Annotated in this window: 105 protein-coding genes (2 of these 105 only partly in view); 51 read left to right on the top strand and 54 right to left on the bottom strand. The window is 65.5% G+C overall.

Going from position 1 to position 111,399, the window contains the following annotated elements; all coding sequences use genetic code 11:
* Window positions 1-446: the start of an MFS transporter gene (locus ShzoTeo12_RS10490; RefSeq protein ID WP_318909631.1), read on the bottom strand. 763 nt of this gene lie to the left of the window's left edge; only the first 446 of its 1,209 coding nucleotides appear in the window; it begins with the start codon at window positions 444-446; its stop codon lies off the left edge, out of view.
* Window positions 443-1,015, bottom strand: a complete 573-nt coding sequence (locus ShzoTeo12_RS10495; protein ID WP_318909632.1) for an NAD(P)H-dependent oxidoreductase — start codon at window positions 1,013-1,015, stop codon at window positions 443-445. The genes ShzoTeo12_RS10490 and ShzoTeo12_RS10495 overlap by 4 nt, the downstream gene beginning before the upstream one ends.
* 73 nt (window positions 1,016-1,088) lie before the next feature.
* On the opposite strand from ShzoTeo12_RS10495, the gene soxR reads away from it, so the two are divergent.
* Window positions 1,089-1,559, top strand: a complete 471-nt coding sequence (gene soxR / locus ShzoTeo12_RS10500) for a redox-sensitive transcriptional activator SoxR (RefSeq protein ID WP_119256998.1) — start codon at window positions 1,089-1,091, stop codon at window positions 1,557-1,559.
* On the opposite strand, the gene ShzoTeo12_RS10505 is transcribed toward soxR, so the two are convergent.
* Both ShzoTeo12_RS10505 and ShzoTeo12_RS10510 read right to left on the bottom strand, forming a co-directional pair.
* Window positions 1,556-2,836 (bottom strand): hemolysin family protein, encoded by a 1,281-nt coding sequence (locus ShzoTeo12_RS10505; protein WP_119256997.1) that lies wholly within the window; start codon window positions 2,834-2,836, stop codon window positions 1,556-1,558. The two genes, soxR and ShzoTeo12_RS10505, sit on opposite strands and share 4 nt — an antisense overlap.
* A 123-nt stretch (window positions 2,837-2,959) precedes the next feature.
* Window positions 2,960-3,217, bottom strand: a complete 258-nt coding sequence (locus ShzoTeo12_RS10510; protein ID WP_119256996.1) for a hypothetical protein — start codon at window positions 3,215-3,217, stop codon at window positions 2,960-2,962.
* A gap of 226 nt (window positions 3,218-3,443) precedes the next feature.
* On the opposite strand from ShzoTeo12_RS10510, the gene hemF reads away from it, so the two are divergent.
* From hemF to ShzoTeo12_RS10525, 3 genes are all read left to right on the top strand, one after another.
* The gene (gene hemF, locus ShzoTeo12_RS10515) at window positions 3,444-4,355 is read left to right on the top strand and encodes an oxygen-dependent coproporphyrinogen oxidase (protein ID WP_318909635.1); all 912 of its coding nucleotides are present in this window, start codon (window positions 3,444-3,446) and stop codon (window positions 4,353-4,355) included.
* An 81-nt stretch (window positions 4,356-4,436) separates the two neighbouring features.
* Window positions 4,437-4,688: a hypothetical protein gene (locus ShzoTeo12_RS10520; protein ID WP_119256994.1), complete on the top strand. Its 252-nt coding sequence runs from the start codon at window positions 4,437-4,439 to the stop codon at window positions 4,686-4,688.
* 126 nt (window positions 4,689-4,814) lie between these two features.
* A complete protein-coding gene (locus tag ShzoTeo12_RS10525; protein WP_119256993.1) occupies window positions 4,815-5,006 on the top strand; it encodes a DUF1059 domain-containing protein in 192 nt (63 codons plus the stop codon).
* A 184-nt stretch (window positions 5,007-5,190) separates the two neighbouring features.
* On the opposite strand, the gene ShzoTeo12_RS10530 is transcribed toward ShzoTeo12_RS10525, so the two are convergent.
* From ShzoTeo12_RS10530 to ShzoTeo12_RS10540, 3 genes are read right to left on the bottom strand one after another with little or no spacing between them, the layout of a single operon-like run.
* A complete protein-coding gene (locus ShzoTeo12_RS10530; protein ID WP_318909637.1) occupies window positions 5,191-6,450 on the bottom strand; it encodes a CCA tRNA nucleotidyltransferase in 1,260 nt (419 codons plus the stop codon).
* Window positions 6,447-7,079, bottom strand: coding sequence for a CoA pyrophosphatase (locus tag ShzoTeo12_RS10535; RefSeq protein ID WP_318909639.1), 633 nt, complete (start codon window positions 7,077-7,079; stop codon window positions 6,447-6,449). The genes ShzoTeo12_RS10530 and ShzoTeo12_RS10535 overlap by 4 nt, the downstream gene beginning before the upstream one ends.
* The gene (locus ShzoTeo12_RS10540; protein ID WP_318909641.1) at window positions 7,076-7,693 is read right to left on the bottom strand and encodes a DUF1285 domain-containing protein; all 618 of its coding nucleotides are present in this window, start codon (window positions 7,691-7,693) and stop codon (window positions 7,076-7,078) included. Before ShzoTeo12_RS10540 ends, ShzoTeo12_RS10535 begins: the two co-directional genes overlap by 4 nt.
* Before the next feature lie 173 nt (window positions 7,694-7,866).
* On the opposite strand from ShzoTeo12_RS10540, the gene ShzoTeo12_RS10545 reads away from it, so the two are divergent.
* The 5 genes from ShzoTeo12_RS10545 to ShzoTeo12_RS10565 all read left to right on the top strand — a co-directional run bounded on the left by ShzoTeo12_RS10545 (window position 7,867) and on the right by ShzoTeo12_RS10565 (window position 15,405).
* Entirely contained in the window at window positions 7,867-8,880 is a 1,014-nt protein-coding gene (locus tag ShzoTeo12_RS10545) for a MoxR family ATPase (protein WP_318909642.1), read from the top strand.
* A gap of 13 nt (window positions 8,881-8,893) precedes the next feature.
* Entirely contained in the window at window positions 8,894-9,814 is a 921-nt protein-coding gene (locus ShzoTeo12_RS10550; protein ID WP_318909644.1) for a DUF58 domain-containing protein, read from the top strand.
* On the top strand, window positions 9,811-12,618 hold the full coding sequence (locus tag ShzoTeo12_RS10555; RefSeq protein ID WP_318909645.1) for a DUF4159 domain-containing protein: 2,808 nt from the start codon (window positions 9,811-9,813) through the stop codon (window positions 12,616-12,618). Before ShzoTeo12_RS10550 ends, ShzoTeo12_RS10555 begins: the two co-directional genes overlap by 4 nt.
* A gap of 1 nt (window position 12,619) precedes the next feature.
* Complete coding sequence (locus ShzoTeo12_RS10560) at window positions 12,620-14,692, top strand: hypothetical protein (protein WP_318909647.1); 2,073 nt, start codon at window positions 12,620-12,622, stop codon at window positions 14,690-14,692.
* Window positions 14,693-14,868: 176 nt separating this feature from the next.
* A complete protein-coding gene (locus ShzoTeo12_RS10565) occupies window positions 14,869-15,405 on the top strand; it encodes a glyoxalase superfamily protein (RefSeq protein WP_318909648.1) in 537 nt (178 codons plus the stop codon).
* Window positions 15,406-15,609: 204 nt separating this feature from the next.
* Here the strand turns inward: ShzoTeo12_RS10565 and ShzoTeo12_RS10570 are convergent, their stop codons facing one another.
* Window positions 15,610-16,110 (bottom strand): GNAT family N-acetyltransferase, encoded by a 501-nt coding sequence (locus ShzoTeo12_RS10570; RefSeq protein WP_119257172.1) that lies wholly within the window; start codon window positions 16,108-16,110, stop codon window positions 15,610-15,612.
* Window positions 16,111-16,399: 289 nt separating this feature from the next.
* Between ShzoTeo12_RS10570 and ShzoTeo12_RS10575 the strand changes: the two genes are divergently transcribed.
* On the top strand, window positions 16,400-17,386 hold the full coding sequence (locus ShzoTeo12_RS10575; protein WP_318909651.1) for a glutathione S-transferase family protein: 987 nt from the start codon (window positions 16,400-16,402) through the stop codon (window positions 17,384-17,386).
* A 1-nt stretch (window position 17,387) separates the two neighbouring features.
* Here ShzoTeo12_RS10575 and ShzoTeo12_RS10580 read toward each other — a convergent pair whose 3' ends face one another.
* Window positions 17,388-17,876, bottom strand: coding sequence for an NUDIX domain-containing protein (locus ShzoTeo12_RS10580; RefSeq protein WP_318909653.1), 489 nt, complete (start codon window positions 17,874-17,876; stop codon window positions 17,388-17,390).
* Window positions 17,877-17,986: 110 nt separating this feature from the next.
* Here ShzoTeo12_RS10580 and ShzoTeo12_RS10585 point away from each other — a divergent pair, with 110 nt between their 5' ends.
* From ShzoTeo12_RS10585 to ShzoTeo12_RS10600, 4 genes are all read left to right on the top strand, one after another.
* Window positions 17,987-18,889: a metallophosphoesterase gene (locus ShzoTeo12_RS10585; RefSeq protein WP_318909654.1), complete on the top strand. Its 903-nt coding sequence runs from the start codon at window positions 17,987-17,989 to the stop codon at window positions 18,887-18,889.
* Window positions 18,890-19,019: 130 nt separating this feature from the next.
* Window positions 19,020-19,622: a hypothetical protein gene (locus ShzoTeo12_RS10590; RefSeq protein ID WP_318909656.1), complete on the top strand. Its 603-nt coding sequence runs from the start codon at window positions 19,020-19,022 to the stop codon at window positions 19,620-19,622.
* 164 nt (window positions 19,623-19,786) lie between these two features.
* Window positions 19,787-20,305, top strand: a complete 519-nt coding sequence (locus ShzoTeo12_RS10595; RefSeq protein WP_119256981.1) for an RNA polymerase sigma factor — start codon at window positions 19,787-19,789, stop codon at window positions 20,303-20,305.
* 2 nt (window positions 20,306-20,307) lie between these two features.
* Window positions 20,308-21,162 (top strand): anti-sigma factor family protein, encoded by an 855-nt coding sequence (locus ShzoTeo12_RS10600; protein WP_119256980.1) that lies wholly within the window; start codon window positions 20,308-20,310, stop codon window positions 21,160-21,162.
* A gap of 205 nt (window positions 21,163-21,367) precedes the next feature.
* On the opposite strand, the gene leuA is transcribed toward ShzoTeo12_RS10600, so the two are convergent.
* From leuA to ShzoTeo12_RS10630, 6 genes are all read right to left on the bottom strand, one after another.
* Window positions 21,368-23,074: a 2-isopropylmalate synthase gene (gene leuA / locus ShzoTeo12_RS10605; protein ID WP_318909659.1), complete on the bottom strand. Its 1,707-nt coding sequence runs from the start codon at window positions 23,072-23,074 to the stop codon at window positions 21,368-21,370.
* Window positions 23,075-23,558: 484 nt separating this feature from the next.
* Window positions 23,559-24,137 carry an ATP-dependent Clp protease proteolytic subunit gene (locus ShzoTeo12_RS10610; RefSeq protein WP_313193512.1) on the bottom strand — a complete coding sequence of 193 codons (579 nt, stop codon included), beginning with the start codon at window positions 24,135-24,137 and terminating at the stop codon, window positions 23,559-23,561.
* A 184-nt stretch (window positions 24,138-24,321) separates the two neighbouring features.
* Entirely contained in the window at window positions 24,322-24,786 is a 465-nt protein-coding gene (gene queF, locus ShzoTeo12_RS10615; protein ID WP_318909661.1) for a preQ(1) synthase, read from the bottom strand.
* The gene (locus ShzoTeo12_RS10620) at window positions 24,783-25,700 is read right to left on the bottom strand and encodes a cation diffusion facilitator family transporter (RefSeq protein ID WP_318909663.1); all 918 of its coding nucleotides are present in this window, start codon (window positions 25,698-25,700) and stop codon (window positions 24,783-24,785) included. The genes queF and ShzoTeo12_RS10620 overlap by 4 nt, the downstream gene beginning before the upstream one ends.
* 296 nt (window positions 25,701-25,996) lie before the next feature.
* Window positions 25,997-28,186 (bottom strand): anthranilate synthase, encoded by a 2,190-nt coding sequence (locus tag ShzoTeo12_RS10625; protein WP_318909664.1) that lies wholly within the window; start codon window positions 28,184-28,186, stop codon window positions 25,997-25,999.
* 264 nt (window positions 28,187-28,450) lie between these two features.
* Window positions 28,451-30,712, bottom strand: coding sequence for a TonB-dependent hemoglobin/transferrin/lactoferrin family receptor (locus ShzoTeo12_RS10630; RefSeq protein ID WP_318909665.1), 2,262 nt, complete (start codon window positions 30,710-30,712; stop codon window positions 28,451-28,453).
* 404 nt (window positions 30,713-31,116) lie between these two features.
* Here ShzoTeo12_RS10630 and ShzoTeo12_RS10635 point away from each other — a divergent pair, with 404 nt between their 5' ends.
* Together ShzoTeo12_RS10635 and ShzoTeo12_RS10640 are read left to right on the top strand one after the other, a co-directional pair.
* Window positions 31,117-31,773 carry an extensin family protein gene (locus tag ShzoTeo12_RS10635; protein WP_318909666.1) on the top strand — a complete coding sequence of 219 codons (657 nt, stop codon included), beginning with the start codon at window positions 31,117-31,119 and terminating at the stop codon, window positions 31,771-31,773.
* A 103-nt stretch (window positions 31,774-31,876) separates the two neighbouring features.
* Complete coding sequence (locus ShzoTeo12_RS10640) at window positions 31,877-32,383, top strand: DUF1993 domain-containing protein (RefSeq protein WP_318909667.1); 507 nt, start codon at window positions 31,877-31,879, stop codon at window positions 32,381-32,383.
* Window positions 32,384-32,419: 36 nt separating this feature from the next.
* Here the strand turns inward: ShzoTeo12_RS10640 and ShzoTeo12_RS10645 are convergent, their stop codons facing one another.
* The 7 genes from ShzoTeo12_RS10645 to ShzoTeo12_RS10675 form a co-directional block, all read right to left on the bottom strand.
* Window positions 32,420-34,099, bottom strand: a complete 1,680-nt coding sequence (locus ShzoTeo12_RS10645; protein ID WP_318909668.1) for a formate--tetrahydrofolate ligase — start codon at window positions 34,097-34,099, stop codon at window positions 32,420-32,422.
* Window positions 34,100-34,218: 119 nt separating this feature from the next.
* Window positions 34,219-35,370: a DUF2333 family protein gene (locus ShzoTeo12_RS10650; protein WP_119256970.1), complete on the bottom strand. Its 1,152-nt coding sequence runs from the start codon at window positions 35,368-35,370 to the stop codon at window positions 34,219-34,221.
* A complete protein-coding gene (locus tag ShzoTeo12_RS10655) occupies window positions 35,363-36,664 on the bottom strand; it encodes a DUF6638 family protein (protein ID WP_318909669.1) in 1,302 nt (433 codons plus the stop codon). The genes ShzoTeo12_RS10650 and ShzoTeo12_RS10655 overlap by 8 nt, the downstream gene beginning before the upstream one ends.
* 10 nt (window positions 36,665-36,674) lie before the next feature.
* Window positions 36,675-38,585, bottom strand: coding sequence for an AAA family ATPase (locus tag ShzoTeo12_RS10660; RefSeq protein WP_318909670.1), 1,911 nt, complete (start codon window positions 38,583-38,585; stop codon window positions 36,675-36,677).
* Window position 38,586: 1 nt separating this feature from the next.
* The gene (locus tag ShzoTeo12_RS10665) at window positions 38,587-39,735 is read right to left on the bottom strand and encodes a hypothetical protein (RefSeq protein ID WP_318909671.1); all 1,149 of its coding nucleotides are present in this window, start codon (window positions 39,733-39,735) and stop codon (window positions 38,587-38,589) included.
* Window positions 39,736-39,922: 187 nt separating this feature from the next.
* Window positions 39,923-41,011, bottom strand: a complete 1,089-nt coding sequence (locus ShzoTeo12_RS10670; RefSeq protein ID WP_119256965.1) for a hypothetical protein — start codon at window positions 41,009-41,011, stop codon at window positions 39,923-39,925.
* Between the two features lie 192 nt (window positions 41,012-41,203).
* Complete coding sequence (locus ShzoTeo12_RS10675) at window positions 41,204-41,791, bottom strand: thymidine kinase (RefSeq protein ID WP_318909672.1); 588 nt, start codon at window positions 41,789-41,791, stop codon at window positions 41,204-41,206.
* Between the two features lie 228 nt (window positions 41,792-42,019).
* Between ShzoTeo12_RS10675 and ShzoTeo12_RS10680 the strand changes: the two genes are divergently transcribed.
* From ShzoTeo12_RS10680 to ShzoTeo12_RS10725, 10 genes are all read left to right on the top strand, one after another.
* Window positions 42,020-42,979 (top strand): choline ABC transporter substrate-binding protein, encoded by a 960-nt coding sequence (locus ShzoTeo12_RS10680; protein ID WP_119256963.1) that lies wholly within the window; start codon window positions 42,020-42,022, stop codon window positions 42,977-42,979.
* A gap of 145 nt (window positions 42,980-43,124) precedes the next feature.
* Entirely contained in the window at window positions 43,125-44,000 is an 876-nt protein-coding gene (gene choW / locus ShzoTeo12_RS10685) for a choline ABC transporter permease subunit (RefSeq protein WP_119256962.1), read from the top strand.
* Window positions 43,997-45,040: a choline ABC transporter ATP-binding protein gene (gene choV, locus ShzoTeo12_RS10690; protein WP_119256961.1), complete on the top strand. Its 1,044-nt coding sequence runs from the start codon at window positions 43,997-43,999 to the stop codon at window positions 45,038-45,040. Before choW ends, choV begins: the two co-directional genes overlap by 4 nt.
* An 84-nt stretch (window positions 45,041-45,124) precedes the next feature.
* Window positions 45,125-45,889 (top strand): HugZ family protein, encoded by a 765-nt coding sequence (locus ShzoTeo12_RS10695; protein ID WP_318909673.1) that lies wholly within the window; start codon window positions 45,125-45,127, stop codon window positions 45,887-45,889.
* A 182-nt stretch (window positions 45,890-46,071) separates the two neighbouring features.
* The gene (locus ShzoTeo12_RS10700; protein WP_318909674.1) at window positions 46,072-46,407 is read left to right on the top strand and encodes a metalloregulator ArsR/SmtB family transcription factor; all 336 of its coding nucleotides are present in this window, start codon (window positions 46,072-46,074) and stop codon (window positions 46,405-46,407) included.
* A gap of 160 nt (window positions 46,408-46,567) precedes the next feature.
* A complete protein-coding gene (locus ShzoTeo12_RS10705; protein ID WP_318909675.1) occupies window positions 46,568-47,893 on the top strand; it encodes an aspartate aminotransferase family protein in 1,326 nt (441 codons plus the stop codon).
* A 222-nt stretch (window positions 47,894-48,115) separates the two neighbouring features.
* Window positions 48,116-48,985 (top strand): aldose 1-epimerase family protein, encoded by an 870-nt coding sequence (locus ShzoTeo12_RS10710; protein WP_318912443.1) that lies wholly within the window; start codon window positions 48,116-48,118, stop codon window positions 48,983-48,985.
* Window positions 48,986-49,159: 174 nt separating this feature from the next.
* A complete protein-coding gene (gene ade, locus ShzoTeo12_RS10715) occupies window positions 49,160-50,854 on the top strand; it encodes an adenine deaminase (protein WP_318909676.1) in 1,695 nt (564 codons plus the stop codon).
* 8 nt (window positions 50,855-50,862) lie between these two features.
* A complete protein-coding gene (locus tag ShzoTeo12_RS10720) occupies window positions 50,863-51,108 on the top strand; it encodes a DUF4160 domain-containing protein (protein WP_119256955.1) in 246 nt (81 codons plus the stop codon).
* Window positions 51,089-51,334 carry a DUF2442 domain-containing protein gene (locus ShzoTeo12_RS10725; RefSeq protein WP_119256954.1) on the top strand — a complete coding sequence of 82 codons (246 nt, stop codon included), beginning with the start codon at window positions 51,089-51,091 and terminating at the stop codon, window positions 51,332-51,334. The genes ShzoTeo12_RS10720 and ShzoTeo12_RS10725 overlap by 20 nt, the downstream gene beginning before the upstream one ends.
* A 4-nt stretch (window positions 51,335-51,338) precedes the next feature.
* On the opposite strand, the gene ShzoTeo12_RS10730 is transcribed toward ShzoTeo12_RS10725, so the two are convergent.
* Window positions 51,339-52,982, bottom strand: coding sequence for an alpha-glucosidase (locus ShzoTeo12_RS10730; RefSeq protein ID WP_318909677.1), 1,644 nt, complete (start codon window positions 52,980-52,982; stop codon window positions 51,339-51,341).
* 148 nt (window positions 52,983-53,130) lie between these two features.
* Between ShzoTeo12_RS10730 and ShzoTeo12_RS10735 the strand changes: the two genes are divergently transcribed.
* On the top strand, window positions 53,131-54,135 hold the full coding sequence (locus ShzoTeo12_RS10735) for an Ldh family oxidoreductase (protein WP_318909678.1): 1,005 nt from the start codon (window positions 53,131-53,133) through the stop codon (window positions 54,133-54,135).
* 15 nt (window positions 54,136-54,150) lie between these two features.
* Window positions 54,151-55,065 carry a sugar kinase gene (locus tag ShzoTeo12_RS10740; RefSeq protein ID WP_318909679.1) on the top strand — a complete coding sequence of 305 codons (915 nt, stop codon included), beginning with the start codon at window positions 54,151-54,153 and terminating at the stop codon, window positions 55,063-55,065.
* Between the two features lie 15 nt (window positions 55,066-55,080).
* Here the strand turns inward: ShzoTeo12_RS10740 and der are convergent, their stop codons facing one another.
* The 3 genes from der to ShzoTeo12_RS10755 form a co-directional block, all read right to left on the bottom strand.
* Window positions 55,081-56,511: a ribosome biogenesis GTPase Der gene (gene der, locus ShzoTeo12_RS10745; protein ID WP_318909680.1), complete on the bottom strand. Its 1,431-nt coding sequence runs from the start codon at window positions 56,509-56,511 to the stop codon at window positions 55,081-55,083.
* A gap of 36 nt (window positions 56,512-56,547) precedes the next feature.
* Window positions 56,548-57,219 (bottom strand): tetratricopeptide repeat protein, encoded by a 672-nt coding sequence (locus tag ShzoTeo12_RS10750; RefSeq protein ID WP_119257171.1) that lies wholly within the window; start codon window positions 57,217-57,219, stop codon window positions 56,548-56,550.
* Window positions 57,220-57,333: 114 nt separating this feature from the next.
* On the bottom strand, window positions 57,334-57,918 hold the full coding sequence (locus ShzoTeo12_RS10755; protein ID WP_318909681.1) for an NnrU family protein: 585 nt from the start codon (window positions 57,916-57,918) through the stop codon (window positions 57,334-57,336).
* Window positions 57,919-58,057: 139 nt separating this feature from the next.
* Between ShzoTeo12_RS10755 and ShzoTeo12_RS10760 the strand changes: the two genes are divergently transcribed.
* A complete protein-coding gene (locus tag ShzoTeo12_RS10760; protein WP_318909682.1) occupies window positions 58,058-59,071 on the top strand; it encodes a polysaccharide deacetylase in 1,014 nt (337 codons plus the stop codon).
* A gap of 9 nt (window positions 59,072-59,080) precedes the next feature.
* On the opposite strand, the gene sbmA is transcribed toward ShzoTeo12_RS10760, so the two are convergent.
* From sbmA to glpK, 8 genes are all read right to left on the bottom strand, one after another.
* On the bottom strand, window positions 59,081-60,358 hold the full coding sequence (gene sbmA, locus ShzoTeo12_RS10765) for a peptide antibiotic transporter SbmA (RefSeq protein WP_119256946.1): 1,278 nt from the start codon (window positions 60,356-60,358) through the stop codon (window positions 59,081-59,083).
* Window positions 60,359-60,461: 103 nt separating this feature from the next.
* On the bottom strand, window positions 60,462-61,652 hold the full coding sequence (locus tag ShzoTeo12_RS10770) for a YbfB/YjiJ family MFS transporter (protein WP_318909683.1): 1,191 nt from the start codon (window positions 61,650-61,652) through the stop codon (window positions 60,462-60,464).
* 76 nt (window positions 61,653-61,728) lie between these two features.
* Window positions 61,729-62,481, bottom strand: a complete 753-nt coding sequence (map, locus tag ShzoTeo12_RS10775) for a type I methionyl aminopeptidase (protein ID WP_318909684.1) — start codon at window positions 62,479-62,481, stop codon at window positions 61,729-61,731.
* Window positions 62,482-62,527: 46 nt separating this feature from the next.
* A complete protein-coding gene (locus ShzoTeo12_RS10780) occupies window positions 62,528-63,589 on the bottom strand; it encodes an LLM class flavin-dependent oxidoreductase (protein WP_318909685.1) in 1,062 nt (353 codons plus the stop codon).
* Between the two features lie 81 nt (window positions 63,590-63,670).
* Window positions 63,671-64,939, bottom strand: coding sequence for an RNA polymerase sigma factor (locus tag ShzoTeo12_RS10785; RefSeq protein WP_318909686.1), 1,269 nt, complete (start codon window positions 64,937-64,939; stop codon window positions 63,671-63,673).
* Window positions 64,936-65,310, bottom strand: coding sequence for a YciI family protein (locus ShzoTeo12_RS10790; RefSeq protein WP_318909687.1), 375 nt, complete (start codon window positions 65,308-65,310; stop codon window positions 64,936-64,938). The genes ShzoTeo12_RS10785 and ShzoTeo12_RS10790 overlap by 4 nt, the downstream gene beginning before the upstream one ends.
* 94 nt (window positions 65,311-65,404) lie before the next feature.
* Entirely contained in the window at window positions 65,405-65,809 is a 405-nt protein-coding gene (locus ShzoTeo12_RS10795; RefSeq protein ID WP_318909688.1) for a hypothetical protein, read from the bottom strand.
* Between the two features lie 51 nt (window positions 65,810-65,860).
* On the bottom strand, window positions 65,861-67,351 hold the full coding sequence (glpK, locus tag ShzoTeo12_RS10800; RefSeq protein WP_318909689.1) for a glycerol kinase GlpK: 1,491 nt from the start codon (window positions 67,349-67,351) through the stop codon (window positions 65,861-65,863).
* Window positions 67,352-67,544: 193 nt separating this feature from the next.
* Between glpK and ShzoTeo12_RS10805 the strand changes: the two genes are divergently transcribed.
* Both ShzoTeo12_RS10805 and xdhC read left to right on the top strand, forming a co-directional pair.
* Entirely contained in the window at window positions 67,545-68,318 is a 774-nt protein-coding gene (locus ShzoTeo12_RS10805; RefSeq protein WP_119256939.1) for a 3-hydroxybutyrate dehydrogenase, read from the top strand.
* Window positions 68,319-68,356: 38 nt separating this feature from the next.
* Window positions 68,357-69,178, top strand: a complete 822-nt coding sequence (gene xdhC, locus ShzoTeo12_RS10810) for a xanthine dehydrogenase accessory protein XdhC (RefSeq protein ID WP_318909690.1) — start codon at window positions 68,357-68,359, stop codon at window positions 69,176-69,178.
* On the opposite strand, the gene ShzoTeo12_RS10815 is transcribed toward xdhC, so the two are convergent.
* On the bottom strand, window positions 69,175-69,360 hold the full coding sequence (locus ShzoTeo12_RS10815) for a hypothetical protein (protein ID WP_318909691.1): 186 nt from the start codon (window positions 69,358-69,360) through the stop codon (window positions 69,175-69,177). The genes xdhC and ShzoTeo12_RS10815 overlap by 4 nt on opposite strands.
* 79 nt (window positions 69,361-69,439) lie before the next feature.
* Between ShzoTeo12_RS10815 and ShzoTeo12_RS10820 the strand changes: the two genes are divergently transcribed.
* The 3 genes from ShzoTeo12_RS10820 to guaD all read left to right on the top strand — a co-directional run bounded on the left by ShzoTeo12_RS10820 (window position 69,440) and on the right by guaD (window position 73,188).
* A complete protein-coding gene (locus ShzoTeo12_RS10820) occupies window positions 69,440-70,354 on the top strand; it encodes a LysR substrate-binding domain-containing protein (RefSeq protein WP_318909692.1) in 915 nt (304 codons plus the stop codon).
* A gap of 176 nt (window positions 70,355-70,530) precedes the next feature.
* A complete protein-coding gene (locus ShzoTeo12_RS10825; RefSeq protein WP_318909693.1) occupies window positions 70,531-71,718 on the top strand; it encodes an arabinose transporter in 1,188 nt (395 codons plus the stop codon).
* 162 nt (window positions 71,719-71,880) lie between these two features.
* The gene (gene guaD / locus ShzoTeo12_RS10830) at window positions 71,881-73,188 is read left to right on the top strand and encodes a guanine deaminase (protein ID WP_318909694.1); all 1,308 of its coding nucleotides are present in this window, start codon (window positions 71,881-71,883) and stop codon (window positions 73,186-73,188) included.
* 252 nt (window positions 73,189-73,440) lie between these two features.
* Here guaD and ShzoTeo12_RS10835 read toward each other — a convergent pair whose 3' ends face one another.
* From ShzoTeo12_RS10835 to puuE, 3 genes are read right to left on the bottom strand one after another with little or no spacing between them, the layout of a single operon-like run.
* Window positions 73,441-73,935: an ureidoglycolate lyase gene (locus tag ShzoTeo12_RS10835; protein ID WP_318909695.1), complete on the bottom strand. Its 495-nt coding sequence runs from the start codon at window positions 73,933-73,935 to the stop codon at window positions 73,441-73,443.
* Between the two features lie 51 nt (window positions 73,936-73,986).
* Window positions 73,987-74,484, bottom strand: a complete 498-nt coding sequence (gene uraD, locus ShzoTeo12_RS10840; protein WP_318909696.1) for a 2-oxo-4-hydroxy-4-carboxy-5-ureidoimidazoline decarboxylase — start codon at window positions 74,482-74,484, stop codon at window positions 73,987-73,989.
* Window positions 74,481-75,413 carry an allantoinase PuuE gene (puuE, locus tag ShzoTeo12_RS10845; RefSeq protein ID WP_318909697.1) on the bottom strand — a complete coding sequence of 311 codons (933 nt, stop codon included), beginning with the start codon at window positions 75,411-75,413 and terminating at the stop codon, window positions 74,481-74,483. The genes uraD and puuE overlap by 4 nt, the downstream gene beginning before the upstream one ends.
* A gap of 136 nt (window positions 75,414-75,549) precedes the next feature.
* Between puuE and ShzoTeo12_RS10850 the strand changes: the two genes are divergently transcribed.
* On the top strand, window positions 75,550-75,924 hold the full coding sequence (locus ShzoTeo12_RS10850) for a PRC-barrel domain-containing protein (protein WP_119256930.1): 375 nt from the start codon (window positions 75,550-75,552) through the stop codon (window positions 75,922-75,924).
* Window positions 75,925-75,930: 6 nt separating this feature from the next.
* On the opposite strand, the gene ShzoTeo12_RS10855 is transcribed toward ShzoTeo12_RS10850, so the two are convergent.
* Window positions 75,931-77,109 (bottom strand): FAD-binding oxidoreductase, encoded by a 1,179-nt coding sequence (locus ShzoTeo12_RS10855; RefSeq protein ID WP_318909698.1) that lies wholly within the window; start codon window positions 77,107-77,109, stop codon window positions 75,931-75,933.
* Here ShzoTeo12_RS10855 and mnmD point away from each other — a divergent pair.
* On the top strand, window positions 77,108-77,830 hold the full coding sequence (gene mnmD / locus ShzoTeo12_RS10860; protein ID WP_318909699.1) for a tRNA (5-methylaminomethyl-2-thiouridine)(34)-methyltransferase MnmD: 723 nt from the start codon (window positions 77,108-77,110) through the stop codon (window positions 77,828-77,830). The genes ShzoTeo12_RS10855 and mnmD overlap by 2 nt on opposite strands.
* Window positions 77,831-77,833: 3 nt before the next feature.
* Here mnmD and ShzoTeo12_RS10865 read toward each other — a convergent pair whose 3' ends face one another.
* Both ShzoTeo12_RS10865 and ShzoTeo12_RS10870 read right to left on the bottom strand, forming a co-directional pair.
* Window positions 77,834-81,454 (bottom strand): PAS-domain containing protein, encoded by a 3,621-nt coding sequence (locus ShzoTeo12_RS10865; protein ID WP_318909700.1) that lies wholly within the window; start codon window positions 81,452-81,454, stop codon window positions 77,834-77,836.
* 120 nt (window positions 81,455-81,574) lie between these two features.
* On the bottom strand, window positions 81,575-82,027 hold the full coding sequence (locus ShzoTeo12_RS10870) for a host attachment protein (RefSeq protein ID WP_119256926.1): 453 nt from the start codon (window positions 82,025-82,027) through the stop codon (window positions 81,575-81,577).
* A gap of 519 nt (window positions 82,028-82,546) precedes the next feature.
* Here ShzoTeo12_RS10870 and ShzoTeo12_RS10875 point away from each other — a divergent pair.
* Window positions 82,547-83,983 carry a DEAD/DEAH box helicase gene (locus tag ShzoTeo12_RS10875; RefSeq protein WP_119256925.1) on the top strand — a complete coding sequence of 479 codons (1,437 nt, stop codon included), beginning with the start codon at window positions 82,547-82,549 and terminating at the stop codon, window positions 83,981-83,983.
* A gap of 81 nt (window positions 83,984-84,064) precedes the next feature.
* Here ShzoTeo12_RS10875 and ShzoTeo12_RS10880 read toward each other — a convergent pair whose 3' ends face one another.
* Window positions 84,065-84,949, bottom strand: coding sequence for a DMT family transporter (locus ShzoTeo12_RS10880; RefSeq protein WP_318909701.1), 885 nt, complete (start codon window positions 84,947-84,949; stop codon window positions 84,065-84,067).
* 323 nt (window positions 84,950-85,272) lie between these two features.
* On the opposite strand from ShzoTeo12_RS10880, the gene ShzoTeo12_RS10885 reads away from it, so the two are divergent.
* From ShzoTeo12_RS10885 to ShzoTeo12_RS10895, 3 genes are read left to right on the top strand one after another with little or no spacing between them, the layout of a single operon-like run.
* Complete coding sequence (locus ShzoTeo12_RS10885) at window positions 85,273-86,667, top strand: circularly permuted type 2 ATP-grasp protein (protein ID WP_205536208.1); 1,395 nt, start codon at window positions 85,273-85,275, stop codon at window positions 86,665-86,667.
* A 4-nt stretch (window positions 86,668-86,671) separates the two neighbouring features.
* Entirely contained in the window at window positions 86,672-87,613 is a 942-nt protein-coding gene (locus tag ShzoTeo12_RS10890; protein ID WP_119256922.1) for an alpha-E domain-containing protein, read from the top strand.
* A 14-nt stretch (window positions 87,614-87,627) separates the two neighbouring features.
* On the top strand, window positions 87,628-88,452 hold the full coding sequence (locus tag ShzoTeo12_RS10895; protein WP_318909702.1) for a transglutaminase family protein: 825 nt from the start codon (window positions 87,628-87,630) through the stop codon (window positions 88,450-88,452).
* Between the two features lie 85 nt (window positions 88,453-88,537).
* Here the strand turns inward: ShzoTeo12_RS10895 and ShzoTeo12_RS10900 are convergent, their stop codons facing one another.
* The 6 genes from ShzoTeo12_RS10900 to chvE form a co-directional block, all read right to left on the bottom strand.
* On the bottom strand, window positions 88,538-89,164 hold the full coding sequence (locus tag ShzoTeo12_RS10900) for a hypothetical protein (protein ID WP_318909703.1): 627 nt from the start codon (window positions 89,162-89,164) through the stop codon (window positions 88,538-88,540).
* A 199-nt stretch (window positions 89,165-89,363) separates the two neighbouring features.
* Window positions 89,364-90,797, bottom strand: coding sequence for an aldehyde dehydrogenase family protein (locus ShzoTeo12_RS10905; RefSeq protein WP_318909704.1), 1,434 nt, complete (start codon window positions 90,795-90,797; stop codon window positions 89,364-89,366).
* Window positions 90,798-90,858: 61 nt separating this feature from the next.
* Window positions 90,859-91,854 carry an AraD1 family protein gene (gene araD1, locus ShzoTeo12_RS10910; protein WP_318909705.1) on the bottom strand — a complete coding sequence of 332 codons (996 nt, stop codon included), beginning with the start codon at window positions 91,852-91,854 and terminating at the stop codon, window positions 90,859-90,861.
* Between the two features lie 127 nt (window positions 91,855-91,981).
* Complete coding sequence (gene mmsB, locus ShzoTeo12_RS10915; RefSeq protein ID WP_119256917.1) at window positions 91,982-93,190, bottom strand: multiple monosaccharide ABC transporter permease; 1,209 nt, start codon at window positions 93,188-93,190, stop codon at window positions 91,982-91,984.
* Window positions 93,190-94,725, bottom strand: coding sequence for a multiple monosaccharide ABC transporter ATP-binding protein (gene mmsA, locus ShzoTeo12_RS10920; RefSeq protein WP_318909706.1), 1,536 nt, complete (start codon window positions 94,723-94,725; stop codon window positions 93,190-93,192). The genes mmsB and mmsA overlap by 1 nt, the downstream gene beginning before the upstream one ends.
* 121 nt (window positions 94,726-94,846) lie before the next feature.
* Window positions 94,847-95,920 carry a multiple monosaccharide ABC transporter substrate-binding protein gene (gene chvE / locus ShzoTeo12_RS10925; protein ID WP_119256915.1) on the bottom strand — a complete coding sequence of 358 codons (1,074 nt, stop codon included), beginning with the start codon at window positions 95,918-95,920 and terminating at the stop codon, window positions 94,847-94,849.
* Window positions 95,921-96,176: 256 nt separating this feature from the next.
* Between chvE and ShzoTeo12_RS10930 the strand changes: the two genes are divergently transcribed.
* Together ShzoTeo12_RS10930 and ShzoTeo12_RS10935 are read left to right on the top strand one after the other, a co-directional pair.
* A complete protein-coding gene (locus ShzoTeo12_RS10930) occupies window positions 96,177-97,184 on the top strand; it encodes a LysR family transcriptional regulator (RefSeq protein ID WP_318909707.1) in 1,008 nt (335 codons plus the stop codon).
* 24 nt (window positions 97,185-97,208) lie between these two features.
* Entirely contained in the window at window positions 97,209-97,685 is a 477-nt protein-coding gene (locus ShzoTeo12_RS10935) for a hypothetical protein (protein WP_318909708.1), read from the top strand.
* Here ShzoTeo12_RS10935 and ShzoTeo12_RS10940 read toward each other — a convergent pair.
* From ShzoTeo12_RS10940 to ShzoTeo12_RS10960, 5 genes are all read right to left on the bottom strand, one after another.
* Entirely contained in the window at window positions 97,682-97,918 is a 237-nt protein-coding gene (locus tag ShzoTeo12_RS10940; protein ID WP_318909709.1) for a hypothetical protein, read from the bottom strand. The genes ShzoTeo12_RS10935 and ShzoTeo12_RS10940 overlap by 4 nt on opposite strands.
* 63 nt (window positions 97,919-97,981) lie before the next feature.
* Window positions 97,982-98,776, bottom strand: coding sequence for a 3-methyl-2-oxobutanoate hydroxymethyltransferase (locus ShzoTeo12_RS10945; protein WP_318909710.1), 795 nt, complete (start codon window positions 98,774-98,776; stop codon window positions 97,982-97,984).
* Between the two features lie 12 nt (window positions 98,777-98,788).
* On the bottom strand, window positions 98,789-100,012 hold the full coding sequence (locus tag ShzoTeo12_RS10950; protein WP_318909711.1) for an NAD(P)/FAD-dependent oxidoreductase: 1,224 nt from the start codon (window positions 100,010-100,012) through the stop codon (window positions 98,789-98,791).
* Window positions 100,013-100,065: 53 nt separating this feature from the next.
* Entirely contained in the window at window positions 100,066-100,380 is a 315-nt protein-coding gene (locus tag ShzoTeo12_RS10955) for a MocE family 2Fe-2S type ferredoxin (protein ID WP_119256909.1), read from the bottom strand.
* A 24-nt stretch (window positions 100,381-100,404) separates the two neighbouring features.
* Entirely contained in the window at window positions 100,405-101,490 is a 1,086-nt protein-coding gene (locus ShzoTeo12_RS10960; RefSeq protein ID WP_318909712.1) for a fatty acid desaturase family protein, read from the bottom strand.
* 162 nt (window positions 101,491-101,652) lie between these two features.
* Here ShzoTeo12_RS10960 and ShzoTeo12_RS10965 point away from each other — a divergent pair, with 162 nt between their 5' ends.
* From ShzoTeo12_RS10965 to ShzoTeo12_RS11000, 8 genes are all read left to right on the top strand, one after another.
* Window positions 101,653-102,684 (top strand): LacI family DNA-binding transcriptional regulator, encoded by a 1,032-nt coding sequence (locus ShzoTeo12_RS10965; RefSeq protein ID WP_234186604.1) that lies wholly within the window; start codon window positions 101,653-101,655, stop codon window positions 102,682-102,684.
* A 162-nt stretch (window positions 102,685-102,846) separates the two neighbouring features.
* A complete protein-coding gene (locus ShzoTeo12_RS10970; protein WP_318909713.1) occupies window positions 102,847-103,659 on the top strand; it encodes a TIM barrel protein in 813 nt (270 codons plus the stop codon).
* Window positions 103,660-103,913: 254 nt separating this feature from the next.
* On the top strand, window positions 103,914-104,843 hold the full coding sequence (locus tag ShzoTeo12_RS10975) for a sugar ABC transporter substrate-binding protein (protein WP_119256905.1): 930 nt from the start codon (window positions 103,914-103,916) through the stop codon (window positions 104,841-104,843).
* A 106-nt stretch (window positions 104,844-104,949) separates the two neighbouring features.
* Window positions 104,950-106,488, top strand: a complete 1,539-nt coding sequence (locus ShzoTeo12_RS10980; protein WP_318909714.1) for a sugar ABC transporter ATP-binding protein — start codon at window positions 104,950-104,952, stop codon at window positions 106,486-106,488.
* A gap of 49 nt (window positions 106,489-106,537) precedes the next feature.
* The gene (locus ShzoTeo12_RS10985) at window positions 106,538-107,557 is read left to right on the top strand and encodes an ABC transporter permease (protein ID WP_119256903.1); all 1,020 of its coding nucleotides are present in this window, start codon (window positions 106,538-106,540) and stop codon (window positions 107,555-107,557) included.
* Between the two features lie 101 nt (window positions 107,558-107,658).
* Window positions 107,659-108,651 (top strand): inositol 2-dehydrogenase, encoded by a 993-nt coding sequence (gene iolG, locus ShzoTeo12_RS10990; protein ID WP_318909715.1) that lies wholly within the window; start codon window positions 107,659-107,661, stop codon window positions 108,649-108,651.
* Window positions 108,652-108,931: 280 nt separating this feature from the next.
* Window positions 108,932-109,111, top strand: a complete 180-nt coding sequence (locus ShzoTeo12_RS10995; protein ID WP_318909716.1) for a hypothetical protein — start codon at window positions 108,932-108,934, stop codon at window positions 109,109-109,111.
* Window positions 109,112-109,126: 15 nt separating this feature from the next.
* Window positions 109,127-109,771, top strand: a complete 645-nt coding sequence (locus ShzoTeo12_RS11000) for a DUF6551 family protein (RefSeq protein ID WP_318909717.1) — start codon at window positions 109,127-109,129, stop codon at window positions 109,769-109,771.
* A gap of 74 nt (window positions 109,772-109,845) precedes the next feature.
* Here ShzoTeo12_RS11000 and ShzoTeo12_RS11005 read toward each other — a convergent pair whose 3' ends face one another.
* Window positions 109,846-111,066 (bottom strand): ROK family transcriptional regulator, encoded by a 1,221-nt coding sequence (locus ShzoTeo12_RS11005; RefSeq protein ID WP_318909718.1) that lies wholly within the window; start codon window positions 111,064-111,066, stop codon window positions 109,846-109,848.
* Window positions 111,067-111,310: 244 nt separating this feature from the next.
* On the opposite strand from ShzoTeo12_RS11005, the gene xylF reads away from it, so the two are divergent.
* Window positions 111,311-111,399 carry the beginning of a D-xylose ABC transporter substrate-binding protein gene (gene xylF, locus ShzoTeo12_RS11010; RefSeq protein WP_318909719.1) on the top strand. It continues 952 nt past the right edge of the window, so only the first 89 of its 1,041 coding nucleotides appear in the window; the start codon lies at window positions 111,311-111,313; its stop codon lies beyond the right edge, outside the window.

Genomic DNA, 111,399 nt, shown 5'->3' on the forward strand with positions numbered 1-111,399 from the left:
CCCATGTAGCGGTCGCGCGCCGGCCCCTGGAAGAAGTCGCCGACCAGCGCCGTCGTCGCCGTCATGATGCCGCCGACGGCGATGCCGAGCACCGCCCGGCCGGCAAGAAGGCCGGGCAGTGTATCGAGCACCAGCCCGGAGGCGCCCGCGACGGAAAAGAGCGCGAGCGAGGCGAGCAGCAGGGGCTTGCGACCGAAGCGGTCGACGAGAAAGCCCGCGGCCGGCGAGAACAGCGCGATGAACACCGCCGGCAGCGTCAGCACGAGCCGGCTGAGTAGCGCGACGCTCTCCACCTCGGCGAACCGCGCCGCGATGCCCGGAAGCGAGGCGGAGATCGTCGCGCCGGACATGATGGTAAGCGTGCTGACGAAAAGCAGCGTCGCGTTGCGCCGGTATTCCTCCGGCGAGCGGGCGACCTCGGCCGTCGCGTAATGATCGGGCCTCATGCCGCCACCTCGTCATAGCGCGTCGCGATGCGCGCCGCCTTCAGCGCGTTCGCCCACCAGGTCAGCCGCTTCATCAACATGGCGAGCTGGCCGCTGAGTTGGCCGGGGCGGAATGGATTGCCGGCGGGATCGAACTGCGTCCAGGCATGGGGGAGGCTCACCGTGTCGCGGATCGCCACGGCATGAAGCTCGGCGAAGACCAGCCGCAACTGCTCCACCGCCCTGAGCCCGCCCGAGACGCCGCCATAGGAAACGAAGGCGATGGGCTTGGCGTGCCAGGGCCGGAAGCAGCAATCGATGATCGCCTTCAACGCGGCCGGATAGGCGTGATTGTATTCCGGCGTGACGATCAGGAAGGCATCCGCCTGCAGGATCAGGCTTTCGACCCGCTCCGCCGAGGGCTCGTCGAGGCCGCCGGGCGTGAAGGTCAGTTCTGCCGGGTCGATGCGGATGATGTCGTACTGGCCGAACCCGGCAAGCTCCGGTTCCAGCCACCCCGCGATCGTATCGGCAAAGCGCCCTTGCCGGCCGCTGCCATAGATGAGGGCGATGGTCAGTCTGTCTGTCATGCGGTTTCGCTCCGTGTTGGAAAAGCAGGGAGCGGCTGGTATAAAACCTCAAGTAAAGTTGAGGTCAACAGCCATGACGGAAAAATGTCCGAACGATGCCATGCCGCGCGAGCTCAGCGTCGGCGAAGTCGCCGAACGCAGCGGCGTCGCGGTTTCCACATTGCATTTCTACGAAACGAAAGGGCTGATCCGCAGCCAGCGCAACCGCGGCAACCAGCGGCGCTATCCGCGCAGCATCCTGCGCCGCGTCGCGGTGATCAAGGTCGCCCAGCGCACCGGCATTCCGCTGGCCGAGATCGCCGATGCGCTCTCCGTGCTGCCGCACGACCGGCCGCTCACCGCGCAGGACTGGCGAAAACTCTCGCAGACCTGGCGCACATTTCTGGACGACCGCATCGCGCGACTCACGAAGCTGCGCAACCAGCTCGACGGCTGCATCGGCTGCGGCTGCCTTTCGATGCGGGAATGCCCGCTGCGCAATCCGCTGGATACGCTGGCGGCGGAAGGTCCGGGCCCGAGACTGCTCGAGCCCGATCCGGCTTAATCGAGCCGCGAGGCGAGAAGCTTGTCGACGCGCCGGCCGTCCATGTCGACCACCTCGAAGCGCCAGCCCTGGGTTTCGGTGATCTCGCCGGTCTTCGGCAGCTTCTGGAGCGACTCGATGACGAGGCCGGCGGCCGTCTGGTAGCTGCGGCGGGCCGGCAGGGTCAGGCCGAGGCGGTCGGCCATCTCGTCGATGGGCATGGAGCCCGCGATGAGCCAGGAGCCGTCCTCGCGCTGCACCGCATATTCGTCGTCGCCTTCCTCGATATCGGCGCGGAACACGCCGGCAATCGCCTCCAGCACGTCGGCGGGGGTGATGATCCCCTCGAAGTGGCCGTATTCGTCATGGACGAGCAGGATCGGCATTTCCGAATTGCGCAGCGCCTCCAGCACGCGCATCGCATCCATCGTGTCGGGCACGATGGGCGCGGGGCGGACGAAGGAGCGGATGTCGAGCGGCTGGCCGGTCAGCATGGCAGAGAGCATCTCGCGCTTCTGCACGATGCCGACGATAGTCTCCGGCCCCCCATCGGCGACCGGCATGCGCGAATGCGGGCTTTCAGTGAGCTGCTGGCGGATCTCTTCCATCGTATCGCCGAGATCGATCCAGTCGACGTCGTTGCGCGGCGTCATGAGGCCGCGCGCCTCGCGGTCGGAAAAGCGCATGACGCCGGCGATCATCAGCTTCTCGCCGCCCTCGATGACGCCGGCGGCCTCGGCTTCGGCGACGATGGTCTTGATCTCCTCGTCGGTGACGACGCTTTCGGAGACCTCGTGCTGGCCGAGCAGGCGGAAGATCACCCGTGTCGAGGCGTCCAGCACCCAGACGGCCGGCGCGCCGATCTTGGACATCAGCGACATGGCCGGCGCGACCAGCGTCGCGAAGCGCTCGGGGTTCTTCAGCGCGATCTGCTTGGGCACCAGCTCGCCGATGACGACCGACAGGAAGGTGATGACGAAGATGACAATACCGTAGCCGAGCGGGTCGGCGAGCCAGTCCGGCACGCCCTCGGCAAAGAGGATGTCACGCAGGCGCCCGCCGAGCGCGGCACCGGAGAAGGCGCCGGCCAGGATGCCGATGAGCGTGATGCCGATCTGGACGGTGGAGAGGAATTTCCCGGGATTTTCCGCAAGCTTCAGCGCCGATGCGGCGCCACGCGAGCCCTGGGCGGCCATGGTCTTGAGGCGCGGCTTGCGCGAGGAAACGATGGAAAGTTCGGAAAGGGCAAAAACCCCGTTCAGGAGAATGAGGAAGACAGCGATCGCGAGTTCGAACAAGGACTATGAGCCGTGCTTGAGAACCGCAACGGCGCCTTTCTGTTGATGACGATGGCCGCAAGATAGGGGCGCGCGGGTTCGCCGTCAATCGAGCTTGCCGATCACGCTGTCGTCAGGCCCGCCTCAATCGGCGCTCGGCAACCGGCGCATGGTGAATTCGATGCGGTCGCCCTCCAGCATCCGCCAGCTTTCCACCTCGGTCCAGTAGGCGGCTTTCGGCCAGAGATCGAACCATTCGCGCGCCTTATCCCGCGCCGCCTGCCGTTCGAGGCAGAAGGTCTCGCGCACGAAATGCCCCTCGCCGCGAAAGGGCTTTTCGCGGCGGCGGCGCTCGATCTGGCGCCTCAGGCCTTCAAGGGGCGGTCCCGGAATGCGCGCCATGCAGGTTTCCTCCAGGGCGGATCCGGCGTTTGCATCCGAAGCCGCGTGAAACGTCTTGCTGCACTTTCAATAAAGGAAGATAGGCCAGCGCCTGCCCTTTTGCGAGTCCTGCGCCGGGCGCTCATTTCGCCCACGCGGTTGCAAAAAAGGGCAAAGTTAACGACTGTGGCCGAAATGCGATTCGGCGGCGCGGCCGCCAGCGGGAAACATCCCAGCGGGAAATATCATGGAACGACCAGACCTGCCGAAGGGCCTGCCCGAGGACATCGAAGACAAGAAGGCCATGGCGCGCGCCTGGTTCGAGCAGTTGCGCAACGCCATCTGCGCCAGCTTCGAGGCCCTCGAGGACGAGCTGGAAGGCCCCCTCTCCGACCTGCCGCCCGGCCGCTTCGTCGGCAAGGACTGGCTGCGCGAGGGCGGCGAAGGCGGCGGCGGGCGCATGTCGATGATGGAAGGCCGCGTCTTCGAAAAGGTCGGCGTCCATACGTCAACGGTCCATGGCGAGTTCTCGCCGGAATTCCGCGGCCAGATTCCCGGCGCGAGCGAAGACCCGCGCTTCTGGGCATCCGGCATCTCGCTGATCGCCCATCCGGTGAACCCCAACGTGCCGGCCGTGCATATGAACACCCGCATGGTCGTCACCACCAGCCGCTGGTTCGGCGGCGGCGCGGACCTGACGCCGGTGCTCGACCGCCGCCGCGTGATGAGCGACCCGGACACCGCCCTCTTCCACAAGGCGATGGAGATCGCCTGCAACCGCCATCCCGTCGCCGACCATGCGAAGTTCAAGGACTGGTGCGACGAATACTTCTTCCTCAAGCACCGGAACGAGCCGCGCGGCACCGGCGGCATCTTCTACGACTGGCTGCATTCGCCGGAAGAGCTCGGCGGCTGGAATGCCGACTTCGCCTTCACGCAGGATGTCGGCCGCGCCTTCGCCATGGTCTATCCGAAGATCGTTCGCTCCAACTTCAACAAGGGCTGGACGGAGGAGGACCGCGACGAGCAGCTCGTGCGGCGCGGGCGCTATGTCGAGTTCAACCTGCTCTACGACCGCGGCACGATCTTCGGCCTGAAGACCGGCGGCAACGTCGATTCCATCCTCTCCTCCATGCCCCCGGTGGTGCGCTGGCCGTGAGCCGCTAGCGCGCTTGTGATTACGGTTTGCCTTTCCTCGGTGGTACGATGCTTCCAGCATGATTCCACGGAGGAGGCAGTCATGATCAATAAGATGCAGGACGCAGTGCATTCGGGCCTCGACCCGCAATCCGCCGATTTTCTCGACCGTTACGCCGAAACCATCCGCGCCGAGAGCGGCATGGACCTGCCGCATGCCTATTTCGTCGAGGAGGCCCGGCTGCGGCTTTCCCGCGAAAACGTCCACACCATCGCCGGGCGCAGGGCAAGGCCCGAGCCGCTCGGCTCGTCCGCCTGCTTCGACTGCTGGGCCAGGGACGAGGACGCCGCCTGACGGCGGGGAACCGGACGCAAGCTTCGCCGTTTCCGAAGACGGCCGACACGGCCGCAGACCCGTCGCGGTTTGGCCGGAACGGCCTCATCTGCTATACTCGTCCCGTTGAAACGACAGGAGATAGTCATGAGACTTTTTGAATGCGGTTCACTCGTCCCCGGATGCGACTGGCACACGCGCGCCCATGACGACGCCGAAGTCGTCCGCCGCGCGGTGGAGCACATGCGCACGGCCCATGGTGAAACCACCATCCGGGAAAGCATGGTCGAGCACATCAAGGAACGCATCGTCGATGAAAAGGCGGCGGATGCCGCCTGACGGAGGAAGGGCCCTCGCTGGCCGGTTGCTGTCGGTGAGGAAAGGCCCCTCCCCAACCCCTCCCCACAAGGGGGAGGGGCTTAACGTGCCGCCCCGTTGGCATTCGTTATAGAACGGCGAGCAAGCCTCTATCTTTCTCCCCCCTTGTGGGGGAGATGCCGGCAGGCAGAGGGGCCTTTGGGCGTCAATTAGCCTTCACAAAGGCATCCAGCCGCGAAAGCAGCCTGGCCCGATCCTCATGAAAGTTCCCGGCCACCCACTCGTCCTCGATGGCCGAGAGCGCCGCGCCGACCGTCGGCCCGGCGGGAACGCCCGCGGCCAGCACATCCGCACCCGTCAGCGGGAAGGACGGCTTGCGCCACTTCTCCGCGCGCGTCAGAAGACGCTGGCAGAGGCCGGAAAAGGCAAGCGCCTCGGGATCGCCGAGCCCGCGTGCGCGCGCAGCGGCGAGCGCCAGCTTGAGGCGCATGGTCAGCCCCGAAGGTCCGTTCCGATAGAGCAGCCGGTCGAAGGCCGTCTCGGCCAGTTTCGGCGCGATCTCGGGGGCGGCCGCCCAATGGTCGAGCGTCGCGGCTTCCGCCTTCGAAAAGCGCAGGCGCCCGGCGAGCGTCTTCAACCGTTCCCGGTCGGCCGGCACCATGGCGGCAAGGCGCAGCATGGCGTCCGGCTTCCAGCCAAAAGCCTTTTCCGCCGCGATCAGGCCGGGGATCGCGTCGATGCCCCACTTTTCCGTCTCCGGCAGGATTTCCGTCAGCACGCCCGCCTGCCGCATCCACAGCAGCGCACGGCCGGGATCGGGCGCGCCGAGCAGCTTCTTCGTCTCGGACCAGACCCGCTCGGCGGAAAGCTTCGCAAGGCTTGCCTTCGCCCGCGCGCAGGCCTTCAGGCCCTCGGCATCCGGCCGGCCGCTGCCGTAGAGCGCGAAGAAACGGAAGAAGCGCAGGATGCGCAGGTGATCCTCCGCGATGCGCGTTGCCGCATCGCCGATGAAGCGGACCGTGCGGCTCTCGATATCCGGCAGGCCGTTCACCAGGTCGACCACCGTCCCGTCCTGCTTCGCATAGAGCGCGTTGATGGTGAGGTCGCGCCGCTCGGCGTCTGTCTGCCAGTCCGTGCCGAAGGCGACGTCCGCGTGGCGGCCATTGGTCGAAACGTCCCGGCGCAGCGTCGTCACCTCGAAGGGCGTGCCGTCGATGACCAGCGTCACCGTGCCGTGCTCGATGCCCGTCGGCACCGCCTTGATGCCCGCCGCCTTCGCGCGCTCGACCACCGCCTCCGGCCGCAGCGTCGTCGCGATATCCACATCGGCCACCGGCAGGCCCATCAGGCTGTTGCGCACGGCCCCGCCCGCCACGCGCCCCTCGCCGCCGTCGCTATTGAGCAAGGCCAGCACGCGCACGAGCGCCGGATCGGAAAACCACGCCTCGCCCGAGACAGACGTCATGCATAAAGCCTTTCATAGATCACCCGCACGATGCCGGCGGTGATGCCCCAGATATTATGCCCCTCATAGGGCATGCGATAATAATGCCGCTCGCCGCCGAGCCAGATGCCGCTGCCCTGTTCATGGTTGCGCGGATCCATGAGGAAGGAGAGCGGCACGTCGAAGACCGTCTCCACCTCGGCGGGGTTGGGGACCAGCTCGAAACCCGGCCGCACGACCGCCAGCACCGGCGTGATCGAGAAGCCGGAAAGCGCCTTGTACTGCGGCAGCCGCCCGACCGGCTCGACGAAGCGGCGGTCGAGGCTGATCTCCTCCTCCGCCTCGCGCATCGCGGCCGCCTCGGCATCCTCGTCCTCCGCGTCCACCGCCCCGCCCGGAAAGGCGACCTGGCCGGAATGCTTGCGCATCGTCGCCGTGCGCTGGGTGAAGATGACGCGCGCCTCCTCCCCGTCGTCGACGACGGGGATCAGTACCGCCGCATCGCGCAGCTTCATATCCTCCAGATGGGGAATGACGCCGGGATTGAGCAGGCTGTCGCCATGATCACGCCAGCTCTCCTCGCCGAGCGTCAGGTTCTGCTCGATGGCCCGGCGGCGGAACTCCGCGGCGCTGTAGGGCGCAAAGCTCATCGGGACAAGGCATCCAGCTCGGCCGCCGGCATGACCGGGAAGACCACGCCGCTGGAGCGCACCGCGAACATCGGAACGCCGTCGATCTCGACCGTCTCGCCAAGCTCCACCAGATCGTACATCACCGCCCGCGAAACCAGCGCCTCCAGCCGGCCGCGCACGAGAAGATAGGGCTTCAGCTCGCTGTTTTCGCCGGCGATCACGAAGCGCAGGGGATGCTCCGCCCCCGCCTCCACCACGTCGCCGACATTGGTGCGGAAGGTCAGCACCTGCGCCGCGCCCTCCCCGCTTGCATTCATCTCGACGGCGAGGAACGGCGCGTCCGCGACGCGGATGCCGACTTTCTCGACCGGCGTCACCAGATAGGTCTTCCCGTCCTCGTCCTTGCGCAGCACCGTGGAAAAAAGCCGCACCAGCGGCGCGCGGCCGATGGGCGTGCCGAGATAGAACCACGTGCCGTCGGCGCGGATCTCCATGTCGATATCGCCGCAGAACGGCGGGTTCCAGCGCTCGACGGGCGGCAGCCCGCGCCCGCCGGTCTCGGCGCTCGCGCGCGAGATCAGGGCGGCCAGTCCCGCGGCATCCGTGCTGTCGCCAATTTCACCTGTTGCCATTGTTCCGTCCCGGTTCATCCCTATCTCCGCGAGAGGAAAAGGTGGATACACACACGAGATAGTCATTTCGTGGCCGCTTGTCAGCCACGGCTGGGCTAATAAGCTCTCAAGAACGGGACGCGCGCGGCAGAGCCACGATTCGTCCAAGGTTTCAAACGGCACTGGAGACGACCATGGGCGTTCAGAATTCCTCCGAGGCGAGCCTCGACGAGAAGGCGGTGGTCGCCGCCGCCGAACGCGCGCTCTCCGATATCGCCCGCGTCCGCCAGGAAGTCGCCAAGGTCATCTTCGGCCAGGAAAGCGTCGTGGAGCAGACCATGCTCGCCGTGCTCTCCGGCGGCCATGCGCTGCTGGTCGGCGTGCCGGGCCTTGCCAAGACCAAGCTGGTCGCCACGCTCGGCACCGTGCTCGGCCTTTCCGCAAGCCGCATCCAGTTCACGCCCGACCTGATGCCCTCCGATATCCTCGGCTCGGAGGTGATGGACCAGGACGACAACGGCAAGCGCTCCTTCCGCTTCGTGCCCGGCCCGATCTTCACCCAGCTCCTGATGGCCGACGAGATCAACCGCGCCTCGCCGCGCACCCAGTCCGCCCTCTTGCAGGCCATGCAGGAATACCATGTGACGGTCGCAGGCGCCCGCAACGACCTGCCGAAGCCCTTCCATGTGCTGGCGACGCAGAACCCGCTGGAGCAGGAAGGCACCTACCCGCTGCCCGAGGCCCAGCTCGACCGTTTCCTGCTGCAGGTCGACGTACACTATCCGGAACTTGCCGCCGAACGGCAGATCCTCCTCGAAACCACCGGCGTCAGCGAGGCGCAGGCGGAAGCTGCGATCTCCGCCGACCGTCTCATCGAGATCCAGACCCTCATCCGCCAGATGCCTGTCAGCGAGAAGGTGCTCGACGCGATCCTCTCGCTGGTGCGCTCGGCGCGCCCCGGCAACGGCATCGCCTCCACCGACAGGCATGTCGCTTGGGGCCCCGGCCCGCGCGCCGGCCAGGCGATGATGCTCTGCGCGAGAGCCCGCGCGCTCTATGACGGCCGCCTCGCGCCCTCCGTCGACGACGTGCTGGCGCTTGCCGAGCCGGTCCTCCAGCACCGCATGGCGCTGACCTTCGGCGCGCGCGCCGAGGGCATGTCGGTGCGCGACGTCATCGCCGATCTCGTCCGGCAGGCGGGCGGCTGAACAGGATAGAAGCATGGCATCCGTCGGCCAGATCGTCCAACCGACCCCGACCCGCGACGTGCTCTCGCGGGCGCAGGCCCGTGCCGCCCTCGTTCCCGACTGCATGGTGGAGGCCCAGCGCCTCGCCAACACGGTGATCGCCGGCTGGCACGGCCGGCGCAAGCGCGGCATCGGCGAGAATTTCTGGCAGTTCCGCCCCTATGTCGACGGCGAGAGCCTGTCGCGCATCGACTGGCGGCGCTCGGCCCGCGACGACCATACCTATGTGCGCGACCGCGAATGGGAGGCCGCCCACACCGTCTGGATCTGGGCCGATCTTTCCCCCTCGATGATGTACAAGTCCACCTTCGGCGCCGTCTCGAAGGAGAGCCGCGCGCTCGTCCTCATGCTGGCGCTCGCCGAAATCCTCGCCCGCTCCGGCGAGCGCATCGGCTGCCCCGGCATCATGGAGCCCATCGCCGCGCGCAACGCCGCCGAGCGCCTCGCGACCGCCCTGATGCACAATCCCGCGGCCGGTGGCCTGCCGGACACCGCCATGATCCGCGGCAACAGCGATATCGTGCTGATCGGCGATTTCCTCGATCCCGTCGCGGACGTGATGGACCGCCTCGGCCCCCTCGCCCGGCGCGGCCTGCGCGGCCATGTCGTCGAGGTCGCGGATCCGGCGGAAGAGCTCTTCCCCTATGCCGGCCGCACCGAATTCACCGATCCCGAGAGCGGCATGAAGCTGACGGCCGGCCGCGCCGAGACGCTGAAGGACGACTATGCCCGCGCCTATGCCGCGCGCCGCGAGAGCCTTGCCGACAACCTCCGCCATCTCGGCTGGAGCTTCATCACCCACCGCACAGACCGCCTCGCCTCCGAGGCACTGGTCGCTGTGCATGCCTATCTTTCCGGCCTACCGGCGATGAAGACGGAGGGCATTGGCCGATGAGCGCTTTCGCCTTCGCCTTTCCCGCCGTGCTGACCGCGCTGGTGCTTTTGCCCGTCATCTGGTGGCTGCTGCGCCTGACGCCGCCCAAGCCCGTCACCGAGGTCTTCCCGCCCTTCGCCATCCTCGCCTCGATCCTCAAGCGCGAGGAGACGCCGGCGCAGAGCCCCTGGTGGCTGACGCTGCTGCGCATGCTGATGGCCGCCGCCGTCATCCTCGCCATCGCCGACCCGGTCTTCAACCCGCGCACCAGCACGCTGGCGACCGGCGGCCCGCTCGTCCTCGTCGTGGACAACAGCTGGGCCGCCGCCACTGACTGGAAGCAGCGCGTCGAGACCGCCTCCATGCTGATCGACGATGCCGAAGGCCGCGACCTGCCGGTCTCGCTGGTGCTGACCGCCGACCGCCAGCAGGATGCCGTGCCGGTCGATGCCGTGACGGCCCGCAACCGCCTCGCCGCCGCCGAGCCGCGCCCGCTGCCGGCCGACCGCAAGGCGGCCGTTGCCGCGCTGCACACCGCGCTCGACGGCGCAAGCCCCGGCACCATCGCCTTCATCACCGACGGCATGGCGGGCGAGGCGACCGACGACACGGTCGCGGCCCTGCAGGCCCTCTCCCCGGCCGACTTCCGCCTGATCGCAGGCGATGGCGCACCCGCCGTCGCCATCACCGCGGCGTCCAACGGGGCGGATGCGCTTTCCGTCACCCTCACCCGCCTCGACGGCGGCCCGGCGCGCAGCCTGCCGCTGACGGCGCATGACGGCCACGGCCGGCCGATCGCTGCCGGCACCGCCGATTTCGCCGCCGGCGCGACGACCACGACCGGCACGATCACCGCGCCCTTCGAACTGCGCAACGATTTCGCCCGCATCACCGTCGACGGGCTCGCCAATGCCGGCGGCGCCTATCTCCTGGACGACGGCTTCCGCCGCCGCCGCGTCGCCTTCCTTTCCGGCGAGGTGGTGGACAATACCCAGCCGCTGCTTTCGCCGCTGCACTATATCAACCGCGCCCTCGCGCCCTATGCCGACCTGATCGAGCCGAGCATCGCCGACCTCTCGGTCGCGATCCCCGAACTGCTCGAGCAGAACCCCTCCGTGCTCATCATGGCCGATATCGGCCGCCTGCCGGGCGACGTGCAGGACAAGGTGAAGCGCTGGATCGAAGGCGGCGGCATGCTGATCCGCTTCGCCGGCCCGCGCCTTGCCGCCGCGCCCGCCGACGACCCGCTGGTGCCCGTCATGCTGCGCAAGGGCGAGCGCGCGCTCGGCGGCGCGCTCTCCTGGTCCGAGCCGCAGCCGCTATCGGCCTATCCCGCGAACAGCCCCTTCTTCGGCATGCACGCGCCGGAAAACATCCTCGTCAAGCGCCAGGTGCTCGCCGAGCCGACGCCGGACCTTGCCGACCGCACCTGGGCAAGCCTTGCCGACGGCACGCCGCTGGTGACGACCGGCCCGCTCGGCGCGGGCAGCATCGTGCTCTTCCATGTCAGCGCGGAGACCGGCTGGTCCAACCTGCCGCTTTCGGGCGATTTCGTGGAAATGCTCCGCCGCACCGTGCAGCTCTCGCGCAGCAGCGGCGCCTCGGCGAAGAGCGGCGAACAGGCGAAGGGCCTGCCGCCCTACCGCCTGATGACCGCGGGCGGCACGCTCGCCGCGGCGACCGGCGAGGCAAGGCCGCTCGTCGTGGACGGCGCGAAAAAGATCGCCAGCTTCGACAACCCGCCCGGCCTCTACGGCACGGAGGACGGCTATGTCGCGCACAACCTCTTCCCACCCGGCCATGAAATCCGCCCGCTCGCGCTTCCCGAAGGCGCTTCCATCCAGCGCGAGCCGCTCGCCGGCAAGGAGACCTGGTCGCTGAAACCCTATCTCTTCACCCTCGCCGCCCTCCTGCTTCTGGCGGACTGCGCCATCGTGCTCCTCATGGGCGGCGCCTTCGCCGCCGCCGCCCGCAGCGTGCCGAAGCGCGGCGCGACCGCCGCCATGCTGCTGGCGCTCGCCGCCGGAACGCTCGCGGGCCTGCCCTCCGAAAGCCGGGCGAACGATGCCAGGCCGGGAGACGAGGTGCTGATGTCGCGGCTCGATACGACACATCTCGCCTATGTCGTCACCGGCGAGAGCGATGTGGACCGCATTTCCGAGCGCGGCCTTGCCGGCCTCACGGAATTCCTCACCTACCGCACCACGCTCGAGCCCGGCGAGCCGGTCGGCGTCGACATTTCGCGCGACGAGCTGGCGCTCTACCCGATCATCTACTGGCCGGTGAGCGCTTCGGCCGAAATGCCCTCCAGCACCGCGATCAGCCGCATCGACGCCTATATGCGCAACGGCGGCACCGTGCTGTTCGACACACGCGACCAGTTCACCTCGCTCGACGGCAATGCGACGAGCCCGAACACCGAACGCCTGCAGGCGATCCTCGCCAATCTCGACATTCCGCCGCTGGAGCCCGTCCCGGCCGATCACGTCCTGACCAAGGCCTTCTACCTGCTCTCCAATTTCCCCGGCCGCTATGCCGGCGGCCCGCTGTGGATCGAGGCGGAGCTCGACCGCAAGGAGGACCCGTCACGCCCAGCCCGCGCGGGCGACGGCGTATCGCCGATCATGATCACCGGCAACGATTTCGCCGGCGCCTGGGCGATCGACGCCAATGGCATGCCGCTCCTGCCGACCGTTCCGCCCGACGATGTGCAGCGCGACCACGCCTTCCGCGCCGGCGTCAACATCATGATGTACATGCTCACCGGCAACTACAAGGCGGACCAGGTGCACGTTCCCGCCCTGCTCGAACGGCTGGGGCAGTGACATGACCTTTCAGTTCTCCCCCTTCCTGCCCTGGCTCGCCATCGCCCTCATCGGCGCCGCGGGCCTCGCGCTCGCCGCGCTCGGCTTCTGGCGCGGCCTGCGCGGCGCCGTCCTGCGCGCGCTGGCGCTCGCCCTCCTGGTGCTCGCCCTTGCCAATCCGGTCTTCCTGCAGGAGGATCGCGAGGCGCTCTCGACCGTCGTGCCGGTCATCGTCGACCGCAGCCAGAGCCAGGACAACGAGGACCGCACGGCTCAGACCAATGCCGCGCTGGAAGGCCTCAAGGAGCGCTTCGCCCGCTATCCGCGCATCGAGCCGCGCATCGTGGAAGCCGGCGACGACGGCAAGTCGGACACGCCCTCCACCCGCCTCTTCGACGCGCTGAACGCCGCCATCGCCGATGTGCCGCGCTCGCGCGTCGGCGGCGCGATCCTCATCACCGACGGCCAGGTGCACGACATTCCCGAGGCCTCCGCCTTCTCCAGCTTCGACGCCCCGGTCCATGCCCTCGTCACCGGCCGGCCGGACGAGTTCGACCGCCGCATCGAGGTGGTCAGCGCCCCGCGCTTCGGCATCGTCGGCGAGGAGCAGGAGCTGAAATTCCGCGTGGTGGACGACGGCAAGGGACCGGACACGCCGGCCCGCGTGACCGTCCGCCTCAACGGCAACCAGATCGCCTCGGAGATCGCCCAGCCCGGCACCGAGCAGCCGCTCGGCTTCACCGTGCCGCGCGGCGGCAACAACATCCTTGAGTTCGAGGTGGAGCCGGTGACAGGCGAGATCACCACCGCCAACAACCGCGCCGTCCATGTCATCGAGGGCATCCGCGAAAACCTGCGCGTGCTGCTCGTCTCCGGCGAGCCGCATGCCGGCGAGCGCGCCTGGCGCAACCTGCTGAAGTCCGACACGGCCATCGACCTCGTGCACTTCACGATCCTGCGCCCGCCGGAAAAGCAGGACGGCACGCCGATCAACGAACTGTCGCTGATCGCCTTCCCGACGCGCGAGCTCTTCGTCGACAAGATCAAGGAATTCGACCTCATCATCTTCGACCGCTACCAGCACCGCGGCGTGCTGCCGATCCTCTATTACGACAACATCGCGCAATATGTGGAGAATGGCGGCGCGCTGCTGATCGCGGCGGGGCCGGAGCATGCGGGCAACGATTCCATCGCCGGCACGCCGCTCTCGGCCGTGCTGCCGGCGACGCCGACCGGCGCGATGAACGAGGCGCCCTTCTATCCGCGGCTTTCCGAACAGGGCAAGAAGCACCCCGTCACGCGCGGCCTCGAAGGCGCCAACGACGAGCCGCCCCATTGGGGCCGCTGGTTCCGCACCGTCGACGTCGAGCGCCCGGAAGGCAATGTCGTGATGGAGGCCAATGACGGCAAGCCGCTGCTGGTGCTGAACCGCGCCGGCAAGGGCCGCGTCGCCATGCTGCTTTCCGACCAGGGCTGGCTCTGGGCGCGCGGTTTCGAGGGCGGCGGCCCGCATGCCTCGCTCTACCGGCGCACCGCGCACTGGCTGATGCAGGAGCCGGCGCTGGAGGAGGAGGCGCTGACCGCGCGCACCTTCGGCCGCACGCTCCAGATCAACCGCCAGACCATCGGCGACGCACCGGGCGAGGCGACGCTGAAGCTGCCCTCCGGCAAGACGCAGCGCGTGGCGCTCACCGAGGCAGAACCCGGCCTCTACCGCGCCGAGGTGCAGACCGCCGAGACGGGCCTCTACGAGATCACCAATGGCGACCTCAACGCCCTCGTCCATGTCGGCGCGGTCGACGCCCCGGAATTCAAGGCGACGATCTCGACGACCGAGACGCTGAAGCCGCTCGCCGATGCCACGAAGGGCACGGTCCGCCGGCTCGTCGCCGAGAACGGCGAGGCCATCTCCCTGCCGCCGCTCCTGCCGGTTTCCGGACAGGTGCGCAGCATCGACGAGAACCGGCTGTCGCTGCACATGACGGACGAGACGGTGCTGAAAGGCATCAACTCGCTGCCGCTCTTCGCCGGCTTTGCCGGCGTCGGCCTGCTGCTGCTCGCCTTCTCGGCCATGTGGTATCGCGAAGGGCGTTGACCACGCCTGCGTTTGCGCTAATCTCCCCGCACGGCCGGAGGCGGCCGGCAGACCCGCGCCTTTTCGAAGGCATGGCGAACGCCTCCTCAACAACCTTTCTCCACCGTTCATCGTTGGGCGAAGGCGTCGGCAATGCGGGCACTGACGGGGACTTCGCCGGAACGGAAGGAACGGACATGCGCGATTTTCGCGATGCCAAGGCCATGGCGAAAGCCATGCGGGAAACGCTGGCCGCCCGCAATATCGAGATCGGCCACAGCGAAGCCCTCGAAATCGTCGCCCGCCAGTTCGGCGTGGAAACCTGGAACATCCTCTCCGCGAAGATCGAGGCGAAGCCGCAGGAAGACGGCATCGCCTTCGAGCAGGCGGTGCCTATCGTGCGCATCTTCGACGTGGCGAAGGCGCATGAATTCTACCTCGGCTTCCTCGGCTTTTCCGTCGACTGGGAGCACCGCTACGGCGAAAACTTCCCGCTCTACACGCAGGTCTCGCGCGGCGGGCTGCGGCTGCATCTTTCCGAACATGCCGGCGACGCCACGCCCGGCGGCAACATGGTCGTCTACATGACGGGCATCCGCGCCTTCCAGAAGGAACTGATCGGCAAGGACTACCGCTACATGAAGCCGGGGCTGGAGGACGAGGGCTCGCGGCTGGAGGTGACGGTGACCGACCCCTTCCAGAACCGCATCCGCTTCATGGAGTTGAAGGGGTAAGGATTCTTCTGCGCCTCCCGGGGCCTTCCTATAACGCCCCTGCTTCGCGGGGCCACCCCCTCTGCCTGCCGGCATCTCCCCCACAAGGGGGGAGAAGAAGGAAGCTTACTCATCGTTCGAAATGGAATGCAAAGGGTGCAGCACTTTAAGTCCCTCCCCCTTGTGGGGAGGGATTTAGGGAGGGGTCTTCCTTGCGAGGGGCCTTCACGCCCGCCAGGCGATGACGCCCTTCAGCCGCTCATGCGTATCCGCCGCGAAGGGCATGACAAGCACCCGCGCCGGATCCACCGGACCGGGAAACGCCAGCGCATTCCACGCCACCTTCTCGAAGCCAAGCGGGCCGTAATAGGGTGGATCGCCGACGAGGACCACGGCCTCCGAGCCCTTCCGCTTGGCTGCGGCGCAGGCGATGCGCAGCAGCTCCCGGCCGATGCCCCGGTTCTTGTGCGAGGGCCTGACGGCGAGCGGGCCGAGAAGATGCGCCTTCACCCCGCCGGCCATGACGGGCGTCATGCGCACGGAGGCGATCGTCTCGCCGTCATCCGTGCAGACGAAGGAGAGCGAGAGGTCGTGCGGTCCCTGCTCGCGGATGCGCGCGGCGGCGCGGACATGCCGGCCGGGGCCGAAGGCTTCCTCGTTGATCAGTTCGATGGCGGCGTCGTGGGAGGCATCTTCCGTCAGGTAGACGATATCGTGCTTGAGCATGTTCATGGATCAGGGAACCGGATACGAAGCTGTGGATGCGGGTGATCGCGCCGCCGCCGAAGGGGGCGCAGCGTGAGCATCAGCGTCGTCGTGGGGTTCCCGTATAGAACATGCGTCTCGTCTTCCTCGCCGGCCGGAGTGCCGGTACTGGTCTGCGCGAATAGCAGAAATTTTCGCTCTGTCAAAGAGCAAAACGCACCGTTCACCAAAAGGCACCTATCCAGCCCAGCCCCATACGCTATCTATGAACGCAAGTTCAGGCCGCATCGGACGGCAAAAGGAGACAATCATGGGCATGCTCGTTGACGGCGTCTGGCATGACGTCTGGTACGATACGAAATCGACGAAGGGCCATTTCCAGCGCTCCGTCTCGCAGTTCCGCAACTGGATCACGCGGGACGGCGCGCCCGGCCCGACGGGCGAAGGCGGCTTTGCGGCGGAAGCCGGCCGCTACCATCTCTATGTCTCGCTTGCCTGTCCCTGGGCGCACCGCACGCTGATCTTCCGCAAGCTGAAGAAGCTGGAAGACCTGATCACCGTGTCCGTCGTCGATCCGCTGATGCTGTCGAAGGGGTGGGAATTCAAGGGCGAGAACGGCGGCACGCTCGATCCGCTGTTCGGCGCGTCCGCGCTCTACGAAGTCTACCTCAAGGCCGATCCGCACTATTCCGGCCGCGTCACGGTGCCGGTCCTGTGGGACAAGAAGCAGAACCGCATGGTCTCGAACGAATCGGCCGAGATCATCCGCATGTTCAACTCCGCCTTCGACCGGATCACCGGCTCGCGCGAGGACTTCTATCCGGAGCCCCTGCGCGCCGAGATCGACGCGCTGAACGACAGCATCTACGACACCGTCAACAACGGCGTCTACAAGGCCGGCTTCGCGACGACGCAGGAGGCCTATGAAGGCAATGTCACGAAGCTCTTCGCCATGCTGGACAGCCTGGAAGAACGGCTTTCGACCAGGCGCTACCTCACCGGCGAGCGCATCACCGAAGCCGACTGGCGGCTCTTCACGACGCTGGTGCGCTTCGACCCGGTCTATGTCGGCCATTTCAAGTGCAACATCCGCCGCATCGCCGATTATCCGAACCTCTACGGGTATCTTCGCGAGCTCTACCAGGTGCCGGGCGTCGCCGACACGGTGAACATGCGCCACATCAAGGAGCACTATTACCGCAGCCACGTCACGATCAACCCGACGGGCGTGGTGCCGGTCGGCCCGCAGATCGACCTCGCCTCCCCGCATGGCCGCGAGGGGCTGAAGGCGGCCTGACCTACCAGAAATCCGCGAAGGGCGCTTCGCCTGCGATTTCCGCGAGCCGCCGGCGGGTGGCCGCGGTGGTCGCGGCCGGCAGGGCGTCGAGCGCGAAGAAGCCGGCCTCGACGATCTCCCGGTCCTTGAAGCGCGGCCCCGTCTGCGTGACGCCATCGCAACGGTAGAGCAGGACGTGATCGCGCTTGCTGGTCTGCCGGTTGAAATAGATATGGAGGAGCTGCGGCGGCCCGCCGATGACGAGGTTCCCCTCCTCCCGCATCTCCTTGGCCAGCGCCTCCAGCGCCGTCTCCCCCCGCTCGATGCCGCCGCCCGGCAGATGCCAGCCGGGCACATAGCTGTGGCGCACGAGGAAGATCCGGCCGGCCTCGTCGAAGCAGGCAGCGCGCACGCCCATGGTCATGCCGCGCGACAGCGCGAAATAGACATGCAGCACGCGCGTCACGAGCTTCACGAACGGGCTTCTGGTCGGCGGGGCGTCGTCATCCATCGCCGCACTTCGCCGCAACCCTTCGGCCAAATCAAGGCTCATCGCCGCGAATGGCGAGGAATATCCACGCCTTGCGTTTCCCTAGGCCGGCTTATGCTCTAAGGAAGGGTATGTTCAGACTTGCCCATATATCGGACGTCCATCTCGGGCCGCTGCCGGCCCTCACCTTCCTGGAACTGTTCTCCAAGCGCATCACCGGCTTCGTGAACTGGCATCGCAACCGCCGCCGGCACCTCTTCACCAACACGCTGGACATCGTGCTCGAGGATATCGAGCGGCAGGCTCCCGATCATCTCGCCATCACCGGCGACCTCGTCAATCTCGCCTCTTCGCTGGAGATCGCCGCCGTCAAGCACTGGCTGCCGGAGGCCGGCGCGCCGGAAAACGTCTCGGTCGTGCCCGGCAACCACGACGCCTATGTGCGCGGCGCCTACGAGAAATCGACGCGCGCCTGGTATCCCTACATGCGCGGCGACGCCGCCCCCGCCGAATGGCAGGAGGACACGCACGTCTTCCCTTATCTCCGCGTGCGCGGCCAGGTGGCGATCATCGGCTGTTCGACGGCCGTCGCCACCCCGCCCTTTTCCGCCTCGGGCTATTTCGGCAGCCGGCAGGCGCGCGAGACGGTGAACATGCTGCGCGCGGCGGGCGAGGCCGGCCTCTTCCGCGTCGTGCTCATCCATCACCCGCCGATCCGCGGCGCGACGGCCTTCCACAAGCGCATGATCGGCATCCGCCGCTTCGCCGCGACCATCTCGACCGGCGGGGCGGAACTCGTGCTGCACGGCCATACCCATCTCAACACGGTGAACTGGCTGCCCGGCCAGACCAAGCCGGTTCCGGTCGTCGGCATCGCCTCCGCCTCGCAGGGGCCCGGCGGCCACAAGCCGCCGGCCGGCTACAACCTCTTCTCGATTTCCGGCGCGCCGGGCGACTGGACCATCGAGCGCGAGCGTTATGCCCTGACGCCGGACGGGCTGGCCCTGTCGCTTGCCGAGACGACGCGCTTTTGAAAAGCCGCGAATAAATCCCTCCCGTCATCCGTACTCCCTTTTCAGAGCGGCCCGCCCGAAAAGGCGGCATGAACGGCCGCTCCGGCACGGCCAGCGTCCGGCAAAAGGCCGATCAGGAGGGAACCGAGACATGCTCCGCCACACGATACTGCTTTCATTCTGCGCCGCCGTCTCGCTGACGGCGCTTTCGGCCGCCCGCGCCGCCGATTCCGACACGACCACGCCGCCCGCCGCCACCGAGACCACGACGACCTGCACGGACGGCAAGATCTGGAGCGACGAGAAGAAGGAATGCATCGCGCCGGAAGACCTGAAGCCGGCCCAGGGCACGGACGAAAAGACGCCGGAGGAACAGAAGAAGAGCGAACGCCTGATCGACGACAAGCTCTATGAAGCCGCGCGCGAATTCGCCTATGCCGGCCAGTACGAAAATGCCCTGCGCGCGCTGCGCGCCGCCCATGACCAGGAGGATCCGCGCATCCTCAACTATCTCGGCTACAACACCCGCAAGCTCGGCAACATGCAGCTCGGCATGAGCTACTACAGGCGGGCGCTGCAGAAGGACGAGAACTACATTCTCGCCCGTTCCTATATGGGTCAGGCCCTGATCGAACAGGGTGATATCGAGGGCGCCCGCGTCCAGCTCGTCGAGATCCGCGACCGCGGCGGCGAGAACACCTGGGCCTACCGCGCCCTGCTCCAGTCGCTGGGCGGCGAGCGCGCCAGCTACTGACCGCGCGTCAAACCCCGGAATAAACGTTGCGGAACGCGGGGAAACTGCGTTCCGGATTGCCGTTCATGCTTGCGGACCAAGGGAAGAATGTTTCATATCAGGCGGTCGCTGCCCGGCCGGGGGGCGAATAGAGTTTTGATCCCGAACGTTCCCTTGGAAAAGCAATGCGTCCGACGGCAGAATCGAATGAGTTCCGGCGAGAATTGGTCAATTTGCTGCCGAAGCTGCGCCGTTTCGCCATGACGCTGACGCGCAATGGCAGCGATGCCGACGACCTCGTGCAGGAAGCATGTGAGAGGGCCATCACGCGAAGCCATCTCTGGAACGGGGAAGGCCGGCTGGAAAGCTGGGTTTATGCCATGACGCGCAATCTCTGGGTGGACGAGATCCGCAAGCGAAAGGTCCGCACAGGGTCCGGCACTGTAGATGTTGCCGAGCAGGACAGCCTGCATGTCGACGCATCGGCCGACAAGGCGGTCTATGCCAAACAGTTGCACAAATTGATCATGACGATGCCGGAGGGCCTTTCGAGTGTCTTCCTGCTGGTGAATGTCGAAGGGCACAGCTACCGGGACGCGGCGGATATCCTCGGGATACCGATCGGCACGGTGATGAGCCGGCTCTCGGCAGCCCGCATCAGGCTCGCGGCCATGATCTCCGAACAGGCAGAAAGGAGGGCCTGATCGTGGAAAGCACACGGGGTCTCCCGCTCGAGGTTCGGTTGTCCGCCTATCTCGATGGCCAGTTGCCGGAGGAGGAAGTCGAGGAGATCAACGTCCTCCTCGCCGCCGACGACGAGGCCCGCGCCGTCTATGAAAAGCTCAAGCTCGGCAGCGAGTTCGGCGCACGCGCCTTCGACAGGATGCTGCAGGAGCCGATCCCGCTCGACCTCGTGCGCAACATCAAGGAAGCTGGCCGGAACGAGGAGGAAGCGCCGAAGCTCGGTTTTGTCGGAGCGCCCGTCGCCGCCGTGCCGGCAGGCCGCCGCAGCGCCTTCTGGCCGCAGGCGCTCGCCGCATCGCTGGTGATCTTCCTGTCCGGCGGCGCCGTCGGCTATTTGATCTCCGAACAGAAGCAGACCGCCTTCCAGGCCGCCAGCAACCAGTTCGCCCCGGCCCGCACCTGGCTCGACGACATCGCCGACTACCACCGCATCTATTCGCGCCAGGCGCGCCATCTGGTGGAAGTGCCGGCCAACGACGCGGCGCATATCGTGGAATGGCTCTCGGCCAGCACGGGCGTGAAGTTCCAGCTTCCCGACCTTTCGGCGGAAAAGCTGACGTTCGAGGGCGCCCGCCTGCTCGTCGCCGGCGGCAAGCCGACCGCGCAACTCCTCTATCGGGACACCGACAACGAGGTCTTCGCCATCTGTTTCCTGCAAAGCGAGCCAATCGACGGCAAGACGTCGCTTGCCGAGAGCATGCGCAACGACATCGGCCTCGTCTCCTGGCAAAAGGGCAACGCTTCCTACGTCGTCGTCGGCCCCTCGGCCGACCCGAACCTGGAGCGCATCGCCGAGGCGGTTTCCACCACCATCTAGAGCAATTCCAGCAAAAGTGCGAAGCGGTTTTGCGTCCGGGATTGCGTAGAAATAAAGAGTTAGAACGTTTTCGCGATTCGAAGAGAAGCGGAAATGCTCTAGGTGGGTCGCCTTTGGGGCCGCCGCCCTCACGACAATCGTAAGCCGACAAAAAGAGCCCGGCAGCAACGCTGCCGGGCTCTCGTCATTTCATGTGACCGGCCGATCAGCCGCGCGTCGCCAGCACCCGGTTGGCGGCGGAGACGATGGCTTCCAGCGAGGCGGTCACGATGTTCGTGTTGATGCCGACGCCGAAGAGCTTGCCGCCCGGATGCTCGACCTCGACATAGGCGATGGCCGCCGCGTTCGAGCCGTGCTGGAGCGAGTGCTCGGAATAGTCGGCGACGGACATGGGGATGCCGAGATAGATCGACAGCGCATTGATGAAGCCGTCGATCGGGCCGGTGCCCCTGCCCTCGATGCGCTTCACCTCGCCGCCGTCGGTGATTTCCGCCGCGACGATGCGCGTGCCCTTCTGCTCGCCGTCGGGATAGGTGTGATGGTCGACGAAGCGCAGGCGCGTGCCCGGCTGCGTGACGTAGCGCTGCATGAATTGCTCATGGATGCGCTTGGAGGGAAGCTCCACGCCTTCCTCGTCGGTGATGCGCTGGATCTCCTCGCGGAACTCCACCTGCAGGTTGCGCGGCAGGTTGATGCCGTAGTCTTCCTGCAGGATATAGGCGATGCCGCCCTTGCCGGACTGCGAGTTGATGCGGATGATCGCCTCGTAGGAGCGGCCGACATCCTGCGGGTCGATCGGCAGGTAAGGCACTTCCCAGAGCGGCTTGTTGGCCTTCTTGATGGCCTTCATGCCCTTGTTGATGGCGTCCTGGTGCGAGCCGGAGAAGGCCGTGTAGACCAGTTCGCCGACATAGGGGTGACGCTCGGGGATGACCATCTCGTTGGAATATTCGTAGACGGCCTTGATACGCTCGATGTCGGAGCAGTCGAGCTTGGGATCGATGCCCTGCGTGTACATATTGAGCGCCAGCGTGACGACGTCGACATTGCCCGTGCGCTCGCCATTGCCGAAGAGCGTGCCTTCCACGCGGTCCGCGCCGGCCATCAGGGCAAGTTCCGTGGCGGCGATGCCGGTGCCGCGGTCGTTGTGCGGATGCAGAGAGACGATGACGTTCTCGCGGTTGTCGATGTTGCGGCACATCCATTCGATCTGGTCGGCATAGATGTTGGGCGTCGCCATCTCGACCGTGGAGGGCAGGTTGAGGATCAGCTTGTTGTCGGCGGTCGGCTTCACGATCTCGACGACGGCGTTGCAGATCTCCAGCGCCACTTCCAGCTCGGTACCGGTGAAGCTCTCCGGCGAATATTCGAAGCGGTAGCCGCCGCCGGCCCTGGCGGCCATGTCGGTGATCATCTTGGCCGCGTCGGTCGCGATCTGCTTGATGCCGGCGACGTCCTTGGCGAACACCACGCGGCGCTGCAACTCGCTGGTCGAGTTGTAGAAGTGGATGATCGGCCTGTGCGCGCCTTCCAGCGCCTCGAAGGTGCGGGTGATCAGCTCCGGCCGGCACTGGACCAGCACCTGCAGCGAGACGTCGTCGGACACGTTGCCCTCCTCGACGCACCAGCGGGCGAAGTCGAAGTCGGTCTGCGAAGCCGAGGGGAAGCCGATCTCGATTTCCTTGAAGCCCATGTCGAGCAGGAGCTGGAACATGCGGGCCTTGCGGTCGTGGCCCATCGGGTTGACCAGCGACTGGTTGCCGTCGCGCAGGTCCACCGAACACCAGATCGGCGCCTCGGTGATCGTCTTGCCGGGCCAGGTGCGGTCCGGGATGCTGATCGTCGGATAGGCCTGATACTTGGTTGCTGCATCGGGCATGCCCTGCTTGGGCGTGTGGGTCTTCACAATCATCGCGTCTTCTCTTCGTCGTCCCGGCATTCGCGAAAGCGTCTTAGCGCAACGGTCGGCGCTTGGCGACGGCGAATGCTGGCCATGGGCGGCCAGAACCGGAATTAATGCATGGGGTGAAACGAGGAGCTATTGCCGGACGGGCTTTTCGGCCGCCGGGCGCTCCTCAGCGAACCCGGCAACCGCGCGTAAGGCCGAGAAGAAGAAGCGAGGAGAAGCCGCGCGAACGCTCGCGAACAGCAGCGCTGCCGCGGGAAACTCGTTCGATGATCTGTGCGCCGGTCTTCAACATGATGGGGCGCTTATAGCGAGGACGATGGGAAAGAGCAAGTGCCCGTTGGGCTTTTACGAGATGGCCGCCCCTCATCCCCCTGCCGGGACCTTCTCCCCGCAAGCGGGGAGAAGGAGGAAAACGGCGAGCCCAGCGCTCCTCGCCCCGCTTGCGGGGAGAGGATGCCGGCAGGCAGGTGAGGGGCAAATCGCGCCCTCAGATATCGCCCTGCGAGGTCACGATGCGCGAGACGAGGCCGTAGCCTTTGGCTTCCTCGGCGGAGAGCCAGTAGTCGCGGTCCGTGTCCTTGGCGATCTTCTCGATCGGCTGGCCGGTGGCGTCGGCGAAGATTTTGTTCAGGCGCTCGTTCATCTTGATGATCTCGCGGGCCTGGATCTCGATATCCGACGCCATGCCGCGGGTGCCGCCCGACGGTTGGTGCAGCAGGAAGCGGGTGTTGGGCAGGCAAAGGCGCCGTTCCTTCGGCGCGGCGACATAGATCAGCGCGCCGGCCGAGGCGACCCAGCCCGTGCCGATCATCCACACCTTCGGCTTGATGAACTTGATCATGTCGTGGATCGAATCGCCCGATTCCACATGGCCGCCCGGCGAGTTGACGTAGATGCGGATGTCCTCGTCGCTGGCGGCGGCAAGCGCCACGAGCTGCGAGCAGACCTTCTGCGCCAGTTCCTGGTTGATCGGCCCGTAGATGAAGATCGAACGCGACTTGAAAAGGTTCGCTTCCGTTTCCTTGCCCAGGGGCAGTTCCGTCTTCTTGTCGTCTTCGTCGCTCATCCAAAGTCTCCGGATTGCTCGTCAATAGTCCTGTCGCTGTCAGATAATGCGACTCACCGGCCAAGACAATGCAACAAAACCGATACCCGGCGATAGAGCGCACCCGCGCCACCGCAAAACACGGTAAATGCCGGGCGACGGCTCATGACCCGCCTTCCTCGCGGGACGGCGGAAGCCCGCCGCCTCATCCTCGCCCGCGATACGGCTGCACGCCCTGGTCCGGCAGCCAGACGCCCTTCGGCGCTTCACCGGTCTGCCAGAACACATCGATCGGAATGCCGCCGCGCGGATACCAGTAGGCACCGATTCTCAGCCATTTCGGCTCCAGCAGCCCGACGAGCCGCTTGGCGATATCGACGGTGCAGTCCTCATGGAAGGCGCCGTGGTTGCGGAAGGAATGCAGGTAGAGCTTCAACGACTTCGATTCGACGAGCCAGCCGTCCGGAATGTAGTCGATGACGATATGCGCGAAGTCCGGCTGGCCGGTCATCGGGCAGAGCGAGGTGAATTCCGGCGCGGTGAAGCGCACCACGAAATCGGTGCCGGCATGGCTGCTCGGCACCTTTTCCAGAAGCGCGGCATCGGGATCGGCGGGAAGATCCACCTTCTGCCCGAGTTGCGACAATCCCGATACGTCTGTCCTGCTCATGATCCGACCCTTTCGATCCTGACCCTTACACCATGCGCCTTTTCCGTCTCGGGTTCGACATGGATGGCGATCTGGGCGCCCGGCTGCACGGCGCGGATGGCGTCCTCCAGCCGGTCGCAGATATCATGCGCCTGCCCGACGGGCATGGCTGCCGGCACGACGAGGTGGAAATCGACGAAGGTCGCCGAGCCGGCCCGCCGGGTCTTCAGGTCGTGCACGCCAAGCGAGCCGGCGCCGTTCGCCGCGATGGCCGCCTGGATCGCCTCGGCCTCCCCCGGCTCCACCGCATGGTCCATCAGGCCGTCGACCGAATGGGCGATGACCTTCCAGCCCTGGTAGAGGATGTTGAGCGCGACGAGGATCGCCAGCAGCGGATCGAGCACGGCATAGCCCGTCGCGATGGCAAGGACGAGGCCGATCAGCACCCCGATCGAGGTGACGACGTCCGACAGGATATGCTGCCCGTCCGCGGCCAGCGCCGGCGAGCGGTAGCGCCGGCCCGCGCGGATGAGCACATAGGCCCAGACGGCATTGATCACCCCCGCCGCGAAGTTGATGACAAGGCCCATGACCGGCGCTTCCATCGACGCCGGCGCCATCACCGCCGGCACCGCCTCCATGACGATCAGCAGCGCCGCCACGACGATCAGCACGCCTTCCAGAACCGCCGAAAGATATTCCGCCTTGTGATGACCGAAGGGATGCGTCTTGTCCGCCGGCTTGGCCGCATAGGTGATGGCCGCGAAGGCGACGATGGCCGCCACCACGTTGACGCTCGATTCCAGCCCGTCCGAAAGCAGCGCCACCGAGCCCGTCACCCACCAGGCAATGAGCTTCAGCCCCATCACGCCGAAGGCCAGCGGGATGCCCCAAAGCGCCAGCCGCTTGACCGTGTTGCCGTCCGTGTCTGCCATTCTGCTCTCCATGCGCATGCAACCGAGTTGCAAAAAGCCTGGCCCATCAACGCAAAACCGCGCGCACGGGGACGTGCACGCGGTTTTTCTCTCGGGTTCGCTATGGACTAGGACGGCGGCTTTGTCAAAGCCCGCGCGGCTGGGCGCACAGGTTAAGGCTGCCTCTCACCTGCCTGCCGGCATCCTCTCCCCGTAAACGGGGCGAGGAGCGCTGGGCGCGCCGTTCTGCCCCTTCTCCCTGCCTGCGGGGAGAAGGTCCCTGCAGGGGGATGAGGGCAAGCCGGCAAGCCGCCAAACTAAGCCGCCTTCACCCTCGCCTTCTTCGACAGATGCGCGACCACGTTCTCGATCATGCGCATGCCGGCATCCTGGCCGAGCGTCATGATCGATTCCGGGTGGAACTGCACCGCGGCCACCGGCTCGCTGGCATGTTCGATGCCCATGATCGTGCCGTCCTCGCTCTCCGCCGTGATAATGAAATCACGCGGCAGCGTCGCCGGATCGGCGAAGATCGAGTGGTAGCGACCGACCGTCACCTCCTTGCCGAGGCCGGAGAAGACGATGCCCGGCTCCAGCACGCGGATGCGCGAGGGCTTGCCGTGCATGGGAATGGCGAGCTGGCGCAGCTCCCCGCCATAGGCCTCGGCGAGGGCCTGGAGCCCGAGGCAGACGCCGAAGATCGGCAGGCTGCGCGCGCGCGCCTTCCTGATCGTCGCCTTGCAGTCGAAGTCCTTCGGGGTGCCCGGGCCCGGCGACAGCACGACGAGGTCCGGCTTCACCCGGTCGAACACCTCTTCGGCAACCGGCGTGCGCACGGTCGTCACCTCCGCGCCGGTCTGGCGGAAATAGTTGGCGAGCGTGTGCACGAAGCTGTCCTCGTGGTCGACGAGCAGAATCTTCACCCCTGCCCCGACGGATGCGACGTCGCGCTGGACCTTGGCGGAATTGCCGGACTTGGCGTCGCGGATGGCTGCGATCATGGCGGAGGCCTTCAGTTCGGTTTCGGCTTCTTCTTCTTCCGGGTTGGAATCGTAGAGCAGCGTCGCGCCGGCGCGCACTTCGGCGATGCCGTCCTTGATGCGGATGGTGCGCAGCGTCAGGCCCGTGTTCATGTCGCCGTTGAACCCGACCATGCCGATCGCCCCACCATACCACGCCCGCGGGCTCTTCTCATGCGCCTCGATGAAGCGCATCGCCCAGAGTTTTGGCGCGCCCGTCACCGTGACGGCCCAGGCATGCGAGAGGAAGCCGTCGAAGGCGTCCATGTCGTCGCGCAGGCGCCCCTCGATATGGTCGACCGTGTGGATGAGACGCGAATACATCTCGATCTGCCGGCGGCCGATGACCTTGACGGAGCCGGGCTCGCAGACGCGGCTCTTGTCGTTGCGGTCGACGTCCGAGCACATGGTCAGCTCGGATTCGTCCTTCTTCGAGTTGAGCAGCTTCAGGATCTGTTCCGAGTCGGCAATCGGGTCGTCGCCGCGCTTGATCGTGCCCGAGATCGGGCAGGTCTCGATGCGGCGGCCCGACACGCGCACGAACATTTCCGGCGAGGCGCCGACAAGATATTCCTGGTTGCCGAGATTGATGAAGAAGGAATAGGGCGACGGGTTGATCGCCTTGAGGCGGCGGGAGATTTCCGAGGGCCTGCTCTCGCAGCGCTCGAAGAACTTCTGGCCCGGCACGACCTCGAAGAGATCGCCGCGCTTGAAGCTTTCCTTCGCCTTGACGACGAGCTCGGCATATTCGCCCGGCCGGTGGTCGCCCTGCGGCGGGATGACGTCGGAGGTGCGGAACGGCTCGGCGACGATCGCCTCGCCCTTGCCCTCGGTGGAAAGGCCGCCCTTGGCGAAATCGTAGCGGTCGATCCAGGCCTTGGCGGCATAGTGGTCGACGACGAGGATCTCGTCCGGCAGGAAGAGCACCATGTCGCGCTGGTCGTCCGGCCGCGTGAGCTTGAGGTCGATGGCGTCGAACTGGAAGGCGAGGTCGTAGCCGAAGGCGCCGTAGAGGCCGAGGCTCGCATCCTCCGCCGAATGGAAGAGGTCGGTGACGGCGCGCAGCACGGTGAAGACCGTCGGCATCTTCGAGCGCTCTTCCTCGGTGAACACCCGGTCGGGCAGCTTCACGTCGAGATCGAGCCGGCTTGCCGTGCGCGCGCCGAGCGCCAGTTCCGGCACGTTCGCCAGGCGGTCGGCGATCAGCGACAGCAGCACCTCGCCGCGCGCATTGTAGGCCTCGATCCAGACGGAGCGGCCGAAGGAGGAAATGCCGAGCGGCGGATCGACCACGGCCGTATCCCAGCGCGTATAGCGGCCCGGATATTCGTAGTTCGAGGAGAAGACCGCGCCGCGCCGCTCATCGAGCCTGTCGATATAGGCGGAGATCGCATTGGCATAATCCGCCGCACGGCGCCGCCGCGTGACGGTCACCCCGCCGCGCGTCTCATAGGCTTCGCCGCCGTCTTCCAGAATTTTCGTCGCCATTCCCAACTCCGTTTCGGCCCGGTCCTGCGAGGCGGCCGAACACAAAAAAGCCGCCTCGAATTTTCCGGGCGGCTTGTCGTCTCAATCACGCATGACTGGTCAAGGCCGCCTCAGCGAGCCCACCACCAGCCAGAAATGATGCGTGCGTTTGTCATGGGCGGAATTGTTAGCGACAGATGGATGCTTGCGCAAGAGCCTCCTGTCGCGGCTCAAAGAAAAGGGCGGCAGGATTTGCCGCCCTTTCCCATCGGCATGCTGCGCAGATCAGAACGTCTTGGTGATGGAAACCTTGAAGCTCCGTCCCGGCTCGGCATAGAAAGCGCTCGGCTGGTTCGTATTGCTGTTGGAAGGGGCAGCGGTGTCCAGAGAACGCAGCGCCACGCCGTCCCAATATTCCTTGTTGAAGATATTGTAGACGCCGGCCTGAATTCTGAGGCCTTCGGAACCTTCCGGCTCCCACCACGCCGTCAGGTTCGCAATCCCGTAACCGGGGGCGTTGAACCTGTTGGCGGTGGTGGATTTACGTATCGCACTTCCGAAAATGCCCGTGAGGTCGACACCCCAATCGTCCTGGCTATAGCCGATGCCCGCAATCGCCCGCAGCGGAATCACGGTGCGCAGCGACTCGTCCGTATCCTTGTCCTTCGCGTTCGTATAGGTCAGCGAGCCGTTGAGATGAATGCCATTGGCGAAAGCGTGGTAGCCGCTGATCTCGATCCCGGCCACACGAACGCGCGCCCTGTTGTAGTATTGCTCGTAGCTCGTATAGGGCGGGACCGGCCCGATATCGCGCCTGTCGATGAAGTTCCTGTACTGGTTATAGAAACCGACCACCCGCATCTTCGTGTCGCCGACGTCATAATCGCCGCCAAGCTCCAGCCCCATGCCGGTTTCGGGCTTGAGGTCCGGATTGCCGACGACGGCGTATTGAATGGGACCGCCCTGCCCCGTGTAGAGCAGATAGAGTTCGTCCACCGTCGGTGCGCGGTATGCCATCGACCACTGGCCGAAAAGCTCGAAATCTGGCGTGACGTCGTATCCGACGAGAAGCTTCGGCGAGATCCGGGCGCCGTGGCGCGAATCCGGCAGGCCGGTATAGCCGGGATTTCCGGTGAAGCCGGCGGTTTCCTGCGGTTGGTAGTCGAACCAGTCGAAGCCGAGGCCGGGTGTCACGGACCAGGCGGAATCGCCGTAGCGGATCTTGTCGTCCAGCGTGATGCCGAGCCTTGCACCGTTGACGTCGGGCATTTCCGACTGATCCGCGTGGAGCGAGCCGCATGCGGGACCGACATAGGATCCGTCGATGCAGCCGTCACGGCCGGCGGTGAAGGACTGGGCCCAGAAATAGGAGAAATTGGTGCGGATGTTCAGCTCATGGCTGAAATTGCCGGTGTCGAATGCTTTGTTGAACGTGCTGACGATGCCGACGGACTGCTCTTCCAGCTGGTTCGAACGGTACCAGTCCCCGGCCGGAGCCGGAATGCGGATGCCTTCATTGCCCGCAGTCCGCTTGACGTTCTGCCAGTAAACGGAGGAGCGGATGGAATCGAAGAACCCGCCCGGTTCGTCGAGCTGGTAGTCCAGCGATACCCGGTCGCGCGTATTGTCCTCGAAGCCGAAGAAGTCCTTGTAGCCGCGGCTGGAATTGGTACCGCCCTGCAGCGTCAGCAGCTCCGTGTCGAGGTCGCGGTCATAGTGCTCGGCCGTGATGCCGATCCTGTGGCCGCCCTCCAGTTCGCGACGCGCCTTGAAGAGCAGGTTGTATTCCGTGAGGTCCGCGGGGTTGGCCTTGTCACGGCCGAAGCCGATGCCCCCGATCGTACCCGCATTGTCCGTCTCATGGCCGCGCAGATAGGAACCCTGGAAGAGCACGCTGGTGTCGTCAAAACGCTTGGCGACCGCGAAGTTTCCACCGATGCCCCGAATGGAGCTGTCATAGGTCGCCTTGGCGATGCCGCCCCAGTCCCGGCCTTCCCGGATCAGGTCTTCCGGTTCCAGCGTGCGCAAGACGACGGCACCGCCCAGCGCGCCGGAGCCGGCGCGACTTGAGTCCGCTCCCTTGACGATATCCATCGTGGAAATGGCATTGAACGAGAACGCATTGGCACCGCCATTCGCGTTGGTCGTCGTCGAGGGACCACCCGAACGGGCGGCGTTGGAGAGATAGGGAAGCGGAATGTCGTCGACCAGCGTCGTCACGCGGTTGCCGCCCATCCCGCGAATGACGAAGCCCTTGTCGGCGGAGGAATATTGAACGCTCGGGTCCAGGCGCGACACGTCGGAGGGCGAGTTGATCTCCTCACGGCGCAATTGCTCCGCGGTCGTCTGCGTTGCAAGGGGCGTGTCCTCGACGCTGCCCGTCGGCTTCACCACCCGCTTCCCCTTCACCACGATAGGCTGCAGGGTTGTGTTGCCATTGGCGTCGGCCGTGCCGGAGGCATCCTGCGCGAGTGCGGGGGCGGAAAGGGAAAGCACGGCGAGCGCCGTGCAAGCCAGAAGTGCGGAACGGGAACGCCGGGCCTGCATGTCTATCCTCTACTAATTCGGCACGCGCGGCATCGTCCCGGCGCACGAGGATGCGCCGGCTGCGAGCCATGCGGAAAAATGGCAAAAACGTGTTCGGGTCGAGCCCGGCCTATCGCTATGAAACATGATAAAACTTGTCAACATAAAAAAGATGACTTTATCAATCCACTATTCACTTCGTTGCCCGATTGCCGCGCCCGAAGCGCATGCGTGTCGTCATCGTCCACAGGGTTTCGGCAACCAAATCCGCTGCCGGGCGTTTCCCCGCTGATCTTTTCAGCGGGAGACAGCCCATTCTCACCCTTCGCCCCCTCGCCCTCATCGCCCTGCCCCTCATGCTCGCCAGCGCCGCCGACCTGCCGGAAAAGGGTCCGCTACCCGCTTCACGTCCCGAGCAGGCGCCCGTGGAAGAAAAGAAGGAGACCCCAGCGGTCGATGTGAAAACGGAGGCGGGGCGCAAGGCCGCCGAGGAAGCGGAGAAGGCCAGCGAGCGTCCGCACGAGGATGCAGGCGAAGAGGCGGCCTGCCGGAAGGCGTTGACGGAGATCGGCGTGGGCTTCGAGGAGGCGCCGGCGGTCGAGGACGGCAAGGCCTGCGGCATCGACAAGCCCGTCCTTCTCAAGCAGTTGCCGGGCGGCATCGAGGTCGAGCCGCAGGCGACGGTGCGCTGCGAGGCGGCACTGCAGCTCGCTCGCTGGCTGGAGGGCTCGGTGAAGCCTTCGCTTCAGGCCGCCATGCCGCAGGAAACGATCACCGGCCTCTCCCAGGCCTCCGCCTATGTCTGCCGCAACCGCAACGGCGCGACGGAAGGCAGGATTTCCGAGCATGCCTTCGGCAATGCCATCGATATTGCCGGCTTCACCTTCAAGAGCGGCAAGACCTTCACCATCCGCCCGGCGGACAAGGATTCCACGCTGGAAGGCGCCTTCCAGCGCGCGATCACCGAGGCGGCCTGCCTCTATTTCACGACGGTGCTCGACCCCGGCAGCGACGCGGCGCACCAGAACCACCTGCATCTCGACGTGAAGGAACGGCGCGGCGGCTACCGCTATTGCTGGTAATGAACCCCGGCGATATTTTCGGCGGCTCCTGAAAAGAGGCGCGCGCCGCTCCTATCTGTAGTGCGGCCCAGAGCCCGATATCCCGCCACGCAGAGGTTCCCCCATGTCGATCACGCCCCATGAACTCTCCATCCCCGCGTTCCAGCGCGGTTTCGCCGTCCTGTCCAAACTGCTCGACAAGGCCGAAGCCTTTGCGCAGGAGAAGAACATCAAGCCTGAAGTGCTGGTGAACGCGCGCCTTGCGCCGGACATGCTCTCGCTCGCAGGCCAGGTCCAGCGCATGAGCGATACGGCCAAGGGCGCCGCCGCGCGCCTCATCGGCACCGACTCGCCGAGCTTTGCGGACGACGAAACGACGCTATCCGACCTGCGCGCCCGCATCGAGAAGACCACGGCCTATCTCGCCTCCGTGCCGGAAGCCGCCTTCGAGGGCGCGGCCGAGCGCACAGTCGTCCTGAAGACGCGCGGCGGGGAACTCAGCTCCTCCGGCAAGGACTACCTCCTCACCTTCGTGCTTCCAAATTTCTATTTCCACCTGACGACCGCCTACGCGATCCTGCGCCACAACGGCGTTCCCGTCGGCAAGCTGGACTATCTCGGCCGTACGTAGCCGCGACGAGGGGCGCCCAAGGCGCCCCTTCCGCTTTCAGAAGAGGCCTTCGATATGGCCCTCTTCATTGAGGAAGATCCTCTCCGACGACGGCACTTTCGGCAGGCCCGGCATGGTCATGATCTCGCCGGTGACGACCACGACGAAGCCGGCGCCCGCGGACAGGCGCACCTCGCGCACCGGCACGGTATGGCCGGTGGGCGCGCCGCGCAGGTTCGGGTCGGTCGAGAAGGAATATTGCGTCTTGGCCATGCAGACCGGCAGCCGGCCGTAGCCCTGCTGCTCCCACATATGGAGCTGAGCCCGCACGGTCTTGTCGGCGATTACCGCGTCGGCATGGTAGATGTCCTTGGCGATCGTCTCGATCTTCTCGAAAAGCGGCATCTCGTCGGGATAGAGCGGCGAGAATTGCGAATGGCCGGATTCGGCAAGCTCCACCACCTTGCGCGCCAATTCCTCGATGCCGGCCGAACCGAGCGCCCAGTGCCGGCAGAGGATCGCCTCGGCCCCGAGCGTTTCCACATAGGCCTGCACCGCGCGGATTTCCGCCTCGGTATCGGAGGTGAAATGGTTGATGGCGACCACGACGGGCACGCCGAACTTCTTCACGTTCTGCACATGCCGGCCGAGATTGGCGCAGCCCTTGCGCACCGCCTCGACATCCTCGCGGCCGAGATCGTCCTTCTTAACCCCGCCGTTCATCTTCATGGCGCGCACGGTCGCGACGATGACAGCGGCATCGGGCTTGAGCCCGGCCTTGCGGCACTTGATGTCGAAGAATTTCTCCGCCCCGAGATCGGCGCCGAAACCGGCCTCCGTCACCACATAGTCGGCAAGCTTCAGCGCCGTCGTGGTGGCGATGACGGAATTGCAGCCATGGGCGATGTTGGCGAAGGGCCCGCCATGCACGAAGGCCGGGTTGTTCTCCAGCGTCTGCACGAGGTTCGGCTGCATGGCGTCCTTGAGCAGCACCGTCATCGCCCCGTCCGCCTTGATGTCGCGGGCGAAGACCGGCGACTTGTCGCGCCGGTAGCCGATGATGATGTTGCCGAGCCGCCTTTCGAGGTCCCTGAGGTCCATCGACAGACAGAGGATCGCCATCACCTCCGAGGCGACGGTGATGTCGAAGCCCGCCTCGCGCGGATAGCCGTTGGCAACGCCGCCGAGCGAGCAGACGATCTGGCGCAAGGCGCGGTCGTTCATGTCCATCACGCGCCGCCAGGCGATGCGGCGGGTATCGATGTTCTGCTCGTTGCCCCAGTAGATGTGGTTGTCGATCAGCGCGGCGAGCAGGTTGTGCGCCGAGGTGATGGCGTGGAAATCTCCGGTGAAATGGAGGTTCATGTCCTCCATGGGCACGACCTGCGCATAGCCGCCGCCGGCCGCCCCGCCCTTCACGCCGAAGCAGGGGCCGAGCGATGCCTCGCGAATGCAGGTAATGGCCTTCCTGCCGATGCGGTTGAGCCCGTCGCCGAGGCCGACCGTGGTCGTCGTCTTGCCCTCGCCGGCCGGCGTCGGATTGATGGCGGTGACGAGGATCAGCCTGCCGTCGGGCTTGCCCTTCTGCGCGGCGATGAAGCCGGCGGTGATCTTCGCCTTGTCGTGGCCATAGGGCAGAAGCGCTTCCGGCGGGATGCCAAGCTTCGCGCCGATCTCCAGGATAGGCTGCTTCTTCGCGGCGCGGGCGATTTCGATGTCGGATTTCACGTCGGCCATGCGGTGTGCTCCCCTCAGCATCGCTGCCGCAACCGGGTCTCCTCCCCCGGAGGCGGCATTCGGTCAATACGCAAAGGCGGCGGGGAATGCTGCTCGCAATCCCCGCGAAATCACTGCTGTCAGCGTGCCAGCACGTCGCGCATTTCCACAAGGTTCGAGCGCACGCGCAGGATATAGAAGCCCATAGTGGCAAGATGCGTCGGCATGATCCAGCCGTCTTCCTTGCCGTTCGAGATGATGGCAGGCTGGATCTTCAGCGCCGAGCGAAGCTGCGAGATCGTCGCCTTCCAGAGCGGCTCGATGCCACGCGCCTTGATGACCGCCTCGAAGTCCGCGCCGGAGGCCGAGAGGATGCCATAATAACCGTAGAGCTGGCCATAGGCGAACCAGAAGCGGTCGTCCGCCCGCGTGTCGAACCAGCCGCCATTTTGGAATTCCGACTGCTTCCGAATAATGTCGGAAGTCGAGCCGATGTCGTTGGTGATGCGGTCGAGGAATTCGATCAGGTTGTCGGAGCGGCCGTCGAAGATGGCGTCGCAGGCTTCGAGCGAGGCGTTGAACTTGCGCAGGTCCGCCATCGCCGTGCGGTAGTAGTTCGGCGTCGGCGTCTTGGGCAGCAGCGAATCCGAGCCGAAATACCAGGTCTCCTCGTCGAACTGCAGGTTACCGCGGGCGCGCTGGAGGTCGGCGTTGATGCCGGAGGTGCCGCGCACGCGGCCAAGCGCATCGACCAATTCCACCGCCGTGCGCCGGACCGCCTGGTTGACGCCGCGCTGGAAGGACGCCTTGTTGTCGAACCACGGCGTCTTGTCCCAGTCGAGCCCGAAGAGCCCGAGCTTGTAGAGCAGCATGGAGGAGATCCAGGCGTTCTGGTTGACGTTGAAGTCGATGAGGTCGGCCGTCACGTCGACGATCGCCGAGCGCACGCAGGTCTTCGGCTCCGGCTCGGCAAGATCGCCCGCCGGCGGCGTGGCGGAGGCGGTGCCGCCGGTAGCGGTGCCCGCATCCTGCTTGCGCTGGCCGAGATTGTAGGCGTTCACATAGTCCGGGTTGAAGCCGCTCCACACCTGGGTCTGCCAGATGAAATAGGCATAGAAGGCGACAAGCACGACGAGCGCGATGCCGATCGGCCCCTTGATGATCCAGCCGCGGGCGCGATACCAGTTCGCCACCGTCATGAAGGGCCAGAGAATCCAGGCAATCACCATGCCGATGCCCCGACCGATGGCCGCGAAGATGCGCTGGAAGAAGGCGACGATCGGGTCAAGCATTGGGGTCGTCCTCTCTGATGCCGAAGAGTTTCCTGCGGAATGCAGCCTTGTCTTGCAGATAGGTTCGCGTCAACGTCGCAACAACGTATTCGCGGAACTTTTCGCTGTAGTGCTCGTAGGCGGAATAGAAGCCCTGCTTGTCGAAGACGAAGCGCGACACGAAGTCATGGGGAACCATCTGCGAAATCAGCCGGTTGACCAGCCACTGGTCCGGGTGGTCGGGCGCGGCGCGCACGAGGAGGAAGCGCCGATCGGGCGCGACCTCGTCGATCTTGATCTCGCCGGTCGTCGCGACCGTCCGCATCGCCTCCTGCAGGAAGGGATAGGTGCCCTCCTCGGCCACCAGCGCGGCGTTGCGATGCATCCAGGTCTGCAGCCAGATGCGGTCGGCCTTTTCAAGGTCGGCGGTCGGGTCGCTCCGGTTGACGAGGCCGGCGACGGTCATGTCCGCCCTGTGCTGGAAGAGGCCCGACGGCTCCACCCACGAGGCCCGCGGCAGCTCCAGCCGCTTGGTCGAGGCGAGGAAATCGAAGATGCGCCGGTGATCGTCGAGCGCGATGTAGCTCACCTGCCACGGCCGCGAGCGGCGGAAGCCGGGCACGCTGGGGTCGCAGATCACCGTCGTCGTCCGGTCGTCGAGGAAGACGAAGACCCCGCCGAAATGGTTCGCCCAATAGGCCTCGTGGCGGAAGACGAGCTGGTCCGGCACCAGCGCGTTCTGGCGGATGTCGCCGGTCTGCCTGGCAAGCTCCACCATGCGGTTCAGCATCGCGTCGTCCGCCCAGGCGTTCGGCACGGTCTTCAGCCGGTCGACCAGCCCGCGCAGCTCGGCCGCCTTGCCGAGCATGTCCTCGGCCGAGAGCACCCTGAAGCGCACCTCGTTGATCGAGAGCAGGTCGTCGATATCGTTGACGACGGAGACGGAATCCTCGATCTCGCCATAGAGCGCGTCGCGGATGGTGATCGCGTTGATCGCCCTTGCATTGGCCGAGAAGAACTCGTGCATCAGCGCGGCCGTGTTGGAAAAGCTCGTATGCACCACCGGCAGGTTCACCTGGTCGGGCGTCATGATGACGAAGCGCCGGTTGACCCGGTTGGGATCGAGATAGTCCCGGTCGCCGAGCTCGTCGGCGATTTCCGGCGAAAAGCCGGTCATGTCGATACGGAAGCTCGGAAGCCCGGTGCGCCGCATCCCGAACCCGTCCAGCGCCTTGTTGTAGCGCTCGACCAGATGCGGCTCATCGACCGGCAGCAGCCGCCCGTAGATCAATTCGGCTTCGAGGAGGCGTTTCATGCGGGCGTCCTCACCACCGCCCCTCCGCCTTCATCGTCTCGATCTCGCGGACCGCCTTCTCGCGCTGACGTTCGCGGCGGATGATGTCGGAGACGGCGGCGTCGTCGGATTTGTCGGTGTAGCGGAATTCCGAATCGGCGTAGCGGTTGATCTCCTGCAGCACCATTTCCATGGTGATCGGCCCGCGCAGCTCCTCGATCATCGCCTTCTTCTCGTCGTAGCTCCTGTGCATGAAGGCATCGGCCGTGGCGAACCAGTCGTCCGGCAGCTCCACGTCCATGGCGCGCATCTTGATCGCATCGGTGATGTTCTTGATGGCGCGGCCGGTGAAGCGCGGCTCGGCGACCTTGATGGCGTGCAGGTAGCCGCCGATATCCTCCAGCGTGCGGATCGCGCCGTGCTCCTTCTCATGGCGCTCCCAGACGGCGAGAAGCCCCTCTTCCTGCGGACGCGCATGCTGGCCATAGGAATTGGAGACAGCGCGCTGGATCTCCTGTCCTTCGAACAGCGTGTGCCCGCCGAGCGGGATCGAATGGTTCCGGCCGACGAGCAGCGCGAAGATGTCGATATAGTCGTCCTCGGTCTGCGGCCCGTCGACCAGCCAGCGGGCGCCGGCGCGCTGGCGCAGCGCATCGTCGACATTCTCGGGATAGTTGGACAACATGCCGAAGGTGCAATTGCCCCGCACCACGGTCGAGGCGCCGGCGAAGCTTTCCATCAGCACTGCCGTCACCTCGTGCTGGCCGGCCGAGGCGCGGTCGTCGGAACGCTTGGCGGCGACCTGGTCGACGTCGTCGATGGTGCCGAAGCCGATCGCCTTGGGGTTCATGACGTTGTTGACGAATTCCTTGCAGTTCTGGCCGGACTTGCCCTGGTAGGACGAGATCTGGTCGACGCCGAAATTCTCGTAGTGAAAGGCGTAGCCGGCGATCTGGCAGTAATCGTTGACGAGGCCGGCGAGCATCTGGATGAGGATCGTCTTGCCCGTGCCCGGCATGCCGTCGCCGATGAAGGTGAAGAGGAAGCCGCCGAGCTCGACGAACGGGTTCATCTGCCGCTCGAAATCGTATGCCATCAGCATCTTGGCGAGCTTCATCGCCTGGTACTTGGCGATATGGTTGCCGATGATCTCGTTCGGCTTCTTGAAGGTCATGACCAGCGGCTTGCGCTTCTGGCCCGGCGCAACGTCGAAGCCGGACAGCGTGAAATCGTCCTGCTCGATGCGGATATGCGCGTTCTCGAAGCCGGCAAGGCCGGTGAAGCGGGCGCGGCGGCCGATCAGCCCTTCGATGGCAACGCGCGAGAAGGCGCGCGCCCGGCTGACGAGCGCGCCGTCGTCCGGCGCGCCGGCAAGGGTGCGGTCGAGGCCGGCGACCATGCTTTTCAGCGCATCCTGCGGCGTGTCGAAGACATAGTCCGGCTCGCCGCCGTCCTCCACCGGCTCGCCCTCGCCCGGCAGCGTCGCGCCGAGATAGGCGGCGAAGGTGAAGGCGGCGATATAGGCGGAGGCCGCCAGCAGCGCCCGGAAATGATCGGCCTCGGCGCCGGCCAGCGGCGCGGCGAGGTTGCGCGCCTGAAGCCCCTCCAGATCGGTCTGGCGGGAAAAGGCGTCGGTCACCGCCAGCGCCACCTGCAGCCCGCGGCGGGCGCGGAACAGCACGGCATGCTGCTGCGGCGAAAGGAGCGGATCGGCGGCGCGCACCGACTGGATCGTCCTTGCCAGCTCCACCTCGCGCGTGCGGCGCGCGCCCGCGGTCGAGACGGTGGAGACGAAGCGACGGCCGGTGCCGGCGAGCGCCGTGCCGTTCCTGCCGTCGTCGCTTTCGAGGATGACGAGTTTCGAAACGAGGCTCTGCGCCATCGCCTGGTGCTTGGCGATGTCGTCCTCGTGGATCGTCGTCAGTCCGGCATTGAGGCTCATGTCATCCCTCGGTGATTACCTGGTTTCCTGAAATCACATGCACCTTGTAGCTGCCGAAGATGCCCTGCGTCTCGCCGGCGGCATAGAGCGCCTGATAGGCATCGTGCGGCACGAGCGCATGTTTTTCGTAGGCGCTGACGCCCATGCGGGCGGCTTCGAGATCGTCGGTCTCGATGTGGAACTCCTCCTGCGCGGGCGTCGAGCTCCAGAAGCCCTTCTGCGCCGGGCGCTCGGCCTTGGAGAACACTTCCTGCACCGTCCAGGTCAGCAGCCAGGCATTTTCCGGCTTGCGCACCTTGGAGAGGATCTCGTTGACCTTCGCATTGTTCTCGGTGATGCCCGCCGAATAGAACGGCCCGAGCACGATGCGGCGGAGCTGCTTGGGATGCAGCGCCGGGAAATCCCTGTCGAGATTGGTGGCGATCGTCACCGGCGTCAGCGAATAGGCGCTGTTCTTCAGCGCGAAATCGTCGAAGCGGCTGGCAAGGTCGGGATTGAGCAGGCCCCCGACGGGCAGCGGGATATCGACGTCCTGATTGAGCTTGCCGTCCTTGGTGACGAGCATGTCGACGACATTGTCGCTCGAATCCTCGATGGTCGCCATATAGACCATCGGCAGCGTCGCGGTGCCGTCGAAGGCGCCCCAGCAGACGACGTAATAGGGCCGCATGGTCTTCGGGTTGACGGCGACCCGGATCGTCTCCGGCAGCACGAAGGGCGAGAAGATGTCGCCCTTGCCGATCTGCTCCAGATAGAGCCGCTCGGCCATGCGCGTCTGGAGATCCGTCGGAAACGCCTTCTGCCGCAGGATGAAATCGGCCATTTCCGAACGGAGCTGGTCGGCATCGGGCATGGCGGCAAGGCGCTTTTCCGCCCCCTGCCGGTCGTTCTCCAGCTCCATCACGTTCTGGAAGACGGGAAAGCCGCTTTCGGCGCGCGACACGCGGAACTGCTGGACGAAACCGATGCGGTTCTCCCAGCAGGCGAAGGACGCCCGCAGCCGGGCGAGATAGGGCATGACCACCTCGCCCACCACGCTGTTGCGGTAGAGCGGGGAATTGCGGTCACCGAGGAAGATCTCGAGCCCGCCGAGGGCGGAGCGGATGGTGGAGAAATATTGCGCGACGGCGCTGTCGGCGGGGATGCTCATCGATGAGGCGCCTCATAAACACCCCCCTCTGCCCTGCCGGGCATCTCCCCCACAAGGGGGGAGATCGAATCGTGGCACGGCTTTGCCCCAAGCCAATCTCCCCCCTTGTGGGGGAGATGCCCGGCAGGGCAGAGGGGGGTAAAACCTCCTCTCGGCCGCACAGCCAGCAAACTCGTCACAGGCACCATCACGACTTCACGTAGTTCGCGGTATTGTGCTTGTCCATGACGGTCTGGAAGCGGCGGGCGAAGGCATCGTCCGCGAGCTTCTTGCGGCGCTGGATATCCTGCGTCGCCAGCATGTTCTTCTCGTGCATCTCCAGAAGGTCGCCGATATGGCGCTGGGCGGCCGAGCCGATGCCGGCCATGGTCTCTTCCGCGGCGGTATCGACCTGCGAGCCGAGCGTGTTGATCTTGTGGGCGACGTCCTGCTGGGCCGCCGTCTTCAAGGAATCCTCCAGCGCCTTGTAGAGCACGATGCGCTGCTCGGTATCGATGGTCAGCTTATTGATCAGCGTGTTCTGCGCGGCGATCTGGTTGTTGAGCGAATCGACGAAGGTCTGGAACATCGAGCTGTAGCGCTCCAGCGTCTGGCTCTCGGCCAGAAGCTCCTGCTCCTTCGCCTGCATCTGGTTGTATTCGGTCGCCAGTGCCGAGCGCTCGCCTTCCAGGTCCGTGCGGGTCTTCTGGTCCGTCGAGGCGGCGATGCGGTTCTCGAGGTCCATGAGGAGCGGGTTCAGCTCCTCGATGCGCTTCTGCGTCGCCTCCAGGTTCGACATCGTGCCCTTGCGGCGCTCGATCACCTGCACGAGGCTCGTCTCGGAGGTCTTGTAGCGCTGGTCGAGGATCGACTTCTGCTCCTTGAGGATGCCGACGATCGTGTCGGACTTGGAGAGCAGTTCCTGCAGGTTGCCGGCGAGCGACATGTTGCGCACGCGGTCGGTGCGCATGCGCTGCATCTTCTGCTTGGAGAAGATGCCGATGAACTTCTCGTAGCCCGAATAGCTCTTCATGCTCTCGAATTCGGTGCCGAAGATATTCGTCGCATCCTCCAGCCCGATGATGAGGTCGGCGATATTGCCCTCCATCACCTTCTGCTGGGCGATGACATCCTGGATGCGCGCATTCTCGATGTCGAAATTGACGTCGCCGAGCTTGGTGTCCGCCTTGGCGAACTGCTCCAGCACGATGCCGGACTGTTCGAGCTTGCCGCGCATCTCGTTGACGACACTGCGGGTCTTGTCGATCTCCGCATCGAAATTCTGAAGTGTGGCCATTCTTGTCCCCTTGCACTCTCAACGGCAGACGTCCGCGCCGCCCGATTTATTCCATCGCGGCGACACTATACGATTTCGGACGGACAGGAACCCGCCCGAGGGTTTTCCCGCAGAACATGTGGGACACGGCCGACGCACCGCAAGATGGCCGGGGATTTTTTTCGCCGCACGGCCCGAACGGCCGTACCCGCCTCAATCGGCCTGCATGATGTCGTCCCAGTGCCGGCGACAATAGGAAACGTATTTGTCGTTGCCGCCGATCTCCACCTGCGCGCCTTCCTTCACCACCTTGCCGTCGGCGCCGAGGCGCACGACCATCGTCGCCTTGCGGCCGCAATGGCAGATGGTGCGCACCTCGCGCAGCTCGTCGGCAAGGGCGAGCAGGGCCTGCGAGCCCGGAAAGAGCTTGCCCTGGAAATCCGTGCGCAGGCCATAGGCCATGACGGGGATGTGCAATCGGTCGGCGACGCGGGCGAGCTGCCAGACCTGTGCCTCGGTAAGGAACTGCGCCTCGTCGACGAAGATGCAGGCGATCTCCTCCCCGCCGTCGCCGTTGAGGGTCTCGATATGGCGATAGAGGTCGTCGCTGCGGTCGAAGGCGATGGCGTCCGAGGACAGGCCGATGCGCGAGGAGATGCGGCCCTGCCCGGCGCGGTCGTCGAAGGAGGCGATGAAGATCGCCGTGCGCATGCCGCGTTCGCGATAGTTGTAGGACGCTTGCAGGAGCAGCGTCGACTTGCCCGCGTTCATCGTCGCGTAACTGAAATAGAGCTTGGCCATGATTTTCTCCGTTCCCGCGTCATGGCCCGGCGGGACGCGTTTTTCCAGCCGCAAAGGCCTGAAAACCACAGAAAACAAAGGGGCCCATCCGTTGCGACATCCATGTGCAAAATTGCGAACAGGGCCGAAATTTATTGGACCTTTCAGAGGCTTCGGGCTACGCCAAGGCGCTTGAAAGCATGTCGTTTTGATGATTGGCTAAAACATAGTCATAAGGGGAGCAAAAACATGAAGACTGCATCACCATTGAAGATACTCCTTGCCGCTGCCGCATCCGTCCTCGCCCTCGGCGTTGCCAACGTTTCGGCCGCCGAAGCGGAAAGCTGTGGCAAGGTCCGGTTCTCGGACGTGGGCTGGACCGACATCACCGCCACCACCGCGACCGCGACCACCATCCTCAAGAGCCTCGGCTACGAGACGGAAGTCACCGTGCTTTCGGTTCCGGTCACCTATACCTCGCTCGGCAACAAGGACATCGACGTCTTCCTCGGCAACTGGATGCCGACCATGGAAGCCGACATCAAGCCGTTCCGCGACAACGGCACGGTCGAGACCGTGCGCGAGAACCTCGAGGGCGCGAAGTACACGCTCGCGACCAATGCCAAGGGCGCCGAGCTCGGCATCAAGGACTTCGGCGACATCGCCAAGCAGAAGGACGCGCTCGGCTCCAAGATCTACGGCATCGAGCCCGGCAATGACGGCAACCGCCTGATCATCGACATGGTCTCGGCCGGCAAGTTCGACCTCTCGGGCTTCGAGGTCGTCGAATCCTCCGAGCAGGGCATGCTGGCGGAAGTCGCCCGCGCCGAGCAGGAAGGCGCGCCGATCGTCTTCCTCGGCTGGGAACCCCACCCGATGAACGCCAACTTCAAGCTGACCTACCTTACCGGCGGCGACGACATCTTCGGGCCGAACTTCGGCGGCGCGACGATCTACACCAACGTGCGCCAGGGCTACACCACCGAATGCCCGAACGTCGGAAAGTTCCTGCAGAACCTCAAGTTCTCGCTGGAAATGGAAAACCAGATCATGGGCAAGATCCTGAACGACGGCCAGGATCCGGAAGCCGCAGCAACGGAATGGCTGAAGGCCAATCCGGCAGCCATCGAGCCGTGGCTCGCCGGCGTGACGACCAAGGACGGCAGCGGCGAGGCCCTGCCCGCCGCGAAGGCCGCGCTGGGTCTCTAATAGGCAAGAATAGGGCGGGGAGGAAACTTTCCCGCCCTTCTTCTCTCCGGATACTGCCCTTACCGCAGACGTTTCGAAGAGACTTGAATCCGGATTTTTCGGAACCCGCTGCGTATCGTCAACTTTCAGCCAGGGGCTTGCTGCCGTGGATTGGCTCACCGTCTCAAAAATTCCGATCGGCCCGATCGCCAAGGACGTCGTCAGCTGGCTGACGACGAACGGCAAGGGCCTGTTCGATTTCCTGAAGGTCTTCCTGCAGGCCGGCATCGACGCCCTGCTCGTCCTCCTGCAGGGACCGTTCATCACCAGCCCCGGCGGCAAGCTCGCCTATGCGCTGTTCCTCATCGTCCTCGTCACGGGGGTGAGCTGGTATTTCCGCCGCTCGCTCGGCGTCGCCGTCTTCACCTTCCTCGGCCTGCTGCTCATCGTGAACCAGGGCTACTGGAAGGAGACGACGGAAACGCTGGCGCTCGTGCTGGCGGCGACCGGCGTCAGCATGGTCGTCGGCGTGCCGCTCGGCATCGCCGCCGCACGCCGGCCGTGGTTCTACTCGATCCTGCGGCCGATCCTCGACCTCATGCAGACGATCCCGACCTTCGTCTACCTGATCCCGGCGCTCATCCTCTTCGGCCTCGGCATGGTGCCGGGCCTGATCGCCACCGTGATCTTCGCCATCCCCGCTCCGATCCGCCTCACCCGCCTCGGCATCATCTCGACGCCGCCCTCGCTGGTGGAGGCCGCCCAGGCCTTCGGCGCGACGCCCGGCCAGGTGCTGCGCAAGGTGGAGCTGCCCTTCGCCATGCCGCAGATCATGGCGGGCCTGACGCAGACCATCATGCTCTCGCTGTCGATGGTGGTCATCGCCGCGCTGGTCGGCGCCAAAGGCCTCGGCGTTCCGGTGGTGCGCGCGCTCAACACCGTGAACATCTCCATGGGCTTCGAGGCCGGCCTCTGTATCGTGATCCTCGCGATCATCCTCGACCGCCTGTTCCGCTCCTCCGACGAGGGAGACGCAAAATGACCGACGCCGTCGTCTTCAAGAACGTCTCCATCATCTTCGGCGACAATCCGCAAAGAGCGCTTGCACTGGCGGATGCCGGCAAATCGCGCGACGAGATCGGGGCGGAAACCGGGCTGGTGCTCGGCGTCGCGGATGCGACGCTGTCGATCACCGAGGGCGAGATCCTCGTGCTGATGGGCCTTTCCGGCTCCGGCAAGTCGACGCTGCTGCGCGCCGTCAACGGGCTCGCCCCGGTGGTGCGCGGCGAGGTGGAGGTCAAGGCCGGCAGCAGCAGCGTCGATCCCTACGGGGCGACGCAGAAGGCGCTGCGCGACTTCCGAATGCACACCGTCTCCATGGTGTTCCAGCAGTTCGCGCTGCTGCCCTGGCGCACCGTCGCGGACAATGTCGGCTTCGGCCTGGAACTTGCCGGCGTGCCGGACAGCGAGCGCAAGGCGCGCGTCGCCGAGCAGCTCGAGCTGGTCAACCTCGCCAAATGGGCGGACCGCAAGGTGAACGAGCTGTCGGGCGGCATGCAGCAGCGCGTCGGCCTTGCCCGCGCTTTTGCCACCGGCGCGCCGATCCTGCTCATGGACGAGCCGTTCTCCGCGCTCGACCCGCTGATCCGCACGCGCCTGCAGGACGAGCTGCTGGAATTCCAGCGCCGGCTGAAGAAGACCATCATCTTCGTCAGCCACGACCTCGACGAGGCCTTCCGCATCGGCAACCGCATCGCCATCATGGAAGGCGGGCGGATCATCCAGTGCGGCACGCCGCAGGAGATCGTCAGGAGCCCGGCCAACCAGTATGTCGCAGACTTCGTGCAGAACATGAACCCGATCAACATGCTGACGGCCGGCGACGTCATGCAGCCCGGCGCCTCCGGCGACAATGGCGGCGTGACGGCGACCGCCACGCCGCAGACCCCGCTCGTCGACGTGCTCGACGCCATGGCCCGCACGCCCGGCCATGTCGGCGTCGTCGACAACGGCACGGTGATCGGCACGATCAATGCACAGGATATCGTGAACGGATTGACGCGGCACCGCCGGCGCGGCTGACAGCGGCCGCCGATAAGGCTAGACAGGGCGGCGCCCCTTGACGGGCGCTGCCTTTTTCATTGCCGCAAGCGGGAGCCGAAGACCATGACCGAGAAGGACAAGCCCAGCGTTCTGCGCGAAACGGACGACGACGCCCGCCGCCTCGCCCGCACCCTCCTGCGCTCGGCGCGAAGCTGCGCGCTCGCCGTGCTGGAGCCGGAAACTGGCGCCCCCTTCGCAAGCCGCACCTTGACGGGGACCGACACCGACGGAACGCCCGTCATCCTCGTCTCCTCCCTTTCGGTTCATACCCAGGCGCTGAGGGCCGACAGACGGGCCTCGCTGCTGGCCGGCGAGCCCGGCAAGGGTGATCCCCTCGCCCATCCGCGCCTCACCGTCATCTGCGAGGCCGAGGAAATCCCGCGCGAAAGCGAGGCGCGCGCGGCGCTGCGCGAACGTTTCATCCGCCGTCATCCCAAGGCCAAGCTCTATGTCGATTTCCCCGACTTCACCTTCTTCCGCCTCGTGCCGCAGCGCGCCTTCCTCAATGGCGGTTTCGGCAAGGCCTTCCTGCTGACGGCCGAAGACCTCCTGATTCGCTCCCCCGCCCGCGCGGCCCTCGCGGCGATGGAAACCGGCGCCGTCGAGCACATGAACAGCGACCATGCGGAAGCCGCGAATGTTTATGCGCGCCACTATTGCGGCGCCAGCGACGGCGAATGGATCATCGTCGGCCTCGATGCGGCGGGAATCGATCTCGCGAGCAGTGACAAGTTAAGACGTTTCGAATATGCACATGAACTTGAAGACGCGAAGGAACTTCGCAGCGAGTTGGCACGTTTGCTCCGCGAGGCAAGAGCAACGGGCTGATCCGCAGAGCGCATGAATCCACTGTTCGCGTCTATCGTTTTTGGAGAAGAAACTTATAGCATTGCGTGCACCCCGACCCCTGATTTCTTGCCACTTGATGGGAAGGGTTTTGCTTATATGCTAACAAGCGGATTCACATAAAAGCACAAGTTTTGAAGCGGAAACGCCCAAAGGAGTTTCAAATGGACAAGATTTCAGACGCAGAGCACGCACAGGCCGAGATCGCATCCGATTTCCTTTCCGCCATGGCGAATCCCAAGCGCCTGCTCATCCTCAAGGTTCTGGTGGAAGGCGAGATCGCCGTCGGTGCACTGGCAAACCAGGTCGGACTCAGCCAGTCCGCCCTTTCGCAGCACCTGTCGAAGCTGCGCGCGCAGAATCTCGTGACCACGCGTCGCGACGCCCAGACCATCTATTATTCCAGCAAGTCGGATGCGGTGATGACCATCCTCGACTCGCTGGACCGCATCTACAAGAAGGCCGGCGCCGCCGCGGAAAAGAAGCTCCGCATCGCCTGATCTCTTCCCGGCCGGTGATTCGCGACGCCCCGAATGCCCATTCGGGGCGTTTTGCCGTCAAAGGGCTGCTTGACGCCCCCCACTGCCTTGCTAATTTGACCATCGGGTAAAAATACCAGCCGGGACGGCCCCCGCATTCAATGGCCGTGGGAGAGATCGCATGTCCAACCGCCTCAACACCCCCAACGATCTGCGCGCCTTCTGGATGCCCTTCACGGCGAACCGGCAGTTCAAGAAGGAGCCGCGCCTTTTCGTCGGCGCCAAGGACATGTACTACACCACCCATGACGGCCGTCAGGTGCTGGACGGCACGGCGGGCCTGTGGTGCGTGAATGCCGGCCACTGCCGGCCGAAGATCACCGAGGCGATCCGCGAGCAGGCCGGCGAGCTCGACTACGCCCCCGCCTTCCAGCTCGGCCATCCCAAGGCCTTCGAACTCGCCAACCGCCTCGTCGACATCGCCCCCGAGGGCATGGACCACGTCCTCTACACCAATTCCGGTTCCGAATCGGTCGAGACCGCGCTGAAGGTGGCGCTCGCCTATCACCGCGCGAAAGGCGACGGCTCGCGCTTCCGCCTGGTCGGCCGCGAGCGCGGCTATCACGGCGTCAATTTCGGCGGCATCTCCGTCGGCGGCATCGTCTCCAACCGCAAGATGTTCGGCACGCTGCTGACCGGCGTCGACCACATGCCGCACACCCACTTCCCGGACAAGAACGCCTTCTCGCGCGGCGAACCGGAACATGGCGGCGACATCGCCAGCGAACTCCAGCGCATCATCACCCTGCATGACGCCTCGACCATCGCAGCCGTCATCGTCGAACCGGTCGCCGGCTCGACGGGCGTCCTCATCCCGCCGAAGGGCTACCTCCAGAAGCTGCGCGAGATCTGCACGCAGCACGGCATCCTGCTGATCTTCGACGAGGTCATTACCGGCTTCGGCCGCCTCGGCGCGCCCTTCGCCGCGCAGTATTTCGACGTGAAGCCGGATATCATCACCACCGCCAAGGGCCTCACCAACGGCGTGATCCCGATGGGCGCGGTCTTCGTGACGTCGGAAATCCACGACGCCTTCATGAACGGCCCGGAACACATGATCGAGTTCTTCCACGGCTACACCTATTCCGGTAACCCGATCGCCTGCGCCGCCGCCCTCGGCACCCTCGACACCTACAAGGAAGAGGGCCTTCTGACCCGCGCCAGCGAGCTCGCCTCTTATTGGGAAGAGGGCCTGCACTCGCTGAAGGATTGCCCGAACGTCATCGACATCCGCAATGTCGGCCTAATCGGTGCCGTCGAACTCGCCTCCATCCCCGGCGAGCCGACCAAGCGCGCCTTCAACGCCTTCCTCAAGGCCTATGAGAAGGGCCTGCTCATCCGCACGACGGGGGACATCATCGCCCTCTCCCCGCCGCTCATCATCGAGAAGCCTGAGATCGACGAACTGTTCGGCAAGCTGCGCGAGGTCCTGCAGAACAATATCTGAGCCGTACACCCGGGCAGACGAAAATGGCGGCTTCGGCCGCCATTTTTGATTCCCGCCGCAAGACGGCTTTTGCCCCTCATCCTAACGCTCTCCCCGCCTGCGGGGAGAAGGTGGCCGGCAGGCCGGATGAGGGGCAGGCGGCACATGCCGCTATCGACCGCCGCTCTTGCAAGTCCGCCCCGTTCGGCGCAATTGTGCGGCCACCACGACGAGGGCCAGCCGATGCCGACCATGACCCGCATAGCGAACGAATTCCTCTCCATCGAGGTCTCCGCCCTCGGCGCCGAGATGCAATCGGCGACGACGCGCGACGGGGTGAACTGGCTGTGGAACGGCGACGCCGCCTTCTGGACCGGCCGCTCGCCGCTCCTCTTCCCCATCGTCGGCAAGGCGCCGGATGATACGCTGCTGATCGACGGCAAGCCCTATCCGATGGCGCAGCACGGCTTTGCCCGCCGGCGGGAATTCTCGCTCGAGGCGGCGGAGGAGAGCGCCTGCCGCTACGTGCTGGAAGCATCGGAGGAAACCCGCGCTGCCTATCCCTTCGATTTCCGGCTTACCGTCGAACACCGACTGGATGGCCTGGCGCTGACCGTCTCCGCCGAAGTGGAGAACCGTGGCACCGTCCCCATGCCCTTCGGCTGCGGCTTCCATCCCGCCTTCGTCTGGCCCCTGCCGGGCGCCACCGGCCGGCCGCACACCGTCACGCTCGACAATGGAGGAGAACCCGAGCGCCAGCCGCTGGAAAAGGGCCTCCTCTCACCCCACCGGCTCCCCTCGCCTTTCAGCGGCGGCCGGCTGACGCTCGCCCATACGCTCTTCGACAACGACGCCCTCGTCTTCCCGCAGGGAGCCGGCACCGGCCTCACCTACGCCGCCGAGGATGGCCCGGCGCTCAACTTCCGTTTCGAAAACCTGCCGAACCTCGCGCTCTGGACCAAGCTCGGCGCGCCCTTCCTCTGCATCGAGCCGTGGCACGGCACGGCCGCCGAATATGGCGGCACGCGCGAACTGAAGGACCGGCCTTTCACCACCCTGCTTGCCGCAGGCGGGCACACACGCTTCGCCTTCACGGTGACTTTCCCACACTGAAGATTCGGCGTCTGGCCCTTTCTTCCTGCCGCGGCGGGACCAGAGCATTTCCAGCAAAAGTGCGAAGCGGTGTTGCGTAGGGAAATGCGGCAAACAAAGAGTTGGAGCGTTTTCGCGATTCGGAGAAAAGCGGAAATGCTCTAGAGTCTGCGAAAAGGGATTCGGAGATCAGCCATGACCGACTTGGAACGCTTCATCGACCAGGGAACCGGCCGCGAGCCTGCCGACATCGTGCTCAAGGGCGGGCAGTTCTTCGACCTCGTGACGGGCGAGCTCGTCGCCTCCGACATCGCCATCTGCGGCGAGCGCATCGTCGGCACCTGCGGCGAATACAAGGGCCGCAGGGAAATCGACATCACCGGCCGCATCGTCGTGCCCGGCTTCATCGATACGCATCTCCACATCGAATCCTCGCTGGTAACGCCGCACGAATTCGATCGCTGCGTGCTGCCCTATGGCGTCACCACCGTCATCTGCGATCCGCACGAGATCGCCAACGTGCTCGGCACCGAGGGCATCCAGTTCTTCCTCGACAGTGCGATGGAAACGATCATGGATATCCGCGTGCAGCTTTCGAGCTGCGTGCCGGCGACGCATCTGGAAACCTCCGGCGCCGACCTGCCGATCGAGCGGCTGCTGCCCTTTCGCGACCATCCCAAGGTCATCGGCCTTGCGGAATTCATGAATTTCCCGGGCGTCATCCACAAGGACCCCGTCTGCCTCGCCAAGCTGGAAGCCTTCCAGGGCGGCCATATCGACGGCCATGCGCCGCTCCTTCGCGGCAACGACCTCAACGGCTACCTTTCCGCCGGCATTCGCACCGAGCACGAATGCACGACGGCCGAAGAGGCCCTGGAGAAGATTCGCAAGGGCATGCATATCCTCATCCGCGAGGGCTCCGTCTCCAAGGACCTGCACGCCCTGATGCCGATCCTCACCGAACGGCTCTCGCCCTTCCTCGCGCTCTGCACCGATGACCGCAACCCGCTCGACATCGCCGAGCAGGGCCATCTCGACTATATGATCCGCACGGCCATCGCCCATGGCCGCGCTCCGCTCGCCGTCTACCGCGCCGCCTCCATCTCCGCGGCGAAGGCCTTCGGCCTGCGCGACCGCGGCCTCGTCGCCCCCGGCTGGCGAGCCGACCTCGTCGTCGTCGATACGCTGGAGAACTGCAAGGCCGGGATGGTCTTCTCCGCCGGCCGCAAGGTGGACGACGCACTCTTCGCGACCCGCAAGGCTATCGAGCCGGTCGGCCTCGACAGCGTCAAGGCCCGCCCCGTCAGCGCCGCGCATTTCGCCGTTCCCGTCACGGAGGGCGAGACCCCGGTCATCGGCGTCCTGCCCGGCAAGATCATCACCGAGCACCGCCGCTACCGCCTGCCGGCGAGCGGCAACCAGACCGCCGTCGACCTCGCGCAGGATATCATCAAGGTCGCCGTTATCGAGCGCCACGGCAAGAACGGCAACCACGCCAACGGCTTCGTGCAGGGCTTCGGCCTGAAGAAGGGCGCCATCGCCTCGACGGTCGGCCATGACAGCCACAATATCTGCGTCGTCGGCGTCGACGAGGATGACATGGCGCTCGCGGCGAACCGCCTCGGCGAGATCAAGGGCGGCTTCGTCGTGGTGGAGAACGGCAAGGTCACCGGCGAGATCGCTCTCCCCGTCGCCGGCCTGATGAGCCTCGAACCCTACGAGGCCGTGCGCGACACCCTGCACCACCTGCGCCAGGCCGCCTTCGCCCTCGGCGCCACGCTGGAAGAACCCTTCCTCCAGCTCGCCTTCCTGCCGCTGCCGGTCATCCCGCATCTGAAGATCTCGGACAGGGGGATGGTGGATGTGGATCGGTTCGCGCTGATCGGGTGAGGTCGTGAATGCCGGTCGTCTTCCGCCACCAGAACCTCACCTTCTTCTTCTATTCGAACGAAGGCGACCCACGTGAGCCGGTTCACGTTCATGTCCGGGCCGGCGGCGCGATCGCGAAAATCTGGCTTGAGCCGCTGATCGGCATCGCGGAGAGCCGCGGCTTCAACAGCAGGGAACTGTCTGCTATCCTGCGTCTTGTCGCAGAGCGCAGACATCTCATCGAGAAGACGTGGCATGAATATTTCAGCAACTGAAATCCGTTTCGACGACGATACGATGTGGGTATCCCTCGATGACGGCCGGACGCTGGGCATTCCACTGGCCTGGTTCCCCCGCCTCCTCACGGCAGACAAGGCATCCCGGCTCGCTTATGAACTCAGTCCCGGCGGGATACACTGGGATGCGCTTGACGAAGATATCTCTATCGCCGGCCTGCTCGCAGGCCGTGGCGACCAGACGGTGAAGCGCCCAGCCGCCTGATCCTTCACAGCCGCACGCAGGCCATGTCCAGCGCGTCCAGCTCGATCGTCCCGTCCTTCAGCTTCGCGCCGAAGCCGGGGACCGGCAGCGGCTCGCCGAGCTTCAGCGATTTCGCCGGCACGAATTCCGCCTTCTCGCGCGTCAGGTTGAAGACGAAAAGCAGCTTCTCGCCGGCCTTCTCGCGGGTGAAGGCGAGGATGTCGTGGTTGGAATGGAGGAAGGACATGTCGCCGTCGTGCAGCGTCTCGTGCTCCTTGCGGAAGGCGAGCGTCGCGCGGTAGTGGTTGAGCACGGAGCCGGCGATCTTCTCCTGCGTATCGACCGCAAGGCGGGCATGGTCTTCCGGCACCGGTAGCCAGGGCTTGGCTGTGCTGAAGCCGGCATGGGCCTCGCCGCGCTGCCAGGGCATCGGGGTGCGGCATCCGTCGCGGCCCTTGAAGGCCGGCCAGAAGCGGATGCCATAGGGATCGCGCAGGTCCTCGAAGGCGAGCTCGGCCTCCGTGAGACCCAGTTCCTCGCCCTGGTAAAGGCAGATCGAGCCGCGCAGCGTCGAAAGCAGGGTGATCGCCAGCTTGGCGACGCGCTCGCGCTCCTCCGGGGCGTGGATAAAGCGGCTGACATGGCGGTCGACGTCGTGGTTGGAGAAGGCCCAGCAGACCCAGCCGTCCTCCACCGCCCGCTGGAAGCTCTGCACGCATTTGCGGATATGGTCGGCCGTGAAATCCGGCCCGAGCAAATCGAACGTGTAGCACATGTTCAGCTTGTCGCCGCCGCTCGTATACTCGGCGACCGTCTTCAGCGAGCGCGCGCCGTCGCCGACCTCGCCCACCGTCATGCGCCCCTCGTATTCGTCGAGCAGCGCGCGGAAGCGCTTGAGGAAATCGACATTCTCCGGCTGCGTCTTGTCGTAGCGATGCGTCTGCATGCCGTAGGGGTTCACGTCCGGCGCATCGAGGCCGATCTCGTCCGGGTTCGGCTCGTGGGGCGGGTTGTCGCGCAGCTTCCTGTCGTGGAAATAGAAGTTCACCGTGTCGAGACGGAAGCCGTCCACGCCGCGGTCGAGCCAGAAGCGCACCGTCGACAGCAGCGCATCCTGTACGGCTTTGTTGTGGAAGTTGAGGTCCGGCTGCGAGGTCAGGAAGTTGTGCATGTAATATTGCTTGCGCACGCCGTCCCATTCCCAACCCGGCCCGCCGAAGATCGACAGCCAGTTGTTGGGCGCCGTGCCGTCCGGCTTCGGATCGGCCCAGACATACCAGTCCGCCTTCGGGTTCGACCGGCTGGACCGGCTTTCGACAAACCAGGGATGCTGGTCGGACGTGTGCGAGATCACCTGGTCGATGACGACCTTCATGCCGAGGCGATGGGCCTCGGCCAGCATCGCGTCGAAATCCGCCAGCGTGCCGAACATCGGATCGACGTCGCAATAATCCGAGACGTCATAGCCCATGTCCGCCATCGGCGACTTGAAGAAGGGAGAAAGCCAGATGGCGTCGACGCCGAGCGAGGCGATGTGCCCGAGCCGCCTGGTGATGCCCCTGAGATCCCCCATGCCATCGCCGGTCGTGTCCTGGAACGAGCGGGGATAGACCTGGTAGATGACCGCGCCGCGCCACCAGTCGTCGGTCTTCTTGCGGGGCTTCGTCATGCGTTCTTGCTCCGGTTCCTGTTGCTCCGGGCAAGATGTAACGCGCGTCCCGTGCAGCGTAAACGGGCGGCAGCCGGATTTTTCGACGGTTGACGAAAGGCGGGGCGGTCTGGATGATGTCGGCAAATTCCATAGAGAAGGTTGCCGTATGACCGATGACGTCACCCTTTCCCCGACGGAAGCAATGGACCTCGCCCGCACGGCGCTGATGCGCGTCGGCATGGCGGAGGCGGCAGCGGCGGCGCTCGCCCGCGCCACGCTGGATGCGGAAATGGCCGGCAAGCGCCCGGTCGGCTTCCTGCACCTGACGGACTACCTCAGGAGCCTCGTCGACGGCAGGATCACGGCACGGGCCGAGCCGCTCATTACCTCGCCGGTGCCGGCGATCATGAAATGCAACGCCATGGGCGGGGTGGCGCAGCACGGCTTCTCGCTGGCCCATGAGGAGCTGGCGGCCAAGGCAAGGACCTTCGGCATCGCCGTCTTCTCCCTGCACAACAGCTATACGACCGGCGAGCTCGGCTGGTATGCCGCCCGGCTCGCCGAAGAAGGCCTCGTCGCACTCGCCGCCACCAACGGCCCGGCGCTGATGGCCGGCGCAGGCGGCCGCCAGCCGGTCTACTGCACCAATCCGCTCGCCTTCGCCGCCCCCTTGGAGGACGGCCGCCTGCTCCTGGTCGACCAGGCCTCCAGCATGGCGGCTTTCGTCGATATCCGCGAGGCGGCGGCGCGGGGCGAGACCATCCCCGACGGCTGGGCGCTCGATCAGGACGGCGAACCGACCATTGATCCGTTCGCCGCCATGCAGGGCGCCTTGCTGGCCTATGGCAGCACGCGCGGCGCGAATATCGCTCTCATGGTGGAGGTGCTGGCGGCGGGCCTCACAGGCGCCAACTGGTCGCTCGACGCGCCGGATTTTCAGGCGGGCGAGGCGACGCCCGGCATCGGCCTCTTCGTCCTTGCCCTCTCGCCGCAACTCTTCGCCGACGATTTCCCGGCCCGGCTCGCCAGGCAGGTGGAGCGCCTTTCCGGCGAATTCGGCGTGCACATCCCCGGCCTTCGCCGCACGGAGCGGCAGCGGCAGGCGGAAAGCGCGGGCATCGTCTTGCCCCGCCAACTCTTTGACAGTATTTCCTCTTTCCGGCGCAATTGACCGGAGAGAACGGATATGGCGGGACGGCTGCTGGCGATCGGCGAATGCATGGTGGAACTGATGCAGGCCGAGGGTGGCCTGATGCGCAAGAGCTTTGCCGGCGACACGTTCAACACCGCCTATTACGCCCGGCAATACCTGCCGTCCGACTGGAGCGTCGACTATTTGTCCGCCGTCGGCACCGACACGATTTCCGACGAGATGCTGGCCTTCATGGAAGGCCACGGCGTCGGCACCGCCCATGTCGCGCGCATCGCCGGCCGCTCGCCGGGCCTCTACATGATCCACCTCAAGGACGGCGAGCGCAGCTTCTCCTACTGGCGCTCCGCCTCCGCCGCAAAGCTGCTTGCCCACGACGGCGACCGGCTGCGCGCCGCCATCGAGGCTTCCGACATCATCGTCTTCTCCGGCATCACGCTGGCGATCCTGCCGGCGGAGGATGTGGAGACCCTGCTTTCCGAGCTGCGCCGCGCCAAGGCCGTCGGCAAGCGCGTCGTCTTCGATCCCAATATCCGCCCGCGCCTGTGGGACGACATGGACCGCATGCGCGCGACGGTCACCGAAGGCGCCCGCGCCTCCACGCTCGTCATGCCGAGCCTCGACGACGAGACGACCCATTTCGGCGACGCCTCGCTGGAGGCGACCATCGCCCGCTACGCCGCGCTCGGCGTCGCGGAACAGGTGGTGAAGGACGGTGGCGAGGGTGCGACGCTGGTCTTCGGCGGGAAGCGCAGCCATGTCCCGTCGGCGAGCGTCGAGAAGATCGTCGATACGACGAGCGCCGGCGACAGCTTCAACGGCGCCTTCCTCGCCCGCCTCGCGGCAGGCGCGGCGCCGCAGGAGGCCGCGCGCTTTGCGGCGGACGTCGCCGCCGCCGTCATCCAGCATCACGGCGCGCTGGTCGCAAAGGACAAGCTGCCGCAAGGCTGACCGGCGATCAGCCCGTCAGCGCTTCTTCTTCGCCTTGCCGGCATAGGGATTGTCCGACGCCCGGAAATGGATGCGGATCGGCACGCCCGGCAGGTTGAAGTCGTTGCGCAGGCCATTGGTGAGATAGCGGATATAGGATTCCGGCAGCGCGTCGGGGCGCGTGCAGGACACCATGAAGCCCGGCGGGCGGGCCTTCACCTGCGTCATGTATTTCAGCTTCAAGCGGCGGCCGGAAACGGCCGGCGGCGGATGCTGCGTCTGCACCGCGTCCAGCCAGCGGTTGAGCTTGGCGGTGGAGATGCGGCGGTTCCAGGTGCGGTCCGTGTCGATGACGGCCTGCATCAGCTTGTCGAGGCCCCTGCCCGTCTGGCCGGAAACCGGCACGGCGCGGATGCCGCGCGCCTGCGGCAGCAGCCGGTCGGTCTTCTCGCGCAGCTCCGCGAGCACGGCCTGCGGATCGTCGATCAGGTCCCACTTGTTGAAGGCGAGCACGGCGGCGCGACCCTCGCGCAGCACGAGGTCGACGATCTGCAGGTCCTGCTTCTCGAAGGGAATGGTGGAATCGAAGACGATGACCACGGTCTCGGCGAAACGGATGGCGCGCAGGCCGTCGGCGACGGAAAGCTTCTCCAGCTTCTCCTGCACCTTCGCCTTGCGCCGCATGCCGGCCGTGTCGAACATCTTGATCGTGCGGCCTTTCCAGTCCCATTCGACGGAAATGGAATCGCGCGTGATGCCGGCTTCCGGGCCGGTCAAGAGCCGGTCTTCGCCGAGGAAGCGGTTGATCAGCGTGGACTTGCCGGCATTGGGGCGGCCGACGATGGCGACGCGCAGCGGCTTCGTCTCGTCATATTCCGGCTCGAAATCCTCGTCCGCTTCGGCGCCCTCGGCCATCTCCGCTCGCACGTCGATATTGGTTTCGGCCTCGTCGTCCTCGGGATAGGCGCGCTCCTCGCCGATGGCGGCGACGATGGCGTCGCGCAGGTCCAGCATGCCCTGCCCGTGTTCGGCGGAGATCGGCGTCGGCTCGCCGAGGCCGAGCGTGAAGGCGTCGTAGAAGCCGCCGTCGGAGCCGCGCGCTTCCGACTTGTTGGCGACGAGCACGACCGGCTTGCCCTTGCGGCGCAGCATCTCGGCCAGCGTCTGGTCGACCGGGGTGAGGCCCATCTTGGCGTCGACCACGAAGAGCGAGAGATCGGCCTCCTCGATGGCGGCTTCCGTCTGGGCGCGCATGCGGCCCTGCAGCGTCTCGGGCGCGGCCTCTTCGAGGCCGGCCGTGTCGATGATGCGGAATTTCAGGTCGATGAGGCGGGCGTCGCCCGGCCGGCGGTCACGGGTAACGCCTGGCGTATCGTCGACGAGCGCGAGCTTCTTGCCCACGAGCCTGTTGAACAGGGTGGACTTGCCGACATTGGGGCGTCCGACAATGGCGACGGTGAAGCTCATGAACGTGTTCCGTTATAGCGGCCGGCAGATGCCGGCTCAGGAAGACAGCTTGCCGCTTGCCGTGATCAGGTCAAGCAGCATCTGCGCGCGGTTGGCGACATTGCGCGGGCTTTCGCTGTCGTTGATTATGGCGTCGAACCATTCCTTGGCGCGCGCATAGTCCTCGTGCTTGTAGGCCGAAAGACCGAGAACCTCGCGGGCGGAATGGCGCAGCGCCCCCTGCGGCGTCGCAAGCTGCTCGGCCTCGGCCGAGACCTGGTCGTAGGTGCCGGTATCGACGAGGAGATAGGCGGCACGAAGGCGGGCCGCATCGCGCAGCGCCTGCGGCACCGAGCCGTCCTTGGAGATCGCCGTGAAGGCATCGATGGCGCCCTTGGCGTCGGTTTCCGCCAGCAGCGAGGCTGAGCGCATGCGGGCAAGCACCGGATAGGAGCCGAAGCCGTCCTTCTCGAGCGCGCCGAGCGCGGCCAGCGCCTCGTCCTTCTTGCCGTCGCGGGCGAGCGTCAGGGCAGCGAGGAACTCGTCGCCGGAAGCGGAAGCCTCCCTGTCGCGCCAGTATTCGTAGCCCACCTTACCGATCGTGCCGAGCACGACGAGAACGGCCGCGCCGATGAGGATGCGGCCGAAACGCTTCCAGACCAGACGCATCTGATCGGAGCGCAATTCCTCGTTCACCTCGCGGATAAAGCTGTCGTCCTGATTTACCATGTCCTGCCCGGCGCCAACCAACGTTTAAAGTTAGCGCCTTCTACCCGATTTTCTCGGCGTTGTAAGGGGGCAGGCGCGAAAAGCCCCCGGGATAGGCCCGGGATAGGCAACGGATCAGGGCAGCGGGGCGACGCCGATCAGCCATTCGTGAAGCTTGAGGACGATCACGGCATAGAGGGCGAGCCCGACAACGACGGCGATGACATCGTATTTCGCCGAGACGAAGACCGGCAGCTTGGTTTCCCCCGCCGCGATGCGCTTCTTGAGCGTGATGCGCAGGATGACCGCCCAGGCGAGGATCGTCACGAAGAGCAGCACGGAATAGCTCTCGCCGTTCGCCAGCAGATGCGCCAAGGCCCAGATCTTGATGGCGACGAGGATCGGGAACTTCAGTTTCGTGCGGATATGGCCGGGCGGCAGGAAGCCCGCCACGAGACAGATTGCGGCGATGGCCATCAGCGTCAGCGTGATATGCGCCATGAAGGCGGGCGGGAAATACAGCATCTCGCCGCCGTTCTCGCGCGCGTCGATGAAGCCGTAGACGATGAGGGCGAGGCTTGCCAGCGACACGATGCCGTGCAGCGCCATCCAGCCCGGCTTGCCGAGCGCGGCGATGCCGGCATTGCGCAGCCCCGGCGCGACAGGGCGCAGGAGATGGGTGGCGATGAAGAGAACGAGACCGATGATGAGCAACGTCATGAAAATGCCCCTTGAAGAAAAATCGGCGGATGGCCGTCACCATTGGAATATCCGTCGCGCGGCGACAATTCCAGCCCGATCAAAGGATTGCCGCATTCGGAATCGATGAGAGACCCTTTGCAAATTGTCGCGGGTAGCCATGTCCTCCTTGTTTTCGCCTCGTTCCCTCCTTCTTCCCCTCGCCGTGGCGCTCGCCGCCGGGCCGGCGCTCGCGGGGGACGAGGCGGTGGAGACCGCAAAGCGCAAGCAGCTCGTCATCGTCTCCTTCGACGGGGCGCACGATAACCTTCTCTGGGAAAAGAGCCGCGCCATGGCCAAGCGCACCGGCGCGCATTTCACCTATTTCCTCTCCTGCACCTTCCTCTTCCCGAAGGCCGAGCGCGCCAAATACCAGGCGCCGCACGAAAAGCGCGGCCGCTCGAATGTCGGCTTCGCGCCAGACCGGGAGGATACGATCCTGCGGCTCGGCGAGATATGGCTCGCCAAGCTGGAAGGCCACGACATCGGCAGCCATGCCTGCGGCCATTTCGACGGCGGCAAGTGGAGCGCGGAGGACTGGAAGGCCGAGTTCGCCTTCTTCCGGGAGTCGCTGAAGAACGCCTGGCAGAATGCCGGCGTCGGCGAGCGCGAGCCGGCGGACTGGAAGCGCTTTGCCGAAGAGGACATCAAGGGTTTTCGCGCGCCCTATCTTTCGGCCGGAAGCGGCCTTGTGAAGGCGCTGGAGGAAAACGGCTTTGCCTATGATGCAAGCCTCGTCACCAAGGGGCCGGCCATGCCCGTGGCAAGCGGCGACATCGCCCGCTTCGGCCTGCCGCTCGTTCCGGAAGGCGCATCCCAGCGTCCCGTCATCGCCATGGACTACAATCTCTATGTCCGCCATTCCAAGGGCAAGGAGAACCCGGAAAAGAGCGACGCCTTCGAGGAAAGCACGCTGAAGGCCTATCGCGACGCCTTCGCCAGGCAATATGACGGCGAGCGCATCCCGCTGCAGCTCGGCTTCCATTTCGTCGAGATGAATGCGGGCGCCTACTGGCGCGCGCTCGACCGCTTCCTGACGGAGACCTGCGGCAAGGCGGATGTCGCCTGCGTCAGCTATGCCGGCGCGCTGGACATCCTCGCGAAAGAGAAGAAGGCGGCCGGGGCCGCCCTCTGATCGCAACCCTTACGGTTCGTTGGCCGCAAGCTCGCCTTCGACGGCCGCCCTTTTCAGGTAGCGCTCGTCGATATCGGGCAGCGGCTGGTCGTCGATCGCCGCCTCGAAGGCCTTGAGGCGCTTGTAGATCGACAGAAGCTCGACGATCGTCGTCCAGGAATTGACGAGATACTGGAACGACTCGCGCACCTGACCGAACACGTTCTGGATCTGGCTCATCACGCCGAGCGTCAGCTTGCCCGCGACGATGGAGGGCACCAGAACGAAGGTGCCGAAGAGATTGTCAGCCTGCAGGTAGAAGATGCGGGCGACGTTGAAATAGAGATAGTGGAAATAGAGGCGGAAATAGTTCTTGCGCACATTGGCGAAGAGCTCCGCCACCGTCGGCGGCTGCGCCCGGTCGGCATGGTCCTCGCCGTAGACCAGTTCCTTGCGGTAGGCCGCCTCGACGCGCTGGTTGCGGAATTCCAGGCCCGGCAGCTTGATGCCGACGGCGGCAAGGAACACCGTGCCGAACAGCGACCAGCAGATCGCCGCCCAGACGAGGGCATGCGGAACCTCGCCGACGAAGGGCAGCACCGTCACCGTGCTGGAGAACTTGAACAGCACGGGAAGGAAGGCGACGAGCGTCATGATCGAGGAAACGAGGCTGACGCCAAGCCCTTCCACGGTGCGCGAGAAGCGCATCGTATCGTCCTGCACACGCTGCGAGGCGCCCTCGATATGGCGCAGCTTGTCCCAGTGGGACATGTAGAAATCGTTCATCGCCGTGCGCCAGCGGAAGACGTAGTGGCTGACGAAGAACAGGTTCAGCGTGCCGACGGTGATGGCGACGAAGGCGATGCCCGCAAAGCCGATCATGCCGACATAGATCTCGGTTTCCGTCGGGATCGGCTCGGTGCGCGCGAGGCCGCGCTGGATCATGTCGTAGAACGGCCCGTACCACGCATTGATGGCGACGCTCACCTGCACCGAGAAATAGGTGTTGAAGATGATCAGCGCCGAGCCGAGCACGGACCAGAGCTGCCATTGATGCGGGCGGTAGGCGAACCAGAAGGCCGCGAACAGCCCGACCATCACCGCATAATAGATGTAGAACCAGAGGAAGGGCGCCGACCAGAAGACGGAGACCCCGACGACCGCTTCCTCGCCCGGCTTCAGCGGCGGCAGCCCGATATAGGCGCCGAGATCGCCTCCCCCGGCATACCAGATAATCATGGCGAGGGCCGACCAGAGGACGACGGACGGGAAGAACAATCTGGGATAGGGGAAGAAGGAGACGAACAAAGGAATAGCTTTCGTTTCTCGTAGGCCGGGCGACGCGAAGCACGCCGAAGATGCGCAGAACCTAAAGGAGTTTGCGCAGCACAACAATTGGTGCCCCGGGGCATTACCGAGATTTAATGGAAAGCGCGCCGCCGAGCACGGTGATGGCCGCGGCAAGGAGCAGGATGCCGGCCGCCGCAAGGCTCGGCAGGGCGTAACTTCCCGTGCGCGCGGCGAGGAACCCGGCCCCGAGCGGGCCGATGATCTGCCCGACGCCGAAGGCTGCCGTCATCAGGGCGAGAACCTGGCGCGGGCTCCCGCTGGCGAGAACCCGCCCGAGCTGCAGGCCATAGGCGGTGATGACGATGAAGGTGAGGCCGAGAAGAACGCCCCCGAGGAGCGCCGACCACGGAAAGGGCAGCAGGACCGTCGCCGCGACGCCGACCGTTTCCACGAGGATCGCGAGCAGATAGGCCATGGCGACGCCGCTGCGACGCTCGACGGGTTTCCAGGCGATGAGCGACAACGCCGCCGCGCCGCCGGTGACGAGCCATGTGAGGCATTCGAGCAGCGGGCTCTCCGCCCCTTCCCGCGCGATGGCGACGATGAACGTGGCGGTCACCACATAGCCGATGCCGAAGAGACCGTAGCTCAGCGTCAGTGCCACGAGCGGCCGCGTCCAGACAATCGGCGGCTCGCGCACGGCCGACGCGCCGCCTTCCGGCCGTGGCAGCAGCGCCATGACGGCGGCAAGGCCGGCGGCGGCGAGCAGCGCGCCGAAAAGCCAGTCCGCCCGCCATGCCGGGAGCGCGGAAAAGTCGATGAAGGAGAGAAGGTAGACGAGCACGGCCGAGACCGCGATACCGCTGCCGACGCCGGAAAAATGCGCCATCTGCACGCGCGGATCGCCATGAACGAGCCCGATGGACAGCACGATACCCGATGTGAAGATCATGGCGAAGGCGCTGGCGAGACCCGCGAGGAAACGGATGACGGACAGTGCCGCGACACCGGAGAAAAGCCCCATGGCCAAAAGCAGCAGGACGGTCGCGGCGAGAGCGCCGATTGCCAGAGACCGCTCCCGGCCGGCGGCCCAGCCATAGGCGGCCAGCACCGCGCCGATCAGGTATCCGGCGAAATTCGCCGCCGCGATGATGCCGGCATCGGCCGCATTGAGGCCGAGCCCCGCCATCATGCCGGGCAGGACGGGCGTATAGAAGAAGCGGCCGAGCCCCATGGCCACCGCCATGGCGAGCGCGCCGGCAATGGCGGCGCGAAGGGTCACGCGCGAAGAAGCGGCTGTGCGTTGCATCATGGCGGGACCATTGCACTGCAACATGGCCACGGCAAACGACATTTATTGATCGTCGGATCAGCGCCGGTGAAGGCTCTCAGCCCGGCAGCGTCACCACAAGCGGGCCGTTGCGCGTGGCGACGACCGTGTGCTCGAACTGCACCGTCGGCGCGCTCGGCTCGCTGTAGAGCGTCCATTCGTCCTTGTCGCCGCCTTCCGCCCAGTTGGCGCCGAGCGACAGGAACGGCTCGACCGTGAAGACGAGGCCTTCCGTCATGCGGCGCTTTTCCTGCGGGTCCGGCCAGGTGGCGATTTCCGTCGGCTCCTCGTGCAGCGAGCGGCCGACGCCGTGGCTGGCGAGATTGGCGATCAGCGTATAGCGGTTCTTGCGCGCGAAGGCGCCGATGGCATTGCCGACCTCGGCCAGCGGCTTGCCGGCCTTGACTTCCTTGAGACCGACCCAGAGCGCCCGCTTGCCGTCGCGGCAGAGCCGCTCCACCGCCGGCACCGAGCGGCCGACCGTGAAGGATGCGCCCGTATCGGCGAAATAGCCGTCGAGCTCGGCGGAAACGTCGATATTGACGAGGTCGCCTTCCTTGATCACCCGCTCGCCGGGAATGCCGTGCGCCACTTCTTCGTTGACGGAAATGCAGGTCGCGCCCGGGAAGTTGTAGCAGCTTTCCGGCGCCGAACGGGCGCCCGTCGCCTCCAGCATGCGCCGGCCGATCAGGTCGAGCTCGGCCGTCGTCATGCCGGGCCGGACGGCGGTCGACATGTGCTGCAACACGTTCGCGCAGATCCGGCCGATCGCCTTCAGGCCGTTGAGGTCTTCATCGTTTCCAAGGGTCATCGCATCTCTCTTTCGCGGGGCGTCCTAGCACGTCCGCGCCGCGCTGTCAGGCGGAAGGGGCCATTTCCGCCCTGGGCTCGTCCGCCAGAATCTCGCGCACCAGCGGCGCGACCTTCGTGCCGTAGAGCTCGATCCCGCGCAGGATGCGATCATGCGGCATCAGGCCGATGGCCATCTGCAGCAGGAAGCGGTCGTTGCGGAAGATCCTGTGGTGGGCGACGATCTTCTTCGCCACCGTCTCCGGATCGCCGAGGAAGAGATGGCCGTCCGGCCCGGTCGACTGGTCGAACTGCGCACGACTCGTCGGCCCCCAGCCGCGCTCGCGGCCGATGCGGTTCATAACCTCGGCCTGCGGCCCGTAAAAGGTGTCGGCCGCTTCCGCCGTCGTATCGGCGATGAAGCCGTGCACGTTGATGCTGGTCTTCAGCTTCGCCTCGTCCTGTCCCGCCCGCCGCGCGGCCTCGCGGTAGAGATCGAAGAGCGGCGTATAGCGCGCCGGCGTGCCGCCGATGATGGCGAGCGCCAGCGGCAGGCCATAGGCCCCTGCCCGCGCCACCGACTGCGGCGTGCCGCCGACGGCGATCCAGACCGGCAGCCGGCCATGGAGGGGCCGCGGATAGACGCCGATGCCCGAAAGCGGCGCGCGCATGACGCCGTTCCACGAGACCTTCTCGCTTTCGTTGAGGGCGAGCAGCAGGTCGAGCTTTTCCTCGAAGAGCTGGTCGTAGTCGTCGAGCGCGTAGCCGAAGAGCGGGAAGGATTCGATGAAGGAGCCGCGCCCCGCCATGATCTCCGCCCGACCGCCCGACAGAAGATCGACCGTCGAGAACTGCTGGAAGACGCGCACCGGATCGTCCGACGACAGCACCGTCACCGCACTCGAAAGACGGATGGTCTTCGTGCGTGCCGCCGCGGCGGCCAGGATAACGGCCGGCGCCGAGGCCGCATAATCCGGCCGGTGATGCTCGCCGAGCCCGAAGACATCGAGCCCCACCTGATCGGCAAGCTCGATCTCTTCCAGCAGGTTCTTCAGCCGCCGCTCCCCTTCCCGCCCCTTGTCGGGGGCATTGGGATCGACATCGGCGAAGGTATAGAGGCCAAGTTCCATGGGATGTTCCATATGAGAGGATTTTCCCTCAGATATGGCGCGCGGGCGGAGGTTGGAAGAGGCGCCGGGGAAACAGTGTGTTCACGGGGCCGGAAACATGGCGCCGCCGGCGGCCTCGCGCTGCATGCTGTCGAGATGCTGGCGGATATGGGCCGCCTCGGCGGAGGTTGTGGCGAGCGCGATGGCGCGGTCGAAGGCCTGATGTGCCTCCGCATAGCGGCCGAGCTGCTTGAGGAGCCCGCCGCGCAGGCCATGGAAATAGAAATAGCCGTCGAGCTTTTCCGCCAGCGGCTCGATCAGCGCCAGCGCCGCCTCCGGCCCCTCGCGCTTGGAGACCGCGACGGCGCGGTTGAGCCGCACCACCGGCGAGGGCTGGATGCGCTCCAGCGTCTGGTAGAGAAGGTCGATCTGCAACCAGTCCGTCTCCGCCGCCGTCGCGGCGCGGGCATGCAGCGCGGCAATCGCCGCCTGTATCTGGAAGGGACCGGGCGCGCGGTGGCGCAGCGCCTTGTCGATCAGCACCAGCGCCTCGTCGATGAGCGCGCGGTCCCAGAGCGAGCGGTCCTGATCCTCCAGCAGCACGATCTGCCCGTCCTCGTCGAAGCGGGCGGCGAGCCGCGAATGCTGGATGAGCAGCAGCGCGGTCAGCCCCATGATCTCGGGCTCCGCCGGAAAGAGCTTGAGCAGCAACCGGGCGAGCCGGATCGCCTCCGTGCAGAAGGGCGTATCGGCCTTCTCCGGCACCCCGGCCGAATAACCCTCGTTGAAGACGAGATAGATCATCGCCGCGACAAGGCCGAGCCGTTCGGCCCGCGCCACCGCATCCGGCGTCTCGAAGGGAATGCCGGCCGCGCCGACCTTTGCCTTGGCGCGGGTGATGCGCTGCTCCATCGCCGCTTCCGAGACGAGGAAGGCCCGCGCGATCTGCCTGACCGAAAGCCCGGAGACGATGCGCAGCGCCAGCGCGATCTGCTGCGTTGCCGGCAGGTCGGGATGGCAGCAGACGAAGAGCAGGCGCAGGATGTCGTCGCGGTAATGCGCGCCGTCCAGCCGGTCGGCAAGGTCGCTCTCGGTGTCCTCAAGGTCGGACAGCACCTCCTCGGGCGGCAGCGGCTGGGTTTTCGCGCGCTTCCGCACCTGGTCGATGCCGCTGTTGCGCCCGACGAAGATGAGCCATGCGGCCGGATCGCGTGGCGGGCCCTTGTCGGGCCATGTCCTCAGCGCGCGAAGGCAGGCCTCCTGAAAGGCCTCCTCCGCCATGTCGAGGTCACGGAAGTAGCGCAGCAGCGCCCCCATGGCCTGCGGCCGCGCCGAGGTGAGCGCCAGGTCGATCCAGGCAAGGTCCGTCATGTTATGGGCACTCCCGGATTGAAGAACTGCAGCGGCCGGATCTCATAGGTGCCGTTCGCCGGATTGGCGGCGGAAAGCTCGCGGGCGAACTGGATCGCCTCTTCCAGCGTTTCGGCCTCGAGCACGAAGAAGCCGAGGAACTGTTCCTTGGTCTCGGCGAAGGGACCGTCCATGACGATATTGTCCGTCGGGCCCTTGCGCACGGTGACGGCCGCCGTCGTCGGCATCAGCCGCGCGACGGGCCCGAGCTTGCCGGCCTCGGCATAGCGCTGGTTGACCGCGCCGAGATCGGCCATGACCTTCTCGTCCAGCTCCTTCGACCAGGCGCAGACTTCGCTTTCGGCATCGTAACAAAGAACGGCATACAGCATGGTGAACTCCCGTTGGCTGAAAGACGTAGGAGTAAACTCTCAGCCGACAGGGCGCACCGGAATATTTTGATTTTCGGCAGGAAGTACCGCCCGCTCAGATCTTGAACACGTCGTCCTGCCGGAACACGATGACATAGCCGCCCATCGCTTCGGCTTCGCGCGCCCAGTCCAGCAATTGCGAATGATAGGGTTCGCGCCGCCAGATATCGGGGTGGTCGGGATCGACCAGAACCGTAACCTGCGGCCCCTGCCGGTAGACCATCATGTGCGAGCGCGACGGCTCCCACGCTTCCGCGAGCCCTTCGTCGGTCATCCACAAACAGAGGAAATCCCGGCAGACCGATGGCCGATCCGCATAGATCGAGCACCCCTCGCCCTCGACGCAATGCCTGCACCAGGCATTCGCCGGCTTGTCGAGGAGATCGATGTCGGGCAGCCGGCAGCAGAGCGTGCAGGTGCCGCAGGATCGGCCCGTGGCGATGGTCGGGGATGGTTGCATGGCCGGTGCATAGCATCCGGCCGCCAAGCCTAGAAGGGCCGGTGATGCGAATTACGCGCTCAGCGTCCGCCGCACCGCATCCTTCCAGCCCCTGATCTTCACCGCCCGCGTCTTCTCGTCCATCTTCGGCGTGAAGCGCGTGTCGCGCGCCCAGGACTTGGCGAAGCCCTTGCGATCCGGCCACACGCCCGCGCGCTGGCCGGCGAGCCATGCCGCGCCGAGGGCGGTCGTCTCCAGAATGGTCGGGCGGTCGACGGGGGCGTCGAGGATGTCGGCTAGGCGCTGCATGGTCCAGTCGGAAGCGACCATGCCGCCGTCGACGCGCAGCACCGTCTCCTTGCCGTTCGCCTTCCAGTCCTTGTGCATGGCGTCGAGCAGGTCGCGCGTCTGATAGCAGACGGCCTCCAGCGCCGCGCGGGCGAATTCCGCGGGGCCGGTGTTGCGCGTCATGCCGTAGATGGCGGCCCGCGCCTCCGGGTCCCAGTGCGGCGCGCCGAGGCCGGTGAAGGCGGGCACGAGATAGACGTTCTGCGTCGGGTCGGCCCTGGCGGCGAGATCGCCGGCGTCGGGCGCGGCCTTGATGACCTTCAGCCCGTCGCGCAGCCATTGCACGGCGGCGCCCGCGATGAAGATCGAGCCCTCCAGCGCATAGGTCGTCTCGCCGTCGAGCCGGTAGGCGATGGTGGTCAGCAGGCGGTTCTTCGAGCGCACCATGTCCGGGCCGGTGTTGAGCAGCGCGAAGCAGCCGGTGCCGTAGGTGGACTTCATCATGCCCGGCTCGAAGCAGGCCTGGCCGATGGTCGCCGCCTGCTGGTCGCCGGCAACGCCGAGGATCGGGATTTCCGCGCCGAACAGGCCCTTCTCCGTCACGCCGAAATCGGCCGCGCAGTCGAGAACCTCGGGCAGCATGGCCTTCGGCACGCGGAGAATCTCCAGCAGTTCGTCGTCCCAGCCATTCGTCGCGATGTTGTACATCAGCGTGCGGCTGGCATTGGTAGCGTCGGTGACGTGCGACCTGCCGCCCGTCAGCCGCCAGATGAGGAATGTATCAATGGTGCCGAAGCAGAGGTCGCCCTTGGCGCCGCGCGCCCGCGCGCCCTTCACGTTGGAGAGCATCCAGGAGAGCTTGGTGCCGGAGAAATAGGGATCGAGCAGCAGGCCCGTCTTCTTCGTGAAGGTCTTTTCGAGGTCCTGCTTCTTCAGCTTCTCGCAATAGGAGGCGGTGCGGCGGTCCTGCCAGACGATGGCGTTGTGGATCGGCCTGCCGCTCTCGCGCTCCCAGACGACGACCGTCTCGCGCTGGTTGGTGATACCGATGGCGGAAATGTCGGAGGCCTTGACGCCGGCCTTCTTCAACGCAGCCTTCACCGACCAGACGACGCTTTCCCAGATTTCCTCGGGATCGTGCTCGACCCAGCCGGATTGCGGAAAGATCTGCGTGAATTCCTTCTGGCCGGACCCGACGACCTTCTGGTTGCCGTCGAAGACGATCGCCCGGCTCGATGTCGTGCCCTGGTCGATCGCGAGAACATATCCGCCCATGCTTCCCTCCCCGGTGAAGGGCCGCTCCCAGGCCCTTCGGAATCTTCAATACGATACAAAAACGAATGTCAAAGGAAAATAAAACGCAAGTCGCGCTTTGCCCTCAGCGGGACTGTACCGCGCGGAAAACGCAATTGTCATCGCTTGAGTTTTAGGCGTAGGCTGCCGCAACGCAGCATATCGGGAGATAGTCATGAAGAGCGTCGTCGTCACCGGCTCCACCAGCGGCATCGGCCTTGCCATCGCCACCGCCTTTGCCGAAACCGGCGCCAATGTCGTCATCAACGGCTTCGGCGCAGCGGACGAGATCGAAGCGATCCGGGCAAAGCTCGACGGGCTCGGCAAGGGCCGCGTCATCTACCATCCCGCCGACATGACCAAGCCGCACGAGATCTCCGACCTCATCGAGACGGCGGTGGAGGAATTCGACGGTGTCGACATCCTCGTCAACAATGCCGGCATCCAGCATGTCGAGAAGATCGAGGATTTCCCGGTCGAGAAGTGGGACCAGATCATCGCGATCAACCTCTCCAGTTCCTTCCACACGATCCGCTGCGCCGTGCCGCACATGAAGCGCAAGGGCTGGGGCCGCATCGTCAACGTCGCCTCCGCGCACGGCCTCGTCGCCTCGCCCTTCAAGGCCGCCTATGTGGCGGCCAAGCACGGCGTCATGGGCCTCACCAAGACCGTCGCGCTGGAAGTCGCCGAGAACGGCATCACCGCCAACGCCATCTGCCCCGGCTACGTGCTGACGCCGCTCGTCGAAAAGCAGATCCCCGATACGGCCAAGGCCCGCGGCATCAGCGAGGCCGAGGTGAAGACCGACGTCATGCTGAAATTCCAGCCGACCAAGGAATTCGTCGGCACCGACGAGGTGGCGGCCATTGCGCTGTTCCTCGCCTCGGATGCGGCAAAATCGATCAACGGCACCCATATATCCGTCGATGGCGGCTGGACCGCCCAATAAGAAGGCGCCCCGGTGACGGGGCGCGCAAGAAGGACGAAATGAACTTTCTACAGGACAGCCTCGAGGGCTTTCTCGCCCGCGAGCACCGCGTCGCCATCGTCGAGGTCAGTGCAACGAAAGGCTCCGCCCCGCGCGACAAGGGCACCTTCATGCTGGTCGCGCCGACCGAAATCCACGGCACGATCGGCGGCGGCCAGCTCGAATATGTGGCCATCGAGAATGCCCGCAAGCTCCTGGCGGGCGCCGGTGGCGAGGCGAGCCTCGACATTCCCCTCGGCCCCGATATCGGCCAGTGTTGCGGCGGCCGCGTCGAACTGACCTTCACCGTCGCCGACGAAGCGGCCCGCAAGGCCCTCGATGCAAGGCTGAAGGAAGAGGAACGGCGAAAGCCGCAGGTCTGGGTGTTCGGCGCCGGCCATGTCGGCCGGGCGCTCGCCGAGGCGCTGACCCTCCTTCCCCTCAAGGTCTTCGTCGTCGAGGCGCGCGAGAGCGAGCTCGACCAGCTCACCTCCGAGGTGCACCACCGGCTGGACGCCATGCCCGAATCGCTCGTCGCCGATATCCCGCCGGGCTCGGCGGTGGTCATCGTCACCCACGACCATGCGCTCGATTTCCTGATCGGCCGCGAGGCGCTGGCCCGCACGGACCTTGCCTATATCGGCATGGTCGGCTCGAAATCGAAGCGCGGCAGCTTCCTCCACTATCTGGAGGAGGAAGGCCTCGACCGCACCGTGGCCGACCGGCTCGTCCTGCCCATCGGCGGAACGGCGGTCGACGACAAGCGCCCGGAGGTCATCGCCGCGATGACGGCGGCCGAGGCGCTGCTCGCCTTCGCCGCATGGCGGGGCGAGACGGCTTAGCGGCCGCTGCGCCCGTCGAGAAAACCGAGATCGCGCTTGATGTGATCGGACAGTTCCCGCGGATCGAGCCGCGGACGGCGCTTCCTCGCGCCCGAACGCAAGGCGCTGGAGAGCTTATGCCAGAGGCCGGGCTTGCGGAACTGCAGGGCGCCCGCCTGTATCGGTTCGGCGATGCATGTCATGGGAAAACCTCGTGAATTCGATCCATTGCTTGCAGGGTGCGCGGAAAGATGATGGAATTCCAATCGAAGCTTCGTCTGTATGCATGAAGAGAACTTGGCCTTGAAGATGTCCCGCAACTTCCCGCTCAATGCGCTGCGCGTCTTCGACGCGGCGGCCCGGCATGCGAGCTTCACCCGCGCCGGCGACGAGCTGGGCATGACGCAGACGGCCGTCAGCTACCAGATCAAGCTGCTGGAGGAGACGCTCGGCGAGCCGCTGTTCCTGCGCCAGCCCCGGCAGGTCATCCTCAGCGAGGCGGGCGAGCGCCTCGCGCCAAAGGTGGCCGAGGGGCTCGGCAAGCTCGCCGAGGCCGTCGCGGACCTGCGCGGCGCGACGGAGCAGAAGCTCTGCATCCACTCCACGCCCACCTTCGCCCTGCAATGGCTGAGCCGCACCGTCGGCGATTTCCAGCTCAGGCACCCGAACATCGCTGTCCGCCTCACCACCTCGCAGGACGTGATCGATTTCGCCAAGGAGGAGGCGGATGTCGCGATCCGCTGGGGCAAGGGCGACTGGCCCGGCCTCACCAGCCACCGCGTCATGTGCATGAACTTCACCCCCATGCTGAGCCCTGCGCTCGCCGAGACCATCGGCGGCGTGAAGGAGCCGGCCGACCTCCTGAAGCTGCCGATCATCAGCGCGCGCGACATCTGGTGGCGCACCTGGTTTGCCGCCGCCGGCGTCGACAATCCCGATCTCGAACGCTTCCCGCCCAACGAGCTCGGCACGCAGACCATCGACGCGCAGATCGCCATGGCCGGCCAGGGCGTCGCCGTCCTCAATCCCGGCCATTTCCGCATGGAAGTCGCCGCCGGCCAGCTCTTCCAGCCCTTTGCGCTGACCTGCAACGACGGGCGGGACTATTGGCTCGCCTACCCGGAAAACCGCCGCAACATCCCGAAGATCAGGGCTTTCCGCGACTGGATCCTCGCGACCATGCCGCCGGAGGCGTAGGCCATCATCGGCCCTTGTTGCCACAAGCCGTTGACTTGGTGCGCGGGAAAATCTATTGCGTCCTTACGCCAGTGTTCTGGCCGTAAGCGTCTAACGTCAAGCAACGCACAACGACCCTCGCCGGTCGGAGTGCGTTTTTCATGCGCCGTCGGACGAGGGAAAGCCTGGAGGAAACCATGGCTCCCCAATTCATGCGCACGGCCCCGCCGGGCCGGCTTCTGTTGCTGACGGCCATCCTGCTCGTCTCCTATCTCTGCGTCGCGATCTCGCTGCCCATCGTTCCCGTCTTTGTCACGGGCTCGCTTGGCCTGGGCAATGTCTGGGCCGGGCTCGGCGTCGGCAGCGCCTTCCTGTCCACGATCCTGACGCGCGCCCATGCCGGCCGGCTTGCCGATGGCCGCGGCGCCAAGACCGCCGTCGCGCGCGGCCTTGTCTTCTACATCGCGGGCGCGCTGGCTTCGCTCGCCGCCGGCCTGCTGCCCGGCCAGCCTCTGGCCGCCTTCGCCATTCTCCTCGCCGGCCGCCTGCTTCTCGGGCTCGGCGAAAGCCTCGTCGCCGTCGGCGTCATCGCCTGGGGCGTCGGCATCGTCGGCCCGGCCAATTCGGGCCGCGTGCTGGCGATGGTCGGCGCGGCCATGTACGGCGCGCTCGCCATCGGCGGGCCGCTCGGCCTCGCGCTGCTCCAGTCGGTCGGCTTTGCCGGGGCGATGACGATCAGCGCCATCCTGCCGGCGCTCGGCCTGCTGGCCATCTGGCGCATCCCGGCCGTCGCGCCCCATCCCGAACAGGAAAGACCCTCGTTCCGCAGCGTGATCAGCCGGATCTGGCTGCACGGCACGATCATCTGCCTGCAGGGCATCGGCTTTGCCGCCATCGGCGCGTTCTTCGCCCTCTATTTCCGCGACCAGCACTGGAGCCATGCCGGCCTCGGCCTCACGGCCTTCGGCAGCGGCTTCGTGCTGATGCGCATCTTCTTCGGCCACCTGCCGGACCGCATCGGCGGCCTGCCGGTGGCGATCGGTTCGCTCGCCGTCGAGGCCGTCGGCCAGATGCTCATCTGGAGCGCGAACGACCCCACGCTCGCCCTCGTCGGCGCGTTCCTCACCGGCATCGGCTGCTCGATGATCTTTCCCTCGCTCGGGCGGGAGGTCGTGCATCGCGTGCCGCCGCATCTGCGCGGCACGGCGCTCGGCGGCTTCTCGGCCTTCCAGGACGCGGCCTATGGCCTGACCGGCCCCTTTGCCGGGCTGCTCGCCGACCATGCCGGCTATGACAGCGTCTTCCTGGTCGGCGGCATCGCGGCAGCGGCCGGCTTCGTGATCGCGCTGTCGCTCAGGCGCAAAAGCCTCGCAGCCGCCGCATAGCAATCCACGGATGCATGAAGATCGCCCGCGCGGACAGCCTTCGCGCGGGCGGAAAACCGGCACCCGCCCTTTCTTCGCCCGCAAAGCTTGCACAATATGGAAACAGATGAGACACGCCCTCACCACCCCTTTCGAACCAGCCGCAGAAGGAAGCCGACCGCCATGACCCAGACCCTGATCCGCGGACGCCTGCTCTCCTTCCTCCGCCGCCCGCAAGCCATCGACGATACCGCAAGCTACCGCTACGAGGAGGACGGCGGCCTGCTGGTCGCCGACGGCAGAATCCTCGCCTCCGGCCCCTATGCCGCCGTGCGCGCCGAAGCCGCCGGGGATGCCGAGGAGATCGACCACCGCCCCCATCTCATTCTGCCGGGGCTCATCGACACGCACCTGCATTTCCCGCAGATGCAGGTGATCGGCTCCTATGCCGCAAACCTGCTGGAATGGCTGAACACCTACACCTTCCCCGAGGAATGCCGCTTCGTCGAGAGCGAGCACGCCGCCCGCATCGCCCGCCATTTCTACGACGAGATGATCCGCCACGGCACGACGACGGCGGTCGCCTACTGTTCCGTGCACAAGGCCTCGGCCGACGCCTATTTCGCCGAGGCGCTGAAGCGCGGCATGCGCATGATCGGCGGCAAGGTGATGATGGACCGCAACGCTCCGCAGGGCCTGCTCGACACGCCCGAGATGGGCTATGACGAGACCCGCGCGGTGATCGCCGAATGGCACGGCAAGGGCCGCAACCACGTCGCCATCACCCCGCGCTTCGCCATCACCTCGACGCCGGCGCAGATGGAGATGGCGGCCGCGCTCGCCCGGGAGTTCCCCGACCTGCACATCCAGACCCATCTTTCGGAGAACCACGACGAGATCCGCTTCACCGGCGAACTCTACCCGGACGCCATCGACTATACGGATGTCTACGCGAAATACGGCCTGCTCGGGCCGAAAAGCCTGTTCGGCCACTGCATCCATCTTTCCGAGCGCGAGGCGGATGCGATGAGCGAGGCGGGCGCGGTGGCGGTGCATTGCCCGACCTCCAACCTCTTCCTCGGCTCCGGCCTCTTCCCGCTGAAGAGCCTGTCGCGGCGTGAAAAGCCGGTGCGCATCGGCGTCGCCACCGATGTCGGCGGCGGCACGAGCTATTCCATGCTGAAGACGATGGACGAGGCCTACAAGATCCAGCAATTGCTCGGCGAGCGGCTGAACCCCTACGAGAGCTTCTATCACATGACGCTCGGCAATGCCGAAGCGCTCTCGCTGGCGGACCGCATCGGCACGCTGGAGGCCGGCACCGACGCCGATTTCGTGGTGCTCGACGCCGCCGCGACGCCGGCCATGGCGCTGAAGATGGAAGTGGTGCGCTCGCTCACCGACGAGCTCTTCCTGCTCCAGACCCTCGGCGACGACCGCGCCGTGCGCGAGACCTATGTGGCCGGCAGGCCAATGAAGGCGATGCTTTGAGAAGAGCGGCCGGTAGCCCCGCAATTCGCGGCTATTGCCGACAGGCAGGGCAGCGCCGCAGGTTCCCTTCTCCCCTCGGGGAGAAGGTGTCGGCAGGCGGATGAGGGGGACGCCGGAGGCGGGAAAAACGACACGACAAGTCTTCAGCCGTGCCACCCCCGCATCCGACCCTTCGGGCCACCTTCTCCCCGAGGGGAGAAGGAAAGGTGCGGCGCCGTCCACCCCTATGCGATGGCCCTGCCCCGCAAGCGATCAAGGCTGCTCGATGATGAACGGCGTATCGAAGAAGTATTCTTCCAGATTGACGCCGCCGCCGAGGCGGTCGACGACGATGAAGTCGCTGGTGGCGCCGACCGTCATCAGCGGGTGGTGCCAGACATTGCGGCGGTAGTTCACGCCCTGTCGTCCGCCGGCGTGGAACACCTGCGGCCGGCCCGGCCTGCCGCCCTCGTCCTCAGCCACGATCACCAGCCAGGGCCGGTCGTCGATCGGCGAGAAGCTCTGGCTGCCGAAGGGGTGGCGCTCCATCATGTCGACGGCATAGGGGAAGCTTCGCGGGCTGCCGCGGAAGATGTTGATGATGACCTTCGCATCCTCACCGACGGCTTCGGCCTCGGCGAGCGCATGGTAGCGCTCGGTGTTGCCGCCGTTGATATGGCGCATGGCGGCGGGATCGGCCTCGATCACCGTGCCGAAGGGGGCGAAGGCTTCAGGGGTCAGCGGGCGGATCGTCAGTGTCTCAGCCATCGGACAGCCCTCCCGGGGAGAGGAAGGGCGGTCGTGGGTCGTCGGGCATTTTCAATCTCCGGGGAGCAGAGCAGTCAATCTCAGGAGCGCGATGCGCTCCACCTGGGTCTTCGCGGTCTCGAATTCCACATCGGCGGTGTTGCCGATGCGGGCCTCGAAGGCGGCGAGGATATCGTCCTTCGTCAGCCCCTTCACCGCGATGATGAAGGGAAAGCCGAATTTTTCCGTATAAGCCGTGTTGAGCTCGGTAAAGCGGGCATGCTCGGCCGGGCTCAGCCGGTCGAGGCCGGCGCCGGCCTGTTCCTTGCGGCTGTCCTCGGTGAGCCCGCCGGCAATCGCCAGCTTGCCGGCAAGGTCCGGGTGGGCCTGGAGCACGCCGAGTTGCTCGGCATGGCTCGCCTTGCGGAAGGCACCGGTCAGCGCGGCATGCACGCCCTTGGCGGTCAGCGGCAGCGACACCGCGCCTGCATCGAGCGCCCGCTCGGCGATGAAGGGCGAGTGCTCGAAGACGCCGCCGAACCGGTCGAGGAAATCGGCACGGTCGATCATGCGCCCTTGCCCTTCGACGGATGGTGATGCTCGATCCAGTGGCGCGCGATGTCGATGCGGCGCGGGATCCAGACCTTCTCGTGGCCGAGCACGTAGTCGACGAAGCGGGCGAGCGCCGCGACGCGGCCCGGACGGCCGACGAGGCGGCAGTGCAGGCCGATGTTCAGCATCTTCGGGCTGCCGTCCTGGCCTTCCTGGTAGAGTACGTCGAAGGCGTCCTTCAGGTAGTTGAAGAACTGGTCGCCGGCATTGAAGCCCTGCGGCGTCGCGAAACGCATGTCGTTCGTTTCGAGCGTGTAGGGAATGATGAGGAAGGGCTCGCCGTCGACGCCCGGAACCCAGTAGGGCAGGTCGTCGGCATAGGAATCGGAGGAATAGACGAAGCCGCCCTCCTCCATCACCAGCCGCAGCGTGTTGGACGACGGCTTGCCCTGATACATGCCGAGCGGATGCGAGCCGGTCAGCTCCTCGTGCAGGCGCACGGCCTCGCGGATGTGCTCGCGCTCCTGCTCCTCGGAGAAGTCCTTGTATTCCAGCCAGCGATAGCCGTGGCTGGCGATCTCCCAGCCGGCTTCCTTCATGGCCGCCACGGCTTCCGGATTGCGCGCCATGGCGAGCGTCACGCCGTAGACGGTCGTGGTGACGTTGCGGCTGGTGAAGAGCCGGTGCAGGCGCCAGAAGCCGGCGCGCGAGCCGTATTCGTAGATCGATTCCATGTTGAGGTTGCGCTGCCCCTGCCAGGGCTGCGCGCCGACGATTTCCGACAGCAGGCATTCCGAGGACGGGTCGCCGTCGAGGATGCAGCTCTCGCCGCCCTCCTCGTAGTTCACCACGAACTGCACGGCGATATTCGCATCGCCCGGCCAGCGCACCTGCGGCGGGTTGCGGCCGTAGCCGATCAGGTCGCGCGCATAGGTCTTGTCGGTCATTCGCTCACCTCGAAATTGGGCCTACCGTAGCACCGGACGGCGGAAAGTCGAATTGAATCTGGTGCATAACCCCATGAAGAGGAACCATTACCGCCTTGGCCCGTTTCCTGTCCATGACAACCAAGGAGAAACACTTATGGCCATGCAGGATGCAAATATTCGCGAAACCCAGGATCTCATCGCCAGCGACAAGGTCGAGGGCACGAGCGTCTACGGCGCCGACGGCAAGCATATCGGCTCGGTGGAGCGCCTGATCCTCGACAAGCGGAGCGGCCACGTCTCCTATGCCGTCCTCAGCTTCGGCGGGTTCCTCGGCATCGGCCAGGATCATTACCCCCTGCCCTGGGCCAAGCTCAGCTATGACGAGGGCCTCGGCGGCTACCGCGTCGACCTGACCAAGGAACAGGTGGAAAACGCCCCGCATTACGAGAGCGATGCCGAATATGACTGGAACCGCCGCAACGGCAAGGTCATCCACGACTATTACGGCGTTCCGCCCTACTGGATGTAAAACGATCTATACCCGCCCGGCTTCGTCGAAGTGTGCCGGGACGGTGAACGAGGGCGGCACGTCGAGCGTGCCGCCCTCGATTTCGTTCAGCACCGCGCGGGCGAGCCTGTGCGCGATACCGAAGCTCACCTTGAAGCCGCCCGCCATGAGGCTGACATTGCGGTGATCCGGGTGCCGCCCGACCATCGGGTCCGGCCCCACCGCCCGCGGCCGAAGCCCCGCCCAGCGCTCCACGACCGGCGCATCGGCAAGGACCGGCGCCATCGCCCGGGCTCGTTCGATCAGCGTGTCGAGCAGGCCATCCGTACGGTGAGGATCGACGAACTGGTTCTCGCTGGTGCTGCCGATGGCGACCAGCCCGTCCTCATGCGGAACGATATAGAGGCCGTCGGCGAAGATCACCGGCAGCGCCGGATCGAGATCGGCCTTCAGCAGCGCCGCCTGCCCCTTCACCGCGCTGCCGGCGGGTCTGGCGAGTTTCGGGCCGAGCGGCGTCAGGAGATCGAAGGTCTGCACGCCGGCCGCCAGCACGCAGGTGCCGAAGGCAAGACTGGTCCCGTCGTCGAGATGAGCCCGGCCGGCCGCCGGATCGAGCGCCGCAAGGCCGGTTCCTTCGCGGATGGTGACATTCGCCATGCGGCCGAGCGCGGCCTTGAGGGCGGCGAGCAGGAGGCGCGGCGCAACGCGCCCGGCAAGGCGGTCGTGCACGATGCCGTATGGCATCGCCTCCACAGCGGGCCAGCCGGAAACCGGCGCCGCATCCAGCACCTCGAAGGCAAAGGACCGCTCGGGCGTGCGCCAGGCGGAAAGCGCGTCCTGCGCATGACCGAGGGCACGCTCACGATTATGGGGTTTTTGCAGCGGCATGAGACGGCCGGAGCGGCGATAGCCGGTGGAAAGCCCGGTCTCGGCCTCGAGGGCCGCGATCTCTCCCTCCAGCGAGACGAGCGCATCGAACTGGAAGGCCTTCTTGGCATTCCACCTGTCGGGCAGGTGCGCCATCAGCGCGCCGAGCACGCCGCCGCTCGCCCCCGCGCCGATCCGCCTCTTCTCTATGAGCACGACCGAGAGCCCTTCGCGGGCGGCCAGAAGCGCGGTCCACAGGCCCATCACCCCGCCGCCGACGACGAGGAGGTCCACGCCCGGTTGACCGGCGGCCTTCACGCGACTATCGCCATTCGCCATGGCTGACCACAATCCTGAGAACACGACCGGGACCGATGCGGTCCTCGACTGGCACGAGGGCGATATGCCCTATTCCCGTGCCTTTGACGATCACTTTTATTGCCGCAGCGACGGACGGCTGGAATGCGGCCATGTCTTCCTTTCCGGCAACGACCTGCCCCGCCGCTGGCAGCGCCGGGAGCCGTTCCGCATCGCCGAACTCGGCTTCGGCACCGGCCTCAATCTTTGCGAGACATGGCGGCAATGGCGCGAGACCGCGCCGGAAGGCGCAAGCCTGCACTTCACATCCTTCGAGCGCTTCCCGATGGCCCGCGCCGATATCGACCGCGCCCTTTTTTACTGGCCGGAAATCGAACGGGAACGCGCGACCCTCACCGAAAAATGGCCCGATGCTCCCGAGGGCCGCGTCGAGATCGAACTCGAACCCCGCATGCGCCTCACCGTCGTCTGCGGCGCGGCGCTCGACAGCCTTTCGGAGGAGAAAATCCCCTACGACGCCTGGTATCTCGACGGTTTCGCGCCCTCGCGCAATCCGGACATGTGGTCGGCGGAGCTGATGGCGGAGGTCTTCCGGCTGACGGCTCCGGGCGGGCGCTTCGGCACCTATGCCGCCGCCGGCTTCGTGCGGCGCAATCTCGCCGCCGCGGGCTTCACCGTGGAACGCCGGCCGGGCTTTGCGGGAAAGCGCGAAATGCTCTGCGGGGAAAAGCCGGCCGCCTGAAGATCAGTGCAGCGTGCCCTTGGCTGCAGGCGCGATGCCGCGCTTCAGCCAGCGGTCGAGCTTTTCATCCAGCTTCTCGACGCTGATCGGCTTGGTCAGATAGTCGTCCATGCCGGCGGCAAGGCAGTCCTCGCGGTCGCCGTCGAGCACATGGGCGGTGACGGCGACGATGGGCACGCGATGACCGGTGCCGCTTTCGATCTCGCGGATCGCCCGGCTCGCCTGCAGGCCGTTCATCACCGGCATGGAAATGTCCATCAGGATCATGCCGGGCCGGCTGGCGCGGAAGACCTCCACCGCCTCCTCGCCGTTCTCGACCAGCCGGAAGCGAAGGCCGGAAGCGAGCAGCATCTGGGTGAAGAGGATCTGGTTGACCTCGTTGTCCTCGGCCACCAGCACGTCCAGCACCCCGTCCCCAATCGGCGCGGCCTGCGGGGCGACCTGCGGGCGCAGCGGCAGCACCTTGCCTGCTGCGGCGGTAGGCGCCGTTTTCGCCCGCGCCGCGCGCAGCACCTCGAACACCGTTTCGCGCAGAAGATCGGCGCGGACGGGCTTCATCAGATGGGCCTCGACCTGCTGCGAGGAGAGGAGCTGGTCCTCGGTGGAGAGGCTCATGGAGGTCAGAACGATCACGGCGATATCCGCCGTCGGCGCGCTTTCGCGCAACGCCCGCACGAAGCCGGGCGAACGCTCCGGCTGGTAATCGAGCAGGATCGCGTCCACCGCCACGCCCATGTCCGACGCCGCCGCGAGCACCGCCAGCGCCTCGACCTCGGAAGCGACCGCCGTGGCGTCGTATCCCCAGTCGAGCAGCATGTCATAGGCCGCCTTGCGGGAAAGCGCGTGGGCATCGACGACGAGGATGCGCCCGTCGGGCGCCTTTGCCGGCGTGATCCGGGCGGGCAATGCGGAAACGGCAAGCGCCATCGGCAGGCACACCGTGAAGACGGAACCCCGCCCGACCTCGCTCACCACATCCAGCGTACCGCCGAAAAGCCGCGTCAGCCCGTCCGTAATGGCAAGGCCGAGGCCCGTGCCCTCGTGCCGCCGGGTCGAGGAGGCATCGACCTGCGAGAACTTCTCGAAGATCGATTCCATCTTCTCCGTCGGAATGCCCGCGCCGGTATCCTCGACGCGAACGACGATCTCCACGCCGCTTTCCGTGGTCTGCGAGGAAAGATCGATGAGCACATGGCCGCGGTCGGTGAACTTGACGGCATTGCCGACGAGATTGGTGACGATCTGCCGGAAGCGTCCGGCATCGCCCATCACCGCCGCCGGCATGTTGGCCGCGCCGCGCACGACGAGCTCGACATCCTTCTCCGCCGCCTTGGCCGAAAGGAGCGTCGCCACGTCCTCGATCGCCTCCACCGGATTGAAGGCGACGTCGCGCAGCGTCATCTGGCCGGCGTCGATCCGGGAGAAGTCGAGGATGTCGTTGATGATCGTCAGAAGCGCGTTGCCGGACTTCACCATGATGTCGATGAAGGTCTTCTGGCGCGTGTCGAGGTTCGATTTGGCAAGCAGCTCCGCCATGCCGAGCACTCCGTTCATGGGCGTGCGGATCTCATGGCTCATATTGGCGAGGAATTCGGACTTGGCCTTGTCGGCAAGCTCGGCGCGCATGACGAGCCGGCGCAGCTCCTCCTCGCGGCTCTTGAGGTCCGTGATGTCGGAGAAGACCATGACGAAACGGCCACGATCCGTCGGCGTCACGTCGAGGCGCAGCCATCGCCCGCGTCCGCTATACATGATCAGCGATACCGGCTCGCCGGAAAAGAAGATCGCGCCGAATTCGTGCGCCTCGACATGCCGTTCGTCGACGGACCCGGTCGCGCCGCGCTCGATGCAATCGTCCAGCAGGTCCGCGACCGGCGTGCCCGGCTGCAGCAGGCGCTCCGGCACGGCGACCATGCGGGACAGCGTCTCGTTGGACAGCACCACCTTGCCGTCCTCGACGACGAGCAGGCCCTGGCTCATCGAGGAGACCGCGTCCTTGAGCAGGCTGCCGGTCTCCTCCAGCGCGCTGCGGGCTTCCAGCACCTCGCGCTCGCGCTCGCGCCGCTCGGTGATGTCGATATAGGTCAGCAGGCATCGGCCGCCGGAAATCGCACAGCCGGCCTCGATCACCGTCCGCCCGTTGGCATAGGTGACTTCCCGAACGGGCGTCTCGCCCGCGCGCATATCCGCAAGGCACGCTCCGTAGCCCTCGGCGGAGGGACCCTCGTCATCGCAAATCCCGCCCTGCGCCTGCTGGAACAGCAGGAGATCGCCGAGCGGCCGCCCCCGCATCATCGGCAGCGCGCCGTCCCACAGTTCTTCGAACGCGCCGTTCACCAGCTCCACGACATCGGTCGCATCGACCACGACGATGCCGACAGGAATGGATTCCACGATGCTTTCCAGATCGACCCGCGCCGCTTCCGCCTGGCGCTGGGCCTCGATGAGCTGGTCCTCGCGCTTCTTCAGCACCGTCGTGTCGGTGATCGAGCCGATCAGGTAGTTCTTGTCGTCGAGCGTCGTAACCCGGTAGAGGCGCGAGATCGTCGGCAGGACCGTGCCGTCGGCGCGGATATATTCGATCTCGCTTTCGACCAGCTCGCCGGTATCGAGCACGAACTGGTTCTGCCGGTGAAACTCCTCGCCCTGTTCGGGATACATGTCGAGCGTGCTGAGGCCGAGCAGCTCTTCCGGCTGGCGCCCCGTCATTTCGACATAGGCGCGGTTGGCGAAGATCATGCGCTGGTTCTCGTCGCGCATGAAGCTTGCGACCGGCAGCTCGTCGAGCAGCGCGCGGTAGAGACTGATCTCCTGCGAATGCTGCCGAAGCCGGCCTTCGTTTTCCTTGAGCGCGGTGACGTCGAGGCGTAGCGCGACGAGCATGCCATCCGGCCGGCGCTGCGTGACGAGGCGGATCCAGCCGCCGGAAAGGCGTGCGACGGATTCGTGAAGCGGCAGGTCATAGGCGGCAAGCCGCGCCGCGATCCAGCGCTCGCGCTCAGCCGCCTCCGCCTGCCCGACCTCGACGTCGTGCAACGCCTCGGTGAGGGTCGCGAGGCTGACGGCGCCGTCCGCACTGTCGCCGACCAGCGTCCGGTAGAATTCCCGCATGCTGCTGTTGGCGTAACCGAGGCGGTTGTCGGGGGAGAAGACCGCAACGCCCGCTCCCATCGCATCGAGCGCGCCCTCGACATGCTCGCCGGCACGCGCCGGCGCACGCTCGGCTTCTCCATTGGCATTCGCGGCGCAGCGGAGCGCCGCCGCCAGCACGTCGGCGGACGGCGTGAACAGTCCGACGAGAATGGAGAGCGCCGCCGAAAGCCGCTCGCGCTTCAGCGCGATGTCGAAGCTGCCGTCGCCGAAGTGGATGTAGCGGGCACGCTCGGGATTGCCGAAGATCAGGCAGCGCCGTTCCGGGTCATCGCGATCGTCATGTCCCGGCGCATCGCCGATCTCATCGGTGCGAAGGCCGATCATCTCCTCCGGCAGACGGCCGAAAAGGCGGGCATAGGCGTCGTTCACCGCGAGATAGCGCAGTTCGCTGCTCTTGACATATGCGGGATGCGGGTGCGCGCGAACGCGCGCACAGGCCGCCACCAGCAATTCGTCTTGAGATTCAGCCACGCCAAGAACTCCCCGAAGCGGCACGGAAGGAGGGATTCATACCTCCCGGGGAGTATCACCAATCCTTGAACGGATGGTTAACCCTTCGTTGCCGGAATTGCCGGGGCGTCCCGGTTTCCGTCAGGTCTCGAACATGATCGAGCGGACGCTGGCGATCAGCTTTTCCGTCGGCAGGTTGGAGAAGTTCTTGTCGATCTCCACGACCGTCAGCGCGCGCGCCTTGTCGGAAAGCCTGCCGCGCAGATCGCCGAGCGTCTGCGGCGCGGCGCAGAGCACGAGCCGGTCGAACGCGCCTTCGGCGGCATAGTCGTCGATCCGCCCGGCGATCTCGGCGGTGAATTTCTGCTGCTCCTCGCGCACCGGGTCGCTCGAATATTCCATGGAGGACCGGCCGGGGCCGACCGAGGAATGGCTGCGGCCCGGCTTGTCGGCCATGATGTCCTGAGCCTTCTTCGGTTCCCAGCGAAAGACCTCCTGCTCCGGGCTCTGCTGGCCCTCCTTCAGCAGGTTCACGCCCTTGAGCAGGCGGGCCTGATTGCCGTCTGCGGCGAGGATCCAGGTCGTAGCGGTCATTTCTCACTCCCCTAGCAAGGTTCACGGAAACGCAGATGGTACTGCGCGAGGGAGCATCCGACAGGATTGTGGCAGGATGCGTATTGGTCCAACGCAACGCGCGCGGGCATGTTCCGCCATCCGCGACGGGCAAGCATTCCCGCCGCCGGACATGCCGGTTCGGGCAAGGAACGCGCGTCCGGCATTTCGCACATGCGAAAGTAGCGCTTGACTTTTCACCACGAAACAACGACATGAGACCCCGAGCGTCGCCCTTCGGCCGCCGCGTGAGCGAGCCCAGCGATTTCCCGAGCACGGGACGCGAGAAGGAGAAGCGCAGGAGAATGGTCCGCCGGATAGCGGCGGAAGACTGCGCAGACGCAAATCCAACCCACAAGTTCCCAATTCACGCGGGGTTCTTGACGCCAGACGAAACCGGATCGCATGGTGCGTTCCGGCCCGAGGCGGTTCCGCAAGACATGGCGCATTGCGCCCGGAACCGGATTCGGAAAGTCGCCTGGCGCCCCGAAAGGTATTGCTTTGACAACTTTCCACGACCTCGGTCTCTCGAAGACCATCGTCGCCACCCTCTCCGCGCTCGGCTTCGAAAAGGCGACACCGATCCAGGAAAAGGCCATTCCGCTGGTCCTCGAAGGCTCGGACCTCATCGGTCTCGCCCAGACCGGCACCGGCAAGACGGCCGCCTTCGGCCTGCCGATGATCGAGAAGCTTCTCGCTGACGCCCGCCGTCCCGACCCGCGCAACATCCGCGCCCTCATCCTTGCTCCGACCCGCGAACTGGTGAACCAGATCGCCGACAACCTGCGCGACTTCGTGAAGAAGACGCCGCTGCGCGTCGTCACCGTCGTCGGCGGCGCTTCCATCAACAAGCAGTCGGAAATGCTGAACCGCGGCACCGACATCCTCGTCGCCACGCCGGGCCGCCTGCTCGACCTCGTCGCCCGCAAGTCCGTGACGCTGACGCAGGCCCGCTACCTCGTGCTCGACGAGGCCGACCAGATGCTCGACCTCGGCTTCATCCACGATCTGCGCAAGATTTCGAAAATGGTGCCGAAGAACCGCCAGACGCTGCTCTTCTCGGCCACCATGCCCAAGCTGATCGCCGAGCTTGCCGGCGAATATCTGTCGAACCCGAAGAAGGTCGAGGTCACCCCGCCCGGCAAGGCCGCCGACAAGGTGGAGCAGTACGTGCACTTCGTGCCCGGCAAGGACCAGAAGACGCAGATCCTCAAGCAGACGCTCACCGACAATCCGGACGGCCTGTCGCTCGTCTTCTCGCGCACCAAGCACGGCGCGGAAAAGCTGATGAAGCATCTCGACCATGTCGGCTTCAAGGCTGCTTCGATCCACGGCAACAAGAGCCAGGGCCAGCGCGAGCGCGCCCTCAAGGCCTTCCGTGACGGCGAGATCCGCGTGCTGGTCGCCACCGACGTCGCCGCCCGCGGCATCGACATTCCGGGCGTCACCCACGTCTACAACTACGACCTGCCGGAAGTGCCGGACGCCTACGTCCACCGCATCGGCCGCACGGCCCGCAACGGCCGCGACGGCATCGCCATCGCCTTCTGCGCTCCGGACGAGGCGCATCTCCTGCGCGATATCGAGCGGCTGATGGGCATCAAGATCGCCGTCGCCAGCGGCGAGGCCCCGGCCGAAGTCAGCACGGCAGGCCCCGGCGGCAAGTCCCGCAAGGGCCGCAACAGCCGCGGCGGCGGCCAGCGCTCGGGCAACGGCAACGGCCGCGCCGCGAACCGCCCGGCACGCCAGCCCTTCGGTGACGGCGCGCAGGCGGAAGCCGGTGCCCCCGCCGGCGCCAAGCGCCCGCAGCACGGCCGCCCGGCCCAGAAGCAGGGCGACCGCCAGAACCGCAACCACGGCGGCAACGGCCAGCCCGGTCGCCCGCAGCGCAGCGGCAAGCCGCGCCGCCCGGAAGGCCAGCGCCGCGAACAGGCGTGAGCCGGTCACGGTATTGAATGCGGAAACGGCGGGCTTCGGCCCGCCGTTTTTGTTTGTAGGAAGGTTGCGGGAACCGCCCCCTCACTCCGCCGGCGCGACGTCCTTGCGGTTCGTGAGGTAGACCCCCACCACCACGATGGCTGTCCCGAGGATCATCGGAACCGTCAGCTCCTCGCCGAAGACGGCGGCGGCCTGCAGGGCGGCGATGGGGGGGACGAGATAGATGAGCGAGGCGGCACGGGAGACCTGGCCGCGGCGCAGGAGATAGAGCAGCAGCAGGATCGCGCCCACGGAAATGCCGAGCACCGACCAGGCGAGCAGCGCGACGAAGGCGAAGCCGAAATCGACATGCAGGTTTTCCAGGGCGAGCGCGAAGGGGACGGTGACGACCAGCGCGCCGACATATTGCAGCGTCGCGATGGTGCGGATGTCACCGGTATGCAGGTGCTGCTTCTGGTAGATCGTGCCATAGGTGACGGCCGCCATGCCCAGCATGTTGACGACGATGGCGAAGGCCGGGATCTCCGCCGCGCTTTGGCCGAAGAACTTCGGCAGGACGGCGATCAGCACCCCGAGAAAACCGAGACAGATTCCGAGCTTCTGCATCGTGCCCAGCCTTTCCCCGATGAAGAAGGGCGCCGCCAGCGCCGTCATCAGCGGCTGGAGGGCGGCGATGATCGAGGAGAGCGCCGCCGGCACGCCCTGGCCGATCGCCCACCAGACCGTGCCGAGATAGATGCCGTGCAGGAAGGCGCCCGAGACGATGGCGTGCAGGACGGTGCGCATGTCGCGCGGCCATGCGGCCCGCGAAGCGAGACAGAGCACGGTGAACAGGATGGCTGCCGTCACATAGCGGATGCTGAGGAAGGTCAGCGGCTCGGAGACGATGGCGCCGAACTTGGCGACGACCCAGCCGGTGGACCAGAGCAGGACGAAGATGGCCGGAGCCAGGCGGTCGAGGGACATGGGCTTTCCGCGAAGGGGACAATCGGTGCGCGAGCGATAGGCATCGCGCCGGTGATGGTCAAAGGAATTTCCTTGATGCTTAGGTTCAGAGAAAAGCGGAACGAACAGTCTTTCGGCACCTGCCCATGTTTTCGGCAGGCATGGATCCCCCGGATGCGCTTCGCCGGACGGCTTACCGGTAGAAACCGTCGCGATGGCCGGTTTTATACGCCTCAAAGCGGTATGAGAATTCTTGATCGCTAATTGAGCATGGTTCTTGCATTGCCGGGAATGTTGTACTCAAATGACAGAAAATGGGGAACACGCCTTTGGCATTTGATGAAATGATGAACGCGGACTCCGGTGCGCGCCAGCCATACCAGAACTACCATGAATGGTACGAAGCACAGGATCGGGCCCGCCTGATCGCCAAATCGAGGGACGCCGAGAACCTCTTCCGCAAAACCGGCATCACCTTCGCGGTCTACGGGCACGCCGACAGTTCCGAAAAGCTCATCCCCTTCGACATCATACCGCGCATCATCTCCGGCCGGGAATGGCGCAAGCTCGCCCAGGGCATCGAGCAGCGGGTCATCGCCCTCAACGCCTTCCTCGATGACATCTACCACAAGCAGGAGATCATCAAGGCGGGCCGCATCCCGCGCGAGCTGATCGAGCGCAACGAGGCGTTCCTGCCGCAGATGATCGGCTTCAAGCCGCCGGGCGGCGTCTATACCCACATCGTCGGCACCGACATCGTGCGCACCGGCGAAGACCAGTTCTACGTGCTGGAGGACAATGCCCGCACCCCGTCCGGCGTCAGCTACATGCTGGAGAACCGGGAAACCATGATGCAGATGTTCCCGGAGCTGTTCCACCTCAACAAGGTGCGCCCGGTCGAGGACTATCCGAAACTGCTGCGCCAGAGCCTTGCTTCCCTCGCCCCGCCCGGCTGTTCCGGCAAGCCGCGTGTCGCGGTGCTGACGCCCGGCATCTTCAACTCCGCCTATTACGAGCACGCCTTCCTCGCCGACATGATGGGCGTGGAGCTGGTGGAAGGCTCGGACCTGCGCGTCGTCGACGGCAAGGTGAAGATGCGCACCACCCGCGGCTACGAGGCCATCGACGTCCTCTACCGCCGCGTCGACGACGACTTCCTCGATCCCATGACTTTCCGGCCGGATTCCGCGCTCGGCATCCCCGGCATCATGGACGTCTACAAGGCCGGCAACATCACCATTGCCAACGCCCCGGGCACCGGCATTTCCGACGACAAGGCGATCTATTCCTACATGCCCGAGATCGTCGAGTTCTATACCGGCCGCAAGGCGATCCTGGAGAACGTGCCGACATGGCGCTGCTCGGAGGAGGACAGCCTGAAATACGTGCTGGAGCACCTGAGCGAACTCGTCGTCAAGGAAGTGCACGGCTCGGGCGGCTACGGCATGCTCGTCGGCCCGACCGCCACGAAGAAGGAATGCGCGGCCTTCGCCGAGAAACTGAAGGCCCGGCCGGCGAACTACATCGCCCAGCCGACGCTCTCCCTCTCCACCGTGCCGATTCTCGTCAACAAGGGCATCGCGCCCCGGCATGTCGACCTTCGGCCCTATGTGCTGGTTTCCGACAAGGTGCAGATCATTCCCGGCGGGCTGACCCGCGTGGCGCTGAAGGAAGGCTCGCTGGTGGTCAATTCCAGCCAGGGCGGCGGCACGAAGGACACCTGGGTTCTGGAGGACTGAGCCGATGCTGGGAAGAACTGCAAACGGCCTCTACTGGATGTTCCGCTACATCGAGCGGGGCGAGAACATCGCCCGCCTCATAGACGCGGGCCTGCGCATGGCGCTGACGCGCTCCGGCTCCTCCGACGAGGACTGGGACGGCGTCCTGCAAAGCGCCGGGGTGCGCGAGGATTTCGACGCCGCGCACGACAAGCTGACGAGCGCCGACGCCATCGACTACCTGCTGCGCGACCGGACGAACCCGTCGAGCGTGATGTCCTGCATCGAGGCGGCGCGCAACAATGCCCGCATGGTGCGCACGGCGCTGACCCGTGAGACCTGGGAAGCGACCAACGAGTGCTGGATCGAGCTGAAGCAGGTTCTCGCCAAGCGCGCCAAGCCGGCCGACATGCCGTCGATCATCGACACGATCAAGCGCAGCACCGGCCTCATCCGCGGCGCCTTCCACGGCACGATGCTGCGCGACGACATCTACAACTTCTCGCGCATCGGCGCCTTCATCGAACGCGCCGACAACACGGCGCGCATTCTCGACGTCAAATACTACGTGCTGTTGCCGGCCATCGCCAAGGTCGGCTCCTCGCTCGACAACAAGCAGTGGGAATCGATCCTGCGCTCCGTCTCGGCGCATCGCTCCTATAGCTGGGTCTATGACGGAGACTATTCGCCCGCCAATATCGCCGACTACCTGATCCTCAACGACCGCATGCCGCGCTCGCTCGCCTATAACTATGACAAGATCGTCAGCAATCTCGGCTATCTGGCCAAGCTCTACGGCGAGAACCATGCAGCGCACGAGACGGCATCCTCGACGCTCATGCTGCTGAGAAGCCGCAGCATGGACGACATCATGGAACAGGGCCTGCACGAATTCATCGAGGAATTCATCGTGCACAACAACCGCCTCGGAGAGGAAATCTCCGAGGCCTATCGTTTCTATCGCTAGGGCTGGGGACGCGGATGCGACTGAAGATCAGCCATACGACCGAATACCGCTACGACGATCCGGTACAATATTCCCTGCAGCGCCTGCGGCTGACGCCGAAGAGCCAGCCGGGCCAGATCGTGCGCGAATGGAAGACCACCGTCGACGGCGCCCATGTCGAGGCGGGCTATACCGACCATTTCGGCAACCATGTCGATCTCGTCAGCACCAATGCCGAACAGGTGATGATCCGCATCGTCGCCGAGGGCGAGGTGGAGACCGAGGACCGCGCGGGCGTCTTCGGCCCGCATCAGGGCTTCGTGCCGCTCTGGCTCTATCTGCGCGAAACGCCGCTCACCCGGCCCGGCAAGCTGATCCGCGATATGGCCAGGGCCTCGAGCGGCGAGAACGAACTGGCGCGCATGCACGACCTGATGGCGATGCTGCACGAGGCCGTCGCCTACAGGCCGGGCGAGACCGCGCCGGACACCACGGCCGAGCAGGCGCTGGAAAAGAAGCAGGGCGTCTGCCAGGACCACGCCCACATCTTCCTCTCGGCGGCCCGCCATCTCGGGCTTCCGGCACGCTACGTCTCCGGCTACCTCCTGATGGACGAGCCCGACCAGACGGCAAGCCACGCCTGGGCGGAGGTGCATCTGCCGGGCCTCGGCTGGGTGGGCTTCGACGCGGCGAACAAGGTCTGCCCGGACGCGCGCTATGTCCGCCTTTCGACGGGCCTCGACTACAAGGACGCCGCCCCGGTTTCCGGCATGGTCCTCGGCAAGGCGGCGGAAACGATGGACGTTTCCATCACCGTGGCGCCGGTGGCAAGCCAGAGCCAGTCGCAAAGCCAGAGCTGAGGCGGCGGCCGCATGGCCACCGCCTCCTTTTGGCCTGGAGTTTGTCTTGTCGGGAAAACCGGGTTCCACTTTTCCCTGACAAACTCTAGCGGGACGCCGTCTGGAGCAGGCGGCAGAGCTTGACCAGCGCCGCGTCGTAGCCGCCGCTGGTGACGCCGCGGCAACGCTTGACGAGCTGCATGCGTTCGCTCTCGGGCATTCGCGCGAATTCGCGCATGACGCTTCGGTCGCCCGGGGTCAGGCTGCCGCCCGTGCCGATGCCGATATTCGCATCGAGCAGGCTGCCGCCGAGGACGTTCGCATCGACCTTCGCCCCGAGCGTGCCGACCCCGGCGCGGACATTCGCGTCGACCAGGCCTTTCGTTCCGCCAACCGTCGCCGTCGTGCGGGCGTTCACGCCGCCGCGGCCGCCGACGGATGCGGTCGTCGTGGCATCGACCAAGCCGCGGGAACCACCCACCGAAGCATTGACGCCGGCATTGACACCTTTCGACCCGCCGACGCTTGCGCCGACATTCGCGCTCGCCAATCCCTTGCTGCCGCCGAGGGAGGCGCCGAGGCCGGCACTTATGCCGCCGACGCTGACGCCGACCCCAAGGCCTCTCCCCCTCCCGTCCTGCGCGAGCCCGTCGAGCGGCGCCGCAAGAACCATCGCGGCAAGCGCGATCGACAGCTTGGGGAACGATATTGCACGTGATGATGCTGTGAACATGGGAACCTCCAATCAGCGCCCGGCCCGGGATTGGGCCGGCATCTCGAAACGGAAGGTTGAGCGCTTGCCGATTGTTCCCGCATCGCGGCAGCGGGCCTTTATCAAGGCAAATGAAGGGTTTCGCAAGGTATCGTATCGAAACAGTCCGGGCGCGATCCGAAGACCGCGCCCGGGAAAAAAACGACGATCGTCCGCCGGCTCAGGCGAGCGTATAGGCCGTCTTCACGGTCGTGTAGAACTCGTTGGCGTACTTGCCCTGCTCGCGCGAGCCGTAGGACGAGCCCTTGCGGCCGCCGAAAGGCACATGGAAGTCGACGCCCGCCGTCGGCAGGTTGACCATGACCATGCCGGCCTCGGCATTGCGCTTGAAGTGGGTGGCGTGCTTGAGGCTCGTCGTCGCGATGCCCGAGGAAAGGCCGAACGGGGTATCGTTGGCGATGGCCAGCGCTTCCTCGTAGTCCTTGACGCGGATGACCGCGGCGACCGGGCCGAAGATCTCCTCGCGCGAGATGCGCATGTCGTTCGTCGCCTCGGTGAAGAGCGCGGGCGAAAGATAGAAGCCGGGCGTGTCGCGCTTGAGGAGCTCGCCGCCGAAGGCAAGCTTCGCGCCTTCCTGCCTGCCGATCTCGATATAGTCGGTGTCCTGCTTCAGCTGACTCCGGTCGACGACCGGGCCGATATGGGTGCCGGCCTTCAGCGCATCGTCCACCACCACGCTCTTCAACCGCTCGCCGACGGCCGCGACGAAGCGGTCATGGATGCCTTCCGTCACGATGACGCGCGAGGAGGCCGTGCAGCGCTGGCCGGTGGAGAAGAAGGCCGAATTGACGGCGGCTTCCACCGCGACGGAAAGGTCCGCATCGTCGAGCACGACGAAGGGGTTCTTGCCGCCCATTTCGAGCTGGTACTTGCGGTTATGCTCGACGGAGGCGGCAGCGACGCGCTTGCCCGTGCCTGTGGAGCCGGTGAAGGTGATGGCGTGGACGTCGGGGCTGTCGAGCATCGTCTGGCCGACGACAGAACCCTTGCCCATGACGAGGTTGAGCACGCCCTTCGGCAGGCCGGCGCGCACGAGGATATCGACGATGGCCCAGGAGCAGCCCGGCACCAGCTCGGCCGGCTTGAAGACGACCGTGTTGCCGTAGCAGAGCGCCGGCGCGATCTTCCAGGCGGGAATGGCGATGGGGAAGTTCCACGGCGTGATGATGCCGACGACGCCGACCGGCTCGCGGGTAATCTCGACGCCGATATTCGGACGGACGGACGGCAGCGTCTCGCCGGCAAGGCGAAGGCACTCGCCCGCGAAGAAATCGAAGATCTGGCCGGCGCGCACCGTCTCGCCGATGCCCTCGGCCAGCGTCTTGCCCTCCTCGCGCGAGAGCAGCCGGCCGAGCTCGTCCTTGCGGGCGATGATCTCGTCGGCGGTCTTCCTCAGGATCGCATGGCGCTCCAGGATGCCGGAGCGCGACCAGGCCGGGAAAGCCGCCTTAGCGGCGGCGATCGCCACCTTCGTGTCCTCGGCGGAAGCGCGGGCATATTCGCCCACCACATCGTCGGTGTTGGACGGATTGACGTTCTTGATGGCCTCGGAGCCGACCCATTCGCCGGCAATCAGGTTCTGATGGATGGTCATGGGCTCGACAAGCCTCCTGTCTGTCATGATGCGGCCCGATAAAACCGGGCCGCGACCGGAATTACAATTGGCGAATGACGATTTCTTCTTCCGCGGCGACCGCCAGCGGATTGCGCAGCGGCAGGCCGAAGCCTTCCGCGCCGATCTCGAACACATCGCCCTCTTCCGTGCGGATGCCGTCGCCGAAGGACAGCGTCGCCGTGCCGAACATGTGCACGTGCACGTCGCCCGGCGAACGGAACAGGCCGTACTTGAAATGATGGTATTCGAGATTGGCGAAAGTATGCGACATGTTCGCCTCACCCGAGACGAACGGTTTTTCCCACAGCACCTTGCCGCCGCGCAGGATGCGCGAGAAGCCGCGGATATCGTCCGGCGCCGCGCCGACACGGATTTCCGGGCCGAAGCTTGCCTGCCGCAGCTTGGAATGGGCGAGGTAGAGATAGTTGATCCGCTCCGTCACATGGTCGGAGAATTCGTTCGACACGGCAAAGCCGATGCGGAAGGGCGAACCATCCGCGGCGATGACGTAGATGCCGGCCATTTCCGGCTCCTCGCCGCCGTCGAGCGCGAAGGAGGGCGAGGTCAGCGCCGCGCCGGGGGCGATGGCCTGCGTGCCGTTGCCCTTATAGAACCATTCGGGCTGCACGCCCTTTTCGCCGGCTTTCGGCTTGCCGTTCTCGAGGCCCATGCGGAACATCTTCATCGAGTCCGTCAGCGTCTCCTCGGCGGCTTCCGCCGTCTTCTTGTGCATGGAATCGCGCGTGGCGGCGGAGCCGAGATGGGTCAGGCCCGTGCCGGTCAAGTGGAGATGCGCGGCGTCGGGATGGGTGATCGGCGGCAGCAGCCGGCCTTCGGCATAGGCCGCTTCGAGATCGACCTCCTCACCGAGGCCCTTGGCGTCGATGACGGCCTTCAGCGACTTGCCGCCATTGGCAGCTTCCATGGCCAGCGCGTGCACGCTCGCCGCGCCCTTCACCACGCGGCCCCTGCCGCCCGCCTCGCGCACGACCACGGTGATCGAGCCATCGGCATTTCCAACCTGCGATATCAGCATCTTCGTTTCCTTCCTGAAGCCGGCAGCACGCCGCGCTCCGCACGCGCGGCGGACGAACGTCCCCGCTCTGGCCGCGCCGGCGGCCGGTCAAATAAGCTTGCGATGGGGCGGCTGGCCGGTTTCCCGGTCAGCCCTTGTTCTTGTTGTAGACGTCGAAGAACACGGCGGCGAGCAGCACCAGGCCCTTGATGAGCTGCTGGTAGTCAATGCCGATGCCCATGATCGACATGCCGTTGTTCATCACGCCCATGATGAAGGCGCCGATCACCGCGCCGGTGATCTTGCCGACGCCGCCCGAGGCCGAGGCGCCGCCGATGAAGCAGGCCGCGATGACGTCGAGCTCGAAGCCGACGCCGGCCTTCGGCGTCGCCGAATTGAGGCGGGCCGCGATGATCATGCCGGCCAGCGCGGCCAGCGCGCCCATGTTGACGAAGGTGTAGAAGGTCAGCCGCTCGGTATTGATGCCCGAGAGCTTCGCCGCCTTCTCGTTGCCGCCCATCGCATAGATGCGCCGGCCGATTGTCGTGCGCGTCGTCACGAACGTATAGAGCGCGATCAGGAGGCCCATGACGACCAACACGTTCGGCAGGCCGCGATAGGTCGAGAGCTGGAAGCCGAGGAAGATCGCCACGGCCCCGATGACGAGCATCTGGATCGCGAAGAAGGCGAAGGGCTCGTTCTCCGTCTCGTGCAGGACGTTCATGCGCCGCTCGCGCAGGCCCGCATAGACCGCATAGGCGACGAGCGCCAGCACTGCGATGAGCGCGACATAGTTCTTGACGAGGCTGGTCGCCGGATCGGTGATCGACAGGAAGTCCGGCACGAAGCCCGTGGAGAGGATCTGGAACTCCTTCGGGAACGGGCCGACCGGGCGGCCGCCGAGCACGACATAGGTCATGCCGCGGAAGACGAGCATGCCGGCCAGCGTCACGATGAAGGACGGGATCTTCTGATAGGCGACCCAGTAGCCCTGCGCTGCGCCCATGACCGCGCCGACGAGGATGCAAAGCGGCACGACGACGATGGCCGGCAGCCCCCATTTCACCAGCATGATCGCCGATATGGCGCCGATGAAGGCGACGATGGAGCCGACCGAAAGATCGATATGCCCCGCCACGATGATCAGCAGCATGCCCAGCGCCATGATGACGATGAACGAGTTCTGCAGCACCAGGTTGGTGATATTGACCGGGCGGAAGAGCACGCCGTTGGTGATGACCTGGAAGAAGATCATGATGACGACCAGCGCGACGAGCAGGCCGTATTCGCGGATGTTCTTCCTGAGATAGTCCCCCACCGAAGGCTGGGTTCTCTGGGTCGCGGTGTCGGTGGCCATTAGTGTTTCTCCCCGGAGCGCATGATGGCGCGCATGATGGATTCCTGGCTTGCTTCCGCCTTGGAAAGCTCGGCCACGATGCGTCCTTCGTTCATGACATAGATGCGATCGCAGGTCCCGAGCAGTTCCGGCATCTCCGACGAGATCATCAGGATGCCCTTGCCCTCGGCGGCAAGCTGGTTGATGATGGTATAGATTTCGAACTTCGCACCGACATCGATGCCGCGCGTCGGCTCGTCGAGGATCAGCACGTCAGGATCGGTGAAGAGCCATTTCGACAGCACCAACTTCTGCTGGTTGCCGCCCGAAAGGTTGACTGCTTCCTGATAGATCGAATGCGAGCGGATGCGCAGCTTCTGGCGATAGCCGGAGGCGACCTTGGCCTCCTGGTGCGTATCGATCACCGTCCCCTTGGAAACGCCCTTGAGGTTGGCGAGCGTCGTGTTGTGCATGATGTTGTCGATCAGCACGAGGCCGAGCTGCTTGCGGTCTTCCGTGACATAGGCAAGGCCGGCGTCGATCGCCTTCGGGATCGTGCTCACATCCACGGGCTTTCCGCGCATGGCGACGTCGCCGGTGATCTTGTGGCCCCAGCTCCTGCCGAAAAGGCTCATCGCCGTCTCGGTGCGCCCCGCCCCCATGAGGCCGGCAATGCCGACCACCTCGCCGGCGCGCACCGTGAAGCTCACGTCGTGCAGGAACTGCCGGTCGCGATGGTGCTGGTGGAAAACGTTCCAGTTCTTCACCTCCAGCAGCGTCTCGCCGATCTTCGGCTCGCGCGGCGGGTAACGGTCTTCCATCTCGCGGCCGACCATGCCCTTGATGATGCGGTCTTCCGAAATATCCTCGTTGTGGCAGTCCAGCGTCTCCACCGTGCCGCCGTCGCGCAGGATGGTGATCTGGTCGGCGACCTTTTTGATCTCGTTCAGCTTGTGGGAGATGATGATCGAGGTGAGGCCCTGCGTGCGGAATTCCATGAGCAGCTTGAGGAGCGCGTCGGAATCCTTCTCGTTGAGCGAGGCCGTCGGCTCGTCGAGGATGAGCAGGCGCACCTTCTTCGACAGCGCCTTGGCGATCTCGACGAGCTGCTGCTTGCCGACGCCGATATCGGTGATCAGCGTGCCCGGCGGCTCCTTGAGGCCGACCTTGTCGAGCAGTTCCTGCGTGCGGCGGAACGCCTGCTTCCAGTCGATGATGCCGTTGGTCGCGACCTCGTTGCCGAGGAAGATGTTTTCCGCGATCGACAGGAGCGGCACCAGCGCCAGCTCCTGGTGGATGATGATGATGCCCAGATGCTCGCTGTCGGAGATCGTGGAGAAGCGGCGAACCTCGCCGTCGAAATGGATTTCGCCCTCGTAGGAGCCGGCGGGATAGACGCCGCTCAACACTTTCATGAGGGTGGACTTGCCGGCGCCATTCTCGCCCACGAGGGCATGGATTTCGCCTTCGCGGACCTTCAGGTTGACGTTGTCGAGCGCTTTCACGCCCGGGAACGTCTTCGTGATGCCACGCATTTCCAGAAGGGTCTTGCTCATTTACCAGTTTCCAGCGGCCGTTCGCCACCTCGCGGCGGCGAAAGCGAGCCTATTCGCTCTGCGATCCGGATAAAAGAGGGTTCGCGCGAAACGCGCGAACCCCGGAGAATGTGGGAAGCGATCAGTTCTTGAGCTGGTCGGCCGTGTAGTAGGCCGAGTCCGTGACGAGGATCTTCTCGGCATTGGACTTGTCGACGGCGACCGGCTTCAGCAAGTAGGACGGAACGACCTTGACGCCGTTGTCATAGGTCTTGGTGTCGTTCACTTCCGGCTCCTTGCCTTCCAGGATCGCGTTGACCATGCCGACGGTAACCTTGGCGAGTTCGCGCGTGTCCTTGAAGATCGTCGAGTACTGCTCGTCGGCGAGGATCGACTTGACGGAAGGCAGCTCGGCGTCCTGGCCGGTGACGATGGCCATCGGCTGGTCGCCCGAGCCGTAGCCGACGCCCTTCAGGGCCGAGATGATGCCGATGGAAAGACCGTCATAGGGCGAAAGAACGCCATCGACGCGGCCATCGGTGTAGGTCGAGGAGAGCAGGTTCTCCATGCGGGCCTGTGCGACCGCACCGTCCCAGCGCAGCGTGCCGACGGTTTCCATGCCGGTCTGGCCCGACTTGATGACGATGTCGCCCTTGTCGACGAGCGGCTGGATGACCGACATCGCGCCGTCATAGAAGAAGAAGGCGTTGTTGTCGTCCGGCGAACCGCCGAAGAGCTCGACGTTCCACGGCTTGGTGTCCGGGAACTTCGCCTTCAGGCCGTCGACGAGGCTGGTGGCCTGCAGGACGCCGACCTGGAAGTTGTCGAAGGTGGCGTAGTAGTCGACATTGCCCGAATCGCGGATCAGGCGGTCATAGGCGATGACCTTGACGCCGGCATCGGCAGCCTTCTGCAGGATGTCGGAAAGCGTCGTGCCGTCGATGGCGCCGATGACGAGGACCTTGGCGCCCTTGGTGACCATGTTCTCGATCTGGGCGAGCTGGTTCGGAATGTCGTCGTCGGCGAACTGCAGGTCCGGCGTGTAGCCGGCTTCCTTGAACAGCTTTTCCATCGTCTCGCCGTCCGAGATCCAGCGGGTCGAGGTCTTGGTGGGCATGGAGATGCCGACCATGCCCTTGTCCTGGGCGAAGGACGGCGCCACGAACGACGCAACGCTGATGGCAGCGGCGGCGAGAAGCGAAGTGATCATTTTCATTGAAAGGTCTCTCCCTTGTGCGCACTGGCCGTAATTGCAGCCAGGCATTGTTCCATGCGCGGCAGGGTCGCATTCAGGCGACGCCTGGAAACGGCCGGGCAAGAGCCCGCCGATCCCCACTCCCAAGGACCCCAGCGCACATTGGCGCAAGGTCTACCGAATTGCCATAACTGTCAAATGCAATGAGCTTCTAAATCGATATCAAATTTGATATGCAGTGAGCGAAATATATTACTTTTTACCGATCGGAGAAACCATGCGTTTGCACGGCGAGAGCGAGGATCAGTTTTTTGCCGGCGAGAGCTTCGACAACCTGCAGGGCGTGGCGCTGCTGCGCAGCGGCCTGAAGCTCAGCCACCTGCGCATGATCGTCGCCATCGAGGAGCACAAGCAGGTGAGCGCGGCGGCCGATGCGCTGAACATCTCGCAGCCCGCCGCCTCCCGCATGCTGACGGAAATGGAGATGATCCTCAAGGCGCAGCTCTGCGAGCGCGTCTCGCGGGGCGTCGCCCTCACCGCCTTCGGCCGGGCCTTCGCGCGGCGCGCCCGCACCATCCTGCTCGAACTGCGCGAGGTCGACCGCGAGCTTTCGGCGCTCAAATCCGGCACCGGCGGCTCGGTCTTCCTCGGCTCCGTGACGGCGCCGGCCATCAGCCTTGCCGTGCCGGCGATCCAGCAGGTCAGCGCCGCCTATCCCGGCATCGAGGTGAATGTGCGCGTAGAGACCAGCAACGTGCTCGCCCGCGAGCTGCTGGCCGCCCAGCAGGATTTCATCATCGCCCGCGTGCCGGACGACCTCAACCCGCGGCTCTTCAACGTCACGGAGATCGGCATCGAGAAAGCCTGTCTTATCGTCCGCAAGGGCCACCCCCTTGCGGACAAGCCGGTCGTCGGCCTTGCCGACCTGCCGCATTACGACTGGGTGTTCCAGCCCTCCGGCACGCTGCTGCGGCGGCGCATCGAGGAGCTGTTCCTCGCCGCCGGCGTGCCGCTTCCCTCCACCGTGGTCAACACCTCGTCCATCCTGCTTACCACCGCCATCGTCTGCGGCTCCAACGCCATCGCGCCGGTGGCCCGCGACATGGCCGACTTCGTCGCCGATGTCGGCGCGCAGGCCGGCGAGATCAGGATCCTCGACACGGATTTCGAGATCGACATCAAGCCCTACAGCCTCATCTCCGTCAAAGGCCGGGCGCTCCCGCCGAGCGCCAAACTGCTCTATGATCTCATCCTGCAACGCAGCCGGATGCTTTCGCCGGACTGATCGATCGGAGAGACCATGTTCGGCATGACCGTTTTCGAATCCGTGCTGGAGCGGCTGCGCGCCGAGGCGCGCGAGGCGGAGGAAGAGGCAGCGGAAGAGCAAGGCCCCGGCCCTGTCCGCGGCCTCACCTCCGGTTTTGCCGGCCTCGGCGCGACGGGTGCCTTCATGTCCGGCTCGCAGGCCGCCGCCGCCTATCTCGACCTTTACGAGGAACCTGCCCCGCCGGAGCCGGAGCCGGAAAGCCCGCCGGAAGAACCCGCCCCCGTACCGGAACATCTCCTGCGCATCACGCCGGAGGCGGTCGCGGAAGACCTCGCCCTTACCGGCCGCGAGGGCATCGACGACCTCGCCGCGCGCCGCCGCAACTTCGCGCGCGAAAACCATCCCGACCGCGCCCCGGCCGAGCTTCGCGCCAATGCGACGCTTCGCATGAAGATCGCCAACATGCTGATCGACGAGACGATCCGGCGGATCAATGTGGAAAAGAGCCTCGGCCTCTAGCCTTCGTTCTTCGTTTCGCCGCCCTCGGCCGGCGGCTTGGCGGCCGGATCGGAGGGCTTGAAGAAGAGGATGAGGTTGGCGAAGGCATAGGCGGTCACGATGAGGAAGACCGTGCCCCAGGTCTGCTCGCCATTGTAGAATTCCACGCCGGTCCATGCGGCGCAGACCCCGACCAGAAGCAGCCGCCGCCAGAGCGGACGGTAGAACGGATGGTCGGGATCGATGAATTTCATGAACGTCTCCTCACGCCTTTGCCCGTGTACATAGGCGGTTTTCAGCCGCGAGGAAACCGGCTTTCACGCACCGAGCCGTTCGAGGAAGGCGGCAAGCTCGGCCGCCTCGATGCCGACGAGATGGCCCTTTTCCGGATAGGCGCCGGAGCGCACGTCGTCGGCATATTCGCGGAAGGCGGCGATGCGCTCCTGCTGCAGCCGGTCGTATTCGGCGGCGAAGTTGCGGTAGACCTTGGCATGGCGCGGATAGTGGCCACGGTTCTGGCCGAGCACGTCCTCGGCGAAGAGATATTGCGCGTCGCAGCCGGTGCCCGCGCCCATGGAGAGCATGACGAGCGACGTCTTCGCGCTGATCGCGGCGGCGACCTCGCCCGGCACGACCTCGATCTCGGCCGCGAAGGCCCCCGCCTCCTCCAGCGCCCTGACCTGCCGGAAGATTTCCAGCGCGCTCTCCGCCGTCTTGCCGACGGCGCGGAAACCGCCCGTCCACGTCGCCTTGGAGGGGATGAGGCCGACATGGCCGCAGACCGGGATGCCCTCCTCGCGCAGGCGCCGCACGGTCGAAAGGCCGGCCGCGCAATAGACGGCATCGCCGCCCGCCTTTATCGCCTGGAAGGCGCCGCGCAGGTAATCGTCGGCGGTGACGAAGTCGCCATATTCGAGGCCCGGAAAGGCGAAGACCGTCGGCGCGGCCTCGCGGAAGGCAGGCCCCAGCAGGGCGGGCGGCACGGAGACGAGGTCGATGCCCGCCTGCTCGGCGGCCTCCGCCTCCTCCAGCGTCACGACGCGCAGCATGGTGAGCTGGCGCTTGCCCTTCATGGCCTGAAGGTCGGCGACGGTCGGTCTCTTGGTCTTCACGGGGTGTTCTCCTCAGGCGGCGAGCAGTTTCTTGAGCTTGGTTTCCGGCGCGGCGAGCTCCGCCGGGTCGGGATGGATGCGGGCGGCGATCAGCATTTCCGCAAGGCGGATGTCGCGGGCGACCGCATTGCCCGGCCCGATGCCGCTCGCGGCGATCAGCCGGCCCTCGCCGTCGAGATGGAACAGGATGAAGGCCCCCTCACCCATCTCGCGCCGCACCGTCGTCACCGTCCCGTCGGCAAGGCCGGCGATCTGGAGCGTCATGTCGTACTGGTCCGACCAGAACCACGGCACGGCCGAATGAACGTCCTCGCCGCCCAGCATGTTGGCCGCGGCAAGCTGGCCCTGCTCCTGCGCGTTGCGCCAGGATTCGAGGCGGATACGGCGGTCGCCATAAAGGGGGAGCGGATAAGACGTGCAGTCCCCGGCCGCGAAGATGTGGGGATCGGAGGTGCGCAGATGGCCGTCGACGGCAATGCCGTTGTCGACAGCAAGGCCGGCGGCCTCCGCCAGTTCCGTGTTCGGCACCGCGCCGATGCCGACGACGAGGAGGCTTGCCGAAACGACGCGGCCATCCTCCAGCGCAATGCGCACCTCGCCCGGCAGGTCCTCGATCCCCGCGACCTTCGCGCCGCAGAGGATGTCCACGCCTTCGGCCATGTGCCGGTTGGCGACGATCTCGGCGATCTCGGACGGCACGCCCCGCGTCAGCACGCGCGGCAGGCCCTCGACCAACGTGACCAAGGCGCCGAGCTTGCGGGCGCTCGCGGCAAGTTCCAGCCCGATGAAGCCGCCGCCGAGAATGGCGACGTGGCTGCCCTCCACCAGATGCGCGCGGATGCGGGCCGCATCGTCATGGCTGCGCAGCGCCGCGATGCGGCCGCCGTGGTTCGTGCCCGGCAGGGCGCGCGGGCGCGCGCCGGTGGCAAGCAGCAGCCTGTCATAGGCAACGACGGTGCCGTCCCCCAGCACGACATGCCTTGCGGCGCGGTCGATCTCGGACACCGTGCGGCCGAGCAGAAGGTCGATGCCGGCCTCCACATAGCGCTCCGCCTGCGCGACGAGCTTCGGGCCGGCGCCCGCGACCAGCGCCTCCTTGGAGAGCGGCGGGCGCTCATAAGGCAGATGGGTTTCGCTGCCGATCAGGGTGATCGCGCCGTCGAAGCCCTTTTCGCGCAGCGCGAAGGCCGCGCGTGCGCCGCATTCGCCGGCACCGACGATGACGAAACTCATCATGGCGACATCCTCTATCTCTTTGTTTTTACGCAATTCCGGACGCAGAACCGCTGCTAGAGACCTATAAAGACGGTGCCGCCCTCGACCTTGACCGGATAGGTCTTGAGGTCGATGCAGACCGGCGCGCCCAGCGCCTCGCCGCTCTTGTAATTGAAGCGGCCGTTGTGCTTGGGACATTCGATGACGTGGTCCATCACGAGGCCGTCGGCGAGGTGGATCTTCTCGTGCGTGCAGAGCCCGTCCGTCGCGTGATAGGTGTCTTCCGGGCTGCGATAGATCGCGAAGGTCCGGCCCGCATGGTCGAAGCGGATGACATCCTCCTCGTCGATCTCGTCCGCCGCGCAGACCTCGATCCAGGTGTCGCTCATGGTCTCTCCTCCAGTAACTGTTGGTTATTCGGCGGCCGCGATGGCGGGTTCCGCGTGGAATTCTTCCTTGTAGGGCCGCGCCGTCGGCGGCAATTCGCGCTTCAGGAAGTAGTCCTCGTTGCGAAGCTGGCGCAGGAAGGCCGGGATCATCTCCCTGTAGCCGTGCCACATCGACGGGTTCGGTTCCGGCAGGTCGTGCCTGATCATGGCGTGCAGCCTCGGCAGCGCATGGTAGGGCACCATCGGGAACATGTGGTGCTCCACATGGTAGTTCATGTTCCAGTAGATGAAGCGGCTGACCGGATTCATGTAGACCGTGCGGCTGTTCAGCCGGTGGTCGATGACATTGTCGGCAAGGCCGCCGTGCTGCAGCAGGCCCGTCAGCACATGGTGCCAGGCGCCGTAGAGCCGCGGCAGGCCGATCAGCATGGCCGGGAGAATCGAGCCGAAGGCAAAGCAGGCGGCAATGGTGGCGACATAGATGGCAAGCCAGATGCGGGCGATGCGGATCGCCTTCGGCTGCTCGGATTCGGGAATGAAGGTCTTTTCCGCGGCGCTCATCCTGCCTGTCGCATTGCGCAGCATGTCGATGACGGCATGCCAGGCATCGAGAAGGCCGAAGAAGTTCAGCACGAGGCGCGCAAGATCCGGCGGGCGCATGACGGCGATTTCCGGATCGCGGCCGACGATCACCGTATCCGTATGGTGGCGCGTATGGCTCCAGCGCCAGGTCACCGGATTGCGCATGATCATGAAGCAGGCGATCTGGTAGACCGCATTGTTCATCCACATCGTCTTGAAGGCCGTGCCGTGGCCGCATTCGTGCCAGCGGCTGTCCGAGGCCGAGCCGTAGAGCACGCCATAGACGAGGAAGAACGGCACGCAGGCCCAGGTTCCCCAGAACCACGCGCCGAGCCCGCCGGACACGGCGAGACAGCCGAGCCAGATCGCGGTGTCGCGGATCGCCGGGGCGTCGCTGCGCTGCATCAGCGCCTTCATCTCCTTGCGGGGGATTTCGGTGTGGTACCATTCGGCCGCGGCCAGACCGTTGGCAACGGCGGCCTCGGCATCGCGGCCAAGAAGGCTGTAGTCCCGCTTCGTCGGCTTCATCGCTCGTCTCCTCCTTGAGGGGGCGTTTCCGCTCCACGCCTCGTCCAGTGACCAAACGATAGCGCCGCTCCTTGCGTCTCTCAATCCTGCCATGATAGAATGCATCAAATTCCATCATCCGCTATCATTCGTCCTTGATGGAAAGATTTCAGGGAGGGGAAAATGGCATCGAGACCCACCATCTCGGATCTCGCCCGGGCCGCCGGCGTCAGCGTCGCGACGGTCGACCGGGTGCTGAACGGCCGCCACAAGGTCCGCGAGGAGACGGCGCGCCGGGTCTACGAGGCGGCCAATGCGATCGGCTACCATGCCATCGGCCTCATCCGGCAGCGCGTCTTCGAGGACCTGCCGCAATATCGGCTCGGCTTCAGCCTGCAGCGCCCGAGCCAGGCCTTCTACCAGAATTTCGCCCGCGAGATCGAAATCGCCTGCAATGCCTGCACGACCGCCCGCATCGTCCCGCAGGTCGACTTCATCAACGCGCAGACCCCGGCGGCGATGACGGAGATGCTGCGCCAGCTTTCCGCGCGCAACCAGGCGCTCGCCGTCGTCGCGCCGGACTATCCGGCGACGACCGCCATGGTGGAGGAACTGAAAGACCGCGGCCTTCCGCTGTTCTGTCTCCTTTCCGACTTCGCCATGGACGTGCGGCAGGGCTATATCGGCCTCAACAACATGAAGGTCGGGCGCACGGCGGCCTGGATGATCGCCAAGGGCGCGAAACGGCCGGGCAAGGTGGCGATCTTCGTCGGCAGCCACCGCTTCCACGGCCACGAGCTGCGCGAAATGGGCTTCCGCTCCTTCTTCCGCGAGAAGGGCCAGGATTTCGAGGTGCTGGACACGCTGGTCAATCTCGACACCAGCGAGATCACCCACGAGGCGACGGCGAACCTCCTTGCCCAGCATCCCGACCTCGTCGGCCTCTATGTCGCCGGCGGCGGCATGGAGGGGGCGATCTCGGCGATCCGCGAGGAAGGTTACGCCGGACGGATCCAGCTCATCGTCAACGAGCTGACGCCCGAATCGAAGGCCGGCCTTGCCGACGACGTCGTCACCATGGCGATCAATACCCCGCTGCCGGCCCTCTGCCGCGAACTCGTCTCGCTGATGGTCACCGCCATCGAGAAAGGCGGCAATGCTGTTCCGGGTCAGACCTTCCTGCCCTTCGACATCCTCCTGCCGGAAAATATCTGAGCCGGGATGATGGTTTTCCATCACGCCCTTGGCCAAATCTCTCAGCGATGAAGGCGCCGGCCGCGTCTTGGGCTTTGACGCCCGTCAAGTGCGTCCCGATCCTCATGCGTGCATGCGAGGCCGCCCTGTCGGCGACCTCGAAGACCGGAGGACACCCATTCCATGCCGCCCCTTGATTTCGCCCTCAACCACATGACGGCCCCCGGCCTCAAGCTGGACGCCTTCTTCGCCCTTGCCGTCTCCCTCGGCATGAAGGCGGTGGAGATTCGCAACGACCTCGACGGCAACGCCATCCTCGACGGCACGACGCCGGCCGAGGTGAAGGCGCTCGCCGAGCGCCACGGCGTCACGATCATCTCGATCAACGCGCTCCAGCGCTTCAACGAGTGGACGCCCGCCCGCGCCGCCGAGGCGAAGGACCTCATCGACTATGCCAGCGCCTGCGGCGCCCGCGCGCTGGTGCTCGTGCCGAAGAACGACGGCACCGGCCAGGTCGACGGCGAGCGGCAGGAGAACCTGCGCACCGCTTTGACGGCCCTGAAGCCCCTGCTCGACGCCGCCGGCATCACCGGCCTCGTCGAGCCGCTCGGCTTCGAGGTCTGCTCGCTGCGCTCCAAGCGCGAGGCGGCCGAGGCGATCCGCGCCGTCGGCGGCGAAGCGACGTTCCGCCTGGTGCACGACACGTTCCACCACCACCTTGCCGGCGAGCCCGATCTCTTCGCCGGCCTCACCGGCCTTGTGCACATTTCCGGTGTCGAGGACCCGGCGGTCTCCGTTTCCGACATGCGCGACGGCCACCGCGTCCTCGTCGGCCCGAAGGATCGCCTCGACAATGCCGGCCAGATCAAGGCCCTGCTGGCCGCCGGCTATGCCGGGCCGCTCTCCTTCGAGCCCTTCTCGCCTTCGGTCCACGACGTCGCGGACCCGAAGGCCGCCGTTGCCGAAAGCGTCGCGTTCCTCAGAGCAAATATCTGAAAAGCCTCATGCCGGCGGCCCCGCCGCCGGCATTTTTCCCCAGGCCTCGGAGCTTGCCCTATCGCAGAAATGGAACGGGCTTGACGTCTCGGGCAGAAAATGGAATAAACATTCCGCAATACGGAATTCGCGGTTTGTTTATTCTGTTTTGGCCTTTTGCATCCCGGGAGGAGCAGGGGGCGGGCCGTCCCGCAAGGGCGGTCATCCGGTTGATCTGTGGTGCCGCCGGACACCATGTTGAGGAGGAGAACAACATGAAAAAATTCATTCTTGGTTCGGCGCTCGCCGTCATGATGTCCACGGCCGCCCATGCCGAAACGATCGGCGTTTCCATGGCGCTGTTCGACGACAACTTCCTGACCGTCCTGCGCAACGGCATGTCCGACTATGCCAAGACGCTCGACGGCGTCGAGCTGCAGATCGAGGACGCCCAGAACGACGTCGCCAAGCAGCAGAGCCAGGTCCAGAACTTCATCGCCTCGGGCGTCAGCGCCATCATCGTGAACCCGGTCGATACCGACGCGACCGCCGCGCTCTCCAAGGCTGCCGCCGATGCCGGCATTCCGCTGGTCTACGTCAACCGCGAGCCGGCCAACATCAACGAACTGCCGGAAAAGCAGGCCTTCGTCGCCTCCAACGAGCAGGAATCCGGCACGCTGGAAACCAAGGAAGTCTGCCGCCTGCTGAACGGCAAGGGCAAGGTCGTCGTCATGATGGGCGAGCTTTCCAACCAGGCCGCCCGCATGCGCACGCAGGACGTCAAGGACGTCATCGCCACCGACGAATGCAAGGGCCTCGAGATCGTCGAGGAGCAGACCGCCAACTGGTCGCGCACGCAGGGCTCGGACCTGATGACCAACTGGCTCTCCGCCGGCGTGGAATTCGATGCCGTCATCTCCAACAATGACGAAATGGCCATCGGCGCGATCCAGGCCCTGAAGGCCGCCGGCCGCTCGATGGACAGCGTCGTTGTCGCCGGTGTCGACGCCACGCAGGACGCGCTCGCCGCCATGGCTGCCGGCGACCTCGACGCCACCGTGTTCCAGGATGCCGCCGGCCAGGGCAAGGGCTCGGTCGACGCCGCGCTGAAGCTCGCCAAGGGCGAGAAGGTGGATACCAAGGTCTATATCCCCTTCCAGCTGGTGACCCCGGCGAACATCGCCGACTTCCAGGCGAAGAACTGACCGGCTCGCCGGCAAACGATAAAACTGCCAGATTGATCCAGGGACGCGCGCACGCCTGCGTGCGCGCGTCCGACCCGTTTCAGATGCTCCGGGAGGGAGGAACACGATGGTCAGCCCGACCACCATGGCCGCGGTTCGTGCAAGCGGCGCCATTCCGAATGCGGAATATCTTCTGTCCGCGGAAGGCATCCGCAAGGAATTCCCCGGCGTCGTCGCGCTCGACGACGTCCAGTTCAAGCTGAAGCGCGGCACCGTGCATGCCCTGATGGGCGAGAACGGCGCCGGCAAATCCACCCTGATGAAGATCCTCGCCGGCATCTACACGCCCGATCAGGGCGAGGTGCTGCTGAAGGGCCAGAAGATCCGGCTCGCATCGCCGCTCGACGCGCTGGAGAATGGCATCGCCATGATCCATCAGGAACTGAACCTGATGCCCTTCATGACGGTCGCGGAAAACATCTGGATCCGCCGCGAGCCGAAGAACCGCTTCGGCTTCGTCGACCACGGCGAGATGAATCGCAAGACGGCCGCCCTCTTCAAGCGTCTCAACATCGCGATGGACCCGGAAACGCAGGTCCGCGACCTTTCCGTCGCCAACCGCCAGATGGTCGAGATCGCCAAAGCCGTCTCCTACGAGAGCGACGTCCTCATCATGGACGAGCCGACTTCGGCCCTGACGGAGCGCGAGGTGGAGCATCTCTTCACCATCATCCGGGACCTGCGCTCGCAGGGCATCGGCATCGTCTACATCACCCACAAGATGAACGAGCTGTTCGAGATCGCCGACGAATTCTCGGTGTTCCGCGACGGCAAGTATATCGGCACCCACGCCTCGACCGACGTGACGCGCGACGACATCATCCGCATGATGGTCGGCCGCGAGATCACCCAGATGTTCCCGAAGGAGGAAGTGCCGATCGGCGACGTCGTCCTGTCGGTGAAGAACCTCACCCTCAAGGGCGTCTTCCACGACGTTTCCTTCGACGTGCGCGCCGGTGAGATCCTCGGCCTCGCCGGCCTCGTCGGCTCGGGCCGCTCGAATGTCGCAGAGACGATCTTCGGCGTGACGCCCGCCACCTCCGGCACGATCTCGATCAACGGCAAGGAAGTCGCGATCGACAGCCCGAACACGGCGATCAAGCATCGCATGGCGTTCCTGACGGAGGACCGCAAGGACACCGGCTGTCTCCTGATCCTCGATATCCTGGAAAACATGCAGATCGCCGTCCTGCAGGACAAGTTCGTCAAGAACGGCTTCGTCCAGGAGGGCGCGCTGAGCAAGGTCTGCGAGGAGATGAGCCGGAAGCTGCGCGTCAAGACGCCGAACCTTTCCGAGCGGATCGAGAACCTTTCGGGCGGCAACCAGCAGAAGGTGCTGATCGGCCGCTGGCTGCTCACCAATCCGCGCATCCTCATCCTCGACGAGCCGACGCGCGGCATCGATGTCGGCGCGAAGGCGGAAATCCACCGCTTCGTCACGGAGCTCGCCCGCGACGGCGTCGCCGTCATCATGATCTCGTCGGAAATGCCGGAAGTGCTCGGCATGAGCGACCGCGTCATGGTCATGCACGAGGGCCGCGTCACCGGCATCCTCGACCGCGCCGAGGCGACGCAGGTCAGGGTGATGGAACTGGCGGCCCAGTGAACCCGGCCAGTAAGTTCAGGGCCGCCGAGCGGCCGCAAGGGAGGTAATCATGAGCACGAATTCCGCAGCGCAGGCCCAGGTCGCCGCGCAGAAATCTGCCCGCCGGCTGCCGCCGGAACTCAACATCTTTCTCGTCCTCGTCGGCATCGCGCTGGTCTACGAGATCCTCGGCTGGATCTTCGTCGGCCAGAGCTTCCTGATGAACTCGCAGCGCCTGACGATCATCATCCTGCAGGTCTCGGTCATCGGCATCATCGCCGTCGGGGTGACGCAGGTCATCATCACCGGGGGCATCGACCTGTCGTCCGGCTCGGTGGTCGGCATGACGGCGATGTTCACCGCCTCGCTCGCCCAGGCCTCGACATGGCCGCGCGCGCTCTATCCCTCGCTGACCGACCTTCCGGTCATCGTGCCGGTTGCCGTCGGCATCGGCGTCGGCCTGCTGGCCGGCATCGTCAACGGCCAGCTCATCGCCAAGACCAAGATCCCGCCCTTCATCGCCACACTCGGCATGATGGTGTCCGCCCGCGGCATTTCCAAGTGGTACACCAAGGGCCAGCCGGTCTCCGGCCTCACCGAGCAGTTCAACTTCATCGGCACCGGCATCTGGCCCGTCGTGATCTTCCTCGTCGTCGCGGTGATCTTCCACATCGCGCTGCGCTACACCCGCTACGGCAAGTTCACCTATGCCATCGGCGCGAACGTGCAGGCCGCCCGCGTCTCCGGTATCAACGTCGAATCCCATCTGGTGAAGGTCTATGCCATCGCCGGGGCGCTTGCCGGTCTTGCCGGCGTCGTCACCGCGGCGAGAGCCCAGACCGCGCAGGCCGGCATGGGCGTGATGTACGAACTCGACGCCATCGCCGCGACCGTCATCGGCGGCACCTCGCTTGCCGGCGGCGTCGGCCGCATCACCGGCACGGTCATCGGCACCGTCATCCTCGGCGTCATGACATCGGGCTTTACCTTCCTGCGCGTCGATGCTTTCTACCAGGAGATCGTCAAGGGCGTGATCATCGTGGCCGCCGTCGTCGTCGACGTCTACCGCCAGAAGAAGCGCAAGGTCTGATTCCAATCTCCGCGGCCCCGGCCGCGGCGCCTTCGCGGGGCGAGCGCATCGCCCCGTCCCTCCCCGCCGGCGCTGCCGGCAGTATACCAGAGAGAATGAAGATGACTGTGAGATTTGGTCTTCTCGGCGCCGGCCGCATCGGCAAGGTCCACGCCAAGGCCGTGACCGGCAATCCCGATGCCGTGCTCGTCGCCGTCGCCGATGCCTTTCCCGCCGCCGCCGATGCCATCGCCAAGCAGTATGGCTGCGAGGTCCGCACCATCGAGGCGATCGAAGCCGCCAAGGACATCGACGCCGTCGTGATCTGCACGCCGACCGACACCCATGCCGATCTCATCGAGCGCTTCTCCCGCGCCGGCAAGGCCATCTTCTGCGAAAAGCCCATCGACCTCGACGTCGACCGCGTCCGCGCCTGCATGAAGGTCGTGGACGAGACCAAGGGCAAGCTGATGGTCGGCTTCAACCGCCGCTTCGACCCGCATTTCATGGCCGTCCGCAAGGCCATCGACGACGGCAAGATCGGCGACGTCGAGATGGTGACGATCACCTCGCGCGACCCCGGCGCCCCGCCGGTCGACTATATCAAGCGCTCCGGCGGCATCTTCCGCGACATGACGATCCACGACTTCGACATGGCCCGCTTCCTGCTGGGCGAAGAGGTCGCCTCGGTCTCGGCGACGGCCGCCGTGCTGGTCGATCCGGAAATCGGCAAGGCCGGCGATTATGACAGCGTCTCCGTCATCCTGCAGACGAAGTCCGGCAGGCAGGCGATCATCTCGAACTCCCGCCGCGCCACCTACGGCTACGACCAGCGCATCGAGGTGCACGGCTCCAAGGGCGTCGTCTCCGCCGAGAACCAGCGCCCGGTCTCCATCGAGATCGCCAACGGCGACGGCTACACCCGCCCGCCGCTGCACGATTTCTTCATGACCCGCTACACCGAAGCCTATGCCAACGAGATCGCGGCCTTCATCGCCGCCATCGAGAAGGGCGCCGCCATCTCGCCCTCCGGCGCCGACGGCCTCGCCGCCCTCGCGCTGGCCGATGCGGCCGTGAAGTCGGTGGAAGAAAAGCGCCAGATCGCCGTCGGCTGACGGAAGACGACTCCCAAGCAACTGGCCGGGCAGAAAAAGCGCCCGGCCTTTTTTGTTACGCTGAGATTAGCTCCACTGAGCCGATTTGAAGCGATAGCGCGAGCAACCAAATAGGCGGAGGTTTTCGTCCTCTACCTCAAAACGCTATTCTCCAAGCTCATATGCTATCCACAAATACGGCCTCAAGATGCTCAACGTCTCGCAGGCGAAGGTGTCACGTGGTTATTAAACTTTGCCTCCAAATTCAGGCGTGCAATCCTGCGCTGGAGGAAGACGGCAGATGTTTCAAAAACTCGATTCCAATCAAGTCAGTGCACCTCAATCACAATTTTTGCCCGGCCCTGTGCCTCAATTGCTTTGGATATCTACAGACGAGTTCGTCGTAGATGATACCTATCAAAGAGAGATCGGGCGCCGTGGTCGCGCCAACATTCAACACATTGCCGAACACTTCGACTGATCCAAGTTTGCACCGGTGATCGTCGCCCCAGTAGAGGGTGGCTTATATGCAATCGTAGATGGCCAGCATCGCACAACCGCTGCGATGCTTCGCGGCATTGAGAAAGTGCCATGCCAAGTTGTTCAGGCAGACCGAGCACAGCAAGCGGCTGCATATGCTGCAGTAAATGGAAACATCACCAAAACCACCCCACAGCAATTGTTTCACGCTAAGCTTACTGCTGGGAATAAAGAGGCTCAAGAACTTGCGGAAGCATGCTCTGCAGCAGGCGTAGAAATTTCACGGCGCAATCTCATTCTCGCAAAAATGAAAGTAGGGCAAACGCTAGCTGTTCGCGCGTTAAGTCGTTGCTTGTGCGAATACGGTCGAGAAACCTTGATCACTGCACTTCAGTGCATCACTGAAACCGCAGACGGCAACGCAGGATTTGTAAGAGCAACGATCATTGAAGGACTTTGTGAAGCCTTGCATGAAAGCTCTCGGCGCGACGCTGGCGAGGCCCTCCTTAGAGCAATGGATGGGTTTTCTTTCCCTGATGTCTGGGGAGAGATTACGGATGGGCGCGATCAAATTTTCCCCGCAACCGTCCGCCGGCTATTCGTGGAAAAAGTCATTGAACATCTAAAAGCACACGACACGCCCTCTCAGCAGGCGGCATGAGATCTTTGGTAGAAAATGGGCTCGCCCTTCGGCGAGCCCCGCCCCTCAAACAGAGAAAGTAGGCTTACACACCATTACTCACCGACGGTCCGCGCCGCGATGATGTCATGGTCCATCTCCGCCAATGCCCGGTCGAGATGCCCCTCCAGCACCAGCGTCGCCTCCTCCGGCACGACGGTGATCGGCGGCGCGCCGAAGAGGCGGACCTGCTGCGACTGCGCCAGCCCCTCCTCGAGACCGCGCCGCATGAGATCGAAATAGCGCGTGCCGGGGCCGGTGATGGCGATGGGCATGCTCTCGTGGAGGCTGACCATGCGCGACAGCCCCTGCCCCAGCGCAAGGCCGGCCTGGCGGAAGGCATATTCCGACATGCGATGCCCCTGCCGGGCCCGAAGCGCGATCTTGTCCATCTCGGCCAGCGGCACGAACTTGGCGGGAATCGTATCCGGCGGCACCTCGAAGGCCGTGCGCAGGATGCCGTAGAAGCCGGCTGAAGCCTCGATGCACCCCTGCGAACCGCAGCGGCACAGCTTGCCGTCCGACGAATTCAGCATGTGCCCGAAATTCGGCGCGGTTACCGACAACTCGCCGGAGCGGTCGAACCGCGCGATGCCGAGGCCGATACTGTGGCCGAGCGACAGCGCGGCGACCGCTTGCAGGTTTTCCATGCCGGCCCGCTCCATGCGCAGCGCCATGGCATGCGCGACGAGCAGCGTCTCGTTGCTGAGCAGGATCTTCGCCCGCCAGTGCGGCTGGAGCAGCGCGGCGAAATCCACCTGCCGCGAACCGAAGATCGGCGACCAGACGAGCCGCGCAAGCGCCGGGTCGACGAGCCCCTTGCTGCTGATCGAAACGACGAGCACGTCTTCCCGCGCGATCCGCGACCGGCTCGCAAGCTTCTCCAGCGCCGCCACGAAGGCTGCCGCAAAGGGCTCCGTCGAGCTGTCCGCATGGTTGCGCGCTTCCTCGAACCGGTCGATCAGCGTGCCGCCATAGTCCGCCAGCGAATATTGCACGATGTCGGAGGAAATGCGCACTGCGATGAGATAGCCGGCCGCGCGCCGCTGGCCGAAGATGACGCGGGGCCGCCCGCGCATTGCGGTCGCCTGCTGCTCGCGCCGCTCCAGCACATCGGCCTTTTCAAGCTCAGCCGTGATAGCCGAGACGGTCGCCGAGGCAAGGCCGGTATGCTGGGAAATGTCGGTATGGGCGAGCGGTCCATGCCGGCGCAGCGAGGCGAGCACGAGCGCGCTGTTCTGCTGACGCACAAGCTCCGTGCTCGACTTCACCAGCATCGCCTGTTTCCGCCCGCTTTCATGAGATGCAACACATGCCCCTCCAAAGCACCTGTCACGCCGCCGTTCAAGAGCCGTCAAAGCCTTGTTGACAGCCTTCGAAACATCTGACATTTATTTTCTCGACTGTCGAGAAAAAAGTCCCGGCGTGTCGGGAGGGGTTATCGAGACAGTGTTATCGTGGCCGGTCGTTGAAAGGACGGGATTCGTCCAGGCGGCCGGTGTTCACTTGGGAGGAGATAAGATGAAATCCGTTTTGAAGCTGATGGCAGGGGCTGCCATCATCGTTTCCATGCATTCCGCCGTTCACGCCAAGGACCTCGTCGTCGGCGT

The organism is Shinella zoogloeoides, from assembly GCF_033705735.1.
Lineage (GTDB): Bacteria > Pseudomonadota > Alphaproteobacteria > Rhizobiales > Rhizobiaceae > Shinella > Shinella zoogloeoides_A.

What these genes read in the sequence shown, in the direction of transcription:
- ShzoTeo12_RS10495 (WP_318909632.1), bottom strand. Translation starts at nt 1,015, where the DNA reads ATGACAGACAGACTGACCATCGCCCTCATCTATGGCAGCGGCCGGCAA.
- soxR (WP_119256998.1), top strand. Translation starts at nt 1,089, where the DNA reads ATGACGGAAAAATGTCCGAACGATGCCATGCCGCGCGAGCTCAGCGTC.
- ShzoTeo12_RS10510 (WP_119256996.1), bottom strand. Translation starts at nt 3,217, where the DNA reads ATGGCGCGCATTCCGGGACCGCCCCTTGAAGGCCTGAGGCGCCAGATC.
- hemF (WP_318909635.1), top strand. Translation starts at nt 3,444, where the DNA reads ATGGAACGACCAGACCTGCCGAAGGGCCTGCCCGAGGACATCGAAGAC.
- ShzoTeo12_RS10520 (WP_119256994.1), top strand. Translation starts at nt 4,437, where the DNA reads ATGATCAATAAGATGCAGGACGCAGTGCATTCGGGCCTCGACCCGCAA.
- ShzoTeo12_RS10525 (WP_119256993.1), top strand. Translation starts at nt 4,815, where the DNA reads ATGAGACTTTTTGAATGCGGTTCACTCGTCCCCGGATGCGACTGGCAC.
- ShzoTeo12_RS10530 (WP_318909637.1), bottom strand. Translation starts at nt 6,450, where the DNA reads ATGACGTCTGTCTCGGGCGAGGCGTGGTTTTCCGATCCGGCGCTCGTG.
- ShzoTeo12_RS10535 (WP_318909639.1), bottom strand. Translation starts at nt 7,079, where the DNA reads ATGAGCTTTGCGCCCTACAGCGCCGCGGAGTTCCGCCGCCGGGCCATC.
- ShzoTeo12_RS10540 (WP_318909641.1), bottom strand. Translation starts at nt 7,693, where the DNA reads ATGGCAACAGGTGAAATTGGCGACAGCACGGATGCCGCGGGACTGGCC.
- ShzoTeo12_RS10545 (WP_318909642.1), top strand. Translation starts at nt 7,867, where the DNA reads ATGGGCGTTCAGAATTCCTCCGAGGCGAGCCTCGACGAGAAGGCGGTG.
- ShzoTeo12_RS10550 (WP_318909644.1), top strand. Translation starts at nt 8,894, where the DNA reads ATGGCATCCGTCGGCCAGATCGTCCAACCGACCCCGACCCGCGACGTG.
- ShzoTeo12_RS10555 (WP_318909645.1), top strand. Translation starts at nt 9,811, where the DNA reads ATGAGCGCTTTCGCCTTCGCCTTTCCCGCCGTGCTGACCGCGCTGGTG.
- ShzoTeo12_RS10560 (WP_318909647.1), top strand. Translation starts at nt 12,620, where the DNA reads ATGACCTTTCAGTTCTCCCCCTTCCTGCCCTGGCTCGCCATCGCCCTC.
- ShzoTeo12_RS10565 (WP_318909648.1), top strand. Translation starts at nt 14,869, where the DNA reads ATGCGCGATTTTCGCGATGCCAAGGCCATGGCGAAAGCCATGCGGGAA.
- ShzoTeo12_RS10570 (WP_119257172.1), bottom strand. Translation starts at nt 16,110, where the DNA reads ATGCTCAAGCACGATATCGTCTACCTGACGGAAGATGCCTCCCACGAC.
- ShzoTeo12_RS10575 (WP_318909651.1), top strand. Translation starts at nt 16,400, where the DNA reads ATGGGCATGCTCGTTGACGGCGTCTGGCATGACGTCTGGTACGATACG.
- ShzoTeo12_RS10580 (WP_318909653.1), bottom strand. Translation starts at nt 17,876, where the DNA reads ATGGATGACGACGCCCCGCCGACCAGAAGCCCGTTCGTGAAGCTCGTG.
- ShzoTeo12_RS10585 (WP_318909654.1), top strand. Translation starts at nt 17,987, where the DNA reads ATGTTCAGACTTGCCCATATATCGGACGTCCATCTCGGGCCGCTGCCG.
- ShzoTeo12_RS10590 (WP_318909656.1), top strand. Translation starts at nt 19,020, where the DNA reads ATGCTCCGCCACACGATACTGCTTTCATTCTGCGCCGCCGTCTCGCTG.
- ShzoTeo12_RS10595 (WP_119256981.1), top strand. Translation starts at nt 19,787, where the DNA reads ATGCGTCCGACGGCAGAATCGAATGAGTTCCGGCGAGAATTGGTCAAT.
- leuA (WP_318909659.1), bottom strand. Translation starts at nt 23,074, where the DNA reads ATGATTGTGAAGACCCACACGCCCAAGCAGGGCATGCCCGATGCAGCA.
- ShzoTeo12_RS10610 (WP_313193512.1), bottom strand. Translation starts at nt 24,137, where the DNA reads ATGAGCGACGAAGACGACAAGAAGACGGAACTGCCCCTGGGCAAGGAA.
- queF (WP_318909661.1), bottom strand. Translation starts at nt 24,786, where the DNA reads ATGAGCAGGACAGACGTATCGGGATTGTCGCAACTCGGGCAGAAGGTG.
- ShzoTeo12_RS10620 (WP_318909663.1), bottom strand. Translation starts at nt 25,700, where the DNA reads ATGGCAGACACGGACGGCAACACGGTCAAGCGGCTGGCGCTTTGGGGC.
- ShzoTeo12_RS10625 (WP_318909664.1), bottom strand. Translation starts at nt 28,186, where the DNA reads ATGGCGACGAAAATTCTGGAAGACGGCGGCGAAGCCTATGAGACGCGC.
- ShzoTeo12_RS10630 (WP_318909665.1), bottom strand. Translation starts at nt 30,712, where the DNA reads ATGCAGGCCCGGCGTTCCCGTTCCGCACTTCTGGCTTGCACGGCGCTC.
- ShzoTeo12_RS10640 (WP_318909667.1), top strand. Translation starts at nt 31,877, where the DNA reads ATGTCGATCACGCCCCATGAACTCTCCATCCCCGCGTTCCAGCGCGGT.
- ShzoTeo12_RS10645 (WP_318909668.1), bottom strand. Translation starts at nt 34,099, where the DNA reads ATGGCCGACGTGAAATCCGACATCGAAATCGCCCGCGCCGCGAAGAAG.
- ShzoTeo12_RS10650 (WP_119256970.1), bottom strand. Translation starts at nt 35,370, where the DNA reads ATGCTTGACCCGATCGTCGCCTTCTTCCAGCGCATCTTCGCGGCCATC.
- ShzoTeo12_RS10655 (WP_318909669.1), bottom strand. Translation starts at nt 36,664, where the DNA reads ATGAAACGCCTCCTCGAAGCCGAATTGATCTACGGGCGGCTGCTGCCG.
- ShzoTeo12_RS10660 (WP_318909670.1), bottom strand. Translation starts at nt 38,585, where the DNA reads ATGAGCCTCAATGCCGGACTGACGACGATCCACGAGGACGACATCGCC.
- ShzoTeo12_RS10665 (WP_318909671.1), bottom strand. Translation starts at nt 39,735, where the DNA reads ATGAGCATCCCCGCCGACAGCGCCGTCGCGCAATATTTCTCCACCATC.
- ShzoTeo12_RS10670 (WP_119256965.1), bottom strand. Translation starts at nt 41,011, where the DNA reads ATGGCCACACTTCAGAATTTCGATGCGGAGATCGACAAGACCCGCAGT.
- ShzoTeo12_RS10675 (WP_318909672.1), bottom strand. Translation starts at nt 41,791, where the DNA reads ATGGCCAAGCTCTATTTCAGTTACGCGACGATGAACGCGGGCAAGTCG.
- ShzoTeo12_RS10680 (WP_119256963.1), top strand. Translation starts at nt 42,020, where the DNA reads ATGAAGACTGCATCACCATTGAAGATACTCCTTGCCGCTGCCGCATCC.
- choV (WP_119256961.1), top strand. Translation starts at nt 43,997, where the DNA reads ATGACCGACGCCGTCGTCTTCAAGAACGTCTCCATCATCTTCGGCGAC.
- ShzoTeo12_RS10695 (WP_318909673.1), top strand. Translation starts at nt 45,125, where the DNA reads ATGACCGAGAAGGACAAGCCCAGCGTTCTGCGCGAAACGGACGACGAC.
- ShzoTeo12_RS10700 (WP_318909674.1), top strand. Translation starts at nt 46,072, where the DNA reads ATGGACAAGATTTCAGACGCAGAGCACGCACAGGCCGAGATCGCATCC.
- ShzoTeo12_RS10705 (WP_318909675.1), top strand. Translation starts at nt 46,568, where the DNA reads ATGTCCAACCGCCTCAACACCCCCAACGATCTGCGCGCCTTCTGGATG.
- ShzoTeo12_RS10710 (WP_318912443.1), top strand. Translation starts at nt 48,116, where the DNA reads ATGCCGACCATGACCCGCATAGCGAACGAATTCCTCTCCATCGAGGTC.
- ade (WP_318909676.1), top strand. Translation starts at nt 49,160, where the DNA reads ATGACCGACTTGGAACGCTTCATCGACCAGGGAACCGGCCGCGAGCCT.
- ShzoTeo12_RS10720 (WP_119256955.1), top strand. Translation starts at nt 50,863, where the DNA reads ATGCCGGTCGTCTTCCGCCACCAGAACCTCACCTTCTTCTTCTATTCG.
- ShzoTeo12_RS10725 (WP_119256954.1), top strand. Translation starts at nt 51,089, where the DNA reads ATGAATATTTCAGCAACTGAAATCCGTTTCGACGACGATACGATGTGG.
- ShzoTeo12_RS10730 (WP_318909677.1), bottom strand. Translation starts at nt 52,982, where the DNA reads ATGACGAAGCCCCGCAAGAAGACCGACGACTGGTGGCGCGGCGCGGTC.
- ShzoTeo12_RS10735 (WP_318909678.1), top strand. Translation starts at nt 53,131, where the DNA reads ATGACCGATGACGTCACCCTTTCCCCGACGGAAGCAATGGACCTCGCC.
- ShzoTeo12_RS10740 (WP_318909679.1), top strand. Translation starts at nt 54,151, where the DNA reads ATGGCGGGACGGCTGCTGGCGATCGGCGAATGCATGGTGGAACTGATG.
- der (WP_318909680.1), bottom strand. Translation starts at nt 56,511, where the DNA reads ATGAGCTTCACCGTCGCCATTGTCGGACGCCCCAATGTCGGCAAGTCC.
- ShzoTeo12_RS10750 (WP_119257171.1), bottom strand. Translation starts at nt 57,219, where the DNA reads ATGGTAAATCAGGACGACAGCTTTATCCGCGAGGTGAACGAGGAATTG.
- ShzoTeo12_RS10755 (WP_318909681.1), bottom strand. Translation starts at nt 57,918, where the DNA reads ATGACGTTGCTCATCATCGGTCTCGTTCTCTTCATCGCCACCCATCTC.
- ShzoTeo12_RS10760 (WP_318909682.1), top strand. Translation starts at nt 58,058, where the DNA reads ATGTCCTCCTTGTTTTCGCCTCGTTCCCTCCTTCTTCCCCTCGCCGTG.
- ShzoTeo12_RS10770 (WP_318909683.1), bottom strand. Translation starts at nt 61,652, where the DNA reads ATGATGCAACGCACAGCCGCTTCTTCGCGCGTGACCCTTCGCGCCGCC.
- map (WP_318909684.1), bottom strand. Translation starts at nt 62,481, where the DNA reads ATGACCCTTGGAAACGATGAAGACCTCAACGGCCTGAAGGCGATCGGC.
- ShzoTeo12_RS10780 (WP_318909685.1), bottom strand. Translation starts at nt 63,589, where the DNA reads ATGGAACTTGGCCTCTATACCTTCGCCGATGTCGATCCCAATGCCCCC.
- ShzoTeo12_RS10785 (WP_318909686.1), bottom strand. Translation starts at nt 64,939, where the DNA reads ATGACGGACCTTGCCTGGATCGACCTGGCGCTCACCTCGGCGCGGCCG.
- ShzoTeo12_RS10790 (WP_318909687.1), bottom strand. Translation starts at nt 65,310, where the DNA reads ATGCTGTATGCCGTTCTTTGTTACGATGCCGAAAGCGAAGTCTGCGCC.
- ShzoTeo12_RS10795 (WP_318909688.1), bottom strand. Translation starts at nt 65,809, where the DNA reads ATGCAACCATCCCCGACCATCGCCACGGGCCGATCCTGCGGCACCTGC.
- glpK (WP_318909689.1), bottom strand. Translation starts at nt 67,351, where the DNA reads ATGGGCGGATATGTTCTCGCGATCGACCAGGGCACGACATCGAGCCGG.
- ShzoTeo12_RS10805 (WP_119256939.1), top strand. Translation starts at nt 67,545, where the DNA reads ATGAAGAGCGTCGTCGTCACCGGCTCCACCAGCGGCATCGGCCTTGCC.
- xdhC (WP_318909690.1), top strand. Translation starts at nt 68,357, where the DNA reads ATGAACTTTCTACAGGACAGCCTCGAGGGCTTTCTCGCCCGCGAGCAC.
- ShzoTeo12_RS10815 (WP_318909691.1), bottom strand. Translation starts at nt 69,360, where the DNA reads ATGACATGCATCGCCGAACCGATACAGGCGGGCGCCCTGCAGTTCCGC.
- ShzoTeo12_RS10820 (WP_318909692.1), top strand. Translation starts at nt 69,440, where the DNA reads ATGCATGAAGAGAACTTGGCCTTGAAGATGTCCCGCAACTTCCCGCTC.
- ShzoTeo12_RS10825 (WP_318909693.1), top strand. Translation starts at nt 70,531, where the DNA reads ATGGCTCCCCAATTCATGCGCACGGCCCCGCCGGGCCGGCTTCTGTTG.
- guaD (WP_318909694.1), top strand. Translation starts at nt 71,881, where the DNA reads ATGACCCAGACCCTGATCCGCGGACGCCTGCTCTCCTTCCTCCGCCGC.
- ShzoTeo12_RS10835 (WP_318909695.1), bottom strand. Translation starts at nt 73,935, where the DNA reads ATGGCTGAGACACTGACGATCCGCCCGCTGACCCCTGAAGCCTTCGCC.
- uraD (WP_318909696.1), bottom strand. Translation starts at nt 74,484, where the DNA reads ATGATCGACCGTGCCGATTTCCTCGACCGGTTCGGCGGCGTCTTCGAG.
- puuE (WP_318909697.1), bottom strand. Translation starts at nt 75,413, where the DNA reads ATGACCGACAAGACCTATGCGCGCGACCTGATCGGCTACGGCCGCAAC.
- ShzoTeo12_RS10850 (WP_119256930.1), top strand. Translation starts at nt 75,550, where the DNA reads ATGGCCATGCAGGATGCAAATATTCGCGAAACCCAGGATCTCATCGCC.
- mnmD (WP_318909699.1), top strand. Translation starts at nt 77,108, where the DNA reads ATGGCTGACCACAATCCTGAGAACACGACCGGGACCGATGCGGTCCTC.
- ShzoTeo12_RS10855 (WP_318909698.1), bottom strand. Translation starts at nt 77,109, where the DNA reads ATGGCGAATGGCGATAGTCGCGTGAAGGCCGCCGGTCAACCGGGCGTG.
- ShzoTeo12_RS10870 (WP_119256926.1), bottom strand. Translation starts at nt 82,027, where the DNA reads ATGACCGCTACGACCTGGATCCTCGCCGCAGACGGCAATCAGGCCCGC.
- ShzoTeo12_RS10880 (WP_318909701.1), bottom strand. Translation starts at nt 84,949, where the DNA reads ATGTCCCTCGACCGCCTGGCTCCGGCCATCTTCGTCCTGCTCTGGTCC.
- ShzoTeo12_RS10885 (WP_205536208.1), top strand. Translation starts at nt 85,273, where the DNA reads ATGATGAACGCGGACTCCGGTGCGCGCCAGCCATACCAGAACTACCAT.
- ShzoTeo12_RS10890 (WP_119256922.1), top strand. Translation starts at nt 86,672, where the DNA reads ATGCTGGGAAGAACTGCAAACGGCCTCTACTGGATGTTCCGCTACATC.
- ShzoTeo12_RS10895 (WP_318909702.1), top strand. Translation starts at nt 87,628, where the DNA reads ATGCGACTGAAGATCAGCCATACGACCGAATACCGCTACGACGATCCG.
- ShzoTeo12_RS10900 (WP_318909703.1), bottom strand. Translation starts at nt 89,164, where the DNA reads ATGTTCACAGCATCATCACGTGCAATATCGTTCCCCAAGCTGTCGATC.
- ShzoTeo12_RS10905 (WP_318909704.1), bottom strand. Translation starts at nt 90,797, where the DNA reads ATGACCATCCATCAGAACCTGATTGCCGGCGAATGGGTCGGCTCCGAG.
- araD1 (WP_318909705.1), bottom strand. Translation starts at nt 91,854, where the DNA reads ATGCTGATATCGCAGGTTGGAAATGCCGATGGCTCGATCACCGTGGTC.
- mmsB (WP_119256917.1), bottom strand. Translation starts at nt 93,190, where the DNA reads ATGGCCACCGACACCGCGACCCAGAGAACCCAGCCTTCGGTGGGGGAC.
- mmsA (WP_318909706.1), bottom strand. Translation starts at nt 94,725, where the DNA reads ATGAGCAAGACCCTTCTGGAAATGCGTGGCATCACGAAGACGTTCCCG.
- chvE (WP_119256915.1), bottom strand. Translation starts at nt 95,920, where the DNA reads ATGAAAATGATCACTTCGCTTCTCGCCGCCGCTGCCATCAGCGTTGCG.
- ShzoTeo12_RS10930 (WP_318909707.1), top strand. Translation starts at nt 96,177, where the DNA reads ATGCGTTTGCACGGCGAGAGCGAGGATCAGTTTTTTGCCGGCGAGAGC.
- ShzoTeo12_RS10935 (WP_318909708.1), top strand. Translation starts at nt 97,209, where the DNA reads ATGACCGTTTTCGAATCCGTGCTGGAGCGGCTGCGCGCCGAGGCGCGC.
- ShzoTeo12_RS10940 (WP_318909709.1), bottom strand. Translation starts at nt 97,918, where the DNA reads ATGAAATTCATCGATCCCGACCATCCGTTCTACCGTCCGCTCTGGCGG.
- ShzoTeo12_RS10950 (WP_318909711.1), bottom strand. Translation starts at nt 100,012, where the DNA reads ATGATGAGTTTCGTCATCGTCGGTGCCGGCGAATGCGGCGCACGCGCG.
- ShzoTeo12_RS10955 (WP_119256909.1), bottom strand. Translation starts at nt 100,380, where the DNA reads ATGAGCGACACCTGGATCGAGGTCTGCGCGGCGGACGAGATCGACGAG.
- ShzoTeo12_RS10960 (WP_318909712.1), bottom strand. Translation starts at nt 101,490, where the DNA reads ATGAAGCCGACGAAGCGGGACTACAGCCTTCTTGGCCGCGATGCCGAG.
- ShzoTeo12_RS10965 (WP_234186604.1), top strand. Translation starts at nt 101,653, where the DNA reads ATGGCATCGAGACCCACCATCTCGGATCTCGCCCGGGCCGCCGGCGTC.
- ShzoTeo12_RS10970 (WP_318909713.1), top strand. Translation starts at nt 102,847, where the DNA reads ATGCCGCCCCTTGATTTCGCCCTCAACCACATGACGGCCCCCGGCCTC.
- ShzoTeo12_RS10975 (WP_119256905.1), top strand. Translation starts at nt 103,914, where the DNA reads ATGAAAAAATTCATTCTTGGTTCGGCGCTCGCCGTCATGATGTCCACG.
- ShzoTeo12_RS10980 (WP_318909714.1), top strand. Translation starts at nt 104,950, where the DNA reads ATGGTCAGCCCGACCACCATGGCCGCGGTTCGTGCAAGCGGCGCCATT.
- ShzoTeo12_RS10985 (WP_119256903.1), top strand. Translation starts at nt 106,538, where the DNA reads ATGAGCACGAATTCCGCAGCGCAGGCCCAGGTCGCCGCGCAGAAATCT.
- iolG (WP_318909715.1), top strand. Translation starts at nt 107,659, where the DNA reads ATGACTGTGAGATTTGGTCTTCTCGGCGCCGGCCGCATCGGCAAGGTC.
- ShzoTeo12_RS10995 (WP_318909716.1), top strand. Translation starts at nt 108,932, where the DNA reads ATGTTTCAAAAACTCGATTCCAATCAAGTCAGTGCACCTCAATCACAA.
- ShzoTeo12_RS11005 (WP_318909718.1), bottom strand. Translation starts at nt 111,066, where the DNA reads ATGCTGGTGAAGTCGAGCACGGAGCTTGTGCGTCAGCAGAACAGCGCG.